The organism is Marivita sp. S6314, assembly GCF_023015985.1.
In the GTDB taxonomy this organism is placed as follows: Bacteria; Pseudomonadota; Alphaproteobacteria; order Rhodobacterales; family Rhodobacteraceae; genus Marivita.
The window spans coordinates 1-85,929 of record NZ_JALKAO010000008.1 but is presented as its reverse complement, the minus strand read 5'-3'; the positions used below and the strand labels follow the sequence as shown (position 1 = coordinate 85,929).

At 60.0% G+C, this 85,929-nt stretch carries 89 protein-coding genes and 1 riboswitch; of the genes, 48 read left to right on the top strand and 41 right to left on the bottom strand.

Annotated elements, in window-relative coordinates; genetic code table 11:
• From MWU54_RS17485 to MWU54_RS17465, 5 genes are all read right to left on the bottom strand, one after another.
• Window positions 1–180, bottom strand: a 180-nt coding sequence (locus MWU54_RS17485; protein ID WP_247086333.1) for a hypothetical protein, incomplete at its 3' end; no start/stop codon positions are given.
• Entirely contained in the window at window positions 165–1,133 is a 969-nt protein-coding gene (gene bhcB, locus MWU54_RS17480) for a beta-hydroxyaspartate dehydratase BhcB (RefSeq protein WP_247086331.1), read from the bottom strand. The genes MWU54_RS17485 and bhcB, both read right to left, overlap by 16 nt.
• A gap of 432 nt (window positions 1,134–1,565) precedes the next feature.
• Window positions 1,566–2,435, bottom strand: coding sequence for a bifunctional allantoicase/(S)-ureidoglycine aminohydrolase (locus MWU54_RS17475; protein WP_247086329.1), 870 nt, complete (start codon window positions 2,433–2,435; stop codon window positions 1,566–1,568).
• A 303-nt stretch (window positions 2,436–2,738) separates the two neighbouring features.
• Window positions 2,739–3,395 (bottom strand): phosphoribosyltransferase family protein, encoded by a 657-nt coding sequence (locus tag MWU54_RS17470; RefSeq protein ID WP_247086327.1) that lies wholly within the window; start codon window positions 3,393–3,395, stop codon window positions 2,739–2,741.
• The gene (locus MWU54_RS17465) at window positions 3,392–4,138 is read right to left on the bottom strand and encodes a BtpA/SgcQ family protein (RefSeq protein ID WP_247086325.1); all 747 of its coding nucleotides are present in this window, start codon (window positions 4,136–4,138) and stop codon (window positions 3,392–3,394) included. The genes MWU54_RS17470 and MWU54_RS17465 overlap by 4 nt, the downstream gene beginning before the upstream one ends.
• A gap of 96 nt (window positions 4,139–4,234) precedes the next feature.
• On the opposite strand from MWU54_RS17465, the gene MWU54_RS17460 reads away from it, so the two are divergent.
• From MWU54_RS17460 to MWU54_RS17435, 6 genes are all read left to right on the top strand, one after another.
• Window positions 4,235–5,113 carry a LysR family transcriptional regulator gene (locus tag MWU54_RS17460; RefSeq protein ID WP_247086323.1) on the top strand — a complete coding sequence of 293 codons (879 nt, stop codon included), beginning with the start codon at window positions 4,235–4,237 and terminating at the stop codon, window positions 5,111–5,113.
• A gap of 129 nt (window positions 5,114–5,242) precedes the next feature.
• Window positions 5,243–6,370 (top strand): spermidine/putrescine ABC transporter substrate-binding protein, encoded by a 1,128-nt coding sequence (locus MWU54_RS17455; RefSeq protein ID WP_247086321.1) that lies wholly within the window; start codon window positions 5,243–5,245, stop codon window positions 6,368–6,370.
• Window positions 6,371–6,432: 62 nt separating this feature from the next.
• Window positions 6,433–7,275 carry an ABC transporter permease gene (locus MWU54_RS17450; protein WP_247086319.1) on the top strand — a complete coding sequence of 281 codons (843 nt, stop codon included), beginning with the start codon at window positions 6,433–6,435 and terminating at the stop codon, window positions 7,273–7,275.
• A 3-nt stretch (window positions 7,276–7,278) separates the two neighbouring features.
• Entirely contained in the window at window positions 7,279–8,058 is a 780-nt protein-coding gene (locus MWU54_RS17445; protein WP_247086317.1) for an ABC transporter permease, read from the top strand.
• A gap of 5 nt (window positions 8,059–8,063) precedes the next feature.
• Window positions 8,064–9,110: an ABC transporter ATP-binding protein gene (locus MWU54_RS17440; RefSeq protein WP_247086337.1), complete on the top strand. Its 1,047-nt coding sequence runs from the start codon at window positions 8,064–8,066 to the stop codon at window positions 9,108–9,110.
• Between the two features lies 1 nt (window position 9,111).
• Entirely contained in the window at window positions 9,112–10,353 is a 1,242-nt protein-coding gene (locus tag MWU54_RS17435; protein ID WP_247086315.1) for a cytosine deaminase, read from the top strand.
• A 49-nt stretch (window positions 10,354–10,402) separates the two neighbouring features.
• On the opposite strand, the gene MWU54_RS17430 is transcribed toward MWU54_RS17435, so the two are convergent.
• From MWU54_RS17430 to MWU54_RS17420, 3 genes are read right to left on the bottom strand one after another with little or no spacing between them, the layout of a single operon-like run.
• Window positions 10,403–10,948 (bottom strand): hypothetical protein, encoded by a 546-nt coding sequence (locus MWU54_RS17430; protein WP_247086314.1) that lies wholly within the window; start codon window positions 10,946–10,948, stop codon window positions 10,403–10,405.
• A 50-nt stretch (window positions 10,949–10,998) separates the two neighbouring features.
• Window positions 10,999–11,355: a hypothetical protein gene (locus tag MWU54_RS17425; RefSeq protein WP_247086312.1), complete on the bottom strand. Its 357-nt coding sequence runs from the start codon at window positions 11,353–11,355 to the stop codon at window positions 10,999–11,001.
• Between the two features lie 9 nt (window positions 11,356–11,364).
• Window positions 11,365–11,865 (bottom strand): flagellar basal body-associated FliL family protein, encoded by a 501-nt coding sequence (locus MWU54_RS17420; RefSeq protein ID WP_247086310.1) that lies wholly within the window; start codon window positions 11,863–11,865, stop codon window positions 11,365–11,367.
• 119 nt (window positions 11,866–11,984) lie between these two features.
• On the opposite strand from MWU54_RS17420, the gene fliF reads away from it, so the two are divergent.
• The 4 genes from fliF to fliP are packed head-to-tail and all read left to right on the top strand — an operon-like array spanning window position 11,985 to window position 15,215.
• Entirely contained in the window at window positions 11,985–13,595 is a 1,611-nt protein-coding gene (gene fliF / locus MWU54_RS17415; protein WP_247086308.1) for a flagellar basal-body MS-ring/collar protein FliF, read from the top strand.
• Window positions 13,592–14,194: an ABC transporter ATP-binding protein gene (locus MWU54_RS17410; RefSeq protein WP_247086306.1), complete on the top strand. Its 603-nt coding sequence runs from the start codon at window positions 13,592–13,594 to the stop codon at window positions 14,192–14,194. The genes fliF and MWU54_RS17410 overlap by 4 nt, the downstream gene beginning before the upstream one ends.
• Window positions 14,187–14,483 carry a FliM/FliN family flagellar motor switch protein gene (locus tag MWU54_RS17405; protein WP_247086304.1) on the top strand — a complete coding sequence of 99 codons (297 nt, stop codon included), beginning with the start codon at window positions 14,187–14,189 and terminating at the stop codon, window positions 14,481–14,483. Before MWU54_RS17410 ends, MWU54_RS17405 begins: the two co-directional genes overlap by 8 nt.
• 3 nt (window positions 14,484–14,486) lie before the next feature.
• The gene (gene fliP, locus MWU54_RS17400) at window positions 14,487–15,215 is read left to right on the top strand and encodes a flagellar type III secretion system pore protein FliP (RefSeq protein ID WP_247086302.1); all 729 of its coding nucleotides are present in this window, start codon (window positions 14,487–14,489) and stop codon (window positions 15,213–15,215) included.
• 2 nt (window positions 15,216–15,217) lie between these two features.
• On the opposite strand, the gene MWU54_RS17395 is transcribed toward fliP, so the two are convergent.
• The 6 genes from MWU54_RS17395 to sfsA form a co-directional block, all read right to left on the bottom strand.
• Complete coding sequence (locus tag MWU54_RS17395) at window positions 15,218–16,108, bottom strand: extensin family protein (protein ID WP_247086301.1); 891 nt, start codon at window positions 16,106–16,108, stop codon at window positions 15,218–15,220.
• A gap of 5 nt (window positions 16,109–16,113) precedes the next feature.
• Window positions 16,114–17,025, bottom strand: a complete 912-nt coding sequence (locus MWU54_RS17390) for a prephenate/arogenate dehydrogenase family protein (RefSeq protein WP_247086299.1) — start codon at window positions 17,023–17,025, stop codon at window positions 16,114–16,116.
• Window positions 17,022–18,107 (bottom strand): histidinol-phosphate transaminase, encoded by a 1,086-nt coding sequence (gene hisC / locus MWU54_RS17385; RefSeq protein ID WP_247086297.1) that lies wholly within the window; start codon window positions 18,105–18,107, stop codon window positions 17,022–17,024. Before hisC ends, MWU54_RS17390 begins: the two co-directional genes overlap by 4 nt.
• Before the next feature lie 99 nt (window positions 18,108–18,206).
• Window positions 18,207–18,878, bottom strand: coding sequence for a hypothetical protein (locus tag MWU54_RS17380; RefSeq protein WP_247086295.1), 672 nt, complete (start codon window positions 18,876–18,878; stop codon window positions 18,207–18,209).
• 14 nt (window positions 18,879–18,892) lie between these two features.
• Window positions 18,893–19,723 carry a type I methionyl aminopeptidase gene (map, locus tag MWU54_RS17375; protein WP_247086293.1) on the bottom strand — a complete coding sequence of 277 codons (831 nt, stop codon included), beginning with the start codon at window positions 19,721–19,723 and terminating at the stop codon, window positions 18,893–18,895.
• Window positions 19,724–19,776: 53 nt separating this feature from the next.
• Window positions 19,777–20,493, bottom strand: a complete 717-nt coding sequence (gene sfsA / locus MWU54_RS17370; RefSeq protein ID WP_247086290.1) for a DNA/RNA nuclease SfsA — start codon at window positions 20,491–20,493, stop codon at window positions 19,777–19,779.
• A 46-nt stretch (window positions 20,494–20,539) separates the two neighbouring features.
• Here sfsA and MWU54_RS17365 point away from each other — a divergent pair, with 46 nt between their 5' ends.
• Genes MWU54_RS17365 through MWU54_RS17350 form a run of 4 tightly spaced genes read left to right on the top strand, consistent with a single transcriptional unit; the run spans window position 20,540 to window position 23,487 of the window.
• Window positions 20,540–21,262: a molybdopterin-binding protein gene (locus tag MWU54_RS17365; RefSeq protein WP_247086288.1), complete on the top strand. Its 723-nt coding sequence runs from the start codon at window positions 20,540–20,542 to the stop codon at window positions 21,260–21,262.
• Complete coding sequence (locus MWU54_RS17360) at window positions 21,259–21,996, top strand: GNAT family N-acetyltransferase (RefSeq protein ID WP_247086286.1); 738 nt, start codon at window positions 21,259–21,261, stop codon at window positions 21,994–21,996. The genes MWU54_RS17365 and MWU54_RS17360 overlap by 4 nt, the downstream gene beginning before the upstream one ends.
• Window positions 21,993–22,565 (top strand): peroxidase-related enzyme, encoded by a 573-nt coding sequence (locus MWU54_RS17355; RefSeq protein WP_247086284.1) that lies wholly within the window; start codon window positions 21,993–21,995, stop codon window positions 22,563–22,565. Before MWU54_RS17360 ends, MWU54_RS17355 begins: the two co-directional genes overlap by 4 nt.
• Before the next feature lie 37 nt (window positions 22,566–22,602).
• Window positions 22,603–23,487, top strand: a complete 885-nt coding sequence (locus tag MWU54_RS17350; protein WP_247086283.1) for an OmpA family protein — start codon at window positions 22,603–22,605, stop codon at window positions 23,485–23,487.
• Between the two features lie 60 nt (window positions 23,488–23,547).
• On the opposite strand, the gene MWU54_RS17345 is transcribed toward MWU54_RS17350, so the two are convergent.
• From MWU54_RS17345 to MWU54_RS17295, 11 genes are all read right to left on the bottom strand, one after another.
• The gene (locus MWU54_RS17345) at window positions 23,548–24,201 is read right to left on the bottom strand and encodes a peroxiredoxin (protein ID WP_247086281.1); all 654 of its coding nucleotides are present in this window, start codon (window positions 24,199–24,201) and stop codon (window positions 23,548–23,550) included.
• Window positions 24,202–24,304: 103 nt separating this feature from the next.
• Complete coding sequence (locus tag MWU54_RS17340) at window positions 24,305–24,949, bottom strand: RluA family pseudouridine synthase (RefSeq protein ID WP_247086279.1); 645 nt, start codon at window positions 24,947–24,949, stop codon at window positions 24,305–24,307.
• A 91-nt stretch (window positions 24,950–25,040) separates the two neighbouring features.
• Window positions 25,041–27,485, bottom strand: coding sequence for an FAD-dependent oxidoreductase (locus MWU54_RS17335; protein WP_247086277.1), 2,445 nt, complete (start codon window positions 27,483–27,485; stop codon window positions 25,041–25,043).
• Between the two features lie 79 nt (window positions 27,486–27,564).
• Window positions 27,565–28,446 (bottom strand): homocysteine S-methyltransferase family protein, encoded by an 882-nt coding sequence (locus MWU54_RS17330; RefSeq protein ID WP_247086275.1) that lies wholly within the window; start codon window positions 28,444–28,446, stop codon window positions 27,565–27,567.
• The gene (locus MWU54_RS17325; RefSeq protein ID WP_247086273.1) at window positions 28,443–30,890 is read right to left on the bottom strand and encodes an FAD-dependent oxidoreductase; all 2,448 of its coding nucleotides are present in this window, start codon (window positions 30,888–30,890) and stop codon (window positions 28,443–28,445) included. Before MWU54_RS17325 ends, MWU54_RS17330 begins: the two co-directional genes overlap by 4 nt.
• A 10-nt stretch (window positions 30,891–30,900) precedes the next feature.
• A complete protein-coding gene (locus MWU54_RS17320) occupies window positions 30,901–31,524 on the bottom strand; it encodes a LysE family translocator (RefSeq protein ID WP_247086271.1) in 624 nt (207 codons plus the stop codon).
• Between the two features lie 3 nt (window positions 31,525–31,527).
• A complete protein-coding gene (locus MWU54_RS17315) occupies window positions 31,528–31,872 on the bottom strand; it encodes a GFA family protein (protein ID WP_348647676.1) in 345 nt (114 codons plus the stop codon).
• A 23-nt stretch (window positions 31,873–31,895) separates the two neighbouring features.
• Window positions 31,896–32,522 (bottom strand): LysE family transporter, encoded by a 627-nt coding sequence (locus MWU54_RS17310; RefSeq protein WP_247086267.1) that lies wholly within the window; start codon window positions 32,520–32,522, stop codon window positions 31,896–31,898.
• Window positions 32,522–33,094, bottom strand: coding sequence for a cupin domain-containing protein (locus MWU54_RS17305; protein ID WP_247086266.1), 573 nt, complete (start codon window positions 33,092–33,094; stop codon window positions 32,522–32,524). Before MWU54_RS17305 ends, MWU54_RS17310 begins: the two co-directional genes overlap by 1 nt.
• A 128-nt stretch (window positions 33,095–33,222) precedes the next feature.
• On the bottom strand, window positions 33,223–33,678 hold the full coding sequence (locus MWU54_RS17300) for a GAF domain-containing protein (protein WP_247086264.1): 456 nt from the start codon (window positions 33,676–33,678) through the stop codon (window positions 33,223–33,225).
• A gap of 58 nt (window positions 33,679–33,736) precedes the next feature.
• A complete protein-coding gene (locus MWU54_RS17295) occupies window positions 33,737–34,900 on the bottom strand; it encodes an acetyl-CoA C-acyltransferase (RefSeq protein WP_247086262.1) in 1,164 nt (387 codons plus the stop codon).
• Window positions 34,901–34,992: 92 nt separating this feature from the next.
• On the opposite strand from MWU54_RS17295, the gene MWU54_RS17290 reads away from it, so the two are divergent.
• The 3 genes from MWU54_RS17290 to MWU54_RS17280 all read left to right on the top strand — a co-directional run bounded on the left by MWU54_RS17290 (window position 34,993) and on the right by MWU54_RS17280 (window position 37,643).
• The gene (locus tag MWU54_RS17290; protein WP_247086260.1) at window positions 34,993–35,331 is read left to right on the top strand and encodes an STAS domain-containing protein; all 339 of its coding nucleotides are present in this window, start codon (window positions 34,993–34,995) and stop codon (window positions 35,329–35,331) included.
• Entirely contained in the window at window positions 35,312–35,764 is a 453-nt protein-coding gene (locus MWU54_RS17285; RefSeq protein WP_247086258.1) for an ATP-binding protein, read from the top strand. The genes MWU54_RS17290 and MWU54_RS17285 overlap by 20 nt, the downstream gene beginning before the upstream one ends.
• A 298-nt stretch (window positions 35,765–36,062) precedes the next feature.
• Complete coding sequence (locus MWU54_RS17280) at window positions 36,063–37,643, top strand: gamma-glutamyltransferase family protein (protein WP_247086256.1); 1,581 nt, start codon at window positions 36,063–36,065, stop codon at window positions 37,641–37,643.
• A 41-nt stretch (window positions 37,644–37,684) separates the two neighbouring features.
• Here MWU54_RS17280 and MWU54_RS17275 read toward each other — a convergent pair whose 3' ends face one another.
• From MWU54_RS17275 to MWU54_RS17265, 3 genes are all read right to left on the bottom strand, one after another.
• On the bottom strand, window positions 37,685–39,055 hold the full coding sequence (locus MWU54_RS17275; protein ID WP_247086254.1) for a glutamate--cysteine ligase: 1,371 nt from the start codon (window positions 39,053–39,055) through the stop codon (window positions 37,685–37,687).
• A gap of 63 nt (window positions 39,056–39,118) precedes the next feature.
• Window positions 39,119–39,649 (bottom strand): hypothetical protein, encoded by a 531-nt coding sequence (locus MWU54_RS17270; protein WP_247086252.1) that lies wholly within the window; start codon window positions 39,647–39,649, stop codon window positions 39,119–39,121.
• Window positions 39,650–39,713: 64 nt separating this feature from the next.
• Window positions 39,714–40,433: a 16S rRNA (uracil(1498)-N(3))-methyltransferase gene (locus tag MWU54_RS17265; RefSeq protein ID WP_247086250.1), complete on the bottom strand. Its 720-nt coding sequence runs from the start codon at window positions 40,431–40,433 to the stop codon at window positions 39,714–39,716.
• A gap of 12 nt (window positions 40,434–40,445) precedes the next feature.
• On the opposite strand from MWU54_RS17265, the gene ubiA reads away from it, so the two are divergent.
• Genes ubiA through MWU54_RS17240 form a run of 5 tightly spaced genes read left to right on the top strand, consistent with a single transcriptional unit; the run spans window position 40,446 to window position 45,334 of the window.
• Entirely contained in the window at window positions 40,446–41,411 is a 966-nt protein-coding gene (ubiA, locus tag MWU54_RS17260) for a 4-hydroxybenzoate octaprenyltransferase (RefSeq protein ID WP_247086248.1), read from the top strand.
• Window positions 41,412–41,470: 59 nt separating this feature from the next.
• Entirely contained in the window at window positions 41,471–43,387 is a 1,917-nt protein-coding gene (locus MWU54_RS17255) for an OmpA family protein (RefSeq protein WP_247086245.1), read from the top strand.
• Entirely contained in the window at window positions 43,374–43,700 is a 327-nt protein-coding gene (locus tag MWU54_RS17250; RefSeq protein ID WP_247086243.1) for a hypothetical protein, read from the top strand. The genes MWU54_RS17255 and MWU54_RS17250 overlap by 14 nt, the downstream gene beginning before the upstream one ends.
• Window positions 43,701–43,735: 35 nt before the next feature.
• Window positions 43,736–44,155 carry a VOC family protein gene (locus tag MWU54_RS17245; protein ID WP_247086241.1) on the top strand — a complete coding sequence of 140 codons (420 nt, stop codon included), beginning with the start codon at window positions 43,736–43,738 and terminating at the stop codon, window positions 44,153–44,155.
• Between the two features lie 15 nt (window positions 44,156–44,170).
• On the top strand, window positions 44,171–45,334 hold the full coding sequence (locus tag MWU54_RS17240; RefSeq protein ID WP_247086239.1) for an iron-containing alcohol dehydrogenase: 1,164 nt from the start codon (window positions 44,171–44,173) through the stop codon (window positions 45,332–45,334).
• A gap of 156 nt (window positions 45,335–45,490) precedes the next feature.
• On the opposite strand, the gene MWU54_RS17235 is transcribed toward MWU54_RS17240, so the two are convergent.
• On the bottom strand, window positions 45,491–45,808 hold the full coding sequence (locus MWU54_RS17235) for an HNH endonuclease (protein ID WP_247086237.1): 318 nt from the start codon (window positions 45,806–45,808) through the stop codon (window positions 45,491–45,493).
• A gap of 90 nt (window positions 45,809–45,898) precedes the next feature.
• Between MWU54_RS17235 and MWU54_RS17230 the strand changes: the two genes are divergently transcribed.
• The 4 genes from MWU54_RS17230 (at window position 45,899) to MWU54_RS17215 (ending at window position 51,149) form a co-directional block, all read left to right on the top strand.
• Window positions 45,899–47,224 carry a mechanosensitive ion channel domain-containing protein gene (locus MWU54_RS17230; RefSeq protein ID WP_247086235.1) on the top strand — a complete coding sequence of 442 codons (1,326 nt, stop codon included), beginning with the start codon at window positions 45,899–45,901 and terminating at the stop codon, window positions 47,222–47,224.
• On the top strand, window positions 47,221–48,408 hold the full coding sequence (locus MWU54_RS17225; RefSeq protein WP_247086233.1) for a TIGR03862 family flavoprotein: 1,188 nt from the start codon (window positions 47,221–47,223) through the stop codon (window positions 48,406–48,408). The genes MWU54_RS17230 and MWU54_RS17225 overlap by 4 nt, the downstream gene beginning before the upstream one ends.
• 63 nt (window positions 48,409–48,471) lie before the next feature.
• The gene (locus MWU54_RS17220) at window positions 48,472–50,499 is read left to right on the top strand and encodes an NADPH-dependent 2,4-dienoyl-CoA reductase (RefSeq protein WP_247086231.1); all 2,028 of its coding nucleotides are present in this window, start codon (window positions 48,472–48,474) and stop codon (window positions 50,497–50,499) included.
• 89 nt (window positions 50,500–50,588) lie between these two features.
• Window positions 50,589–51,149 (top strand): type 1 glutamine amidotransferase domain-containing protein, encoded by a 561-nt coding sequence (locus MWU54_RS17215; RefSeq protein WP_247086229.1) that lies wholly within the window; start codon window positions 50,589–50,591, stop codon window positions 51,147–51,149.
• A 43-nt stretch (window positions 51,150–51,192) separates the two neighbouring features.
• Here MWU54_RS17215 and MWU54_RS17210 read toward each other — a convergent pair whose 3' ends face one another.
• Window positions 51,193–51,636, bottom strand: coding sequence for a DUF4399 domain-containing protein (locus MWU54_RS17210; protein ID WP_247086227.1), 444 nt, complete (start codon window positions 51,634–51,636; stop codon window positions 51,193–51,195).
• 211 nt (window positions 51,637–51,847) lie between these two features.
• Here MWU54_RS17210 and MWU54_RS17205 point away from each other — a divergent pair, with 211 nt between their 5' ends.
• Together MWU54_RS17205 and MWU54_RS17200 are read left to right on the top strand one after the other, a co-directional pair.
• Window positions 51,848–52,753 carry a LysR family transcriptional regulator gene (locus MWU54_RS17205; RefSeq protein WP_247086225.1) on the top strand — a complete coding sequence of 302 codons (906 nt, stop codon included), beginning with the start codon at window positions 51,848–51,850 and terminating at the stop codon, window positions 52,751–52,753.
• A gap of 142 nt (window positions 52,754–52,895) precedes the next feature.
• Window positions 52,896–53,684, top strand: coding sequence for an exodeoxyribonuclease III (locus MWU54_RS17200; RefSeq protein WP_247086224.1), 789 nt, complete (start codon window positions 52,896–52,898; stop codon window positions 53,682–53,684).
• A gap of 51 nt (window positions 53,685–53,735) precedes the next feature.
• Here MWU54_RS17200 and MWU54_RS17195 read toward each other — a convergent pair whose 3' ends face one another.
• Window positions 53,736–54,452, bottom strand: coding sequence for an NYN domain-containing protein (locus tag MWU54_RS17195; RefSeq protein ID WP_247086222.1), 717 nt, complete (start codon window positions 54,450–54,452; stop codon window positions 53,736–53,738).
• A gap of 52 nt (window positions 54,453–54,504) precedes the next feature.
• Window positions 54,505–55,293: a FadR/GntR family transcriptional regulator gene (locus MWU54_RS17190; RefSeq protein WP_247086220.1), complete on the bottom strand. Its 789-nt coding sequence runs from the start codon at window positions 55,291–55,293 to the stop codon at window positions 54,505–54,507.
• 317 nt (window positions 55,294–55,610) lie between these two features.
• Here MWU54_RS17190 and MWU54_RS17185 point away from each other — a divergent pair, with 317 nt between their 5' ends.
• The 6 genes from MWU54_RS17185 (at window position 55,611) to lpdA (ending at window position 66,432) form a co-directional block, all read left to right on the top strand.
• Window positions 55,611–56,663, top strand: a complete 1,053-nt coding sequence (locus MWU54_RS17185; RefSeq protein WP_247086218.1) for a TRAP transporter substrate-binding protein — start codon at window positions 55,611–55,613, stop codon at window positions 56,661–56,663.
• Window positions 56,664–56,779: 116 nt separating this feature from the next.
• A complete protein-coding gene (locus MWU54_RS17175) occupies window positions 56,780–58,846 on the top strand; it encodes a TRAP transporter large permease subunit (RefSeq protein ID WP_348647675.1) in 2,067 nt (688 codons plus the stop codon).
• A gap of 21 nt (window positions 58,847–58,867) precedes the next feature.
• Window positions 58,868–60,550 (top strand): D-lactate dehydrogenase, encoded by a 1,683-nt coding sequence (gene dld, locus MWU54_RS17170; protein ID WP_247086216.1) that lies wholly within the window; start codon window positions 58,868–58,870, stop codon window positions 60,548–60,550.
• Window positions 60,551–60,731: 181 nt separating this feature from the next.
• Window positions 60,732–63,392, top strand: coding sequence for a pyruvate dehydrogenase (acetyl-transferring), homodimeric type (gene aceE, locus MWU54_RS17165; protein ID WP_247086214.1), 2,661 nt, complete (start codon window positions 60,732–60,734; stop codon window positions 63,390–63,392).
• Window positions 63,393–63,414: 22 nt separating this feature from the next.
• Complete coding sequence (aceF, locus tag MWU54_RS17160) at window positions 63,415–64,680, top strand: dihydrolipoyllysine-residue acetyltransferase (protein WP_247086212.1); 1,266 nt, start codon at window positions 63,415–63,417, stop codon at window positions 64,678–64,680.
• A 12-nt stretch (window positions 64,681–64,692) separates the two neighbouring features.
• A complete protein-coding gene (gene lpdA, locus MWU54_RS17155) occupies window positions 64,693–66,432 on the top strand; it encodes a dihydrolipoyl dehydrogenase (protein ID WP_247086210.1) in 1,740 nt (579 codons plus the stop codon).
• Window positions 66,433–66,534: 102 nt separating this feature from the next.
• On the opposite strand, the gene MWU54_RS17150 is transcribed toward lpdA, so the two are convergent.
• The 3 genes from MWU54_RS17150 to MWU54_RS17140 are packed head-to-tail and all read right to left on the bottom strand — an operon-like array spanning window position 66,535 to window position 67,979.
• A complete protein-coding gene (locus tag MWU54_RS17150; RefSeq protein ID WP_247086208.1) occupies window positions 66,535–66,741 on the bottom strand; it encodes a hypothetical protein in 207 nt (68 codons plus the stop codon).
• A gap of 36 nt (window positions 66,742–66,777) precedes the next feature.
• Window positions 66,778–67,440, bottom strand: coding sequence for a ChrR family anti-sigma-E factor (locus tag MWU54_RS17145; protein ID WP_281496162.1), 663 nt, complete (start codon window positions 67,438–67,440; stop codon window positions 66,778–66,780).
• The gene (locus tag MWU54_RS17140; protein ID WP_247086204.1) at window positions 67,440–67,979 is read right to left on the bottom strand and encodes a sigma-70 family RNA polymerase sigma factor; all 540 of its coding nucleotides are present in this window, start codon (window positions 67,977–67,979) and stop codon (window positions 67,440–67,442) included. Before MWU54_RS17140 ends, MWU54_RS17145 begins: the two co-directional genes overlap by 1 nt.
• A gap of 232 nt (window positions 67,980–68,211) precedes the next feature.
• Here MWU54_RS17140 and MWU54_RS17135 point away from each other — a divergent pair, with 232 nt between their 5' ends.
• From MWU54_RS17135 to MWU54_RS17110, 6 genes are read left to right on the top strand one after another with little or no spacing between them, the layout of a single operon-like run.
• Complete coding sequence (locus tag MWU54_RS17135; RefSeq protein ID WP_247086202.1) at window positions 68,212–69,510, top strand: FAD-dependent oxidoreductase; 1,299 nt, start codon at window positions 68,212–68,214, stop codon at window positions 69,508–69,510.
• The gene (locus MWU54_RS17130; protein ID WP_247086200.1) at window positions 69,510–70,265 is read left to right on the top strand and encodes a DUF1365 domain-containing protein; all 756 of its coding nucleotides are present in this window, start codon (window positions 69,510–69,512) and stop codon (window positions 70,263–70,265) included. The genes MWU54_RS17135 and MWU54_RS17130 overlap by 1 nt, the downstream gene beginning before the upstream one ends.
• On the top strand, window positions 70,265–71,497 hold the full coding sequence (locus MWU54_RS17125; RefSeq protein WP_247086198.1) for an MFS transporter: 1,233 nt from the start codon (window positions 70,265–70,267) through the stop codon (window positions 71,495–71,497). The genes MWU54_RS17130 and MWU54_RS17125 overlap by 1 nt, the downstream gene beginning before the upstream one ends.
• A 4-nt stretch (window positions 71,498–71,501) precedes the next feature.
• On the top strand, window positions 71,502–72,068 hold the full coding sequence (locus tag MWU54_RS17120) for a DUF3833 family protein (RefSeq protein ID WP_247086196.1): 567 nt from the start codon (window positions 71,502–71,504) through the stop codon (window positions 72,066–72,068).
• Window positions 72,065–72,796 carry an SDR family NAD(P)-dependent oxidoreductase gene (locus tag MWU54_RS17115; RefSeq protein ID WP_247086194.1) on the top strand — a complete coding sequence of 244 codons (732 nt, stop codon included), beginning with the start codon at window positions 72,065–72,067 and terminating at the stop codon, window positions 72,794–72,796. The genes MWU54_RS17120 and MWU54_RS17115 overlap by 4 nt, the downstream gene beginning before the upstream one ends.
• 60 nt (window positions 72,797–72,856) lie before the next feature.
• A complete protein-coding gene (locus tag MWU54_RS17110; protein ID WP_247086192.1) occupies window positions 72,857–73,174 on the top strand; it encodes a DUF3775 domain-containing protein in 318 nt (105 codons plus the stop codon).
• A gap of 132 nt (window positions 73,175–73,306) precedes the next feature.
• On the opposite strand, the gene MWU54_RS17105 is transcribed toward MWU54_RS17110, so the two are convergent.
• Window positions 73,307–74,560 carry a DNA polymerase IV gene (locus MWU54_RS17105; RefSeq protein WP_247086189.1) on the bottom strand — a complete coding sequence of 418 codons (1,254 nt, stop codon included), beginning with the start codon at window positions 74,558–74,560 and terminating at the stop codon, window positions 73,307–73,309.
• Window positions 74,561–74,654: 94 nt separating this feature from the next.
• On the opposite strand from MWU54_RS17105, the gene MWU54_RS17100 reads away from it, so the two are divergent.
• The 3 genes from MWU54_RS17100 to MWU54_RS17090 are packed head-to-tail and all read left to right on the top strand — an operon-like array spanning window position 74,655 to window position 76,240.
• Complete coding sequence (locus MWU54_RS17100; protein WP_247086187.1) at window positions 74,655–75,548, top strand: SPFH domain-containing protein; 894 nt, start codon at window positions 74,655–74,657, stop codon at window positions 75,546–75,548.
• Window positions 75,548–75,835, top strand: a complete 288-nt coding sequence (locus MWU54_RS17095) for a hypothetical protein (protein ID WP_247086185.1) — start codon at window positions 75,548–75,550, stop codon at window positions 75,833–75,835. Before MWU54_RS17100 ends, MWU54_RS17095 begins: the two co-directional genes overlap by 1 nt.
• A 3-nt stretch (window positions 75,836–75,838) precedes the next feature.
• Window positions 75,839–76,240, top strand: coding sequence for an NUDIX hydrolase (locus MWU54_RS17090; protein ID WP_247086183.1), 402 nt, complete (start codon window positions 75,839–75,841; stop codon window positions 76,238–76,240).
• A gap of 20 nt (window positions 76,241–76,260) precedes the next feature.
• On the opposite strand, the gene pyrF is transcribed toward MWU54_RS17090, so the two are convergent.
• Together pyrF and MWU54_RS17080 are read right to left on the bottom strand one after the other, a co-directional pair.
• Entirely contained in the window at window positions 76,261–76,956 is a 696-nt protein-coding gene (pyrF, locus tag MWU54_RS17085; RefSeq protein ID WP_247086181.1) for an orotidine-5'-phosphate decarboxylase, read from the bottom strand.
• A gap of 56 nt (window positions 76,957–77,012) precedes the next feature.
• Complete coding sequence (locus MWU54_RS17080; RefSeq protein WP_247086179.1) at window positions 77,013–77,312, bottom strand: hypothetical protein; 300 nt, start codon at window positions 77,310–77,312, stop codon at window positions 77,013–77,015.
• Window positions 77,313–77,520: 208 nt separating this feature from the next.
• Here MWU54_RS17080 and clpB point away from each other — a divergent pair, with 208 nt between their 5' ends.
• On the top strand, window positions 77,521–80,136 hold the full coding sequence (gene clpB, locus MWU54_RS17075) for an ATP-dependent chaperone ClpB (protein ID WP_247086176.1): 2,616 nt from the start codon (window positions 77,521–77,523) through the stop codon (window positions 80,134–80,136).
• A 66-nt stretch (window positions 80,137–80,202) separates the two neighbouring features.
• On the opposite strand, the gene MWU54_RS17070 is transcribed toward clpB, so the two are convergent.
• Together MWU54_RS17070 and MWU54_RS17065 are read right to left on the bottom strand one after the other, a co-directional pair.
• Window positions 80,203–80,688, bottom strand: coding sequence for a fasciclin domain-containing protein (locus MWU54_RS17070; RefSeq protein WP_247086174.1), 486 nt, complete (start codon window positions 80,686–80,688; stop codon window positions 80,203–80,205).
• 182 nt (window positions 80,689–80,870) lie between these two features.
• Window positions 80,871–81,317 carry a DUF302 domain-containing protein gene (locus tag MWU54_RS17065; RefSeq protein WP_247086172.1) on the bottom strand — a complete coding sequence of 149 codons (447 nt, stop codon included), beginning with the start codon at window positions 81,315–81,317 and terminating at the stop codon, window positions 80,871–80,873.
• Window positions 81,318–81,417: 100 nt separating this feature from the next.
• On the opposite strand from MWU54_RS17065, the gene MWU54_RS17060 reads away from it, so the two are divergent.
• Complete coding sequence (locus tag MWU54_RS17060) at window positions 81,418–82,899, top strand: FMN-binding glutamate synthase family protein (protein WP_247086170.1); 1,482 nt, start codon at window positions 81,418–81,420, stop codon at window positions 82,897–82,899.
• Between the two features lie 33 nt (window positions 82,900–82,932).
• On the opposite strand, the gene MWU54_RS17055 is transcribed toward MWU54_RS17060, so the two are convergent.
• Window positions 82,933–83,367, bottom strand: coding sequence for a 6,7-dimethyl-8-ribityllumazine synthase (locus tag MWU54_RS17055; RefSeq protein WP_247086168.1), 435 nt, complete (start codon window positions 83,365–83,367; stop codon window positions 82,933–82,935).
• Window positions 83,368–83,440: 73 nt separating this feature from the next.
• A riboswitch (FMN riboswitch) is annotated at window positions 83,441–83,587 on the bottom strand.
• A gap of 118 nt (window positions 83,588–83,705) precedes the next feature.
• Here MWU54_RS17055 and MWU54_RS17050 point away from each other — a divergent pair.
• The 3 genes from MWU54_RS17050 to msrQ all read left to right on the top strand — a co-directional run bounded on the left by MWU54_RS17050 (window position 83,706) and on the right by msrQ (window position 85,735).
• Window positions 83,706–84,041, top strand: coding sequence for a cupin domain-containing protein (locus MWU54_RS17050; protein WP_247086166.1), 336 nt, complete (start codon window positions 83,706–83,708; stop codon window positions 84,039–84,041).
• A 111-nt stretch (window positions 84,042–84,152) separates the two neighbouring features.
• Window positions 84,153–85,058, top strand: a complete 906-nt coding sequence (msrP, locus tag MWU54_RS17045; protein ID WP_247086164.1) for a protein-methionine-sulfoxide reductase catalytic subunit MsrP — start codon at window positions 84,153–84,155, stop codon at window positions 85,056–85,058.
• A gap of 2 nt (window positions 85,059–85,060) precedes the next feature.
• A complete protein-coding gene (msrQ, locus tag MWU54_RS17040; protein WP_247086162.1) occupies window positions 85,061–85,735 on the top strand; it encodes a protein-methionine-sulfoxide reductase heme-binding subunit MsrQ in 675 nt (224 codons plus the stop codon).
• Window positions 85,736–85,929 lie beyond the last annotated feature (194 nt).

The following is an 85,929-nucleotide window of genomic DNA, read 5'->3' as shown; positions in this document are numbered from 1 at the left end:
ATCCATCCCGGGCTTCGCCGGAATGTCAAAGCCAACCTCATAGTCCTCGAAATAACTCAGATCTTTCATCGCGTCTCTCCGTTTGCCTTCACAAAACCCCAGAAACAAAGATGGGGTGAATTTCGGACCCGCTGCATCACCGCAGGTCCGGTTGCCGGATGTTCCTAGCGGGCCATCCACGGCAGTTTGTCGAGGTCCACATTGCCGCCGGTGACGATGACGCCGACCCGTTTGCCGGCAAAGGCGTCCTTGTTCTTGAGGATCACCGCCAAAGGCACCGCGCAGGAGGGTTCCATCACGATCCGCAGGTATTTCCACGTGATCTTCATCGCGTCGATGATTTCTTCCTCGGACGCCGTCATGATGTCGGACACGTGGTTTGACACGAAATGCCAGGTGCGGTCCTTGAGTGGTACCTTGAGGCCATCGGCGATGGTTTCTGGCGCGTCGTCCGCAATGATATGCCCCGCCTTGAAGCTGCGATAGGCGTCGTCGGCCTGTTCGGGTTCGGCCGCAATGATCTTGATCTCGGGGGCCAGCGTGGACAGGGTCAGACAGGTGCCCGAAATCATGCCGCCGCCGCCGATTGGCGCGACCATCATGTCGAGCGCCTCGCCGCCGATCTCTTCCATCTGTTCAACGAATTCCTTGGAGCAGGTGCCCTGACCGGCGATCACGCGCGGGTCATTGTAAGGGTGCACGAAATCCCCGCCGGTTTCTTCCTGCACCTTGGCAAAGGTCGCCTCGCGCGAGGTGGTGGAGGGTTCGCATTCGGTGATCTTGCCACCGTATCGCCGCACCGTGTCTTTCTTGGCCTGCGGGGCGGTGTGCGGCATGACCACGTTGCAGGGAATGCCCCGGCGCATCGCGGCATAGCTCAGGCAGGACGCGTGGTTGCCGGAAGAATGCGTCGCCACACCTTTGGCGGCTTGTTCTTCGCTCAGACCAAACACCGCATTGGTGGCCCCACGCACCTTGAAGGCACCCGGTTCCTGAAAGTTCTCGCATTTGAAGAACAGCTCGGCACCTGCCAGTTCATTCAGATACGCAGATTGCAGAACCGGCGTACGGTTGATGTGGGGCTTGATGCGTTCATGCGCGTCCAGCATGTCCTGATATGTGGGAAGATCCATCTGTTCTGTCCTCTTCAACGTTTGACGGGCCGCAACGCCCGTGACGATTAAAAACTCCGGGTCGCCGCCGCACGGCCTGTGCGTTTGGTTGGCACGCAGCGGGCCGGACGCGTGGCGTCGGATATGTCTGTTGGACCCTGCAGGCGAAACGGGGCGGCGTGTTCCGGTCGTTCCCGTTGGGTTCGGTTGCACTTTACTGTGCTTTGACACCTGTCAACAGATTTTCGCATCTGCCCCCTAATTGGCAGGCGAGGGTGAAAAAATTACACGATATCAGAAGCTTGAATTTTTCATATCGTGAATGCGGTTTTCATAAACCCAAGGTGCGTTCACATTATTTGCGGCAGATCGGCCCGTTCCATGCGGCGGTCCTGCACCTGAGTTGCACTTGACAGGCGACTCAGGTGCGGGTGGGTGCGCTTGGGCAAAGATCTATTCTGCGGCTGCCTTGAACGACGCCGAGGGCCGTGTTGCGCTCGCGCCCACGCGCAGGGCCATGTGGCGGTTGACGTCCTTGTAGAGCAAATAGCGGAAGCGCCCCGGGCCCCCTGCGTAGCAGGCTTGCGGGCAGAACGCGCGCAGCCACATGTAGTCGCCTGCCTCGACCTCGACCCAGTCGTTGTTCAGGTTGTAGACCGCCTTGCCTTCGAGGACATACAGCCCGTGTTCCATCACATGTGTTTCAAGGAACGGGATCACGCCGCCGGGTTCAAACGTCACGATGGTGACATGCATGTCGTGCCGCAGATCGGTGGGATCGACGAACCGGGTGGTCGCCCATTTGCCGTCGGTGTCGGGCATTTCGGTTGGTGTGATGTCCTGCTCGTTGGTGACAATCGGATCCGGCGCAGGCAGGCCGGGGACAGCTTCGTAGGCTTTGCGGATCCAGTGAAAGCGCAGCATGGTTTCGCTTGTGTTGTGCAAGGACCAATCAGACCCCGGCGGGATATAGGCGTACCCGCCCTCGGACATGTTGTGAACGGTTCCCGCGATGGTCAGCGTCGCGTTCCCCTCGACGACAAAAAGAACGCCCTCGGCCTCGGGGTCCATTTCAGGCGTGTCAGAGCCACCGCCGGGCGACACTTCCATGATGTATTGCGAAAAGGTTTCGGCAAAGCCGGTCAGGGGGCGGGCGATGACCCACAGGCGGGTCTTCTCCCAGAAGGGCAGAAAACTGGTCACGATATCCCGCATCGTGCCCTTCGGGATGACTGCATAGGCGTCGGTGAAAATCGCACGGTCCGTCAGGAGTTGCGTTTGTCCGGGATGGCCGCCGTGGGGTGCAAAGTACTTCTGTGACATGTCCGCTCCGCCAGATGTGAGTTACCGGCAATATGGTGCTGAGATGTGTGTCCAGCCACCCAAGAAAGACCTACAGCACTCTTCGGAAATTATTGAAAATGATCCGAATTTTAGAGTTTGGCTGAAAGCAAAGCGATGCCGAGAAAGGGACATCAGAGTTTGCCTTAACGGTTTGCGCCTTGCCCCGACATTCGGCTTTCCGGCTAGCCGATAAAGAAAACGCCCAAGCGCACATGGCGTGGCTTGGGCGTTTGCAGATCAGTCGCGCAGCGCTGGGAAGGGTCCGCTGGCGCGGTGATGGAGTCAGGTGGTTGCCGGCGCCGGGGCTGCGGTGCGGCCTGCGGTCGGGAAGGTCCGCTCGGCGCGGTAGGTGTCAAAGCTCGACAGGCGCTGCGCGTTGCATTCGGTCTGCCAGCGCGATCCCTGAACCACGGCGGTGACCACCGGGTAGGATTTGCGATATGCGGCGGTGTTTTCGTTCTCTTCCATCGCGATGGCCACCATTCCGGCGACGCTGCCGCCCTGACGTTCGACCAACCGAATCGCGCCGTCCATCGTGCCACCGGTTTCGACCCACTGATCCACCAGCAGAACGCGGGTGCCTTTGCCAAAGGCCGGGCTGCGCATTTCCATGTCCTGGGTGCGGCCGGAATAGTTGCCATAGCTGACTTTGTCGGTATCAACGCAGAGCTTGCCGGCCTTGCGGATCGGCAGGAAGCCCCGGCCAAGCCGCGCACCCAGCGCCGCGCCGAGCACGAAGCCCATGGCATCGAGACCAGCCACAACGTCGATCTTATCTGCGTCAAGTTCCGCCAGCAGGTCGTCCAACAGGTCGTCGAACGCGGTCGAGTTGATGTAGATCGAGGTCGGGTCGAGCCATGCAAACTGCGGGCCCTTTGTGTTGGGCGACATCAGGGACAGATACCAGCGATCGTCGCGAGGGCCTTTGAGGTCAGTCATTGTGAATCTCCATAGTTGCGTGTGACATCCAGAAGGGCATCCAGTCGTTTGGGGTCGATATTGTAGAAATCGCCCTCGTAGTTGATGCCCGTCGCCACCAGAAAGCAGTTGATCAACCCACAGTAATTTGCCGCGTTTTCGGGGGTGATCCCGGACGCAAGGGCCAGTGGGTGACCGCCGACAGCGGCGCGGAAGGTTTCGATTTTGCTCAGGTCTGCCTCGTGCCCGGTCGCAATGCCCGAGGTGGTGACAACGTCCAGATAGGGCATCGAGGCCTGGGCGGCTGTGGTGTATTGATCTTCTTCCACCGGGCGTTGTTTCTTGAACGCGACACCGCCGAGATAAACTCCGTTCCAGCCGCTGTCCTTGCGGATTTGTTCGATTTCGTCTGCCTCGGTCTGGACGGCTTCGCGCTCATCAATCCGCGCGTCATCGGCCCAATAGGCGTCGATCCGCACACCGTCTTTGGCAAGTTGCCCCAGGATCGGAAACGCGATGTTGCCCGGCTGATCGAGAAAGTTGATGCCGATCCAGAGATCGGGCCGTGCTGCGCGCACCTCTTTTAGGATGGGCAGGAACTGTTCCTTGGGGAAATCGTGGTTGATCAGGAACGCCCCGGGGCACCCGGCGGCATCCGCGATGTCCAGATTGCGCAACGCCTGTGCCGTGTCCACAACGTGGATCACTGGCGTGACCGCGGGTTCAGGTTTCTTCAATCGTTCTAAGAATTCGGTGCGGGTCACGCCTGGCCTCCGTGCTTTGACACAGACCGTAGACACAAGATTCAAATTTCGAAAATTGATAGTTGATATGCATTCATAAATTTTGATGATGAAAGAATGCCCAAGAATATTCCAACCGATTTGCTTCGCAGTTTTGTCACCGTTGTTGACCTTGGCGGGTTCACCCGCGCCGCGCAGGCGCTTGGACGCACGCAACCGGCGGTCAGTCTTCAGATCAAGCGGCTTGAAGAATTGCTGCAAACCAAACTGATCCGCACGTCTGGCCGTCAGTTCAGGTTGACCGATGATGGCGTGGCGCTGGGGCCTTATGCGCGTCAGCTGTTGCGCCTGAATGACGATATCATCGCGCATTTCGCGGATTCGGCGCTCGAAGGGTGGATTCGCGTCGGCGTGCCCACCGACTTTGCCCATAGCATTCTGCTCGAAGCGATTTCCGACTTTGCAGCGCGTCACGCGGATGTGCGCATCGAGATCGAAAGCATGGTGTCGACTGATCTGCGCGCGGCTCTGGCCAATGATCAGCTTGATATCAGCGTCGCGGTTTTGCCCGACCGCGAGGTTCCGTATCTGGTGGAATCGACCGATGTTGAACCGCTTTGGGTGATCAAAGATGATTTCACCGTGAACCCGCGCGATCCCCTGCCCATTATCCGTCACCCGGACCCCTGCGAGTACGCCACGCGGATGCGCAATGCCTTGCGCATGGCCGGGCGCGGGTGGCGCACGATGCTTGTGTCCCGTGATGTCGAAGGGCTGCAGGCGGCGGTGTTGGCAGGGCTGGGGGCCACGGCGTTGACGCCAGCGACCATGCTTCCGGGAATGCGGATCGCACGCGAAGAGGAAGGATATCCGCGCATGGCGCCCATGAGTATTGGCCTGTTTTACAAACATGCTGTGCTGGGGGATGCGGGCCATGCCTTGGCGCAAACCTTGCTTGATCATATCCAAAAAAACGACAAACCGGACCTTTCATAAATAATCTTAATGCCTGCATACCAACTGGAAATTTCCCATGCGCGCAAAGTTGCGGCTACGGTGATTAAAAAAAGAAGGGTGATCCCTGTCCCGCAGGGTGTACCGATGTGGCAATGACAAGGAGGTCCCATGTCCCATTCCAAGATTACACTGACCCGTCGCGGGTTGCTGGCAAGCGCCGCAGGCGCGGCTCTGAGCGCACCGATGGTCAACCGGGCGTGGGCGGCTGATCCGGTCACGATTAACATGCTGGCATGGTACGGTCACGCTGAACCGGACGTTGTTGAAGAGTTCGAAGCCGAAAACAATGTCAAGTTCGTGCCGAAGTATTACGCGGGTGGCGACAACATGCTGGCGCTGATCGCGCAATCGCCTCCGGGCACCTATGACATCATCCTGTCGGATGCCGAATTCGTGCAGCAGCTGAACGCCGCCGGATATATCGAGGAAATGGACGCGTCGCTGTTCCCGTTCGATGACTTCTATTCCGCCTACCAGAAGTTTCCGGGGCATTGGACGGATGACCAGCTGTGGTCCGTCATGGTGCGCTTTGGCCTGCTTGGGGTGTCGTACAATACGGATGCACTGACCGCCGAAGAAGCCATGAGCTACAACGCGTTCTGGAACCCGAAAGTGACCGGCAAGGTTGGCCATTTCGACTGGCACCTGCCGAATATGGGCCAGATGTCCCTGCTCATGGGCAACCGCAACCCGTCGCCGTTTGATATTTCCGAAGATGCCTGGGAGGCCGTGCAGGAAAAGACCCTGAGCCTGAAACCCCAGGTGGGCGGATACTTTGACTACGGCGGCACGTTCTCGTCGCTCAAAAACGGCGAAATGCTGGCGATGTGTGGCATCGGCGACTGGATCACCGGCGTTCTTCAGAAAGACGGTGCCCCGGTGGCGAGCGTGATCCCGCAGGAAGGCGGCATCCAGTTCACCGAAAGCTATTCGATCGGCAAAGGATCGACCAAGCAGGAACTGGTCAACAAGTTCATCCAGTACATGCTGAGCCCGCGCGGCCAATTGCGGTCGATCCAGATGGCGGCCTATCCGGCGCTGTCGCCGACGAAATCCGGTTGGAAAGCCATTCAGGAAGCCAACCCGGCCGAAGCCGAGCGTTCGGGCCTGATCGAAGGTCATGCGCAAAGCCCGATCCGGCTTTTGGAAGAACAGCGGGTCTTCTTCCGCGATATTCCGCAGCAGCAGTCGCTGGAAGACTGGAACGACTTCTGGTCAGAATACAAAACCGCTTAATGCGTCATCCAAAAACACGCGCACCGCATCCGTGGTGCGCGTGACTGTTTAAGAGGCGCGGAATGGCCAAGAAAACGTCCCTATATGAATACGCCTGGCGGCTGCCATTGATCCTTTGGCAAGGTCTGTTCTTTGTCGGACCGCTGTTGCTGATGGTGGCGATGTCGTTCTGGCTGGTCCGGAACTACCGGATGGAGCCGGACTTCGTCTTCAACAATTGGGACCGGATGCTTAGCCGGGATTATTTCTGGAACGCCTATTTCGTCACCTTCTGGCGCGCGACACTGGCCGCCATTCTGGCCAGCGTGCTTGCCTTTCCTGCCTCTTTCGCACTGGCCTTCCGGGCCTCTGATACGGTCAGACGCTGGGCGGTGTTCTTTTTGATCGTGCCGTTTTTCACCTCGTATCTGGTGCGCATCTACGCCTGGCAGGTTCTGTTGGCCGAAAGCGGGCCGCTGAATGCGATCATCGGGTTTCTTGGCCTTGGACCCTTCACGATGCTGAACTCCGGCTTTGGCGCGATGGTGGGGTACATGACGCTGGTGCTGCCTTTGGTGGTGATCTTGCAGACCTTCAGCCTTGCGGCGATCGACAAATCGCTGATCGAAGCGGCGCGCAATCTGGGTGCAAATCCGCGCGAAACATTGCTGCGTGTGATTGTTCCGGCGGCTAAGGTCGGACTGATCATCGGGTTTGTCTTTGCCTTCATCCTGTCGTTCGGCGACTTTGTCAGCCCTTTCTATCTTGGCGGATCGAACCCGCCGACATTGTCGATCCTGATCGTGGACACCACCAAGTCCGGTCAGCAATGGCCGCGTGCGGCTGTGGTTGCGGTCATGATGATTGCCACATTGTTTGTTGTGGCGTTCGCCGCGGTTGCCGCCGCGTATCGGAAAAGGTCTTAAGACATGCGGATCGGTTCTGCGATTTCCTGGGTCTATGTGGCGGCGCTGTTCGCGTTCGTCTTTGCCCCCATCGTCACCAGCATGGTGTTCTCGTTCAACTCGGACCGGTTTCCAACCGTTCCACTGGGCGAGTTCACGACACATTGGTATGAAACCGCGTTCTCGCGGCCCGAGGTTTGGACCGCGTTTCGCAATTCGCTGATCGTGGCGGCATCAGCGGCTGTCTTTTCCACAGCCTTGGGCTTTGCCACCGCCTATACCGATTTCCGCTACGGGTTCCGGTTCAAGAACGCCTATCTGGCCTTGGCGCTGCTGCCGCCAACCATCCCGCTGGTTATTCTTGGGCTTGCCATGCTCGCGTGGCTCGCGCGACTGGGGCTGTCGGGCACGTTGCCGGGCATCATCATCGCGCACACCGTCATGGGCGCACCTTTTGCGATGGCGATCTGCCGCCTGCGCCTGCAGCAGATGGACAGCGCGCTCGAGGCTGCGGCCTGGAACCTGGGTGCATCGCCCTGGCGGGCCATGCGCACCGTGGTCATCCCGTTCTGCGCGCCTGCGATCATCTCGGCCTACTGCCTGACGGCGGCGGTCAGCTTTGATGAATTCATCGTTGCCTGGTTCGTGTCGGGCCTTAACAAAACGGTGCCGGTGATGATCCTGGAAATCCTGCAAGGCAACGTGGACCCGCAAATCAACGCGATCGGGACCGTTGTTTTCCTGACATCCATGACGCTGGTGATCCTGGCGCAGCTGCTCATTCTCAGAAAGACTTCATCATGACGAATATGACGCCTCTTGTGACCTTTAAGGACGTCAAAAAAAGCTTCGGCGCGTTCAAGGCTGTGAAAGAGCTGAACCTGGAGATCGGGCGCGGCGAATTCGTGGCCATCATGGGGCCGTCCGGATGCGGCAAGACCACAACGCTGCGGATGCTGGCGGGGCTTGAAGCACCGTCATCGGGCACCATCACGATTGATGGTCAGGAAATGAACGATGTACCCGTGCACGATCGGGACACGCCGCTGGTCTGGCAATCGCTTGCGCTGTTCCCATTCCTGAACGTGACCGAGAATGTCGAATTTGGCCTGAAAATGCGCGGTGTTGCCCCGGATGAACGGCGCACGCGTGCGTTGCAATGGCTGGACCGGATGGGGCTCAAAGGGTTCGAAAACCGACGCATTGACGAATTGTCCGGGGGCCAGAGACAGCGTGTCGCGCTGGCCCGGTCGCTTGTCACCGAACCGCAGATGCTGTTGCTGGATGAACCGCTTTCGGCGCTGGATGCGCATCTGGTGATCCGGATGCAGGGGGTGCTGACAAAGCTGCAAAAAGAGCTTGGGATCACCTTTGTCTACGTGACCCATTCCCAATCCGAAGCCTTTGCGATGGCGGACCGGGTTGTGATCATGGGGCAGGGTGAGATTGCGCAGATCGGCAAACCGCAAGAGATTTTCCGGGCACCGCAGAACCGGTTTGTGGCCGAATTCGTGGGGCGCAACAACATCCTGGAAGGTGTCGTGCACGGCGACATCATCACGATTGACGGATCTGATTTCGCGCTGCCCGGCGCGCCCGATGGCCCGGTCGAGATTGTTGTTGCTGCCGACAGGATGCAAATTCACGCCACCGCCCCGACGGATGCCGCAATTGCTGCCGAATTTGTTTCCGAGGAATTCGCGGGAACCGGCATCATCTGCTATTTCGAAGGCGAGGGGGGCGAAGAATTGAAGGCACAGGTGACAGAAAGCCAGCTCGCCACGCTTCAGCCGGAGCCCGGGAAAATGTTCTGGTTGAGCTGGGCACCGGACGCCGCACATGTGATCGCGGGCTGAGATGGCGTTTGATCTGCTGGTCAAGAACGGCACGTTACCCGATGGGCAAAAGGCCGATATCGCGATCTCTGACGGCAGGATTGATGCGGTAGACGTTGGCATCACGGCCGACGCGGCAGAGGTGATTGACGCCACGGGCAGGCTTGTAACAGCCCCGTTTGTAGACGCGCATTTCCATATGGATGCCACGCAGAGCTACGGAACCCCGCGTGTCAATCGCTCTGGGACGTTGCTTGAAGGCATCGCCCTTTGGGGTGACTTGAAGCAGGTGCAAACCCGCGACGACATCATCGCCCGAGCGCTGGACTATTGTCGGCAGGCGGTCGGCAAAGGCATCCTGGCCATTCGCAGTCATGTGGATGTCACCGACGCGAATTTCCGGACGGTTGATGCGTTGCTCGAAGTGCGGGATCTGGTTCGGGACGTGCTGGATCTGCAATTGGTCGCCTTCCCGCAAGACGGGTGGTATCGCGCCGAAGGGGCGGAAGCCAGCGTCGTCCGGGCGCTGGATGCGGGTGTCGACGTCGTTGGTGGCATTCCGCATTTTGAACGCACGATGGCTGATGGAACCGCGGCTGTGCGGGCTGCCTGTGAACTGGCGGCAGAGCGCGGACTGATGGTGGATCTGCATTGTGACGAAAGCGACGATCCGCTGAGCCGGCATATTGAGACCTTGGCGGCAGAGACGATCCGTTGTGGGTTGCAGGGCCGAACCACCGGATCGCACCTGACGTCGATGCATTCGATGGACAATTACTACGTTGCAAAGCTTTTGCCGCTGATTGCCGAGGCGCAGGTGTCAGCCATTCCCAACCCCCTGATCAATATCACACTGCAGGGGCGGATGGACAGTTACCCCAAGCGGCGCGGTATGACGCGGGTTCCCGAATTGCTTGCAGCGGGTGTGACCGTGGCCTTTGGTCAGGATTGCGTGCGCGATCCATGGTATCCGCTTGGGTCCGGAGACATGTTGGATGTCGCACATATGGGGCTGCACGTGGCGCATATGACCGCGCCGGATGACATGCGCGTGGCGTTCGGAATGGTGACGGAAAAGCCCGCGCAGATCATGGGGATCGACTTTGGGTTGGAACCCGGAAAGCGGGGCAGTCTGGTGGTGCTGGACGCCTCCGACCCCATTGACGCTTTGCGCCTGCGACCAGCCCGATTGACGGTGGTTTCAAACGGCCGCGTCGTGTCACGGACCGAACCTGCCAAAACAGACCTGTCAGTGGCATTCTGATCAGTTTGACGGCTGTGGTGCCCATCGCTTCACGCGCTGCCGGACCAACCTACTCCATGGGAATGTCGGCGTTTCGCCCGGCAAGTTCGATGCTCACGATATAGGCCTGTTCGGGTGACATCCCGGCCATGATGCGGGCGGCGCTGTCTGACGGCATACGTGCGAGAAAACCTGCTGCAAAGCCCGGATCCATTTGTTCGAACAACGCGGCGGCCTGTTTGGGCTTCATATCCGAATAGACGCTGGTGAGCTGTGCGACATCTTTCTCCGCCGCTTCGGACGCCAAAGTGATCGTGCGCCGCAGATTTTCTTCAGCCTGTTCAAGTTTTTCGAGTTCAGCCTCTATGGCGCGTTCTGCCTGTTCGATTTCCTTTTCACGCAGGGCCATTTGCTCCTCTCGTTCGCTGACCTGCGTTTCACGGTCCTTGAGCGCCTCAAGCACGACTTCCATATCCTGCGGACGCGCCAGATCTGTATTCGGTGAAAGCTCTGCCAGATTGTGCTTTGATGTCTCAAGCCCTTCACTGGCGATGACCGCGCTTGCATCCGTGGCAATGCGAAGACCGGCGGACAGCAGAAGCAGTGTGCCGATCATCGCAAGCGTGTTCTTTTTCTGTCTCTTCGCTGGTTTTTTTTGTGTCGTGGTCATCGCAATTCTCCTGAATGGCGCGAGAAGACAGGCTCAGACGGAGGCGGTGGCGCAGGAGGAGGGGGCTCCGAAGGAACGTCGTGCAAGGCTGCAACCATGATCTCGAGCTTCTTGGACGCCTGTTCTGCGCGTTCCGTGACGGCCTCCAGAGTGTCGCTGGAATGATTGGCCGTCTTGCGTGCATCTTCCAAGGCCGACTGAAGTTCGGTCACTTGCGACGACAAAACCGCAACCGCCGCGCCGACCCCATTTTCCAGGTCAGTGAACCGGGTCAAACGCCGGGAAAGTACGAAACAGTACAGTCCCGCGCCCAAGGCACCGGCGACCAGTAAGATATCTGCAATTAGATCCATCTAACGTCCTCAATTCAGGATAAATTCTGTCACCAGAAGGTTGTTGACCTTGCCCAGCCCGACGATGGCCACAATGCGTCGGAACATCTGAACGCGGATGCGAAACAGCGCCCCCTGACCTTCGACATCTTCTGCCGACAAGGCGCGCAGATATCCGTTCAGAAAGTCCTGAATGCGCGGCATCAGGAATTCGATATCCTCTCGATACTCCGGCCGCACCTCGATCTGGCCTGAGAAACGAAGATGCGTGTTCGCCGCGCCCGGAGGCAGGGTCACGATCAATGTCGGGATTTCGACAAAGGCCACATCCGGCAACTCTGCCGGTTTTTCCTGCGTTGCCTGTGCGCTTTGCGGTCCTTTCGCCAAAGGAATCAGGCCCGTTGAAACCGCGAAATAGCCGGCACCAATCCCAACAAGACACAACACTACTGAGAGGATCGGCACAAGTTTTGAAGACTTGCCGTCCTTTTCAGCAGCTGGATCGTCAACCGGAATTTCACTATCGGCCATGCGGTGTCTCATCATTAGAGTGCACAGACCGTTTAGCCGACAGCCACTAACCGATTGTTAACACGCACGCGCCATAACGGCTTCAACGAAACAGAATGTTTTGGGTTTGGAGGGTACTGGTGCAGCAACTTCTGCCGATCTGGCGCAGCATGTCGATGGCTCGGAAAGCCATTGTTATTGGCGCGACGCTCGCGATCTTCGTGGCAATTCTGGGGATGTCGCGGCTGGCGACACAACCCAGGTTGACGTTGCTATATTCAGGGTTGGATCCTGCGGCAGCTGGTGAAGTGGTCCAGAACCTGCAGCAAAGCGGTGTTGCTTATGACGTGCGCGGCGCGTCCGTGTTTGTCGATGCGGCGCAACGGGATCAGCTGCGATTGACGCTCGCCAGCGAAGGGCTGCCCGCAAGCGGAAGCCAAGGCTACGAACTGCTCGATTCCCTGACCGGATTCGGCACGACATCGCAGATGTTCGACGCAACCTATCTGCGGGCAAAAGAAGGTGAACTGGCGCGCACGATCGTGTCTTCGCCTGACATCGCTACGGCGCGGGTTCACATTGCCACCGGCAGCGACAACCCGTTTCGGCGGGACCTGATGTCCAGCGCATCTGTCTATGTCACGGGGCGGTCCGGCGTTGTGAACGCGGCACAGGCACAGGCGTTCCGTCATCTGGTTGCGTCCGCCGTGGCTGGGCTGTCTCCAGACAGCGTTTCAATCGTTGACGCTCAAGCGGGTTTGTTGCCGGGTGATAACGCGATGCCCGGTGTCGGAAATGAATTCGAACGGACAGAGCAGCTGCGCGAGAAAGTTCTGCGCTTGATCGAGGCGCGCGTCGGACGTGGAAACGCGGTTGTAGAGGTCAGCCTTGACGCCATAACCGACACGGAATCCATCACCGAGAAACGGTTTGATCCCAGCAGTCGGATCGTGATCAGCTCGGACACCGAGGAACGCACCGATCAATCCGAAAACGCCGGATCCGGTGCGGTCTCTGTTGCGTCGAACCTGCCGGATGGGGACGCGAATACGTCAGAAACAGAAACCTCGCAAAGCTCTGAAACGCGCGAGAGGCTGAATTACGAGGTCTCGCAAACCACGCGGGAACTGATCAAGGCACCGGGTGCCATCAAGCGGCTGACAGTTGCCGTGCTCCTGAACGGAGAGATCGTCACCGATGCGCAAGGCAACGACAGTTTTGTGCCGATGCCGGATACCGAAATCGATGCGCTGCGGGATCTGGTTGCGTCAGCCGTGGGGTATGACGAGGCCCGGGGGGATGTGATCACGCTGCGGTCCATGCCGCTTGAGGTCGCCCCACTGCTTGGGACACCACCAGCGGCAGCACCTTGGTATGCGGCAAGTCTTGATGCGATGACACTGGTTCAAATGGCGGTGCTGGCAATCGTCACCTTGGTGCTTGGTCTTTTTGTTCTCAGGCCATTGCTGTTGTCGAACAAGGCACCAGCCGCCGCATCGGTACCCGCCTTGACGGCTTCGGACGTGGACACGCCTGCGGCGACGCCCGTGCTGACAGGAACGATCGAGCCTGACGGCCCCGATGTTTCTCTGCCAGTGCTGGCGGAACTACAATCGGCCGACCCCGGTCAGGTGCCGTCGACGGAAGATGCGGTCAATCGGCTTAAAAACCTGATCGAAGAACGCCGGTCGGAAACGGTCGAGGTGTTGCGCAGCTGGCTGGATGATCCAAAGACAGGAGGGGCACGATGACGGGCATGGCGATGTTTCTAGAGGATTTCGGCACGCCGCCGGGGGCTGTTTCTCAGGCAAATTTTTCCGATGAATTGCTGGAAACCGAGCGGCTGGAGGCCTTTGACAAGGGGTATCGTGCCGGTTGGGACGATGCGATCAAGGCCAAGCTTGAGGATAGTGCGAACCTGACCGACGGGTTTGCCCAGGCACTTCAGGATCTGTCGTTCACCTATCACGAAGCGCATGTGCAGATCCTGTCCAACCTCACGCCGCTGTTCAACGAGATCCTTGAAAAGATGCTGCCATCGCTCGCACGAGAGACATTGGGGGCGCATATCTCGGACCAGTTGTCGCAATTGGCGCGTGACACCGGGGCAGTGGGCATCGAGATCGCGGTTGCACCGGGGGCTGGAGAGCAGGTGTCACAACTGGTTGCCGAAGCGGCCAGCGGCCTGCCGATCACGGTAAACGAAGTCGAGACCGTGGCGGAAGGACAGGCTGAGCTGCGGCTTGGCGCAAAGGAGGTCTCTGTCGACCTGAAGGGTGTGGCAGAGCAGATCGGAGAGGCGGTTCATGCCGTCCTGTTTGACCAATCGAAGGACCGAGCTCATGCCTAACCCTGATCCGGCGGCGACATCGCAGGCCAAAGATGCGGCTTTCACAACCGTACCGATTGAAATCACCGTCTCGGTTGGGCGCGCGCGACCCTTGGTACGGGATTTGCTGTTGCTGGAGGAAGGCTCTGTCCTGCTTCTGGACAAGCGTGTCGAAGATCCGGTTGACCTTTATGTCGGGGATCGCCTGATCGGGTCCGGTGTTCTGGAAATCACGGAAACCGGCGAAAAACACGGGCAGTTGAGCGTGCGGTTGGTCGAGGTCAATGACTTCGGCGCGACGAGTACATGAGCGATGACGCGATGTTTTGTGCTTTGCCTGTGCGTGTTGATCGCGGGCACAACCACGGCACAGGCGCAAAGCCTGTCGCTGGATTTTGGCGACGGTGGCTCGATTGCCGCGACAACGGTCCAACTGATTGCATTGCTGACGGTGTTGAGCATTGCGCCGGGGATCGTTGTCACGGTGACGTGTTTTCCGTTCATGGTCACCGTCATGTCGATCCTGCGGCAGGCCATCGGATTGCAGCAATCACCGCCGAATATGTTGATGGTCAGCGTTGCGCTGTTTCTGACGTTCTTTGTGATGGAACCAGTGTTGCTGGCCTCGTGGGAGCAAGGGATCCAACCGCTTCTTGATGAGGAGATCAGTACCGAAGAAGGGTTTCGACGTGGGTTCGAACCCTTTCGCGTGTTCATGGCGGCGCAGGTTGATCTCGATACGTTCGCGACCATCGCCCGAATTCGAAGTGATCTTGAATTGTCGGAACCCAGCGCGGACACGCCGCTGTCGATTCTGATCTCGACTTTCTTATTGTCGGAACTGGCGCGGGCGTTTCAGGTCGGCTTTCTGTTGTTTCTGCCGTTCCTGATCATTGATCTTGTTGTCGCGGCCGTTCTGATGTCGATGGGGATGATGATGGTGCCGCCCGCCATCGTGTCGCTGCCATTCAAGCTGGCGTTTTTTGTGGTGGCGAATGGCTGGTCACTAGTCGCGGAAAGCCTGGTGCGATCCTATCAGTAGCTTCAGCGACAATAGGATCCGCTGCGATAGCGCGCGGTGTCGAAGTGGAAATGATCGCGGTGCCAGCGGTTCGATTCCGGCCCAAGTACGGTTCCGAAGATGCCACAGGCGCGGCGGTGCATGTCACGCAGGATCGCGCCGGTTGTGCGTTGGCCCCAGCCTTGCAACAACGTGATCTTGCGACCGTCCTTCAGGGTGAACCCGGAAATATCGATTGCGCGCCCCTTGCCATGTTCGCTGATCCGGGCCCCCGGCTGATTGTTCCGGGTGCGGCAGGCGTAGTGCGCCGCGACCTTGATCTGACGCACGCCGCCACCAAAACTGCCGACCGCCGGTTTCATCCCTTGATTGACCCAGCGCTTCAGAGCCTTGGCCGTTGAGCAATCCATCACCGCCTTCTGGCTCAGCGCGATGCCCGAGACCGAGCGCACGCGCACCGCGTTCTGAACGCCGCATCCCGAGATCCGCCCGGGCACTATTCCGACGGTTTCGCCCTGGATATCCGGATCGCTGCACACGGCCCCGCGCGCGCGTTCGCGGCGTTGTGCCATCGCCTTGCGCACCACCTCGTCCGGCCGCACAAACGGGCGGAGTGATAGATCCGTGGCCTGTGGGGACAAGCCTGCAAAGGCACGGGCGCGCGCGAAGGTGATACCCACGGGATCAGCACGATAGTTGGGATTGTTCTCGCGCTGGAACTGTTGTTCCAACTGGCTGACTAGAACGGGTTCGAGCACGGTCGGTCGGGCCACAGGACGGACCGACGACAGATCGGGACCTGCAACCGGAGTGGCTTCGGCCCGTGCCACCGGGCGCACAGACGTGTCCGGGCCAGCAGAGGCCAACGCGGCCAAACTCAGGAATGCACAAACCAAAACACTCGTTACCCGCATGATACTTACCCTGATCTGCCAAAGTTCGGCGCTGCCGTGTCCTGCCCGGCTTCGATGATCCCGCGTCGGATGGCGCGGGTGCGCGTGAAATAGTCGTGCAAGAAATCACCATCCCCCTGCCGTATGGCACGCTGAAGCGCAAACAGTTCTTCGGTGAACCGCCCCAGAATTTCGAGCGTTGCGTCCTTGTTCGTCAGGAAGACATCGCGCCACATGGTCGGATCAGAGGCCGCGATCCTTGTGAAATCCCGGAACCCGGCGGCGGAATACTTGATCACCTCGCTGTCGGTCACGCGCCGCAGATCATCCGCCACGCCAACCATCGTGTAGGCAATCAGGTGCGGACAATGCGAGGTGACGGCGAGCACCAGATCGTGGTGATCGGGCTCCATCGTTTCCACGTTCGACCCCAGCCCGCGCCAGAAGCGCTGCAAGGTGTCGACCGCGTCAGGATCGCTGCCTTCGGTGGGCACGATCAGGCACCAGCGGTTGTCGAACAGGGTGGCAAACCCGGACTCCGGTCCGGAATGCTCTGTCCCGGCAAGGGGATGCCCCGGCACGAAATGCACGCCCTTCGGGATATGCGGGCCGACATCTTCGATCACCTGACGCTTGACCGAGCCGACATCGGTGACGGTGGCGCCCGGTTTGAGATGATCCGCAATCTGGGCCGCGACCTGCGCCATCACGCCAACCGGAACAGCCAGCACAATGAGGTCGGCGTCTTTCACAGCGTCCTCGACCGTGTCGCAGACCGTGTCACACAGACCGATGCGGCGCGCGGTGTCGCGGGTTTTGGCACTGCGGGCGAAGCCGGTGACGTGGTCGGCAAGCCCGCCGCGTTTCATCGACCAGAACATCGACGACGCAATCAGGCCAAGACCGATCAGCGCCACGCGGTTGTAGATCTGCGTCATCGCTCACCTGCCTTGAACTGACCAATCGCGTGCGCCACGCGGCGGCAGCTGGCCTCGTCTCCGACGGTGATCCGAAGCGCGTGGGGCAGATTGTAGGATCCCACCTGGCGCACGATCAGGCCCTGTTTCTGCAGATAGGTGTTGCAGGCTTCTGCTTCGGTCTCATCGGCGAAGCGGGCCAGCACAAAATTGGCCATCGACGTGTCGGATGGCACACCATGACCGGCCAGCGCTTCTGCAAGCCAGGCCCGCAGCCGGGTGTTTTCAAGCCGGCATTTTTCGACATAAGCAGTGTCGCGGACCGAGGCTTCGGCGGCAGCCAACGCGGCCCCAGACAGGTTGAACGGCCCCCGAATGCGGTTCAGCACGTCAATCACCGGCTTGGGGGCATAGCCCCAACCGATGCGCAAACCGCCAAGGCCGTAGATTTTGGAGAACGTGCGCGTCATCACGACGTTGTCGCGCGCATGGACCAGCCCGGCCCCACCGTCATAGCCTTCGATGAATTCGGCATAGGCCCCGTCCAGAACCAGCAAGGCCTGCGGCGGGAGGTTTTCGGCCAGCCGTTCCACCTCTGCCAGACCGATCATCGTGCCGGTGGGGTTGTTCGGATTGGCGATAAAGACAAGCTTCGTCTTGTCCGTGCAGGCCGCAAGGATCGCATCGACATCGGTGACGCGTTCGTGCTCGGGCACTTCGACCGGGGTTGCACCGGCGGCGAGCGTGCAGATCTTGTACAGGGCAAACCCGTGTTCGGTGTGAATGACCTCGTCACCCGGCCCGGCATAGGCCTGACACAGGAAGGTGATGATCTCGTCCGAGCCCACACCGCAGATGATCTGATCCGCGTTCAGCCCGTGTACATCAGCAATCGCGCTGCGCAGGCTCGCGTGGTCGGTCGATGGATATCGGTGCAGCTCCAGCACCGCGCGCCGCACGGCGTCTTGTGCCAGAGGGCTGGGTCCAAACGGGTTTTCGTTCGAACTGAGTTTGACCACATTGGACACGCCGTCGATATGAGATTTGCCGCCAACATAGAGCGCAATATCCATGATTCCGGGTTGGGGTGTGATCTGTGTCATCTGAGCCTCCGAACTGCCTCTGGGTTTAGCGGGGCAGGCGCATAAGGGAAAGCGACAAAGACGCTCAGTCTCAGTCGGATATCGGGCTGGGCGCGGCAGTTAAGCAAGGATGTCCAGCAATCGTGCGTCGTACAGGTCCGGATCACCGCGATATGTGTCGCCGCGTGGCAGATCCATGACATGAACGTCATCCGCCGTTGACAGGTCCGGGTCCAGATCGTCGGCATTGCAGAAAAAGGTGAACTGCGTCTGCAAGCCAAAGAGTTCAGCCGCGAGAGACTTGATCGTCGCATACCGGTTGCGGGTCAGGACAAACGTGTCCCAGTCCATGAACCCGCTGACCGTTTCCGGCAGATTGGGCTGAATGTTGGACCAGACCAGATGCGTACACCCGTCAAACGCGGGGCGGAGAAAGGGCGCTGTCTGATGCTTCAGCTTGCTGAGCAACAGGTCCATCTGGCCCGGTTCGTGAAACTGCGCGGCGATGTCTTTTTCGTGGTAGAAACAGAACCCCGGCAAGTCGGAATTGAAGATCAGGCGGTTCCATTCCACGGTGAACAGATCCCGATCCTGAATGACGCGGGCAAGATCCCGCGCCACGGCAAGCCGCAGTACAGTTTCCGTGGCGACCAACGATGTGATGTTCCAGTCAAACACCGATTTCGTGAAGCACGGTTTGGTGTCAGGATGGCGCGCCTGGAAAAACTCGAACTGGAATCGGTTGATGCAACTGGAGCCGATTGTCAGGATGCGGGTCTTGTCCTGCGCCATGATCACGGCGAGGCCTAGTCGCTATAGGTTGGATGAAACCGGTCCGCGGGCGACAGCGTGAAGATATCGCAGCCATTTGCAGTGATCCCAATCGAATGCTCGAACTGCGCGGACAGCGATTTGTCGCGGGTGACGGCCGTCCAATCATCGGCAAGAACCTTGGTTTCCGGGCGGCCCAGGTTGACCATCGGTTCGATGGTAAAGAACATCCCTTCCTCAAGTCGCGGACCAGTTCCGGCACGGCCATAGTGCAGAACATTGGGCGGCGCGTGGAACACCCGGCCCAGCCCGTGACCACAGAAATCCCGCACCACGGACATGCGGTTCGCTTCGACAAAGCTTTGGATCGCGTGTCCGATATCACCGAACGTGTTGCCGGGTTTCGCGGCTTCGATGCCTTTGAACAGCGCGTCATGGGTGACCTGGATCAGGCGCTCTGCCTTACGGCTGAGCTTGCCCGCCACGTACATCCGGCTTGTGTCTCCGAACCAGCCATCGACAATGACGGTGACATCAATGTTCAGGATGTCGCCATCCTTCAACTTCTTGTCGCCGGGAATCCCGTGGCAGACCACGTGGTTGACGCTGATGCAGCTGGCGTGCTGGTAGCCTTTGTACCCGATCGTGGCCGAGGTCGCGCCAGCCTCTTCCACGCGGTTGCGGATGAAATCATCCAGTGCGCCGGTGGTTTGGCCGACGAAGACAAGATCTGCGACCTCGTCAAGAATGCGCGCAGCCAGTTCTCCGGCTTTGTGCATTCCGGCAAAATCAGTGGATTCGTATAGACGAATTCCTTCTCGGGTCAGGCGACCACCAGCGTCTTTGTTCACGAGAGAAACTCCCATTCGCGTTTCCGGACATGTACCTTCGAAAAAGTCACTTTGCCAGACTTGCGATGCTAAGCTTTGTCAGGCGCGATCATTTGTACCGGTTTGCCAAGCGTCACTTCTTCCGGAGTGATTTGGCACCCCATTGCGATGGTTTCAACACCCGCCTGTGTGGCCGTGTGCCAGGCGCGCGCATAGGTCGGGTCGATATCCGCGGCCAGCGACATGTCCGAACAATCCGTACGCTGGACGAGGTACAACATCACCGCGCGATGGCCGAGGCGGACCATCTCGGTAAGCTCTGCCAGGTGTTTTGTGCCACGTGCGGTCACGCTGTCGGGAAATTCAGCCAGACCGGCCTGCCGCGACAGCGTCACGGATTTGACCTCAACATAGGTGTCAGGCCGCCCCGCCGCACTCAGCAAGAAATCAATCCGGCTTTTCTCGCCGTAGGGCACTTCGGCGCGCAACGTGTCAAAGTCATCCAGACCCGGCACCTGTTTGTGCTCCAGTGCGGTCCGCAGCATCCGGTTCGGAACGCTGGTGTCGACCCCGGTGAAATGGCCCGTATCGTGTTCCACCAGCCGCCATCCGAACTTGAGTTTTTTCTTTGGGTCGTCATTCGGCTCAAGCCACACACGCATGCCCGGTTCGGCCAGTCCCATCATAGAGCCGGGATTGGCACAGTGAGCGGTGATTTCGCGGCCATCGGACAAGGCCACATCCGCAAGAAAGCGTTTGTAGCGTTTGATCAACCTGCCCGGAACAAGAGGGGTTTGAAAGCGCATGGCCCCCGCCTATACCTGTGAAAACAAGGGATCAAGGAGGCACCGCATGCCAAACCCAACCGCGGCCATGCTTGTGATCGGCGACGAAATCCTGTCCGGTCGCACCCGCGACGCAAACATGCACTATCTGGCGCAAGAGCTGACGAAGGTTGGGATCAACCTGTGCGAAGTCCGGATTGTCAGTGACACGCGCGACGCCATCGTGTCCGCGCTTGATGCGTTTCGCAGCAGCTATGGTACAGTCATCACCTCTGGCGGGATCGGTCCCACGCATGATGACATCACGGCAGATTGTGTGGCAGCCGCCTTTGGCGTCGGCATCGACGTGCGCGAGGACGCACGGGCTTTGCTTCAGGCCTATTACGACAGCCGCGAGATCGAGTTTAACGATGCGCGCAAACGGATGGCGCGAATCCCCGATGGGGCAACCTTGATCGAAAACCCGGTGTCGATTGCGCCGGGATTCTCGATTGAAAACGTGCATGTCATGGCCGGTGTGCCGTCGGTGTTCCAGGCCATGGTCGCAAGCGTGCTTCCCACGTTGACCGGTGGCGCACCGGTGTTGTCACAGACTTTGCGTGTTGAACGCGGGGAAGGGGACATCGCCGGACCATTGGCCATCATTGCCGAAGAGTTCCCCGACATATCCATCGGGTCCTATCCGTTCCAACACAACGGCGCGTTCGGGTCGAACGTCGTGGTCCGGGGCAGCGATGGCGCGCAGGTCGATGCGGTGATGAAGCGCCTGTCGGATGTGTTCCGCGCATGATGCCAGACGTCGAAACCCTTTACGCGGTGACCGAGGCCACCTGGCCCCCCGCAGATCACACCCCGGCAGGCCCCTGGATCCTGCGCACCGGGGCGGGCGGGGGCAAACGGGTCAGTGCCGCCACCGCGCAAGGGGATTGGCGCGAGGATGATCTGTCGGCTGCGGAAACCGCGATGCGGATGCTGGGGCAGACGCCCCTGTTCATGATCCGCGAAGGCGAAGACGCGCTGGACACCGCATTGGCCGGGCGGGGGTATGAGATCATTGATCCTGTCAACCTTTGGGCCTGTCCGGTTGAGGCATTGACCACTGTGCCCGTGCCGCGCGTTACCGCCTTTGCCATCTGGGAACCGCTTGCCATCATGCGCGACATCTGGGCCGCCGGCGGCATCGGTGACGCGCGCATCGCGGTGATGGAGCGGGCGGATGGGCCCAAGACCGGGCTTCTTGGCCGGATCAATGACAAACCCGCCGGGGCCGGATTCTGCGCGATCCATGACGGCATCGCGATGGTACATGCGCTTGAGATCGTCCCCCACCATCGGCGCAAGGGATTGGGCGTCTGGATGATGCGGCAGGCCGCGTTCTGGGCCAAAGGCCAGGGCGCAAACTGGATGAGCGTTCTGTGCACAAGGGCCAATGACGGCGCAAATGGTCTCTACGCTTCCCTCGGCATGACGGTTGTGGGACAGTACCACTACCGCATTTTGCCCAAACCGAGCGAACCTGAATGACCAAAGACACCCTTCCGACAGCATTGAACCTGCCGATGGCAGATCCGCTGCCCCCTGAAACGCAGAAATATTTCGACGTTTGTCAGGACAAGCTGGGCATGGTCCCGAATGTTCTGAAAGCCTATGCTTTCGATATCGACAAGCTCAACGCGTTCACCGCGATGTATAATGACCTGATGCTGGCGGGCAGCGGGCTGAGCAAACTGGAACGCGAGATGATCGCGGTGGTCGTCAGTTCGATCAACAAGTGTTTCTACTGTCTGACCGCCCACGGCGCGGCTGTGCGAGAGCTGTCCGGTGATCCCAAGCTGGGCGAAATGCTTGTGATGAACTGGCGCGTGGCCGACCTTGAACACCGTCACCGCGCGATGCTTGCTTTCGTGGAAAAGGTCACGAAAACCAGCGCGGAAATCGCCGAGTTTGACCGCGAAGCGCTGCGGGATGCAGGCTTTTCCGACCGTGACATCTGGGACATCGTGAATGTTGCAGGTTTCTTCAATATGACGAACCGCGTGGCCAGCGCCACCGATATGCGGCCAAACGATGCCTATCACGCGCAGGCGCGCTGACCGGCGCGTCTGGCTTTTTTCTGCTGCGGTTTGCGTCGTGGCAACGGCGGCATGGCCGGTTGACCTGTCTCTGCCCCTGGGCGCACGCGAAACGGTGGCCGAGCGGTCTGATAACGCAAGCTATGCTTTGCCCATCGGCACCTGGACCCCGGATGTTGGCGTGCCCGTCGCACGGTTGCAAGGCGAAGTGGTGCGCAAGGCGTGGCGCATCACCGGTCTTGGCATCACGACGGGTCAGGTGATCGGCCCGTTGCGGGATCAATTGCTGGCAGGTCAGTACGACATCATCTTCGAATGCACTGCCCGCAGTTGCGGTGGGTTCGATTTCCGCTTTGGGACAGACGTGCTGAAAGCGCCGAATATGTATGTCGATCTGACCGACTATCATTTCCTATCCGCAAAAGCCCCCGATGCCACCCGCGCGCTGAGCCTTTTGGTCAGCCGCGATGGCGATATCATCTTTGTGCAACTGATCGAGGTTGGCCCGCCGGGACGATCAGCGGTCTCGGTCACAGCCAACGCGGCGCGCCCGGTTTCGGCGGCATCTGGCGATATCATCGCCCAGTTGGAAAGTGCTGGTCACGCGGTGTTGTCAGATCTCGAATTTGCCAGCGGGTCATCGTCCCTCGGGGACGGAAATCTCGCGTCACTGGATGCAATCGTCGCGTATCTGCGGGCCAACCCGAACCGCGAGATCACCTTTGTCGGGCATACCGATGCCACTGGATCGCTGGCAGGCAACGTGGCGCTGTCGCGGCGTCGGGCAGACGCGGCCCGAGCCTACGTGGTCCAGCGCGGTGTTGCGGCCGCGCAAGTGGCCGCAGATGGTGTTGGCTTTCTATCGCCCCGTGCCAGCAACCTGACACCAGAGGGCCGGGAGGCAAACCGGCGCGTCGAGGCGGTTTTGATTTCGGTCCAATAACCTGCACCGTGTGGGATGCGCGACCGGGTCGGCCGCGCATCTTGCTTTGGGGTGTGACGCTTATGCGGGCAGCTTGGCCTTGCGCAAATACGGCAGCACGGTTTCGATCGACCCGTATTTGGCAATCGCGTCGTCATCGCTGACCGATGTCGGAACAATGACATCTTCGCCAACGGTCCAGTTGGCCGGTGTTGCGACGTTTTCCTTGGCGGATGTCTGCAACGCGTCCAGCGCGCGCAGTACTTCGGCAAAGTTACGGCCAACGGTCATCGGGTAGGTCATCGACAGCTTCAGCTTTTTGTCGGGGCCAATGATAAACACCACGCGCACCGTGGCGCTGTCTGCCGGGGTGCGACCGTCCGGCAGCGCATATTCGGCAGGCAGCATGTCGAACGCCTTGGCCACGGTCAGATCGTCATCAGCGATGATCGGAAAGCCGGCCTTGGCACCGCCATAGCTTTCAATGTCGCCTTTCCACTTCTTGTGGTCCTCGACGCCATCGACGGAAATGCCCATCACCTTGGTGCCGCGCCTTTCCCATTCGTCGGCCAATTGCGCCACTGCACTGAATTCCGTGGTGCAGACCGGCGTAAAGTCCTTTGGATGCGAAAACAGGATCGCCCAGCTATCGCCAATCCAATCATGCAAATTCATCGATCCGTGGTCTGTTTCAACCGTCAGGTTCGGAATTTCGTCGTTGATGCGCAGTGCCATGAGACACCTCCTTTATTACTGTGGTCAATGGATATGTAAGCAATAGCGGCAGGGGTTACATCCCCTTGTCCCGGCAAGCCCCTATGCGGCAAATGCATGCACCTCAGAAGGGTGCTTTTATGCGGAACCGGGTGCCGACACCGCCATCGGGATGGCGCAGGCGCAGCTCTTCGGCATGCAACATCATCCGTGGATGGTGCGCTGCGGTGTCCGGCGCATAGAGCGGATCCCCAAGGATCGGATGGCCCAGTGACAGCATGTGGACCCGCAACTGATGGCTGCGCCCGGTTTGTGGAAATAACTGAACGCGGCTTTCGGTGTCGTTGGCTTTGAGCACCCGCCAATCGGTGACGGCAGGCTTGCCTGTCTCGTGATCGACCTTCTGTAAGGGGCGATTGGGCCAGTCGACAATCAGCGGCAGATCGATGGTTCCGGTTTTCGGGGTGACCCGCCCGGCAACGCGCGCGACGTAGGTTTTCTTGGTCTGGCGCTTTTCAAATTGCAGGCCCAGATGGCGCTGGGCATGTGGGGTCAGGGCAAAGATCATCACGCCCGATGTGTCCCGATCCAACCGATGCACCAGCAGAACCTGGGGGTAGACAGCCTGAAGACGGGTGATCAGGCAATCTGCCAGCTCTGGCCCTTTGCCGGGTACGGACAGCAATCCGGCCGGTTTGTTGACCGCCAGGATCTCGTGATCCTCGTGCAGGATGTCGAGCGGCGTATCGGGCGGAGCATAGTCTGTCATCCACCCGGTCTTACGCAGCTTGCCACAGCGAAACAAGCGCCACGGCTTTCAACGATTTATTAGCGACGGTCTGAAATCTTCTCCGAAGATTTCACGCCTTAGCCCGCGCCGAGGTCGGATCGTAAAACGGCTTCAACGATGCCTCCGCCACCACCCGTTTTCCGGCCACGTCAATCTCGTAGCGCGAGGACAGAACCTGTTCGGCGGATTCCCCTTCACAAGGAATATAGCCCAGCCCTATCGCCGCCCCCAGATGGTGACCATACGCGCCGGAGCTGAGATATCCGACAATCTCCCCATCCCGCAGCACAGGTTCATTGTGATACAAAAGCGGCTCCGGATCGGTCAGCTTGAACTGCACCAGACGATTGCTCAACCCCGCCTCCAGCTTGCGCAACACCGCGTCACGGCCAACGAAATCCGGCTTCTTGGTTTTAACCGCAAAGCCAAGGCCTGCTTCCAGCACATGATCCTCGCACGTGATGTCATGGCCGAAATGCCGAAAACCCTTTTCGATCCGACAGGTGTCCATCATGTGCATGCCGCACAGCGTGAGGTTCAGGTCCTGACCCGCCGCGTGCAGGGTTTCGAACACATGGCCCGCCTGATCCGACGAGACGTAAATCTCCCAACCCAGTTCTCCGACATAGGTCACCCGATGCGCCCGCGCGACGCCAAGGCCAATCTCGATCTCCTGCGCCGTACCAAACGGGTTCACCGCGTTCGAGAAATCATTGGGTGACACCATCTGCAACAGCTTGCGCGCATTGGGACCCATCACCGCCAGAACGCCTTCACCCGCGGTCACGTCCGTCAGCACAACCCGCAAATCGCCGATATGCCGTTGCATCCACGTCTGATCTGCCGCCCGCGTCGCGCCGGGTGTCACAACAAGATAGGCTGTGTCCGACAGCCGCGTCACGGTCACATCCGCTTCGATCCCACCCTTGGAATTGAGGAATTGCGTGTAGACGATCTTGCCCACGGGGACCGAGAAATCACCACCGCCGACGAAGTTCAGAAACGCCTCTGCATCCGGCCCTTCGACACGGATCTTGCCAAAGGACGACATGTCGTACATCCCGATATTTTCGCGGATCGCGCGGTGTTCTTCGGCGACATTGTCAAAGAAATTCTGCCGCTTCCAGCTATAGGCATATTCCGGAGCCTGACCGTCGCGCGCAAACCAGTTGGCGCGTTCCCAGCCGGAGATTTCGCCCATCACCGCACCGTGCTGCAACAGATGGGAATGGAACGGCGTCCGCCGCACCCCGCGCGCGGTGGCTTTCTGGCGGTAGGGGAAGTGGTCCGCATAGAGCAACCCCAACGTCTCGGTTACGCGCTCTTTCAGGAAGCGCCGGTTGCCCTGAAACGGCTGTGCGCGCGCAATATCCACATCGCCCAGATCAAACGGCTTTTCGCCATCCTCCATCCATTGCGCCAGCGCCATGCCCGCGCCGCCTGCAGACTGGATGCCGATTGAATTGAACCCGGCCGCAACCCAGACATTGTCCATCTCGCGGGCCTGACCCAGGTGATAGGCATTGTCGGGGGTAAAGCTTTCCGGGCCGTTAAAGAACGTATGAATCCCCGCCTCGGCCAGCATCGGCATCCTGTTCACGGCTGCCTCCAATATCGGCTCAAAGTGGTCGAAATCTTCGGGAAGCTGGTCAAACTCGAAATCCTTGGGGATCCCGTCAAGCGCCCAAGGCTTCGACGTGGGTTCAAACGCGCCCAGCATCATCTTTCCGGCGTCTTCCTTGTAATACGCGCATTCATCCGGGACCCGCAGCACCGGCAGGCTTTCCAATCCCTTGATCGGTTCCGATACGATGTAGAAATGCTCGCAGGCCTGCAGCGGAACGTTGACGCCCAGCATCTGCCCTACCTCGCGGCCCCACATGCCCGCGCAGTTGACGACATGATCGCAGGTGATCGTGCCCGACGTGCCGTCCTCGGCCTCCCAATCGACGCTTGTAATCCGCCGCCCGTCGCGGGCCACGCCGGTTGCCTTGGTGCGTTCGGCGATCCTCGCCCCCATCTGGCGTGCGCCCTTGGCCATCGCCAAGGCAATGTTTGCCGGATCGCCCTGACCGTCACTGGGCAGGAACACGCCGCCCACCACATCGTCGGTGTTCAGATGGGCGTATTTTGCCTTGATCTCGGCGGTGTCGATTTCCTCGACGGGCACGCCAAACGCCCGCGCCATGGCGGCGCTGCGGCGCAGTTCCTCGTGGCGTTCGGTCGTCAGGGCGACAGAGATTGACCCGGTCTTGCGAAACCCCGTGGCGACGCCCGTTTCCTCTTCGATGGTGGAATACAGGTCCGCAGTATATTTCGCCAGTTTGGTCATGTTGGACGACGCGCGCAACTGGCCGATCAGGCCGGCGGCGTGCCAGGTTGTCCCGGATGTCAGTTGCTTGCGTTCCAGCAGAACCACATCGGTCCAGCCCAGTTTTGCCAAGTGGTAGGCGACGGAGCATCCGATAACGCCACCACCAATGATGACGGCGCGGGCGTGGGTGGGAAGGGTCATGAGCGATCTCCGATCCGGGCGCGCGTGGCAAAGCGCGGTGTTGGCATATTTGGAAAAAGAAGAAGCATGCGGTGGCGCACTAACCGTCGTCGCGCGCAAAGCGGCGGGCGAGTTCTGCAATGTGGTCCGGGCCGGTTTCGCAACATCCGCCGATGATCGTGGCACCCTTTGCGCGCCAAGTTTCAGCGTGATCAGCATACGCATCGGGGCCAAGATCGCGGCGGGCGGTCAGAACGTCGACCACCGGTTTGCGCTTCAGGAAATCCTTGGTGATCTGTGTGAACGCATTGGCGTAGGCACCGGTCGGCTTGCCTGTAGAACCAAGGATATCGAGCGCGTCCGGCATCGCTTCGGGGGCCGAACAGTTGGCCAGCAATGCGTCCGCCTTTCCGCTGGCTGCCACGGCATCCACAAGGGCCTCGCCAGAGCGCAGTTTCGTGCCGTCTTCGTCGTCGACGGTGAAGGCAATCCAGACGGGTTTACCCAGGCCGGACACCCCTTCCAATGCAGCGCGCGCCTGTGCGATGGACGCCACCGTTTCCAGCAGCAACAGGTCGCACTCGCGGGCCAGGATGCGGGCAACTTCGGCAAAAAGGTCAACCGCCTTGTCATGTTCGGGCTGCACATCGGCGCGGTAAGATTGGCCCAAAGGCCCGATGCTGCCGGCGATCTGCCCGCCACCATGGGCGTCGCGTGCTTCCAAGGCCATGTCGAGCGCGGTGCGGTACAGTTTTTCGAAATCCGTCTCGAACGCCGTTCCCTCCAACCGGTCGCGGTGCAGGGCATAGGTGTTCGTGGTGGCGATCTGCGCGCCTGCGGTGAAGTAATCGGCGTGAATGTCGCGCACCAAAGACGGGGCGGCGATCATCACCTGCGTGGCCCAGAGCGGCGTCGGCTCTGCGCCCGAGCGGCGCAGAAGCTCTTGTCCCATGCCGCCATCAAGGATTGTTACCGTGCTCATGCGCGCAGCCTTTCGTCTTGCGGATCCCACAACGGTGCGTCCTTCTGGACCACCGCTCTGCGCATCTCACCAAAGATTTCTACGTTGATCTCGGTGCCGGGTGTGGCCAGATCGCTGCGCAGCATCCCAAGCGCGATGGATGTGTTCACCCGGTAGCCCCAGCCGCCGGAGGTGGTTTCCCCCACCACCTCACCGTTGTGCCAGAGCGACGACATGTAAGGCGCGTCGCAGTCTCCGGCATCCACGGTCAACGTCACGAAGCGCTTCTTCACGCCCTGTTGCTTTTCGCTCAACAGTGCGGCTTTGCCCGGGAAGTCCTGCGGCTTGTCCAGTTTGACAAAGCGGTCCAACCCACCTTCGAGAAGGCTGTAATCCGTGGAAAGATCCCCTTTCCACGCGCGATATCCCTTTTCCAGACGCAGCGAGTTCAGCGCATACATGCCAAAGGGCTTCGCCCCTGCGCCAAGAACCGCATCGTAAATTGCGGGCATATCGGCGTTTTCGGCATGGATTTCCCAGCCAAGTTCGCCCGCGAAGGACACCCGCAACAACGCAACCCAGCCGCCCGCGATTTCGCTTTCCTGAAAGCTCAACCAAGGGAGAGACAGGTCGCCAGTGCATATCTTGCCAAGACAGTCCCGCGCGGCAGGGCCGGTGACGATCAGGGTGGACATGCGTGTTGTCCAGTCTTCCAGCGTGAACGCCGCGTCTTTGGGCATATGGCGTTCCAGCCATTCGCGGTCGTGCCATTGGGCAGAGGCGGCGGTGACAAGAACGAACAGGTCTTCGGCTTCGCGCGTCACCGACATTTCCGTCACGATCCGCCCGCGATCATCGGCGAAATAGACAAGCCCGACCCGGCCGATCTTGGGAAGTGCCCCGGTCACAAGCCCGCGCAGCCAGTTATCCGCACCCGGGCCCTGAATCTTGAAGCGCGAAAATCCGGGCAGGTCGAGAACGCCACAATGATCGCGCACCGCTTCGCATTCCTCGCGCACGCGCTGTTCCCACGGTCCTGTACGCGCCCAGGTGTGGGTGCTGTCCTCGGACGTGTCGTCACCTGGTTTGGCGAACCAGTTGGCGCGTTCCCAGCCGTTATAGGCCCCCATGACGCCACCAAGTTCCTTGACCTTGTCATGCACCGGCGACAGCCTCTTGTCGCGCCCGGCGGGCCATTCGTGATGCGGGAAATGCATGGCGTATTCGTGGCCGTAGACCTCAATGGCCTTCTGGTTGCAGTAATCCTGATCGGTGTAATCGGTATAGCGGCGCGGATCGACGGCCCACATATCCCACTCGGTCTGGCCTTCGGTGACCCATTCGGCCAGCACCTTGCCCGCACCGCCGCCTTGGGTGATGCCGAAGGTAAAGACACAGGCCTCAAAGGCGTTTGGCACACCCGGCATCGGGCCAATCAGGGGCAGACCATCGGGCGCATAGGGGATCGGGCCGTTGATCACACGCCCGACACCAGAGGCACCAAGGATCGGCACGCGGGCCATTGCATCCTCAATGTACCATTCGAGGCGTTCAAGGTCGTCGGGGTAAAGCTGAAAGCTGAAATCCTCGGGCATCGGATCGTCTGGTGTGATCCAGTGCGCCTTGCAGTTGCGTTCGTACGGTCCAAGGTTCAGACCGTACTTTTCCTGCCGCAGGTAGTAACTGGAATCCACGTCGCGCAGCAGGGGCAGCTTGCCGTTTTCCTTGGACCATGCCTCAAGCTCGGCCACGGGTTCGGTCAGGAAAAACTGGTGGCTCATCACCGTCATCGGCACCGTGCGCCCGCCGTAAGGTTTGAACCATTCGCCGACGCGCTGGGCATAGTAACCCGCCGCGTTCACCACTTTTTCGCAACGAATGTCGCCCTTTTCGGTGTGCACGATCCATTCGTCACCATCGCGGCTGACACCCGTGGCGGGGCAGAACCGTTCGATCCGCGCACCCATCTGACGTGCGCCCTTGGCCAAGGCTTGCGTCAACTGCGCCGGGTCGATGTCGCCGTCGTCGGGGTCGTACAAACCGCCCGCCAAGTCATGTGTTTCCATGAACGGATAGCGGTCTTTCATGTCCGAGACCTGCATCATCTCAAGGTCCAGCCCCTGATACCGCCCCATCGCCCGCGCGCGTTCGAATTCCATCACGCGTTCTTTGGAATGGCCCAAACGGATCGACCCGGTGACGTGGTAGTTCATCGGGTAGTCAACTTCGTCCGCCAGCGTCCGATACAGCGAAAGCGAATAGCGTTGCATGTTCATCACCGCCCAGGACGTGCTGAAGGACGGGCAATTGCCCGCCGCGTGCCATGTCGATCCTGCGGTCAGTTCGTTCTTTTCCAGCAGAACGCAATCGGTCCAGCCTGCTTTGGCCAGATGATAGAGCGACGAGGTGCCGACAACGCCGCCCCCGATGATGACAACGCGGGCTGTGGTGGGGAAATCAGACATGGGTCTCTCCTCAGTTCCAGGCAAGGCGGACGGCCAGTCCACCGAAAACGATTGCAGATAGTTTGCCCATCCAGCGGGATGCGCGTTTGATGCGGGTCGCGGCCAGCCCGGCAAAGGCACCCAGCACGCAGTAGGTGGCGAGTTCACCAATCGCGAGCAGCGTGCCGAGCAGCAGGATCTGTTGCCAGACAGGCCCGATAGCGGGATCCGCGAATTGCGGCAGGAAGGCGAGCACGAAAAGCCCGACCTTGGGGTTCAGGATGTTGGTCAGAAATCCGCGCCGAAACGCGCGCCAGATGTCGCGGCGGCCTTCGCGCTGTTCCGGCGGTGTGGTGTCGGTCCAGCTGTGCCACGCCAGCCACAACAGATAGGCCGCACCCGCATAGCGCAGCGCGTCATAGGCAATGGGATAGGTCAGCAAGAGGACCGCCAACCCACCTGCGGCGATCACCACATGGCCCATCACGCCCAACCCGATCCCGCCCGCCGCCGCGATACCCGACGCAGCGCCGCCGCGCATCCCACTTGCGATGGTGAACATCATATCGGCACCGGGGGTCAGGTACAGCAACACGGCCGCGCCCATGAACGTCACGTAGGTGATCACTGGAATGGACAGGGCAAGCTCGATCATCGCTCACTCCTCTCGCTGCGGGTCACTGGGGTTGATCTCGTAATAATCGCCCTTGGTGCGCGTATGGATATGTTCGCGCAGGGTGAGCCCGGTGGGTCCATCAATCGACCCTGTGGAGAAGCAGATGAACGGATCATCCTCGTGATCCCAGAACAGCGCCGATCCACAGGTCGGGCAAAACCCGCGCCGGGCTTTTTCTGAGGACTGATACCAGCGCACGTCGCCCTGTATGTCGAGCGTGCCATCCTCGGTATAAGAGGACGCCCAGACATGCCCCGATTGCTTGCGGCACTGCGTGCAATGGCACGCTGCCGGTGCGCCGGGCGTCCCGGTCACGGTGTATGTCACTGCGCCACATAGACACCGTCCCTTCATACACGTCCCCCTTGTGGCACCGCCGTGCTGCCCAGCAACACACCGTAGATGATAAACGACACGGCCAGCACCCGGCGCAGGACCACGTTGGCCACGACCCCCAGCGCCGCACGCCCAAGGCCAGCGCCAAGCGCCGTGTACGTGACATAGCTGGCCGCCGTGATTGTCAGCGCCGTGGGTACGATGACCCACATCTGCTGCGCCACCGGCACGTCCGGCATGACGAATTGCGAGAAGGCCGCAAGGTATCCCGCCACGCTTTTGGGATTGATCGTGGCAATGGCAAAAGCCCGTCTGTATATTGATCCGTTGGAGACGTCCGCTGCTGCCAGTGGTCTCTGCGCGTTGATCCACGCGCGCGCACCCAGCCAGATCAGAAACGCCGCGCCGAAGATCTTGGCCACCAGGAACGCCGTAGGCGACGCTGCGATCAGCGCTGTCACGCCAAGGGCGGACAGGCATAGGAACAGCAGCGCTTGGGTCAGGATGGCAAGCACCCCCCACAGCGATTTCACGAACCCATGCGTCATGCCGTTCTGGATGCAGTTGACCGCATTGGGGCCGGGCGAGGTCACGAAAACCACCCAGAATACCGCGAATATGGTCCAGCCTTCGAGCGTCATCAGTACACCGGGGGCGCGATTACCCAGACAACCACGGCCGGGGCGTCATAGGGATTGATCCATTCATGTGGCTCTTCCTTGATCCGGAAGCTGTCGCCGGGGTTCAACGTGAATCGCTGCCCGCTGATCACCATGTCCAGCGCGCCTGAAACCACATATCCGACTTCCTGCGTGGGGCGGGTGATCATCTCGCCCGCGCGGCTGTGCGGCTGGAATGTCGAATGCACCACTTCGAAATCGTCCGACAGGTCGGGCGACAGCAACTCTTCGATCAGGCCCGCAGTACGGCTGCCAATCGGCCGCCGCGCCCCGGCGCGCACCACGATCCCGGCTTCGTCCGCCTTGGCATTTGCCTGTCCGAACAGAAGGGAAATCGGCACATCAAGCACCTTGGCAATCTGGCGCAGGTCCGTGATCGACGGTTCCGACAGGTCACGCTCGATCTGGCTGACCCAGCCGACCGACCGATCCATCTGGTCCGCGATATCCTGCAATGTCAGTCCGCGCGCCTTGCGAAGCGCCCGCAGATCCGCGCCCAAGGTCTTGTTCGAGAAGGTGGCGTCATGCTGCATGAGTCGGCCATGAAAATTCCTACGAAATTTTCATGGCACGGTTTGGTGAAAATTCCAAAGGATTTTTCATGGAGCCGTTGCTGTATGAAGGCGGTTTGGCCGCGACGCCGGTGTCTTCTTCCAGCCGCTCACCTTACGCCGCGAAACGTGTCGGCCAATATGGACTGTAACGCGTCGGCATCCTCTTGCGTAAACGCCTCCGGCTGATCGCTGTCGAGATCAAACACCCCCAATAGCCGCCCGCGCCCGTTCCAGACGGGCAAAACCAATTCCGACCGGGTCGACGACGCGCAGGCGATATGCCCGGGAAAAGCCTCCACATCCGGAACCAACTGGATGGTGCCGGTGCGGGCCGCTGCCCCGCACACACCCTTTGAAAACGGGATGTGCAGGCATCCATGCCCGCCTTGATAGGGCCCGATCTTGAGCATCTCCGGCCCCGTCACACGGTAGAACCCGGTCCAGTCGAAGCGTTCATCAGAATGGTGCACCTCGCAGGCGACCGTCGCCATGAGTGACACGGTGTCGGTTTCGCCAGCGGTCAGCGAGTGCAGGGTTTGCGCGAGTGTTTTGTAATCGGCCATGTTTGTCCGTGCGGGGGCCAGCCCCCGCACCCTCGGGATATGTCGGGCAAGTAGAAAGTCAGACGCGTTCGATGGCGATGGCCGTGCCTTCGCCGCCGCCGATGCAGATCGCGGCCACCCCACGGCTGAGATTGCGCGTCTCAAGCGCGTTGAGCAAGGTCACGATGATCCGTGCGCCAGAGGCCCCGATGGGATGACCCAAAGCACAGGCCCCGCCATTGACGTTCACGATGTCCCGGCTCAGCCCCATTTCGTGCATGAAGGCCATGGGAACCACGGCAAACGCCTCGTTCACTTCCCAGAGGTCCACATCCGAGGCCGACCACCCGATCTGCGCCAGCAGTTTCTGCGCCGCAGGCACGGGGGCGGTTGTGAACAGGCCCGGTGCCTGAGCGTGGCTTGCATGGCCGACGATCCGCGCCCGCGCCTGTGATCCGGCAGTGTCGGCACTGGTCAGGACAAGCGCCGCCGCACCGTCCGAGATCGACGACGCGTTGGCTGGTGTCACGGTCCCGTCCTTGCGGAACGCCGGTTTCAGAAGCGGGATCTTGTCCGGCCGCGCCGTGCCCGGCTGTTCGTCTTCGGCGACCGTCACCTCGCCCTTGCGCGTCTTTACGGTGACGGGCGTGATCTCGGCCGCGAACGCATCCGAGGCCTGCGCTTCAAGCGCATTCGACAGGGACTTCAACGCGTAGGCGTCCTGGGCTTCACGGGTGAACTGAAACGCCTCGGCGCAATCCTCGGCAAAGGTGCCCATCAGGCGGCCCTTGTCATAGGCATCCTCCAGCCCATCAAGGAACATGTGATCGACCACCTCGCCATGCCCGATCCGCGCGCCCGCGCGCATCTTGGGCAACAGGTACGGCGCGTTGGTCATGCTTTCCATGCCGCCCGCAACAATGGCCTGCGCCCGGCCCAGGGCAATGGCATCAAACGCCATCATCGCCGCTTTCATGCCCGATCCACACATCTTGTTCAGCGTCGTGGCGGGAACCTCTTCGCCCAGACCGGCGGCAAACCCGGCCTGGCGCGCCGGGGCCTGACCCTGACCGGCGGGCAGCACGCACCCCATCAGGAGTTCATCAACCGTCGACAGGCCCGCCTGATCCAGCGCCGCGCGGATCGCCGCGCCGCCCAGATCGGACGCGGTTGCAGATAAAAACGCGCCTTGAAAGCCCCCCATCGCGGTGCGCGAAGCGCCCGTGATCATTACATCAGCCATGTTATTCCCCAGTGTCCGAGTTATAGGGCCTTGCATACCGGATGGTAACGAATGGCGTCTAGGGTGGCGGCACATCTATCTGCCGAGGCTCTATGGAACTGACTGTCGACACCACGCCAACCGCAACCGTGATTCGCGTCAACGCGTCCCGAATCGACGCGCCAACGGCGCTTCAGTTCAAGGAAGACATGCGGTCCCTGACGGCGGATCCCGATGGGCGCATCGTTCTTGATCTGGCGCAGGTCGATTTTATCGACTCGAGCGGTCTGGGTGCTGTGGTGGCGTCCATGAAACAGTTGCGCTCCGGACAAACGCTTGAACTGGCCGCGTTGCAGCCGATTGTCGAAAAGGTGTTCCGCCTGACACGCATGGACACGATCTTCACAATACACGACTCAGCGGACGTGGCCTGTGTCGTCGAAGACGGGTAAATCACAGCAAACACGCCTTTTGTCCCTGTGCTGGCCCGCCCTGAACGTGGTCACACCTGATATCTTGTCGCGTGTCGATGCCACCCTGAACAAACATGCATTGACCGACATGCGGGAGAATATCCTGATTGCCCTGGCCGAAGCGCTGAACAACGTGGTGGAACATGCCTATGCCGGACAGTCTTTCGGGGCGATTGCGCTGTCCATCGTTGGCACGCCAGACGCGCTGCGCCTGCAGATCACGGATTGGGGCCGCGCCATGCCGGGCGGGTCTGTGCCTTGTCCAGACGCCCCTGATCCGGACAATCACGCCGAAGGCGGGTACGGGTGGTTCTTGATTCAGACCCTCATGTCAGAGGTGCGGTATCACCGGAGCGCCGGGTGCAATCAGGTGACGCTGATTCAGGCGCGCCCCGGAGGGTGCCAGCGCTGACAGGCTCAACACAATTATCGGCGAATTATTCAATAATTGTAGGCAATAAGCGGCATTTGGGGGGTGCTGTTCACGGATTCGCCGGCAATGTCGCACAATGGCCCCAATCGTTCCGAATTTTGGGCGCGGTTGCAGGTCAAAAGAGAAGGGTAGCTGCTTATAGCTTCACCTCGACGCCGTGCCGTTAATAGCCCCCACCCAGTGTGCGGCGTCGAGGTTACGTCTTTCCCCCCAGATCATCCATTTGACCTTGCCTCCGCACCGGTTACGTTCGCGGGCAAAGAGGGGGAGACACGTCATGCGAGATTTCCATTTGCCGGGTCGTTCCGCAGTCATGGCCGCCAATGGCCTTTGCGCAACGTCACACCCGCTGGCCGCTGAAGCCGCGATTGATATGCTCAAGCGCGGTGGCAATGCGGTGGATGCGGCCATTGCCGGTGCGGTCCTGCTGGGCCTGTGCGAACCGGCGATGACCGGGATCGGTGGCGATTGCTTCGTGATGGTCAAGCCTGCGGGAACCGAAGACATCGTCTGCCTGAATGGCTCGGGGCGCGCGCCCGCCGCCTTGTCCGGTGCCGCGCTGCGGGCCTCTGGGCTGGACAAGATGCCCTTGTTTGGCCGACCCGAGCCGATCACGATCCCCGGTGCGGTCGATGCGTTTTGCCAATTGTCCGACGATTATGGGCGGCTGGGGCTTGATGCCGTGTTTGCGCCCGCGATTCACTATGCAGAAGAGGGTGTGCCCGTGGCGCCGCGCGCCGGGTTCGACTGGTTTCACTACCATCAGAACCTGCACGGCGCGGCGCGGCAGTTTTACACCGATGGGGGCAACCCGCCCCAAGTAGGTGATCTGTTCCGCCATCCCATGATGGCCGAGGTGCTGCGCCGTGTCGCTGCCGAGGGTCGCAAAGGGTTTTACGAAGGTGAGGTGGCCGAAGACATGGTGTCATCGCTGCGCGCGATCGGCGGTGTGCACACGCTAGAGGATTTCGCCAACACGCGCTGCGACTACACCACCCCGATCAGCGGCACCTACAAGGGGATCGAACTGGTTGAGCATCCGCCAAACGGGCAGGGCGCAACGGCGATCCTCCTCAACAACATTCTTGCGCAATTCGATCTGCCTTCAATGGACCCGTTCGGGCTGGAACGCGCGCATCTTGAGGCCGAGGCGACCAAACTCGCCTATGACGCACGCGACCGGTTCCTGTGCGACATGGATCACATGACGCGGCTGGCGCATATGCTCGACCCGAAAACCGGCGAAAAGCTCGCGGCGTTAATCGACCCGACCCGCGCGATGCCAAGCGCACGGCCGTTGACCGAAGCGGTACACAAGGAAACCATTTACCTGACCGTGATCGACCGGGACCGCATGGCGGTCTCGCTGATCTACTCGGTGTTCAAGGATTTCGGCTCGGGTGTGGCGTCGGACAAATTCGGCGTGTTGTTTCAGAACCGCGGCGCGGGGTTCACGCTGGAAGAGGGGCACCCGAACGAAGCCGATGGCGGCAAGCGCCCGATGCACACGATTATTCCGGCCATGTTGCGGCAGAACGGCAAGCTGCTGATGCCCTTCGGCGTGATGGGCGGGCAATACCAATCCACCGGCCACGCGCGGTTTGTGACCAACTTCGTTGACTATGGCATGGACCCGCAAGTGGTGATCGACGCTCCGCGCTGCTTTAGCGAATATGGCGATATGAAGGTCGAGAAAGGCTACTCTGACGCGGTGCATCAAGGTCTGGCCGATCTGGGCCACACCGTCTCTGTCCCGGCCACGGGGATTGGCGGCGCGCAGGCCATTCTGATCCGCGACAACGGCGTGCTGGAAGGCGCGTCCGACCCTCGCAAGGATGGCTGCGCCATCGGGTACTGAACCTTCGGGCAGGTTGGAACACCTGCCCGACCTAAAGGAGCTCAGTAGCTGTATTCGCCATAGATGCGCGTCAGGTCGCCGTTCCAGTCGCCGTTGAAATGCTCAAGAAACTCGTCGGCAAGCGTCTGACCGCTTTCGACGCTTTCCTTGAGCGCGTTCAGGAAATGCGTCTCGTCTGGCACAAGCCCGCCCGCACCTGGGCGGGCGCGGGCCACGAGGCCTGCTTCGGCGATGTCCAGAACCTCTTTGGCCAGATCATGCATCTTGATACCGTTCACATTGGCCTGCAGCCCGTCAACCGAGGCCGCAACCCGCAACGCCTCGCGCGTCTCCGCATCCCAGCCCTTCACCAGATCCCACGCCGCATCCAGCGCGCCTTGATCATAGGTCAGGCCCACCCAGAACGCAGGCAGCGCACATAGACGCCGCCAAGGCCCACCGTCGGCCCCGCGCATCTCGATAAACTTCTTCACCCGCGCTTCGGGGAAAATCGTTGTCAGGTGGTCCGCCCAATCCGACAGGGTCGGCGTCTCACCGGGCAGCGCGGGCAGTTCGCCCTTCAGGAAATCGCGGAACGATTGCCCAAGCGCGTTGTGGTACACGCCATCGCGGTAGACAAAATACATCGGCACATCGAGCGCATATTGCACCCAGGCCTCGAACCCGAACCCGTCGTCGAACACGAACGGCAACATCCCGGTGCGATCATCGTCCAGATGCCGCCAGACACGCGACCGCCAGCTTTTGTGGCCGTTGACCTTGCCTTCAAAGAACGGCGACGTCGCAAACAGAGCCGTGGCCACTGGTTGCAACGCCAGTGCGACGCGCATCTTCTGCACCATGTCGGCCTCGGACGAAAAATCGAGGTTCACCTGAACCGTGCAGGTCCGGCGCATCATCGTGGTGCCCGATGTGCCGACCTCCTGCATGTACTTGTCCATCAGGGCATAGCGCCCCTTGGGCATCAACGGCATCTCGTCATGGGTCCAGATCGGCGCAGCCCCCAGGCCAATGAAGCCCACACCGATCTCGTCGGCGATGGATTTCACCTCGACCAGATGGGTGTTCACCTCGTCACAGGTCTGGTGAATCGTCTCAAGCGGCGCGCCGGACAGCTCCAACTGGCCTCCGGGCTCAAGCGAGATATTCGCGCCGTCTTTTTCCAGGCCAATCAGGTTGTCGGCTTCCATGACAGGCGCCCAGCCATGCCGGTCGCGCAGGCCACTCAGTACCGCCAGAATAGAGCGCTCTCCCTCGTAGGGCAGCGGCTTCAATGTGTCTTTGCAATACCCGAATTTCTCGTGTTCGGTGCCAATGCGCCAATCTTCCTTGGGCTTGCAGCCCTCGGCCAGGTACTGGGCCAACTGGTCGTGGTGTTCGATGGGCCCGCCGCCCGACTGCGGAATGGACATGGCGCGTCTCCGGTTTCTCTGCTCGACAATCGCGGCCAGCCTTGAGCCGATTTCTTCGGGGTGTCAATGCAAGCGGGCAATGCGTTGCTGAAGATCAGCCCTGCGCCAAAGCACAATGGGACGCGTGCCTTCCTGCCGCGAGACAGAGGCAACCCGCCCCGGACTCAGGCCCGGCAGGCTGGCAAACACATCGAACAGGACATCCGCGTTCTCGGCATTGACGGGAATGTGCAAAGCCGGTCCCGCGTCATGGGTGATGACCCAGGTTGCCGGGTGTTCTGTTGGGTCGAAATTCAGCGACGTGACGGCATCAAGATCCACCAAACCACCGTTCAGCGGGCCGAAATAGCCAATGCGCCGTTCGATCACCTGCACCACACCCGGTCCACCGCCGCCCAGCCGCGAGCGTCCTTTTTGCAGCCCGGCAAAGAACAAGGCGGCCCCAAGCAAGACGGCCAGATAGCCGATCCACGACAGGATCCCGGGCGTGACCCCAAAGCTCCAATAGACCCCAAGACCAAGGATCGCCGCTCCCACCAACGCTTCGCGCCAGCGTAGGATCACGTTTTTGGCACCGGGGCGCACAAAGCTCATCGGCCTCTCCCGTGGGGCGCAGCTCCGTCGACGGAGCTGCGGTTTTTGGTCGACCAAAAACCTGTCATGCCCAGTCTCCCAACGTCGATTGCCACAGGGTCAGCGCCGCAACAGCCGCCGTGTCGGCGCGCAGAATACGCGGGCCAAGGCTGAGCGCATGCGATGCCTCCAGCCCGCGCAGCCGCGCGCGTTCGTCGTCAGAGAACCCGCCTTCCGGCCCGATCAGGAGCGCCCACGGCCCCGGAACATCCGGCAAATGCCCGGTCTCGCCTGCCAGACGCTCATCGCAAAAGCCGATCTGACGGCTGGTGTCCCATCGGTCCAGAACCCGCTCCAGCTTGGTCAGGGCCGCGACCTCGGGCACAAAAGTGGCACCGCATTGTTCCGCCGCCTCAATCGCATGGGCCTGCAGCCGGTCCTGCCGGATGCGCTCTGAATTGGTGAAGGCGGTCTGCACCGGCAGGATGCGCCGCACACCCATCTCCACGGCCTTTTCCACGATAAAATCGGTGCGCGCTTTCTTGATCGGTGCGAACAGCAACCAAAGATCCGGGGGCAGGGATTGCGGTTGCGATTGCGCGCGGCAGACCAACACGCCCTTGCGTTTGCCAGCCTCGACAATGTCGGCCTGCCATTCGCCATCTGTCCCGTTGAACAGCGCCACATGTCCACCAACCGTCAGACGCATCACACCAAACAGGTAATGCGCCTGCTCCCGCGTCAGAGGGACGGCTTGTGCCGCCCCAAGCGGCTGCTCTACAAAAAGCCTGATCTTCGCACTCATGGAGCAACACATATGTCCGGCCCGCAGACAACACCAGACCAGAGCGGTCAGGTCTCAGACGCTGTGACCGGCAATTGGGTCGATACATACGCGCCGGACTGGACCCGCCCCTATCTCAGGTTGTCACGCGCGGACCGGCCGATTGGCACTTGGCTGCTTTATCTGCCGTGTGTCTGGGGCACGTTGCTGGCGATGTTTTTCACCGGCGAGATGCGGGTGTTCGATCTGTGGATCATCATTGGCTGTGGCATCGGGGCGTTTCTGATGCGGGGCGCCGGGTGTACCTGGAATGATATCACCGACCGCGATTTCGACGGATCGGTCGCCCGCACCGCGTCGCGGCCCATCCCGTCCGATCAGGTCACCGTCAAGAAAGCGCTGCTTTGGGCGGTGGTTCAATCGCTTCTGGCGTTTCTGATCCTGATCACATTTCCGTTGCAGGCCATCGTCTTGGGGATTGTCGCGCTGGTTCCGGTGGCCTTCTATCCCTTTGCCAAGCGGTTTACGTGGTGGCCGCAGGTGTTTCTGGGCATTGCGTTCAACTGGGGGGCCTTGCTGGCCTGGACGGCCCATACGGGCACGCTGCAATGGCCGGCGGTTGCATTGTACCTTGCGGGGCTGTCCTGGACGCTGTTCTACGACACGATTTACGCCCATCAGGATGTCGAGGACGACGCCCTGATCGGCATCAAATCCACCGCGCGGTTGTTCGGTGATCAGACCCCGAAATACCTGGCGTGGTTTCTGGTCATCACCGTGGCCCTGATGGGCTATGCCATCGTTCTGGCGGCTCCGCGTGGCGAGATTTTTGCCCTGTTGGTGGCACTTGCCGGGCCATGGGCGATGGGCTGGCATATGGTGTGGCAATTGCGGCGGTTGAAGCTGGATGATGGGGATCTGCTGGTGGCCCTGTTCCGATCCAACCGAAATGCCGGGTTATTGCCTGTGCTGTTTTTCGCCATCGCCCTGTTGGTATGATTGCACTCCTGCGCCCTGCGGCGTATCGCTGGGCCACCTGTTTCTGACGCGGAACGTTCATGCGCCTGTCTTCTGTCTTTATCGTTGTCGCGGCCTTCCTGGCCGCCGCTGTGCTTAGCCTTGCTGCCGCGTGGTTGTCGGCCGGCGTTGTGGAAGAAAGCTCTGAACGTGCGGTGCGCACCGAACTGGACCGCGATGCGCTGACATGGGCGGATGTGGACACCAACGGATTGCAGGTGTTCCTGATTGGCACCGCCCCGACGGAAGCCGCCCGGTTCCAAGCGCTCAGCGCGGCGGGACGGGTGGTGGATACCGCGCGCGTCATCGACCAGATTGATATCGAAGACGGAGACAGCATCGCGCCGCCCCGGTTTTCCATCGAGATGCTGCGCACCGATGACGGCATTTCCCTGATTGGCCTGATGCCCACCAGCACAGACCGCGCACAGCTTGTGGCCGATATCGAGCGCGCCGTTCCGAATACCCCGGTGGCGGACCTGCTGGAAGTGGCTGACTACCCCGTGCCCGACGGATGGAACGACTCGCTAGAATATTCCGTGTCCGTCCTGCGGGTGCTGGACCGGTCCAAGATCTCGATCGAAGCGGGGCGGGTGTCGATCAAGGGCGCTGTCGAAAGCGAAGACACCCGACGCCGTGTCGAAGCCGATCTGGCCCGTCGCACACCGGATGACCTGCGTCTTGCGCTGGAAATCACCGCGCCGCGCCCGGTAATCTCGCCGTTCACCTTGCGGTTCATCCAGGATGCCGATGGCGCGCGTTTCGATGCGTGTTCCGCCCCGACAGACGAGGATCGCACCATCATCCTCGAAGCCGCGGCAGTCGCGGGCATGTCAGGCAAGATCGACTGCCGTCTGGGGCTGGGCACACCCACCAGCGAATGGGGGGATGCGGCGGCAATGGGCATTGCCGCGATCAACGAACTTGGCGGCGGCAGCATCACCTTCGCCGATGTCGACGTCACGCTGTTTGCACTGGAAGGCACCGACCAGAGCCTGTTCGACCGCGTGGTCGGCGCGCTGGAAGCCGATCTGCCCGGTGTTTTCGTGGTCAAGGCCACCCTGCCAAAACCGCCCGCCGCCGAATCGGAAGGCATCCCGGAGTTCACCGCAACCCGGTCACCCGAAGGGGATGTGCAGCTGCGCGGCCGCGTGAACAGCGAAATCGCCCGCCAGACTGCTGACAGCTTTGCCCGTGCCGCGTTCGGGTCCAGCACCGTGCGCACCACCGCGCGGGTTGATGAAAACCTGCCCGCCTCTTGGGCGAGCCGCGTGCTGGCCGGTCTTGAAGCCCTGTCGCGCCTGTCCAACGGTGCCGTGCTTGTGACGCCGGACACCCTGTCGGTTTCCGGCAATACCGGAAACCAGAATGCGAGCTCTGAAATCGCCGGGCTGCTGGCCGAGAAGCTGGGCGATTCCGAGGAATACGAAATCTCGGTCACTTATCAAGAAAAGCTGGACCCGCTTCTGGGCATCCCGACACCAGAGGAATGCGAAGCCCAGATCGTCGAGATCATCGGCGACCGCAAGATCTCGTTCGAGCCGGGATCCGCCACGCTTGACGCCTCGACGCAGGATATCATGGATGAAATCGCGGACCTGCTGAAGCTGTGCGGTGACATTCCGCTTGTTATCGCCGGCCACACTGACAGCCAGGGCCGCGAAGTGATGAACCAGCAACTCAGCCAGGACCGCGCGCAATCGGTGCTCAACGCTCTGCGCGACCGTCGGGTGCTGACCTCCAGCTACCAGGTGCGCGGCTATGGCGAGGAACGTCCGATCGCCAGCAATGACACCGAGGAAGGCCGCGAGGCCAACCGCCGGATCGAGTTCAAACTTCGTCAACCGGAACCCATCCCCGAGACAGAGACGACGCTGGAGAGTATTGAACAATCCGCGCCAACGGGCGAAACAGCCGACAGCGACGGCGCAGAGGAATCCACCGATGAACAGAACTGAGTTTGTTATCACAACGGCGATCATTCTGTTTGTGGCGTTCTGCCTGGGCTGGTTCGCCAACTGGCTGGTCCACCGTTTCACGCGGGTCAGCCAGGCGGACATGGACCAGCTTGAGCGCATGAGCCAGGAACTGCACGAAGCCGAAGAAACCCGTGATCAGGCGATCACCTACCTGCAGCAGCGCGAAGCCGAACTGACCAACCAGCTTGCCCAGACCGAAGCAGAGCTGTCCGCCGCCATGGAAGGCCTGCGCGATGCGCGCCACGAAGCCGAGGAAATGCGCGCTTACGTGGAACGTGTGAACGCCAGCTGATTGCGTTCACCCGGGCTTTGCGTCACGCTTCCGGGATGAAACTCAAACTGCATCACATCAATCTCTGCTCCACCAACGTCCCGGCAATGGACAGCTTCTATCGCGACGTCCTGACCCTCGGAGATGACGATCCCGCCAATCTGCCGCCGGTCAATCAGGACAAGGGGCTGGTCGGCGATGTCTCGTTTGTCACGGACGGTGACATCCAGATGCACCTCACCCCGCGCGACGTGCTGAATTCGTTCCAGTCCGGACATGTCGTCAACCCGCTGGAACGCGGCCATATTGCCTATCGCACGGATGATATCGATGCGTTCAAGCAGCATCTCGAAGACAAGGGTGTTCCCTATTCTGACTGGGGCAGCGACGCGGTGAAGGGCTGGCACCAGATCTTCTTTTACGATCCGGACGGCAACGTGATCGAAGTTCACCAGATCATCGACACCCAGGACTGACCGCAAAGGCGTATTATGACCCTGTCCAATATCGGCCGTGTGCAATCCCCGCGTATCATCCGCATTGGTGGCGGCGTTGCTGCAGAGACGGCAGAGGTTCTGAACCAGCTTGGCCTGTCGCGCCCGCTGATTGTCACCGATACCAAGCTGGTCGCGCTGGGGCATGTGCAGACACTCACCGATATCCTGGACCGTGCAGGCATCCGCCACGCGATATTCGACGGCGTGGTCGAAGACCCCACCGATACCTGTCTCGACGCGGGCCTCGCTGCGTTCAAGTCAGGCGATTATGACTGTGTCATCGGGTTTGGTGGCGGCAGTCCGATGGACACCGCCAAGGCGATCAGCTTCATGTCCGTCAATCCCGGTCACGTGCGCGATTACAAGGCCCCGACCCAGATCGACCGCTGCGGCCCCCCGGTCATCCTGATCCCGACAACCGGCGGAACAGGGTCGGAACTCACCCGCTGGTGCGTGATCACCGACACGGTGCGCACCGAGAAATACAACCTCTCGGGCCTTGCCTGCGTGGCAACCGCTGCCTTGATCGATTGGACATTCACAACAACAAAACCGTGGCGCATCACAGCGGACACCGCGGTTGATAGCCTGACCCACGCGATTGAAGCCTATGTCAGCCGCAAGGCGTTTCCCTATACCGATGCGTTTGCGCTTGCCGCGATGCCTGCGATTGCTACGCATGTGCGCACCGCCTGCGCCGATCCTGAAAACGCCCAAGCGCGCGAAGCTCTGATGCTCGCGGCCTCTCAGGCCGGAATGGCGTTTTCCAACGCGTCGGTTGCGCTTGTCCACGGGATGAGCCGCCCAATCGGCGCGCATTTCCACGTCGCGCATGGCCTGTCGAATGCCATGCTCTTGCCCGAGGTCACGCGGTTCTCTGTCGATGCCGCACCCGACCGCTATGCCACCTGCGCGCGCGTGATGGGCTGGGCAGCGGACAGCGACAGCGATGGGGCCGCCTGCGGAAAACTGGTCGAGGGGTTGCACCGCCTGAACGATGACCTGAACGTGCCAAGTCCAAGCAGCCTTGGCCACGCGGCGGACCCGGAAAAATTTGCGCTTATGGCCGAACAGGCGCTTGCGTCAGGGTCACCGCAAAACAACCCGCGCGTTCCGACGGCGGACGAGATAATCGAAATCTATCAGCGTATCTGGTAAGTGTTCGACCCGAATTTGTGAACAATTGGTTAATAGGTCCGAACCGGACCAAATGTTTCGCGCGCGAAACATTTTTGAGCGGTTTGGCCGACGGCGAATGAACCCGGCGAACAGTTTGAGGTGAGAGCGGGCGGACAGCCCGCTGCCAAACCGGACTTATCTGCGCTTGCGTGATTTCTGTTTGCGCAAACTCCGTGTGCTGCGGGCATGGAACTCCGCCGGGCGCTTTCCGACCCATTCGAAAAACGCCCCCAGCTTGGGGTGCGCGCGCAATGCGGCGGGCGTGTTGTACTCGCGCGCCAGTTCAGCTTCGGTCAGGGTCGCGTGGATCTCATTGTGGCACATCTGGTGGATCAGGATTGTTGGCCCGCCTTTGCCGCCTTTCAGCTTTGGAATCAGGTGATGATGGCTTTGCTTCACACCCGGCGGGATCGGGCGCAGGCAGAGTGGGCAGATCGGGTCGGTGTCATCCATTCGGTTTTTCCCCCGGGCGCAGGCCTTGTGTGCGGGCGTGGGTGCGGGCATCAAGCTGTCACACCGCGATGAGAATTCAAGGGAATCGCCATGGACTTTGATCTGTCCGATCAGCCGCAAATCGTTCAACAGGCCGCGGGCTATGCGCAGCAGGGCTATGATTTGGCGATGACGTGGTTGCTGTCGCCCGCCGCATGGTCGCAATTCGCGCTACTGGTTGTGGCGTATCTGCTGGCGATTTACGTCACCCGCCGGTTGCGCGCGCCGCTGACACGCGTGTTGACCCCGCAGGACGGGGCGACGGATATGCTGTCCTCGGCGCGGCGGTTTCTGTTGATGGGGTTCCCACTTCTGTTGCCGCTTCTCGCCTACCTGTTCACCGGCATCGGCGAACAGGTCACGCGGTCGGTGTTCGGATCAGGTGCGGTGATCGCGTTTGGCAAACGCCTGTTCCTGTTCCTTGCCGCACGCATCCTTGTGCGCGAGATTATCAAGGACCCGTTCCTCAAGGTTCTGGGCCGCTACGTCCTGCTGCCTGTTGCGGCGCTGTATGCGCTGGGCCTGCTTGACGACCTGATCTTGCGCCTGTCGGAAACCACGATTGCCCTTGGCAATATCTCGTTTTCGGTGATGGCGCTGCTGCGCGGCCTGATCGCCGGATCGCTGCTGTTCTGGCTGGGGCGCTGGTCGAATGACCAATCTGCCGCCTACATCAACAAGCAAGAGGAAATGCGCCCCGCCACCCGGCAGCTCGCTGCGAAAGCGGCGGAACTGGTGATCTTTGGCATCGCGTTCATCGTGCTGATGAACATCATGGGCGTGCCGCTCACGTCGCTTGCGGTGCTCGGGGGGGCCATTGGTGTGGGCCTTGGCTTTGGCCTACAGAAAATCGCGTCGAACTACATCTCGGGTGTGATCCTGCTGCTTGAAGGGCAGGCGACCGTGGGTGACTACGTCGAGTTGGACAATGGCGAATCCGGCACCATCGTCAAAACCACCGCCCGCGCGATGATCCTTGAGACGTTTGATGGCCGCTGGATCGTGGTCCCGAACGAGGATTTCATCACCACCCGTGTGATCAACTATTCCGATCAGGGCAGTGCCAATCGCTACGAGGTGGATTTTTCCGTCAGCTATGACACCGACATCAACCTGATCCCCGACATCGTTGCAGCGGCCGTTGCGAAACATCCCGGTGTTCTGAACGACCCGGAACCGCCAGATGTCGAACTGCGCGGGTTCGGAGAGTCGGGCATCGACTTTGGCGTGGAGTTCTGGGTCAACGGCATCGACGACGGCAAGAACAAATACGCCTCGGACGTGCTGTTCCTGATCTGGAACGCGCTGAAAGAGAACAACATCGAAATCCCGTATCCCCGCCGCGTCATCGAAATGCGCACCGCGCCGGAGGCATGACCGACGCGCTGGTGATCGGGGGTGGACCTGCGGGCCTGATGGCGGCAGACGCTTTGCTGTCGGCGGGGCGCGCGGTGACGCTGGTCGAGGCGAAACCGTCGATCGGGCGCAAGTTTCTCATGGCCGGGAAGTCGGGGTTGAACCTGACCAAGATGCAACCCTTTGGCCCGTTCCTGTCGGCCTATGGTGGTGGCTTGGGGCAGAAGCCCGGCCTGCGCAATGCGTTGCACGCGTTCGATCCGGAAGCGGTGCGCGACTGGGCCGAAGATTTGGGGCAGGCGACCTTCACGGGATCAACGGGGCGGTTGTTTCCAAAGGTGATGAAGGCCTCGCCGCTCTTGCGTGCATGGCTTGAACGGCTGGATGGCATGGGCCTGACCCGCCACACCCGCTGGCGCTGGACGGGGTGGGATGCCAATGCCTGTCTGTTTGACACACCCGATGGTCAACGCGTGCTGACCCCGCGCGTGACGGTGTTTGCGCTGGGCGGGTCAAGCTGGGCGCGGCTGGGATCAGATGGCGCGTGGGCCGAACAGTTCGCTGCGAACGGGATCGGCCTTGCGCCGTTTCAGCCCTCGAATGCGGGTCTGTTGGTGGACTGGTCGGACCATATGGACAGGCATTTCGGCGCGCCTCTCAAGAACATCGCGCTTACCGCCGGGGGGCAGATCTCGCGGGGTGAGGTGGTGATCTCGAAACGCGGTCTGGAAGGTGGGGGGATCTACACCCTGACGCCACAGCTTCGAGAGGGGCACACGTTGCATCTTGATCTGGTGCCCGACCTGCCATTGGACACGGTCACGGCGCGGCTGGCCAAACCGCGCGGCAAACAAAGCTTGTCCAGTTTCCTGCGCAAGACGCTCAAACTGTCGTCCGCCGCGCAGGCCATGCTGCGGGAATTTGTGTCGCCGTTGCCGGACACACAAGCTGCGCTTGCGCAGGCCATCAAGGCCATCCCGGTGCGTCACGCCGGGTTGCGCCCGATGGATGAGGCGATTTCGACCGCCGGGGGGGTGTCGTTTGACGCGCTGGATGACGCGCTGATGCTGCGGGACCGGCCAGGGACGTTCTGCGCGGGCGAAATGCTGGACTGGGATGCGCCCACCGGAGGGTATCTGCTGACCGCCTGTTTTGCGACGGGCCGGTGGGCCGGTCGGCACGCTGCGGAGTTTAACCGCCCGTGACGTGACGTTCAGGCGTGACAGGTCAACTTGCTGCGTGGCACCAACGCCCAAAGGGAGACCGCCATGACCAGCTATCCAAACATGCTTGCCCCGTTGGACCTTGGGTTCACGACGCTGAAAAACCGCGTGCTGATGGGGTCGATGCACACGAACCTCGAAGAAACCGGCGACTGGAACCGCGTGGCCGAGTTCTACGCAACCCGCGCGCGCGGGGGTGTGGCGCTGATGGTGACGGGCGGCATGGCCCCGAACCGCGAAGGCGGGGTGTTTCCGGGTGCGTCGGGGTTGTTTACGGATCAGGACATCGCGAACCACCGGATCGTGACGGACCGGGTGCATGACGCGGACGGCAAGATCGCGATGCAGATCCTGCATGCGGGGCGCTATGCCTATGGCAAGGAATGCGTCGGGCCGTCGCCGATCAAATCGCCGATCTCTCCGTTCCCGCCGAAAGAGCTGGATGAGGACGGCATCGAAAAGCAGATCAGCGACATGGTGACCGCCGCGAAACGCGCGCAAGAGGCGGGGTATGACGGGGTCGAGGTGATGGGGTCCGAGGGGTACTTCATCAACCAGTTCCTTGTCACCCATACCAACAAACGTACGGATCGCTGGGGTGGAGCGTACGAGAACCGGATGCGTCTGCCCGTAGAGATCGTGCGCCGCGTCCGCGAGGCGGTGGGTCCGGAGTTCATCGTCATCTACCGCCTTTCGATGATTGACCTTGTGCCGAACGGATCGACCCATGACGAGGTGGTCCAACTGGCGCAGGCGATTGAGGGGGCAGGGGCCACGATTATTAACACCGGCATCGGCTGGCATGAGGCGCGCATCCCGACGATTGCCACATCCGTGCCGCGCGCGGCGTTTGCGTGGGTGACCAAGAAGCTCATGGGCAAGGTGGGGATTCCGATCATCACCTCGAACCGGATCAATACGCCCGAGGTGGCCGAGCAGGTGCTGGCCGAGGGCTGTGCCGACATGGTGTCGATGGCGCGGCCGTTCCTGGCCGACCCGCATTTCGTTGCGAAAGCGATGGCGGGCAAGGCGGCGCAGATCGCGCCCTGCATCGCGTGCAATCAGGCCTGTCTGGACCACACGTTTCAGATGAAGATCAGTTCCTGTCTCGTGAACCCCAAAGCCTGTTTCGAGACCGAGTTGAAAACTGAACAAACCGACAATGCCAAGCGCGTTGCGGTGGTTGGGGCCGGGCCAGCGGGCCTGTCCACGGCCATCACCGCGGCAGAGCGGGGGCATCACGTCACGCTATTTGACCGCGCGGACGAGATCGGCGGGCAGCTCAATATGGCGAAACAGGTGCCGGGGAAAGAAGAGTTCTGGGGTCTTGTCGATTGGTATCGCACGATGCTGGCTGAGACGGGTGTGACCGTCGCGCTGGGCAAAGAGGTGACAGCGGACGATCTGGACGGGTTCGACGAGGTGGTCATCGCCACGGGTGTGATCCCGCGAGATCCGGGGATACCGGGGCAGGATGGCGACAACGTTCTGGGCTATATCGATGTGCTGCGCGGCAAGGCGTCCGTTGGGGAAAAGGTTGCCGTGGTTGGCGCGGGTGGCATCGGGTTCGACGTGTCGGAGTACCTTGTCCACGAGGGCGAAAGCCCGACCGAGAATCTGCCGGAGTGGATGACCGAATGGGGGATCACCGATCCTGCGGACCAGCGGTCTGGCCTGTCGCCGGACGGTCCGCAACCGACGCCGCCTGCACGGCAGGTCACGTTGTTGCAGCGCAAGGCCGAAAAGCCGGGCAAGCGGCTGGGCAAGACGACCGGCTGGATCCATCGCATGAGCCTGATGATGAAAGACGTGCAGATGAAGGGCGGCGTGAATTACGAACGGATCGACGCCGACGGCTTGCACATCTCTTACGGTGAAGGGCGCGAGCGACCGGAGGTGATTGCCTGCGATACGGTTGTCTTGTGCGCGGGCCAGGTGTCCGACCGATCCCTCGCAGATGCACTGGAGGCGAAGGGCGTGCCCTGTCACGTTATCGGCGGTGCGGATGTGGCGGCCGAACTGGACGCCAAGCGGGCGATTGATCAGGGCACTCGGCTGGCGGCGGAATTGTAACGGAACGCAGGCGGGCCTGTTGCGTTAGTGACCCGAAGAGCAGCGCATGCGGCGCGGCTCAACGGTCCAGAACGTATAGGAGGCCAACCATGCCGAATATCGATAATGCCAAAGTCCTGATCATCTCGACCCACGGGTTCGAACAGTCCGAACTGGAATTTCCACGTGACCAACTGCGCGCCAAGGGCGCGACGGTACATGTTGCAACGCTGGACGGAGAGGCCGTGAAAGGCTGGAACGGCGATGATTGGGGCCGGATGGCCGACGCGGATGCCAAGATCGCGGATGTCTCGGCGGATGATTATGATGCGCTGGTGATTCCGGGCGGGCAAATCAACCCCGACATCCTGCGCACCGATCAGTCTGTGCTTGATCTGGTGAAGACCTTCCACAATCAGGGCAAAACCATTGCCGCCGTATGTCATGCACCGTGGGTGCTGGTGGAGGCCGGTATCCTGAAGGGGCGTAACGCGACGTCTTATCATTCGATCAAAACGGATGTGATCAATGCAGGCGCATCCTGGCAGGACAGCGACGTGGTGGCGGATCAGGCGATTGTCACCAGCCGCCAGCCCGAGGATCTCAAGGCGTTTGTCAGCAAGATCGTGGAAGAGATCGAAGAGGGCAAACACCAGCGCAAAGCTGCGTGACGCCTTCCAAAACGGAGAAGCCGGGCCACGCGCCCGGCTTTTTTTATTCGGTCACGGTGATGGTGATGCGGTCACTGACCACCGGCGGGCTGTGCGGCACGTGGAAATGATCGCCCAGCACAAGCTGGATCGTGTGTTCCCCCGGGTCGAGATCCAGCGAGACCTCGGTCTGACCACCGCCGAAGTGGATATGGTTGTCATCGCTGGGGATGCCGTTGGCCGCGATCTCGGCATCGCCTTCGGCCTCTCCGAACGGGGGGCGGTTGAGGTAGATGTGGTGATGGCCGGTATGGTCCTTTTCAACGCCGGCGGGGGCAACGCCCATGCCGCGCAGGCCGAATTTCACCAGAACCGGCGATGCAACGCTGGCACCGTCTTCGAGATTGATGATGTAAAGCTCTGCCCCGTCGGGGGCGGCCGTGTCGCTGGCGAATGAGGGCACGGCGGTGGCAAGCGCCAAGGCCGCGCCAAGGATGATGTGTTTCATGGCTTTCCTCCCTGAGCGGGGGAGGCATTTCGCGCCTCCCCCCACGTCAAGATAGGCGAAAAACACCAAAGGCCAAATGTCATATGAGGTGCCTCGTGCTGTTTCCGATTGCACGACACTGCCCAAGAAAACCCAGATATTGTCTGCGCAGCGCCCAAGTCGCGCCCGATTTAGACGACATACCGTCCTCAACAAATAACGAGGAATACGCATGGACCGTCTTACCGAAATGGAGGCCTTTGCCACGGTTGTGGATCAGGGTGGCTTCACTGACGCGGCGAAGAAAATGGGGATTTCCAAATCTGCCGTGTCAAAACACGTGTCCAGCCTTGAGGCGCGCCTTGGTGCGCGGTTGCTGAACCGCACCACGCGACGGGTGAGCCCGACCGAGATTGGTCTCGCCTATTACGACCGTGCGCGCCGTGTTCTGAACGATGCGGGGGAGGCGGATGCGCTTGTCACCTCGATGCAATCTGCGCCATCCGGCCTGTTGCGCATCTCTGTGGCCACGGATTTCGGGGTGAACCATTTGTCCCCGGTGCTGGGAGAGTTCCTGACGGATTTCCCGGACATCACGGTGAACATGGTTCTGAACAACCGTTATGTTGAGTTGATTTCCGAAGGCTTCGACATGGCTGTGCGTATTGGAGAGCTGGAAGACAGCACCCTGCGCGCGCGCAAATTGACCGAGACAACAAAGCGGATGATCGCGTCGCCGGGATATTTCAAGGAATACGGGCGTCCGCGCCGGATTGACGATCTGAATGAACACAAGTTGCTGCACTATTCGAACCAGTCGAGCGGCAATGTCTGGAAAGTGACCGCCCCGTCCGGCGAAAAGCGCCAGGTGCGCACCGCGGGCTGGTTGTCGGTGAATGACGGGCAATCCCTGTTGAACGCCTGTGTGGCGGGGCTGGGCATCGCCTATCTGCCGTCATTCCTGTACGCCGAGGCGATGGAGAAAGGGCTCGTCGAAGACGCGATCCCGGATCTGCCGGTCGACACGCAAGGCATCTATGCCGTTTACCCGCCGGGTCGGTTCACGCAGCCAAAGGTGCGCGCGTTTATTGATTTCCTCGTTCACCAGTTTGGCGACAAGGGTCCGCGCGACTGGTAATGACATCTTCCCTCGTCTGTTCGCAGACATCCTTACGCCCCGGGGCTCCTCCCTCCCGGGGCGTTTTTTTGTGCCGGATTCCGGGTTGCGGTGACAGGCTGGCGGGGGCAGTGTCTGCCGGTGTTTGACCCGGAGTGTTGCCATGCCGTTTACCCTTGCCACCTGGAACATCAATTCCGTCCGCCTGCGCGAAGGCTTGGTGGCGAAGCTGCTGTCCGAAGAAGCGCCGGATGTGCTGTGTCTGCAGGAGTGCAAAAGCCCGGTTGAGAAAATCCCCACGGAACAATTTGCAGCGCTGGGCTATGGTCACATGATCGCGCGCGGGCAAAAGGGGTATAACGGCGTTGCGATCCTGTCGAAGCTGCCCATCGAAGACGTGGGGGATCAGGATTTTGCCGGTCTGGGCCATGCGCGGCACGTGGCGGGGCGGTTGGAGAACGGGGTGACGATCCATAATTTCTATGTGCCTGCCGGGGGCGATGTGCCGGACCGGGAGGTGAACGAGAAATTCGGTCAGAAGCTTGATTACCTGACGGACATGCGAGACTGGTTTAAGGCTGAACGACCTGAGAAAGCCGTCTTGGTCGGCGATTTGAACATCGCACCGCGCGAGGATGATGTCTGGTCACACAAGCAACTGCTCAAGGTGGTCAGCCACACGCCGGTCGAGGTCGAGCATCTGGCCGAGACGCAGGACGCCGGGGGCTGGGTGGATGTGACCCGCAAGGATATTCCCGAGGGGATGCTGTATTCGTGGTGGTCGTACCGCGCGCGGGATTGGGATGCGGCGGATAAGGGCCGTCGGCTGGACCATGTCTGGGCCACGCCGGATATTTCGAACGCTGCGCATTCAAGCCGGGTTTTGCGACACGCGCGTGGCTGGGAAAAGCCCAGCGACCACGCGCCGGTGTTTGCGACATTTGATCTTTAGCCGCGGGCGCTCCGTCGACGGAGCGCACCAAACGCGTCGACGCGTTTGGTGTCAGGTTTTCACTAAGGCGGCGCGGGCCGTCTTGGTCAGGCGCACCTTTGCGTTGGGCCCTCTCGGATCAAGCGCATAGAGGTCGTTGCGCCGCTCCAGATACGTGCGCCATTGCTTGTCTGGCTGGTCTGAGATGCGTGTATTGAACTGCCTTGTCATGAGAGGGTTTAACGCTGTAAGCGGCAACCCATGTGGCGATGGTGCATGTTGTGCAATAATATGGCAGACATTACGGTCGAACTTGCTTGAGGGGCGTTGACCTTGCGCCTCGCAAGACGTGTCAGAAGATAAGGGCGATATCAGCTCCCTGAAGATGTGGCAGGCGTCTCGGAATGCGGGCGGCGCGACTGTTGTTCCAATGCCGACAACCATAATGCCGCGTTCTTTCAAAGAGTGGGCGAGATGTCTGAAATCCTGATCTGACGTGCCAATAACGACGGTATTGGTGCTTTCGGTCAGGGCTAGGGTTATTGCGTCAATACACAGCATGATATCGGTCGCATTCTTGCCGCAACCGGAACTGACATGTCGAAAGCCGGTGGTATCCTTCCAGTTGGGCGCATGGTCGTAATTTGTATAGACGCGTGACGTGTCGATACGCCCGAATTTCTTGGCATGTACAAGAATGGTTTCCGCCCAATCGGCGTTCAGATTGTCGCCGTCCACAAAAACGGCGACGCGTTTGGACGTGTCTTGGAATGTTGCGTGCTGTGTCATCTGTGCAGATTTGCGCAGCAGTTTGGCAAAACTTTGACGCCTGCTGGCTAGATCACGTCCGCATGTCCAAAAGCGCTTTTCTGCGCCGTGAGACGGTTTCGCGCCGGTCTTGCGCGCGGCCGACGCGGAAGCTGCGGGCGACGAAGTCGATGTGGTCGGCTGCGGCGTCAGAGGCTTTTTCGGACTGGCCTGCAATGATTGCGTTGGCGATGTCCTTGTGCTGTTGCAAGAGCATGTCACCGGTGCCGTCGATCGCGCGCAGGAAGTCGCGGTTGTAGAACACGTTGCGGGCCATCAACTGGTAGATCGCGGCCATGGTGTGCACCATCAGCGAATTGTGGCTGGCATCCACGATGGTGGCGTGAAAGCGGACATCGGCATCGCGGGAGGCGTCTGCATCTTCGGCCTCGTGCGCGGCTTCCAGCTGGTTGACGAGGTCGGCAAGCGCCTCGCGGTCCTCGGTGGTGGCGCGTTCGGCGGCCAGCATCGCGGCAAAGCTTTCCTGTTCTCGGCGAAATTCGAGGTAATCCTCGAAAGCGGTGACATGCCGAGCATACAGATTGACCAGCGCGGGTGACATGGCAGAGCCAATCAGCGGGGCCACGAAATTGCCTTCGCCGTGGCGCACGATGATCAGGCCGTCGTCCTCCAGCCGCTTCAGCGCCTCGCGCACCTTGGGGCGGGACACTTTCATCTCTTCCGCGAGCGCCCGTTCTGACGGAAGACGCGTGCCGTCCTTGAGCACACCGGACACGATCAGTTCCTCGATATGATGGATGATTGTGTCGGCAACCGATTCGTGGCCCACTGGACCAAACAGGTTTTTCACTGAATCCGGCATGTCGCTCCCAATGTCTGCAGTGCTTAGTGGTAAATTAAGTGCTCCTTTTGTGAATGCAACGTAAATGTCGCAGCTATGCGCACGCAGACTATCTGCGTTGTCCTTAAATCATATGTAAAACAATTATTTGGCGGAAAACATACTGTGCGGAATTCTGTTCAGCGCTGTTCGGCAATTCCCTGATTTTGATGCGATCGCAGGCCGAGTGGTCACAAAATCGTTGATTTGCTCAAGTGGTAAATAATATGAACCAACTCATCCCGGGATTGGAGCCCGGTGTTTTTCCCGGCCCCGCCGGACGACCCTGAGGAGGAAATATGAAAAACGTACTCACAAGCCTGGCCGTGGCCGCCGCTGTTCTGACAGCCCCTGCGGCGCAGGCGGCTGACAAGCTGCTGCTCAAGACCCCCATCGCGTTCTCGACAGCGCTTCCGGGGCTTGGCTCTCCGATCCCGCGCGTGGCTGAACAGTTGGACCTGATGTCCGGCGGCACGCTGCGCATGAAGGTGTATGAGCCGGGCAAACTGGTCCCGCCGTTCGAAATTCTGGATGCAGTCTCCACGGGCAAGATCAACTCGGGCTACACAACAGCCGGGTACTGGGCTGGCAAAATCCCGGCGGCCCCGCTGTTTTCGGCGGTGCCATTTGGCCCCGAAGCGGGCGAATACATGGCGTGGCTCTACTATGGCAACGGCATGAACCTGTACCAGGAGATGTACGATCAGGCGGGGTTCAACGTCCATGTCATGCCATGTGCGATCATCGCGCCCGAGACGTCCGGTTGGTTCGCGAAAGAGATCAACACACCGGCAGACCTTGAAGGTCTGAAGATGCGGTTCTTCGGTCTGGGCGGCAAAGTCATGCAAAAGCTGGGTGTTGCAACATCGCTCCTGCCGGGTGGTGAGATCTTCCCGGCGCTGGAAAAAGGCGCGATTGACGCGACCGAATTCTCCATGCCCGCCATTGATGCGCGCCTTGGGTTCCACAAACTGGTCAAGTACAACTACTTCCCCGGCTGGCACCAGCAGGCGACCGTGTTCGAGCTGATGATCAACAAAGACGTCTGGAACGAAGCCTCCGAGCAGCATCAGGCGATCATCACCAACGCCTGCAAAGCCTCCATGGCCGACAGCTTTGCCGAAGGTGAAGCGATCCAGCACGCGGCACTGATCGACAACGTTGAAAACAACGGTGTTGAGATGAAGCAGTGGTCTGAAGAAATGCTGGCGACATTCGAAGCGACCTGGGATGCGGTTGCCGAAGAAGAAGCGGCAAATGACGCATTCTTCGCCAAGGTTCTGGCCGACATGACCGAATTCCGGGACGGCTATTCCATGTGGAAAGAGAACGCTTTCCTCCCGCGCAAGTAAATTTGCGTAGCGGCGGCGATCCCGCGATGGGTCGCCGCCCCCTTTATTCGTTTTTCACTTTTTTCGGTTGGTAGACGCCGGGCCATTTCGCCCGACGAGGGACAGGAGGCACCGTGATGTCAGAGACAATCCAAGCCATAGAAGACCCGATTGAAACCTATGAGCAGATCCTTGAACACGAGGACAAGGACACTCAGGCGGTTGCGGTCGGGATTGATAAATTCGTTAAAGGCGTCGGCCACGTCGTGATGTGGGCCAACGTCTTTCTGATCGCGGCCATCGTCGCGCAGGTGCTGTTCCGCTACCTGCTGAACGAAAACTATCCCAAGCTGGACGAGTTGCAGTGGCACTTTTATGGCCTCGTGACGATGATCGGCATCTCTTACGCCTTGGTCACGGACAGCCACGTGCGGGTTGATATCCTGCATTTGCAACTCAGCCGCCGTGCGCAGCGGATTATCGAAGTGCTGGGCATCCTGACGCTGGTCGCACCCTTCCTGTATCTGATGGTCGATCAGGGGTGGGATTACTTCTATGAGTCGTGGCGCGTCGATGAACGCTCTGCTTCGCCGACCGGGCTGCCTGCGCGCTGGGCGTTCAAGGCGATCATCCCGATTTCCTTTGTTCTGCTGTCGCTCGCCGCATTGGCCCGTCTGATCCATGATGTGCATGCCTTGGCAACGGCAGGCGCGGAAGAGCGGCAGGGCAAGGACCTGCGCCTGATCCTTTGGGCGCTTGTTGGGTTTGCGGTTGTGGCCACCGCGCTGACCTTCCTTGTGCATACGACCGAGGAAAAGCTGGTCATCGCGATGTTCCTGACCTTTATCGCGCTGCTCTTCACCGGGTTCCCGGTGGCGTGGACGCTGGCCGGGACGGGCGTGGCCTATTGTGGTCTGGCCTACATGTTCGACAACGGCATGATGAACTGGACCGGGCTTGAGGAAACGCTGGTTGGTCTGGATTACCTTGCCCTAGGCGCAGTGGTGAACCGGGTCTACGCGACGATGTCGAACGCGGTTCTGGTCGCCCTGCCGATGTTTATCTTCATGGGGCTGATGCTGGACGAATCCGGTGTGGCCGAACGTCTGATGAATTCAATGCAGAAGCTGTTTGGCAAAACGCGTGGCGGTCTGGCGATCACGGTCACCATGATCGGCATCATCCTTGCTGCATCCACCGGCATCATCGGCGCGTCTGTTGTTCTGCTGGGCGTTTTGGCGCTGCCCACAATGATGGAGCAGAAGTATTCGCCAATGCTTGGCACAGGTGTGGTTGCGGCGTCTGGTACGCTTGGCATTCTGATCCCGCCGTCGATCATGTTGGTGATCATGGCCGACCAGATGGCCCTGTCTGTGGGTGATCTGTTCATGGCGGCGATGTTGCCGGGTGTTCTGATCGGGTTTCTGTACCTGACCTACATCTTCATCATCTCGGCCATCAAACCTGACGTGGCCCCAACACCCGAAGGTGCTGTGCGCCCGGATTGGAACGCGGTTCTGGATGTGCTCAAGGCGGTGTTGCCGACGCTTGGTCTGATCCTTGCAGTGCTTGGGTCGATCTTTGCAGGTATCTGTACCCCGACCGAGGCCTCTGGCGTTGGCGCATTGGGGGCGACGGCCTTGGCATTGGGATATCGCAAGTTGACGATGACCAAGCTGATCAATGTGCTGAAGTCGACCTTCAACACCACGGCGTACATCTTTGCCATCTTCCTGGGCGCGACCGTGTTCAGCTATGTTCTGCGCGAACTTGGTGGCGACCAGTTGATCGAAGACATCATTCTGGGTGCAGGTCTGGGTCCGAATGGCACGGTCCTGATGATCCTTGCGCTGGTGTTCCTGCTGGGTTTTGTCCTTGACTGGATCGAGATCACGCTGATCGTGCTGCCCCTGATGCGTCCGATTGTGAATGCGCTGGGTCTGGATATCCCCGGTTTCGGGGTGGTGGATGAGGCCGCGTTGGTCTGGTTCGTGATCCTTGTCGCGGTGACGTTGCAAACCTCGTTCCTGACGCCGCCGGTTGGCTTTGCGCTCTTCTACCTCAAAGGCGTGTGCCCTCCTCAGATCAAGCTGAGCCACATCTATCGTGGGGTGGTGCCATTTGTCCTGTTGCAGTTGACCGGGCTTGCATTGGTATTCTTCATGCCATGGCTTGCGACCTGGCTGCCGTCAGTCGCGTACTAAGCCTAAGGAAGGAGAAGACCGATGACGGACGACGACCTTCTACGTGAATTGCGCGAGGCTGTTGGGGCGAAACATGTCCTGACCGGCGACAAACAGACCGAGCGGTTCCGCAAAGGGTTCCGCTCGGGTGAGGGGGATGCGCTTGCCGTGGTCCAACCCGCAACCGTTCTGGAACAGTGGAACGTGCTCAAGGCCTGCGTGGCGGCGGACAAGATCGTCATCATGCAAGCTGCCAATACCGGGCTGACCGAAGGGTCAACGCCCAAGGGCAGCTATGATCGCGATGTGGTCCTGATCAACACCCGCCGCATGGATGCGATCCATACGGTGAAGGGCGGGGAGCAGGTGGTCAGCCTTCCGGGGGCGACGCTGTTTGCTCTGGAAAAGCTGCTGAAACCGCTTGGTCGCCAGCCGCATTCGGTGATTGGGTCGTCCTGCATCGGCGCGTCAATCATTGGCGGCGTGTGCAACAATTCCGGCGGGGCGCTGATTGAGCGGGGACCGAGCTATACCGAGTTGTCATTGTTCGCGCGGATCACCGAGGACGGTCAGCTTGAATTGGTCAATCATCTTGGGATTGCTCTGGGTGACAGCCCAGAGGAGATCCTGACCCGCGTTCAGAATGGCACGTTTACAGACGCCGATCTGGAGCCGACCAACAAGCGCGCGTCGGACACCGAATATCATCGCCGCGTGCGCGACGTGGATGCCGACAGCCCCGCGCGGTTCAATGCGGATAAGCGGCGGCTTTACGAGGCTGCGGGATGTGCCGGGAAACTGGCGGTATTCGCGGTGCGGCTGGACACCTATCCGATCAATACTGATGAGCAGACCTTTTATATCGGGACCAATGACCCCCATGTTCTGACCGATCTGCGGCGGCATATCCTGACCGCGTTCGACAGCCTACCGGTTTCCGGCGAGTACATGCAGCGCGAGATTTTCGACATCTCCGAAAAGTACGGCAAAGATACGGTGCTGATGATCGACTGGCTGGGAACGGACAAACTGCCCATGTTCTTTGCCATGAAGGGCGCGGTGGATGCGCGGTTGAACAAGTTCAAGCTGACGCGTGGGTTCACGGACAAGTTCATGCAGTTGTTCGCCAGCGTCATGCCCAAGGTTCTGCCCAAGCGCCTGACGGAATATCGGGATCGGTACGAGCATCACCTGATCCTGAAGATGCGGGATGGCGGTGTTGCCGAGGCGCGGTCGTTCCTCAAGGCGTTTTTTGCGGAGCGTGACGGCGACTATTTCGAATGCACGCCGCGCGAAGGCAAGATTGCCGGTTTGAACCGCTTTGCCGCCGCAGGGGCTGCGATTCGGTATCAGAACATCCATCAGGGTGAGGTTGAGGATATCCTTGCGCTCGATATCGCATTGAAGCGGAATGAACGCGCGTGGCTTGAAGACCTGCCGGCGCATATTTCGGACAAGCTGGTGTACAAGCTTTATTACGGGCACTTTTTCTGCCACGTTCTTCATCAGGATTACATCGTGAAGAAGGGGGTGGATGTGGCGGCGTTGAAGGCGGACATGCTTGATCTGCTGGACCAGCGCGGCGCGGAATACCCTGCGGAACACAACGTGGGGCATATCTATAAGGCCAAGCCGGACCTGGCGGATTTCTACAAATCCATTGATCCGACCAATTCGTTCAACCCCGGTATTGGCAAGATGTCGCGTTGCAAGCACTACGCGTGAATGATTGTTTAGCATTAAACCAATTTGTCATGCGCCGTGCGCATGGGCGGTATGCCGCCGCGCCACTGCCGCGAGGGAACCCGGCGTGCTAAACGGCGTTCATTCAGATGAGCCAAGCGTTTCGCAACTGGTTCAGCGATAAACTATGGGCCTTTAGGGCCTGACCAAGGGAAGAGGGATTATGAAAGACAGCCCGAACGATATTGACCCGGTCGAATCCCAGGAATGGCAAGACGCGATTGAAGACGTGATCCTTCGGGATGGCGCGGATCGTGCGCATTACCTGCTCGACAAGGCGGTGCAACAGGCGCGCGCCAATGGTGCAAAGCTGCCGTTTTCGGCGACCACGCCGTACCAGAACACGATTGACCCGGATGACGAAGTAGACATCCCCGGCGATACGGAAATGGAATGGCGCATCCGCACCATCAACCGCTGGAACGCGATGGCGACTGTTGTGAAGCGCAACAAGGTCAGCAGCGAATATGGCGGGCATATCGCGTCCTTCGCTTCGTCAGCGGCGCTTTATGACATTGGGCTCAACCACTTCTGGCGGTCGAAATCCGCGATCCACGGTGGTGATCTGGTGTTCTTTCAGGGCCACGTGATCCCGGGCATCTACGCGCGCTCGTTCATGGAAGGCCGCATCAGCACCGAACAGCTTGAAGCGTTCCGGTCAGAAGTTGATGGCGGTGGTCTGAGTTCTTACCCGCACCCGTGGCTGATGCCGGATTACTGGCAGTTCCCGACCGTGTCGATGGGGCTGGGTCCGCTCATGGCGATCTACCAGGCGCGGTTCATGAAATACATGCACAACCGGGGCCTGATTGATGCCGCCGATCGCAAGGTCTGGTGCTTCCTTGGTGACGGCGAAATGGACGAACCGGAAAGCCGGGGCGCCATTGACCTTGCCAAGCGCGAGGGGCTCGACAACCTGATCTTTGTTGTGAACTGCAACTTGCAGCGTCTTGACGGCCCGGTACGCGGCAATGGCAAGATCGTGCAAGAGCTTGAAGGTGACTTCCGCGGTGCCGGTTGGGACGTGATCAAGCTGCTTTGGGGCAAAGGCTGGGACGAGCTGCTGGAACGGGATACCTCGGGCAAGCTGCGGCAGTTGATGGATGAAACCGTCGATGGCGATTACCAGACGTTCAAATCCAAAGACGGCGCGTATATCCGCGAGCATTTCTTCGGCAAATACCCGGAAACAGCGGCATTGGTCGAAGACTGGACCGACGATCAGATCTGGGCGCTGCGCCGGGGCGGGCATGACCCCAAGAAGGTGTACAACGCCTTCCTGCGAGCAACGCAGGCCAAAGGCAGCCCGACGTGCCTGTTGATCAAGACGGTCAAAGGCTACGGCATGGGCACCGCTGGCGAAGGTCAGAACACGACCCACCAGCAGAAGAAAATGCAGCTCGATCAGCTTAAAGCGATGCGGGATCGGTTCCAGATTCCTGTCACCGACGAAGAGCTGGACAAGGACATCCCGTTTGTCAGCCTGAACAATGCGCAGAAGGCCTATCTGGCGGATCGGCGCAAGGAATTGGGCGGTGAGTTTCCCAAACGCGACTGGCGTGATGCGCCAAAGCTCGACATTCCGGCGCTCGACAAGTTCAAGGGACAGCTTGAAAGCACAGGCGACCGTGAAATTTCGACCACGATGGCCTTTGTCCGCATCCTGACGACGCTGCTGCGCGACAAGCAGATCGGCAAGAACGTGGTTCCGATTGTGCCCGACGAAAGCCGCACCTTCGGGATGGAAGGATTGTTCCGGTCGGTTGGGATCTACAACCCGATGGGTCAGCAATACACGCCGCAAGACCGCGATCAGATGTCCTACTACAAGGAGTCGGAATCCGGTCAGGTGCTTCAGGAAGGCATCAACGAAGCGGGCGCGATGGCGGATTGGATTGCGGCGGCGACGTCGTATTCGAACCACGGCGTGCCGATGATCCCGTTCTTCATCTACTATTCGATGTTCGGCTTCCAGCGGATCGGCGATCTGGCTTGGGCCGCAGGCGACAGCCGCGCACGTGGGTTCATGCTGGGCGGGACTGCCGGGCGGACCACGTTGAATGGTGAAGGCCTGCAGCACGAAGATGGGCACAGCCATATCCTTGCCAGCACCATCCCGAACTGCATCAGCTACGACCCGACCTTCAGCTATGAAGTCGCGGTCATCGTGCAGAACGGCTTGCAGCGGATGTTTGCAGATCAGGAAGACGTCTATTTCTATCTGACCCTGATGAACGAGAACTACCAACATCCCGAGATGCCGATGGGCGCGGAAGAAGGAATCATCAAAGGTCTCTATCGTTTCTCGAAAACCGCAAAACCGGGCAAGAAGCATGTGAACCTTCTGGGCTCCGGCACAATCCTTGTTCAGGCGATGAAGGCGGCGGAAATGCTGAAGGAAGATTTTGGTGTCACGTCCGACATCTGGTCGGCCACGTCGCTGAACGAATTGGCCCGCGATGGTCAGGATTGTGTCCGTCACAACCGCCTGAACCCGCTCAGCGATCCAAAAGTGCCTTATGTCACGCAGCAGCTTGAGCAGGCCAAAGGCCCGATCATCGCCGCGACCGACTACATGAAGAACTATGCTGAACAGATCCGTGCCTTTGTGCCGGGCCGCTTCACAGTTCTGGGTACCGACGGTTATGGGCGGTCTGACAGCCGTGTGAACCTGCGCCGGTTCTTCGAGGTCGACGCGAACCACATCGCGGCGGCGGCCATGGTGGACCTCTACCAAGAGGGTGCCGTGACCGAGAAAGACCTCAAGACCGCTCTCAAGAAATACGACATCGACGGCGACAAGCCGAACCCGCGTCTCGTGTAAGGCCGGGGAGGAGAACAAGACTATGACGACTGAAGTAAAAGTTCCCGACATTGGCGATTTTGACAATGTCCCGGTTGTGACCGTTCTGGTCAGCGTGGGTGACACGATTGCCGAAGAAGACCCGATTGTTGAACTGGAATCCGACAAGGCGACGATGGAAGTCCCATCCTCCGCTGCGGGTGTGGTGAAAGAGATCAAGGTTGCCGAAGGCGACAAGGTGTCCGAAGGCTCTGTGATCCTGATTGTCGAAGGCGACGGCGCGGCAGCAGCCCCGGCCGAAGCGCCCAAGGCCGAAGCCCCGGCAGCCGCACCAGCAGCAGCCCCAGCGGCGGCTCCGGCCCCCGCACCTGCCCCGGCCAAGACAGATGCCGGGTTCGGCAAGGTCCACGCCTCCCCCTCTGTGCGGGCCTATGCGCGCCGGGTTGAGGTTGATCTGGCCACCGTCAACGGATCGGGCCGCAAGGGCCGTATCCTGCGCGAAGACGTGGAAAAGGCTCTGAAAGCGGCGACCGTTCCTGCGGCCGCAGCCGGTGGTGCCGTGTCTGGCGGCATGGGCATCCCGCCCATCCCGGCGGTCGATTTCTCCAAGTTCGGGCCGATCGAAGAGATCGAAATGCCCCGGATCAAGAAAATCTCTGGTCCCGCGCTGCACCGCTCCTGGCTCAACATCCCGCATGTCACACACAACGACGAGGCGGATATTACCGAGCTCGACAAGTACCGTAAGGAAATGGACACGATGGCCAAGGAAAATGGCTATCGCGTGACCCTGCTGTCCTTTGTCATCAAGGCGTCGGTGTCTGCGTTGAAAGAGCATTGGGAGTTCAACTCCTCAATCCACCCGGATGGCGACAAGCTGATCAAAAAGGACTTCTACAACATCGGTTTCGCGGCGGACACGCCGAACGGTCTGATGGTCCCTGTGATCAAGGACGCCGACCGCAAAGGTCTGGTCGACATCTCGAAAGAGCTGATGGAGCTGTCCAAGGCTGCCCGTGAAGGCAACCTGAAGTCCAAGGACATGCAGGGCGCGACCTTCACGATCTCGTCGCTGGGCGGCATTGGCGGGACCAGCTTTACGCCCATCGTGAATGCGCCCGAGGTGGCCATTCTGGGCCTCACACGGTCCAAGATGGCCCCGGTCTGGAACGGCGAAGAGTTTGTACCGCGCCTGATGCAGCCCCTGTCGCTGTCCTACGATCACCGTGCCGTCGACGGCGCCTTGGCCGCGCGGTTCTGCGTGACGCTCAAGACGCTGCTTGGCGATATGCGCAAGTTGATGTGGTAAGGGGGCGATCTGATGGACATTAAAGTACCCGATATCGGGGATTTCACGGACGTTCCCGTCGTCTCGGTTCTGGTCAGCGTGGGCGACACGGTGGCCGAAGAGGACCCGTTGCTGGAACTGGAATCCGACAAGGCCACGATGGAAGTCCCATCGCCCGCCGCAGGTGTGATCAAAGAGATCAAGGTCGGCGAAGGCGACAAGGTGTCGGAAGGCACGGTCATCATGGTTCTGGAAGGCGCGGATGCGGGTGATGCGCCTGCCGAGGCACCAAAAGAGGCGGCTCCCGCTGCGCCGACGGCTGTTGCCGCGACGGGCACAGCCACCGGCCAAGGCGACATCCATGCCGAAGTCGTCGTTCTGGGATCTGGACCCGGCGGCTATACGGCAGCGTTCCGGGCGGCGGATTTGGGCAAGAAGACCGTTCTGATCGAGAAGTATCCCGATCTGGGCGGTGTCTGCCTGAACGTGGGTTGTATCCCGTCCAAGGCGCTGCTTCATGTGGCCAAGGTGATCACCGAGGCCGAGGAAATGGGCAGCCACGGGGTCAGCTTTGGCAAGCCAAAGATCGACCTTGATGAACTCCGCGACTTCAAGAACAGCGTCATCGGTCAGTTGACCGGCGGTCTGGGTGGTCTGGCCAAGGGCCGCAAAGTGACGACCGTGCAGGGCTATGGCCGCTTCACTGGCCCGAACATGATCGAGGTGCAGACCGACGATGGCATCACCAAGGTCAGCTTTGACCAGTGCATCATCGCCGCCGGTTCCGAGCCGGTGCAACTGCCCTTCATACCGCATGACGACGAGCGGGTGATCGACAGCACGGGTGCGCTGGAACTGCGCGACATTCCGAAGAAGATGCTCATCCTTGGCGGTGGCATCATCGGTCTGGAAATGGCCTGTGTGTACGACGCCTTGGGATCGAAGATCTCGGTCGTTGAATTCATGGATCAGCTGATGCCGGGGGCGGACAAGGACATCGTCAAACCCCTGCACAAACGCATCGAAGGTCGGTACGAGAACATCTGGCTCAAGACCAAGGTCACGGCGGTTGAGGCGCAGAAGAAGGGTCTCAAGGTCACGTTCGAGGATGCCAAGGGCGACACGTTCGATGAAACCTTTGACAAGGTGCTGGTCGCTGTTGGGCGCAAGCCGAATGGCAAGCTGATTGATGCCGAAAAGGCCGGTGTGGCGGTGGATGATCGTGGGTTTATCGCCGTGGACAACCAGCAACGCACAGGTGTGCCGCATATCTTTGCGATTGGTGACGTGGTGGGCCAGCCGATGCTGGCGCACAAGGCTGTGCACGAAGGCAAGGTCGCTGCAGAGGTTTGTGCGGGTCACAAACGCTTCTTCGACGCGCAACTGATCCCGTCGGTCGCTTACACCGACCCGGAAGTGGCATGGTGCGGCGTGACCGAAACGCAGGCCAAAGCAGACGGCATCAAGTACGAGAAAGGTGTCTTCCCCTGGGCGGCCTCCGGCCGGTCCCTGTCAAACGGGCGCAATGAGGGCATCACCAAGCTGCTCTTTGATCCCGAAGATGAACGGGTCATCGGCGCGTGCATCGTTGGCACCAACGCGGGCGATCTGATCTCGGAAGTGGCGCTGGCCATTGAGATGGGCGCGGATGCGACGGACCTTGGTCACACGATCCACCCGCACCCGACGCTTTCGGAAACGGTGAACTTCGCCGCCGAGATGTTCGAAGGCACGATCACTGACCTGATGCCGCCGAAGAAGCGAAAAGCGTGATCTGAGAGTGTCCCTTCGGGACGCTTTAAAAAATGAGTTGGGGGGCTGTCGGCCCCCCAAACCCCCCGAAGGTATTTCTGAAACAGAGAAGCTCTGGACGCCTTATTTCAGGAAGACGCGCAGCACGGCAAAGACCACGGACGTCACGGCCATCGCTGCAAAGATAAAAGCGAGCGGCAGGAACAAGCTTTCCTGAACCACACCGTCGTCACTCACCCGCCCGCCAAAGAACATCGCTTCAAGTGTGCCGCAGAGAATGGCGAGCACGGTGAAGCCAAGTGCAAGTTTCAGGATCGGTTTGGGTGTCATAGCGAAAAAAGCCCCCGCATGTGCGAGGGCCTTTTGTTATATGCCAAGAAACGGTTGTGCAATGCGCGGGACCAAACCTTTGAATTTCAAAGGCGCGTCCGTCACGGCGAGGCAGATGCAGTCTTCCGAAATGTCGGCGACCGGGGTGTGATGCACATCCTCGCTCGCGATCTCGATATCGCCGCGGGCGAAATATCCGTCATCGTCCTGGAACGCCCCTTTCAGAACCAGCGTCAGTTCGATGCCGGTATGGCCGTGGTCGGGGATTGCAGTTCCCGCAGGGATGTAAAGCAGCCGCGCACTGGCCTCGGAAGATGTGGGTAGAACGGCTTGCTTTACACCCATGCCAACGGGACGCCATTTGACGTTCTCCAAGCCACCGGCCACGTAATCTGCCAGCGGCGCTGGCAGAATGCTGTCATTTCTTGAGGCCGGTGTCGGACGATCCGTCACAGCGCTGTCCTGCGCGTGGATCATGTTCAGCACCGCGTCCAGACTGCCCGGCGACAACATGGCTGTGTCGCACGTATCAAGCACGGCGCCCCCAACCGCGTCATAGGCATCAAGCGAGGCCCGGCATTCATCACATAACGAGATGTGTGTCGCGACGATCAGGTTCACGGCTTCCGGCAGATCGCCAGCAGAATATGCCATCAACAGGTCGTCTGTCAGATGATGTTTTACAGTCATATCGTTCATCACTTCAGCGAATGACGCAGTCGTTCCAGCGCCAATCGGATGCGGGATTTGATCGTTCCCAAAGGGAGGCCGGTTTGCTCTGCGATTTCGCTGTGCGACAGGTCTCCGAAATAGGCTTTTTCGATCAATTCCCTTTGTTTCTCTGGCAGGTCGCGTAACGCGCGACCCAATTGCGCACTCTCCTGTTGGAGCCCAAGGACATCTTCCTGATCGGGTTCCGCTTCGGGCCCCCATGGCAGGTCTTCGGGTTCCGGACGTCTCTGCTTGCGCAGAACGTCGATTTTCTTGTTCCGGGCAATGGTGAAAATCCATGTTGATGGACTTGCCCGTGACGCATCGTAGAGATGCGCCTTGTTCCAAACCGTCACGAGCACTTCCTGCGCGCACTCTTCTGCCAGTGCGGCATCCATTCCCGTTTTCATCAGGAACGCTTTTACGCGGGGGCCAAAGTGTTGAAACACCTTGATGAACGCGCCTTCGTCCCGGTTATCCCGGATCCGGCACATATCATCGACCCACAACGCAACGTCGTTATGCATTCCGTCGTTCAAAATTCTGCTTCCAGCCCTTGTGTCGTCTTTGGAGTCGCGCATCTTCAGCCCGTTGGCAACAGGCGTCGGGTCGCAGTCCGAAAGAAGGGCGTCCGCCGAAATCATACAAGGGATACGCCGCCACACCGGGTTTGGATCACAGAAATAGTTTTTTCTTTTTGCATCCGATTGCCCGGTCATGCCGTAAACCAAACTAGACACCTAGAAGAGCGAGACCACTATGCCTTTTGAAGCCCGCGCCAGCGCACCCAAGAAAATTGCCGTCATCGGCGCAGGGATATCGGGATTGGGGGCCGCACATATGCTGTCCGAAGACCATCACGTCACCTTGTTCGAAGCCGAGCCACGGCTGGGCGGGCATGCGCGGACGATTATGGCGGGGAAAAACGGGGATCAGCCGGTGGATACCGGGTTTATCGTCTTCAACTATGCCAACTATCCGCACCTGGCCGCATTGTTCAAAGCGCTGGACGTGCCTGTCACGACAAGCAACATGAGCTTTGCGGCCAGTTTTGACGACGGGCGGTTCGAATATGCGCTGGCAACGCTGGGGTCCTTGTTTGCGCAGAAGCGCAATGCGCTGAACCCGAAGTTCCTGCGCATGTTGCGGGACATCGTGAAATTCAACAAACATGCGCTGGATGCGACGCGTGACCGGAGCCTGAGCCTTGGGGCGTTTCTGGACGAGCTGGGCACCGGTGACTGGTTTCGGGATTACTATCTTCTGCCATTTACCGGCGCGATCTGGTCGACGCCGACAGACAAGGTCATGGACTTTCCGGCGCACGCGCTGGTGCAGTTCATGGAGAACCACGCGCTTTTGTCCTATACGGGGCAACACCAGTGGTACACGGTCCAGGGTGGGTCGATTGAATATGTGCGCCGGTTGGAAACATCCTTGAGAGCGCGGGGTGCCGTGCTGCGGCTGGGGGCCCCGATTGATGGGGTTCGGCGCGACGGCTTTGGGGCCGAGGTCAAGGCGCAAGGCGGCGAGTGGGAGCGGTTTGACGAAGTGGTTTTTGCCACCCACTCGGATGACAGCCTGCGGCTGCTGTCGGATGCGTCGCCGTTGGAGAAAAAAGCACTGGGGGCCATCAAGTACCAACCCAACCGGGTTGTGCTGCACGCGGACGCTTCAATTATGCCAAAGCGGCGGAAGTGCTGGTCATCGTGGAACTACACCGAGAGCGCCAGGAAAGAGATGAATACCATTGATCTCACCTACTGGATGAACAGCCTGCAACCGATCCCGGAGAGCGATCCGCATTTCGTGACGCTGAACACCGCGCGTCCGATCCGGGAAGACCTGATCTACGACGAATGCACATTGCGCCATCCGGTCTATGACCTTGAGGCGCTGGATGCCCAGCACACCATGCGGGACATGAACGGCACGAACCGCACGTGGTTCTGTGGCGCATGGATGAAGAACGGCTTTCACGAAGACGGATTGTCGAGCGCGGTCGATGTTGTCGACGCGATCCGCGCCCGCAGCGCAGTTGCCGTGGCGGCGGAATAATGACCGGCGTCGATCATATCATCGGCCACACCTATCACGGGCGCAAAGGCGGTATCGACAACGCATTTCGGTACTCCATTGATTACGTGATGCTGGATGCCGAAGCCAAGCTGAAGACGCCGTGGCTGTTTTCCCGCAATGGTGGCAACGTCTCCAGTCTGCATGACAGCGATCATGGGGGCGCGCCGGGCGAAGGTACGGGGGCCAGATGGGCCCGCGCCGTGCTGGAAGCGCATCAGGTGCGCGCCAGCGGTGCGTTAATGCTGCTTGCCCAGCCACGGGTGCTGGGACATGTCTTTAATCCGGTGTCCTTTTGGTTGGCCCATGACGACGCGGGTCACCTGATTGCGGTGATTGCAGAGGTGACAAACACCTTTGGTGACCGCCATTCCTACTTGTGTCACAAGCCGGATGGATCGCCGATTGCATCGACCGACCGGTTGCAGGCGACAAAGATCTTTTACGTGTCCCCGTTCCAGCCGGTTGAAGGGGGGTACGAGTTTCGCTTTGACATCCGCCCCGACAAGATCGGGATCTGGATCGATTACACCCAAGGAGCAGGCGGGTTGATCGCGACACTCACAGGGCCGCGCAGGACGATCAGCAATGGGTCGATCCTCTGGTCTCTGATTCGCCGCCCGCTGGGGTCGCGCCGGGTTCTGGCGCTGATCCACTGGCAGGCGCTCAAGCTGTGGTGGAAGGGGTCGAAATACCGGACACGTCCGGAACCACCTTTGGAAGAAGTCAGCCGCTGATGGCTGCCGTTCGGCAAAACCTTGGGGGGTATGCCCTCTTTGCGGCTGTGCTCGCAGCGGCGGGTTTGCCGATCTATATTCATGCGCCGAAATTTTATGTGGATGAATACGGCGTGAGCCTTGCCGCGCTGGGCACGGTCCTGTTCGTCCTGCGCCTGATCGACGTGGTGCAGGACCCGTTGCTGGGCAAATTGGCCGTGGCGGTGCGCCGTTTTCAGTGGATGGCGATTGCGGTGACACTTGCGGTGATGGGGCTTGCCATGATCGGGCTTTTTGCCGTGACGCCACCCACCAATCCGGTTTTGTGGTTTGCGGTGATGCTGACGCTGGTGTTTTCGGCGTTCAGCTTTCTGACCATCAACTTCTATGCGCGCGGTGTGCAAAAGGCGGATGCTCTTGGTGGTGAGACCGGGTATCTGCGGCTGGCCCGCTGGCGCGAAACCGGCGCGCTTTTGGGTGTTTGCGTGGCATCGGTGATGCCGTCAATTTTCCTTGCGCTGGCCTGGCCCGAATTCGTGTCTTACGCACTGGTTTTCGCGCTGGCCTGCGTTGTTGCGGGTGTCGCGATGCACGTGGAGTGGCGCGGCAGCACGATTGAGCCCTCTGCCGGGTTCGGGGTTGTGCTGCAAGACAAGATCTCGCGGCGGTTGCTGCTGATTGCATTGGTCAACGCGGCCCCGGTCGCCGTCAGTTCAACGCTGTTTTTGTTCTTCGTCGAAAGCCGTCTGGACGCGCCGGGGTGGGAAGGGCCGTTGCTGCTGTTGTTCTTCGTTGCGGCGGCCGCAGCCGCTCCGATGTGGAGCGCGCTGGCTGAACGGATCGGGGCCAAGCGCACGCTGCTTGCGGCGATGGTTTTGGCCATCATCGCGTTCAGCTTTGCGATGATGCTGGGCACCGGTGATACGGTTCTGTTCGCCATCATCTGTCTTGCGTCCGGTGCGGCGGTGGGCGCAGATCTGACGTTGTTGCCCGCCATCTTTGCCAAGCGGATGGAGACAGTCGCGCCCAGCGCGGCCGAAGGGTTCGCGCTTTGGGGCTTTGTCTCCAAGTTCACATTGGCCTTTGCGGCCATCGCCCTACTTCCGATCCTGGAAGCCAGCGGTTTTGTCTCGGGACCAGACAATTCGGAAACCGCTTTACGAACACTGACACTACTCTACGCAGGGGTGCCCTGCGCTTTGAAACTGGTGGCGATCGGCCTTCTGGTCGCCACGCCTATTGGGAAGGAATGACGTCATGGAGACAGTCTTTCTTGTACTTCTCGGGGCGAGCCTGATGGCGGTTTTGGGTTATCTCAAAAGCCGCTATTTCGGGTTCGCCGGCCAATCCCCGAACGACTACGCCGACGCGGGCGGTGAGCCGTTTGACCTGCGGACACATCTTGACGGACCGATTGTCTGCGAAGGGGTGATCTACGGGCCAACCGGGCGCGTGACGTCGCGCTTCGTGGGTGATTTCGAAGCGGAATGGAGTGGCAATCGCGGTGTGATGAAAGAGCATTTCACCTATTGCAACGGCGATGAGGTGCACCGCGAATGGAACCTGACGCTGGGCAATGACGGACGCATCCGCGCAACCGCATCGGATGTGGTGGGCGAAGGTGCCGGCATCCAGAGCGGGCCAACCGTGCAATTGAAATACAAATACCAACTGCCCGAAAGCCAGGGCGGGCATGTTCTGGACACCACGGACTGGATGTATCTTGCGCCCAATGGAACCATCGTGAACCGAAGTCAGTTTCGTAAATTCGGGATCAAGGTCGCAGAACTTGTGGCGACAATGCGAAGGAAGGAAGTGGCGTGAGTGATTGGGCGGGCAAAAAATACTGGTTGGTTGGTGCGAGCGAAGGTTTAGGCGAGGCGCTGGCACATAAGATGAGCGCGGCTGGCGTGCATCTGATCCTGTCCGCCCGAAACGAAGACAAGCTGCACGCGCTGTCAGAGGCCTTGCCAGGGCGGGCCGAGGTTGTGCCGCTGGATGTGTCGGATGGCGAGTCGGTCAAGGCGGCAGCCGAGGCTGTTGGCGATATTGACGGCATGGTGCAACTGGCCGGTGTGTATTGGCCGTTCGGGGCGTCCGACTGGGACGCAGAGCAGGCAAACACCATGGCTGACATCAATTTCACGGGCGCGATGCGCCTTGTGGGCGAAGTCGTACCAAAGTTCGTTGCGCGCGATTCCGGGCATATCGTTCTGACCGGGTCGCTGTCCGGGTTCCGGGGGTTACCAAATGCGGCGGCTTATACGTCGTCCAAGGCCGCGGTGATGACACTGGCGGAATCACTTTACGCGGATTTGTGGCGCACCAACGTCAAAGTGCAACTGGTTAACCCCGGTTTCATCAAGACGCGTTTGACCGACAAGAACGATTTTTCGATGCCGTTCATTATGGAACCGGAACAGGCGGCGCAGGAATTTTTCGAACATATGAACACCGATAACTTCAAGCGCAGCTTTCCGACGGTGTTTTCATGGGTGTTCCGGGGCAGCCAGTTTTTGCCGGATTGGCTCTACTACCGGCTATTTGCGTAAGATCAAAGCGGCGTCGCTGACTTCGCTTCATCCTGAGTAAAAAGGGATGGGAGAGTCGCCATGGAAAAAATCAGTGCCAACAAAGTCGCCGCCGTCATCGTGATGGCCCGGGAGCTTAGCCGCGCCGAAGGTGAAATGCGCGGGTTCATCGACCGCATGGACGAGGAAGAACAAGCCGCGCTTGTGTCGATCATGTGGATCGGCCGCGGGGCGTTTGACGTCGATGAATGGGACGAGGCGTATGCGACCGCTGTGAATGAGGCGACCACGCCGACGGCGGATTACCTGATCGGAACACCGCACCTGGCGGATCATCTGGAAGCGGGATTGGATGCGTTGGGCATTTCTGCGGTGGACGAAGAAAACCAGTTGATGTGAGAACGGGCGTGGAAGGGTGTGTGTTCGCTGAGACTTTTTGGCGCCGCGCGTACACCAGAATTTAATAACGAGGGCTCAGAATCTTCGTACGAAGATTCTGGGGCATCCCCAAAAAAAATTTATTCAGGCGCGTTACCTCAACGCCCGCCCCTTGAGAATTGCATCCGGCCCGAAACGATCCCGGATCGCATCCGTCGCCCGTTCCGCTCTGGCGCGTTGGACGCCTTGCGGGTCAAGCAGATCACCGGACACATCCGCACCTTCGGCAGGGCTGAGATCGCTGATCCCGGCCCCCAAGAGCCGATACGGCCCTTTGTCATCCACCTGATCAAACAAGGCCCGCGTCGTGCGGTACATCCGGTCGGCAATCTGGGTGGGGTCGGTCAGCGATGTGCGCTTTGTGATGAGCGTGAACTTGGACGTTTTGAGTTTCAGAGTCACAACACGCCCCGCCAGCCCCTTGGCCTTGGCGCGGTCCGACACCTTTTCGCACATGCGCCACAGATGCCCATCCAGCAGATCGGGATCGTTGGTGTCTTCGTGGAACGTGGTCTCGTTCGAGATTGATTTCATCGGAGCATGGGCAGAGACGCGCCGATGGTCCTGACCGCGCGCCAGGTGCCACAGCCGGTCCCCCATGCTGCCAAATCGAGCGGTGAGATCCTGTCTGTCCCAGCGATACAAATCGTCGAAGGTCCGGATCCCGGCTTTTTCAAGCGACTCTTGTGTGGCCAGACCAACGCCCCAGATCAGGCGCACCCGTTTCGGGCGCAGGAACGCTTTGGTTTCTGCCTTTCCGATGACCGAAAACCCGCGCGGTTTGTCGAGGTCGGACGCGATCTTGGCGAGAAACTTGTTGTGGCTCAGCCCGATCGACCCCGTCAGCCCCAGTTCTTCGCGCATGCGTTTGACCAATCGTGCAAGCATCACCGCCGGCGGATGCCCGTGCAGGCGCGCGGTGCCGGTCAGGTCAAGAAAGGCCTCGTCCAGTGACAGTGGTTCAATGGACGGTGTCAGTTCCTCCATCAATCCCCGGATCGCCTTGGAGGCTTCGGCATACGCGGCCATGCGCGGTTTGATGATCACCGCGTCCGGGCACAGCTTGAGCGCCTGAAACATCGGCATGGCAGAGCGCACACCCCTGATCCGGGCCACGTAACACGCGGTCGATACAACGCCGCGCCGACCGCCGCCGATGATGACGGGTTTGTCCGCCAGATCCGGATTGTCACGCTTTTCGACCGAGGCGTAGAACGCGTCGCAGTCCATATGCGCAATGCTCAGATCATACAGTTCGTCATGCGCCAGAACGCGCGGCGACCGGCAAACGGGGCAGCGTGGCGTGGTCTCGAACTCGGTCAGGCAATCACGGCAAAGGGCGGGCATCAGCTTGCGTCATTGTTTACACATCCCACATATAAGGGAACACGCCGCACTCTACAGGTGATATTTCGCAGCAAACAGACGAAGGGCCGCGCAGATGGATATCGAAACGCTTTTAACGGATCTGGCCGGTGGGGACATCGTGACCCTGCTTCTGGCAGGCTTTATCATCCTGTGCCTGTTTCTGGCCATTCGCATTGTGCCACAAAGCCAGAAATTCGTGGTGGAGCGCTTTGGGCGGCTGCGCGTTGTCCTGGGTCCAGGCATCAACTTTATCGTGCCGTTTCTGGACCGCGTGGCGCATAAGATCTCGATTCTTGAGCGCCAGTTGCCGAACGCCACGCAGGACGCGATCACCAAGGACAACGTGTTGGTGCAGATCGACACAAGCGTGTTTTACCGCATCCTTGAGCCGGAAAAAACGGTGTACCGGATCCGCGATGTGGATGCGGCGATTGCCACAACCGTGGCCGGGATCGTGCGGGCCAATATCGGCAAGATGGACCTGGACGAGGTGCAATCGAACCGCGCGCAGTTGATTGGTCAGATCAAGGAAAGCGTCGAGGATGCGGTGGATGACTGGGGGATCGAGGTTACCCGGGCCGAGATTCTGGATGTGAACCTGGATCAGGCGACGCGCGATGCGATGCTTCAGCAATTGAATGCGGAACGCGCGCGCCGTGCGCAGGTGACCGAGGCGGAAGGTCTGAAACGGTCGGTTGAATTGCAGGCGGATGCGGATCTGTATGCGGCGCAGAAAGATGCCGAAGCCCGCCGCGTTCTGGCTGATGCCGAAGCGTATGCCACGCGGGTTGTGGCCGAAGCGATCAAGGAAAACGGGCTTGAAGCGGCGCAGTATCAGGTGGCGCTCAAGCAGGTCGAAGCGCTGGCAAAAATTGGGCAGGGCGAAGGGTCACAAACGATCATCGTGCCTGCTGACGCGGCCGATGCCTTTGGCAAGGCGTTCCAGATGCTGAAAGGGCGTGTGTGATGGCGTGGTGGACGGAATGGTGGATCTGGGCGGCAGCGGCAATCGTGCTTGCCGTGCTGGAGGTTTTTGTTCCCGCCTACCTGTTTCTGGGCTTTGCAGGCGGTGCGGCGATTATTGCCGGGTTGTTTTGGTTCGGAGGTCCGTTTGCGGCATGGATGGCTGCAACTTTGCCGGTCACGCTGCTGGCATTTGCGGTTGTGTCATTGGCAGCGTGGCTGGTGTTGCGTAAATCGCTTGGCGTGCAGCGCGGCCAGGTCAAGACATTCGACCATGATATCAACGATTAGGTGATGGCGCTGGCCGATTTCGGGGGCGCGAAGCTCATCCTGTTCATCGGGCCAAGAATTGTTGTGATCGAACGCGATCATGCCGATGGCATCCCTTGGCCCGGCTATCTTGATCTGCCTGGCGGCGGGCGTGAACAGGACGAAAGCGCCGAGGCCTGCGTTTTGCGGGAAGCTCAGGAAGAAATTGGTTTGCAGCTTGACCCGCGTGATTTGGTCTGGTGCGCGCAGCTGAATCGAGGTGTGTTCTTTGCGGCGCATCTTAAGGCGCACCGCGAGATGGATATCGTGTTCGGGTCAGAAGGGATCGGATGGGCCTTGATGACGCCGCAGGACTACGCGACGCATCCCAAAGCCATTCCCCATTTTGCCCGGATGGTCAGGACGTACCTGGCCACGCGTGCGTGAGTCGTGTTTCAAAATGCAGATCAGGCGGCTTGCATCTCGGTCACGATGGCCTGTGCCGCCGCACGCGGATCGTTGGCCTGCCAGACGGGGCGTCCGACGACGATATGATCCACCCCATTTGAAATCGCGCCGGCCGGTGTCGCCACGCGCTTTTGATCGCCAAGATCGGCCCCTGCGGGGCGCACACCCGGTGTTACGATCAATCGTCCGGTTGCCTCGGGCAATGCGCGGATCATGGCAGCTTCGTTGGGCGAGGCGATGACGCCGTCCGCGCCCGCGTCGAATGCGCGGCCCGCGCGGGTCGTGACAAGATCCGGGATGTCGCCGGTTTGGATCAGGCTGTCGTCGAGGTCCTGCCGGTCAAGAGAGGTCAGGATGGTGACAGCAAGGATTTTGAGATCGGAGCCGGAGGCACCTTCTTTGGCGGCGCGCACGACATGGGGGTCGCCGTGGACTGTCAGAAAGTCGAGATCGAATTGCGCGAGCCCACGTACGGCGGCTTCGACCGTCGCGCCGATGTCGAACAACTTCATATCGAGGAAAATGCGTTTGCCGTGGTCCTGCTTCAGTTCATTTGCCAAAGCGAGCCCACCGCCGGTGAGCATTCCGAGACCGATTTTGTAAAACGAAACCGTTTCGCCAAGCTGCTGGGCCAGTTGGAGACCCTCAAGCGCGTTGGGAACATCAAGGGCTACGATCAGGCGATCATCGGACATTAAGGCAACTCCTGTCAGGCAAACCTGCGCCTTCTAGGCGTGGCCGTGCCCTGTGGTCAAGCCGCGCGGCCCAAAACCGTATCAAGCAGGCTTGGCCCTGAGAAAAGCGCATCGACAAGCTCTTCCTGAACGCTTGGGCGATTTTCCTGCCGAAACTCGAACCGACCGCTGTGTCGTTTGCCAATCGCGGCCTGGATCAGCGCGGGGCGCAATGCCTCGAACGGGGTCGAAATCGGACCAGGCACCTGAACCACGTGACCGGTGGTGACACCGTCCTTTTCCAGCGTGACATTTGCTTCGAACATGCCGGTTTCCGCGTCATGCGTGATCTGCGTTGCGTTTGCCTTGTACCACATGAGACTGCTCTTTGTTGTTGGTTCTTAGGTAAATGGGGAACGCCAGACGCGTTCAAAAGGTTCCCCGGACGACTTTTTCGTCGCATCTGATCACAAGCTCTTGAAGCCGGGCGCGACCGTTTCCATCTTCTTACACGAAGGCCCGTACAGAGACCTGCTGCCAAGCGGGGGTTTCACGAAAATGGGCGCTTAGCAGAAGGAGAATGCCATGAACTTAGAGAAGTTCACGGAGCGGTCGCGCGGTTTTATTCAGGCTGCACAAACGATTGCGATGCGGGAAAGCCACCAGCGGTTGGCACCCGAACATATACTCAAAGCACTGATGGACGACGATCAGGGGTTGGCGACCAACCTGATCACGGCCGCCGGTGGTGCGCCGCAACGCGTGGTGCAGGCGCTGGATGGCAAGATTGCCAAAATCCCGAAAGTGTCCGGCGATGCGGGGCAGGTCTATCTGGATTCCGCCACGGGCAAAGTGCTCGATGAAGCGGAAAAGATCGCGAAAAAGGCGGGGGACAGTTTTGTCCCGGTCGAACGCATCCTAATGGCGCTTGCGATGGTCAAAAGCCCTGCAAAAGAGGCTTTGGAAGCGGGTGCTGTGAATGCGCAGGCCTTGAACACTGCAATCAACGATATTCGCAAGGGGCGGACAGCGGATTCTGCGTCGGCAGAGGACCAGTACGAGGCGCTCAAGAAGTTCACGATGGACCTGACGGAGCGGGCGCGCGAGGGCAAGATCGACCCGATCATCGGCCGCGACGATGAAATCCGTCGCGCAATGCAGGTGCTGTCGCGTCGTACCAAGAACAACCCTGTTCTGATTGGGGAACCGGGCGTGGGTAAAACCGCGATTGCCGAAGGCTTGGCCTTGCGGATCGTCAATGGCGACGTGCCTGAATCCCTGCGCAACAAGCGGCTTTTGTCGCTCGACATGGGCGCGTTGATTGCGGGTGCGAAATATCGCGGGGAATTCGAGGAACGGCTGAAAGGCATTCTGTCCGAAGTCACGGCGGCGGCGGGTGAGATCATCCTGTTCATCGACGAAATGCACACGCTTGTTGGCGCGGGCAAGGCCGATGGCGCGATGGATGCGTCGAACCTTCTCAAGCCTGCCTTGGCGCGGGGCGAATTGCACTGTGTGGGTGCGACGACACTCGATGAATACCGCAAACACGTTGAAAAAGATGCGGCTTTGGCGCGGCGGTTCCAGCCTGTTGTGGTGCAGGAACCGACGGTCGAGGACACGATCAGCATCCTGCGCGGGATCAAGGAGAAGTACGAACTGCACCATGGTGTGCGGATTTCGGACAGTGCCCTGGTGGCGGCGGCAACCCTGTCGCATCGCTATATCACCGACCGTTTCTTGCCGGACAAAGCCATCGACCTGATGGACGAAGCGGCAAGCCGTCTGCGGATGGAGGTTGATTCCAAGCCCGAGGAACTCGACGCGCTGGACCGTCAGATATTGCAATTGCAGATCGAAGGCGAAGCGTTGCGGCTTGAGGATGATCAGGCGTCGAAAGACCGGCTTGAGAAGTTGGAGAAAGACCTGTCCGAGTTGCAGCAGCAATCGGCAGAGATGACGGCCAAATGGCAGGCTGAACGTGACAAGCTGGCGGGCGCGCGTGAGATCAAGGAGCAACTTGATCGCGCACGGGCCGAGTTGGAAATCGCCAAGCGTGAAGGCAATCTCGCCAAGGCGGGGGAGCTGTCTTACGGCGTAATCCCGCAGCTTGAAAAGCAACTGTCCGAGGCCGAAAGCAACGACGACGATGTCATGGTCGAAGAGGCCGTGCGCCCCGAACAGATCGCGGGTGTGGTCGAGCGTTGGACGGGGATTCCCACGTCCAAGATGCTGGAAGGCGAACGCGAAAAGCTGCTTCGGATGGAAGATGGTCTGCACAAGCGGGTGATCGGTCAGGAACAGGCGGTGCGGGCGGTTGCCAATGCGGTGCGCCGTGCGCGGGCCGGTCTGAATGACGAGAACCGTCCTTTGGGATCGTTCCTGTTCCTTGGCCCCACCGGCGTCGGGAAAACCGAGCTGACCAAAGCTGTGGCTGAGTTCCTCTTTGATGACGACAACGCGATGGTGCGCATCGACATGTCGGAGTTCATGGAGAAACACGCGGTTGCCCGTCTGATCGGCGCGCCTCCGGGTTATGTCGGCTATGACGAGGGCGGCGTGTTGACCGAAGCGGTGCGGCGGCGTCCGTATCAGGTTGTGCTGTTCGACGAGGTCGAAAAGGCGCACCCGGATGTGTTCAACGTGCTGTTGCAGGTTTTGGATGATGGCGTGCTGACCGATGGTCAGGGGCGGACTGTGGACTTCAAGCAGACGTTGATCATCCTGACGTCGAACCTTGGGTCGCAGGCGTTGTCGCAACTGCCTGACGGGGCGGACCCGTCGCAAGCCAAACGTGACGTGATGGACGCGGTGCGGGCGCATTTCCGGCCCGAGTTCCTCAACCGTCTGGACGAGACCGTCATCTTTGACCGCCTCAAGCGCGAGGATATGGCAGGGATCGTCGATATCCAGATGGCGCGGTTGCTCAAGCGGTTGGCGGCGCGGAAAATCGACCTTGAACTGGATGATGGTGCACGCAAGTGGCTGGCCGAGGAAGGCTATGATCCGGTGTTCGGCGCACGGCCTTTGAAGCGGGTGATCCAGCGTGCTTTGCAGGATCCGCTGGCTGAAATGTTGCTGGCCGGGGATATCGCCGATGGGGATCTGGTGCCTGTGACAGCGGGGGCCGAAGGTCTGATCATCGGGGATCGCGTGGCGGCGTCAAACCGTCCGCGCCCGGATGATGCCGTGGTTCACTGACCAACCTGATAATGAACATCAAAGGGCCGCCCTGAGGCGGCCCTTTGTGGTTTCTGTCAGGTGGCTTTAGCTGTCCGGCAGAATGACCGTGTCGATGACGTGGATGACGCCATTCGATGTTTCGATGTCGGCTGTCACAACCGACGCTTCTTCGACTTTCACACCGTCGTCGAGATCGATCATCACGTTCGACCCCTGTACGGTTGCGGCTTCCATGTCGTCGGTCAGGTCAGTGGACATCACTTTCCCGGGCACAACGTGGTAGGTCAGGATTGCGACCAGCTGGTCCTTGTTTTCGGGCAGCAGCAGGTTTTCAATGGTGCCTTCCGGCAGCGCGGCAAAGGCCTCATCAGTGGGCGCGAAGACTGTGAACGGGCCATCGCCTTTCAGCGTATCGACCAGATCGGCCGCCTGTACGGCAGCGACGAGCGTTTCGAACGATCCGGCTTCGACCGCTGTGTCGACGATGTCTTTCTTCATGGAGCCTGCGAAGGCGGTTGTTGCCATCAGAGCGGCGGCGGCGGTGACGGCGAGTGTTGTGTTGCGGAACATTATGTCGTCCTCCTGAAACAAGTTGGATACCTCGCTGGTATCTACAGGGTTAAACGGGACAGACTCCGCTTTAGATCACCGGGGATTTCCGCCGGTGGGTCTTGACGGCACGTTAATGCCGACTAAGCCAGAGGGTTTCACGCAATCAACTGAAATTCTTGTTATTTCACGTGATTGATGTGTCAGTCAGACAGGCCGATTGCGGCGCGGGACAGGTCGTCCAGAAGGGTCTCAACCTTCTTCATTGCGCCGTCCGGGAAGGTGCGGAAACCAATGGTGGTCATGTCCGGCGTTTCGGGGCGGACCATCACAAAGATGTCGTAGGGGCAGTAGACGATGTTCATTGGATCATCTTCCATCACTTCGCGCGAAATCTTGGCCGAACAAAAGCTGTAGATATCGGCTTTTTCGTACAGAACGACATCAGAGCCCACATCCATCCGGGTGCGTTCCAGCATGTCACCGGTGTGGCTGACGCTGTCGATGACCAATCCCGCGTCAAGAATTGCGCTTTCCAGACCGAAGGTGATATCGTCAAAGGACTGGTCGGTGTCGTAGGTCACGATATCTGCTGCCGAAACAGCCGATGTCGCAAAGGTCAGGGCAAGTGTAGTCAGCAAGCGTTTCATGGCGCATCCTTTTGTGGCAGCGTATCGACACGAAAGATGTGTCCCGCCAACAGTAGTGCGAAACGACACTCAAATGCAACGAATTGAATATGAGGTCCTCATGGGCGTAGCCATGTATGCGTTGAACTTTCTGGCATTGCTGTTTGTCGGGGCCATCGGTCTGGCGGCGCTGGTGGGCATCATCCTGTTCGTCATTGATCGCACCCAGACCGAGGACGCCATTCGCCGCAACTATCCGGTGCTGGGGCGGTTTCGTCATATCTTTTCGACTTTGGGCGAATTTTTCCGGCAGTATTTCTTTGCCATGGACCGGGAAGAACTGCCCTTCAACCGGGCGCAGCGCGAATGGGTCAAGCGGGCGGCGGATGATCATGGCAATACGGTTGCCTTTGGATCGACGCGCAACCTGAGCGTGGTCGGCACACCGATTTTCGTGAACGCGCCGTTTCCGCCGGTGGACAACCAGTTTGCCAGTTCAGAGCCAAAAGTGATCGGGGCCGGGGCCCGGGTGCCCTTTACGGCCCGGTCTTTCTTTAACCTGTCGGGCATGAGCTATGGCGCGATTTCAAAACCGGCGGTGCAGGCGCTGAGCCGGGGCTGCAAACGGGCCGGGATCTGGATGAACACCGGGGAAGGGGCGTTGTCGCCGTACCACCTTGAAGGGGGCTGCGACATTGTCTTTCAGATTGGCACGGCAAAGTACGGAGTGCGCGACGCCGAAGGAAAGCTGGACGAAGACAAGCTGCGCGCGATTGCGGCGCATGACACCGTGCGCATGTTCGAAATCAAGCTCAGCCAAGGGGCCAAGCCCGGCAAAGGGGGAATCCTGCCTGGCGAAAAGATCACGCCCGAGATCGCCAAGATCCGGGGCATCGAGGTGGGCAAAGACAGCATTTCCCCGAACCGCCACGAAGAGGTGGACGACTGGGACGATCTGCTCGACATGATTGCGCGGGTGCGGGAGGTGACGGGCAAACCCACGGGGATCAAGATGGTGGTCGGCTCCGAAGACGGCGTCGCGGGGTTGTTCACGGCAATCTCGGAGCGCGGTGCCGCGTCTGCACCGGACTTTATCACGTTGGACGGGGGCGAAGGCGGAACCGGTGCGGCACCCATGCCGCTGATTGACCTCGTGGGGATGAGCATCCGCGAGGCGCTGCCCCTGGTGGCCAATCTGCGCAACGCGCATGGGCTTCGGGATCGGATCGCCCTGGTGGCCAGCGGAAAGTTGGTCAATCCCGGGGATGTGGCCTGGGCGTTGGCGACAGGCGCGGATTTCGTCACCTCGGCCCGGGGGTTCATGTTCGCGCTGGGCTGTATCCAGGCGCTCAAGTGCAACAAGAACACCTGCCCGACGGGGATCACGACCCATGATCCACGCTTTCAGGAAGGTCTTGTCGTGGCCGACAAGGAAACCCGCGTGGCCAATTATGCCAAAGAGATCGTCAAAGAAGTTGAAACCATCGCCCATTCCGTCGGCGTGGCCGAACCCCGCCTGATGCGCCGCAACCATGTGCGGGTGGTGCAGCCGGATGGACGCACGATCCTGATGTCGGATTTGTGGCCGCAGTCGGCGGCGTAAGGCAGGCGACGCGGTTTCGTCGCCTGCCATCTGTCATGCCGCGTTGGACAGCCGAAGCTGCGTCATCTTCAATGCCGCCTCTCCGGCCTCGCGGCCCTTCAGGACAAAGTGGTCGCGGTAGATGCGGGTGTGATGCTCGGTCTCTTGATACTGATGCGGGGTCAGGGAGACGGACAGAACCGGCACATCTGTTTCAAGCCCGACCTGCATCAAGCCATTGACCACCGCCTGCGCGACGAAATCGTGCCGGTAGATGCCCCCATCCACGACAAACGCCGCCGCCGCGATGGCACCGTAACGCCCCGTTCGCGCCAGATCGCGGGCCAAGAGCGGCATTTCGAACGCGCCGGGCACATCAAAGACATCAACCTGGCTTTCGGGAACAACCTCCAGAAACCCAACCAGCGCCTGATCGACAATGTCGTGGTGCCAGCTGGCCTTGATAAAGGCATATCGGGTGTGTGTCATTTCGGATCTCCTTTCACAGTGACACGTCACCCAAGGCGATCACATGCAGCCCGGACCTGCGGACAGGTTGGTTGCACATTCTCTTTCATCCGGACTGTGACCGTCGGCTCAGGAATTGCACCTGATCTGCTTGACCCTTTCTGATCGAAAGGCGCTCGCGGGCTTACGGATTTCGCCGCTTACCGCCGGTGGGGAATTCCGCCCCGCCCTGAGAACATGGCATCGGTCGCAGACTTGAAGCCTGTTCGCAAGACGTGGTGTTGCGCGCGGGCCCAGAAAATGCGCGCATCGCAGAGCGGGATGTGCCACTGTCATCCGCGATTATTCAGGAGAACGTCATGCCGTACCCAGAGTTTATTGAGTCCTTTCCCGCCCTTGATGTACCGTTTCCAGAGGACGTTGTGCAGACCAATGTGATCCGTTCTGATCACGGGCTTGTCGCGTTCTTTACCTTTGACAAGGATATGGAGCTTCCTCCCCACGCCCACGGTGCCCAATGGGGGACTGTGATCGAGGGCGAGATCGAACTCACAATCGGCGGTGTGACCAAGACGTACCGACCCGGCGACAGCTATGACATTCCCGCCGGTGTGGAGCATGGCGCACGGATCAAGGCAGGGACACGTGCGATCGACGTCTTTGCAGAGGCCGACCGGTATCCGGTCAAAGCGTAGCCGACCTCAGTCGCAAACATTTCAACACCCTTACACCAATGTGAGCCGAGTTGCTTTGGTCCGGGTGCATGGCCCCTCTATATCCAGAGAGAACGATAGACAGAGGACGACATGGCATATCGCTGGAAAAACACGCTGACGGCTGACGCGGTGACCCCTTACTCGGCTTTCCTGAACCGCAGGCAATTGATGGCGGGTGCTGCGGCTGGCGCGATAGCGGGGGCACTTCCGGTGTCAGCCCGCGCGCAAGAGGCGTTGGAGCCCAACACCTGGGAAGAGATCACCACCTATAACAACTACTACGAGTTCGGCACCGGCAAGGAAGATCCGGCGCGCAATGCGCATCGTTTGACCATTGACCCCTGGACCGTGCGGATTGACGGGCTGGTCGACAAGCCGGGCGATTACAGCTTTGCCGATATCCTGTCCCAGATGACCATTGAAGAACGGATTTACCGCTTTCGCTGCGTAGAAGCGTGGTCGATGGTGATTCCGTGGAACGGGTTCGAGCTGGCGGATCTGCTGGATTGGGTCGGGGTGCAATCCTCGGCCAAATACGTGGCGTTTGAAACAGCCCTGCGTCCCGATGAGATGCCCGGTGTTGCAAGCCCGGTTCTGGACTGGCCCTATGTCGAAGGTCTGCGCCTGGATGAAGCGATGCATCCGCTCACGATGATGGCCACGGGCATCTATGGCCGTGACATCCCCAAGCAGAACGGCGCGCCCATGCGTCTGGTGGTGCCGTGGAAATACGGATTCAAATCGATCAAGTCGATCGTGCGCATCACGTTGACCGAAGACGAACCCCCTGCAAGCTGGAACATCGCCAACCCGCGCGAATACGGGTTCTATAGTAACGTGAACCCCAACGTGGATCACCCGCGCTGGTCGCAGGCGACGGAACGGCGGATCGGCGGTGGCCTGTTCGCCAAGCGCCATCCGACTCTGATGTTCAACGGATACGAAGACGAGGTCGCGCCGCTATATGACGGCATGGACCTGACCAAGTTCATCTGACGATGGTGCATGCGCTCAATACCGGACTGCGCCACGTGCCTGCGTGGGCCTTGTATCTGATGGCCCCGGTGCCGGTGGTCTGGATATACTATCTGGGCCTCACCGGTCAGTTGGGTGTCGATCCGGCCAAGGTGATTGAACACCAGCTTGGTATCTGGAGCCTCTGGCTGCTTATCGCCGGGCTGGCGGTCACCCCGCTGCGCCGCTTTGCCGGGGTAAACCTGCTCAAGTTCCGCCGCGCCATCGGGGTGACGGCGTTCTTCTATGTCCTGGCGCACCTTCTGACGTGGCTGGTGCTTGATGTGCAGTTCCAGAATGTCTGGGCCGATATCGTCAAGCGCTGGTACATTACGGTTGGAATGGCGGCGTTTGTCCTGATGGTGCCATTGGCCGTCACCTCCAACAATCGCAGCATACGAAAGATCGGAGCGGGCGCGTGGCGCAGGCTCCACCGACTCGTTTATCCGATTGCGCTCCTGGCGGCGCTACACTTTCTGCTGTTGGTCAAAGGCTTTCAGTGGGAACCCATTATCTACGCGGCCGTGATTGCTGGCCTTTTGGCCATGCGCGTCCGCTGGGACGCTCTCTGGACTCGCCAACGGGCTTCGCACCGGGAAAACCCGGCCAGATCAGGGGCAGGTCTAGGGGGCGAGCTGTCCCAATCGTCCAGATATTGATGCGCGATCAAAAAGCGTCGCGCACGGGCTGTCTCGCGACAGATAATTACGCCAAACACCTGTTTTTGTGCAGAAAATGAAAAAACGAAAAAAAATGCGATTTTCCTGATTTTTGTGCTTGCGGATGTTTGGAGGTGACTCTAAATACCCCTTCACCGGCGGCGCTGAGGCGCACAACGGGACGCAGGACGGGA

What these genes read in the sequence shown, in the direction of transcription:
- bhcB (WP_247086331.1), bottom strand. Translation starts at nt 1,133, where the DNA reads ATGGATCTTCCCACATATCAGGACATGCTGGACGCGCATGAACGCATC.
- MWU54_RS17475 (WP_247086329.1), bottom strand. Translation starts at nt 2,435, where the DNA reads ATGTCACAGAAGTACTTTGCACCCCACGGCGGCCATCCCGGACAAACG.
- MWU54_RS17470 (WP_247086327.1), bottom strand. Translation starts at nt 3,395, where the DNA reads ATGACTGACCTCAAAGGCCCTCGCGACGATCGCTGGTATCTGTCCCTG.
- MWU54_RS17460 (WP_247086323.1), top strand. Translation starts at nt 4,235, where the DNA reads ATGCCCAAGAATATTCCAACCGATTTGCTTCGCAGTTTTGTCACCGTT.
- MWU54_RS17455 (WP_247086321.1), top strand. Translation starts at nt 5,243, where the DNA reads ATGTCCCATTCCAAGATTACACTGACCCGTCGCGGGTTGCTGGCAAGC.
- MWU54_RS17450 (WP_247086319.1), top strand. Translation starts at nt 6,433, where the DNA reads ATGGCCAAGAAAACGTCCCTATATGAATACGCCTGGCGGCTGCCATTG.
- MWU54_RS17445 (WP_247086317.1), top strand. Translation starts at nt 7,279, where the DNA reads ATGCGGATCGGTTCTGCGATTTCCTGGGTCTATGTGGCGGCGCTGTTC.
- MWU54_RS17440 (WP_247086337.1), top strand. Translation starts at nt 8,064, where the DNA reads ATGACGCCTCTTGTGACCTTTAAGGACGTCAAAAAAAGCTTCGGCGCG.
- MWU54_RS17435 (WP_247086315.1), top strand. Translation starts at nt 9,112, where the DNA reads ATGGCGTTTGATCTGCTGGTCAAGAACGGCACGTTACCCGATGGGCAA.
- MWU54_RS17430 (WP_247086314.1), bottom strand. Translation starts at nt 10,948, where the DNA reads ATGATCGGCACACTGCTTCTGCTGTCCGCCGGTCTTCGCATTGCCACG.
- MWU54_RS17425 (WP_247086312.1), bottom strand. Translation starts at nt 11,355, where the DNA reads ATGGATCTAATTGCAGATATCTTACTGGTCGCCGGTGCCTTGGGCGCG.
- MWU54_RS17420 (WP_247086310.1), bottom strand. Translation starts at nt 11,865, where the DNA reads ATGGCCGATAGTGAAATTCCGGTTGACGATCCAGCTGCTGAAAAGGAC.
- MWU54_RS17410 (WP_247086306.1), top strand. Translation starts at nt 13,592, where the DNA reads ATGACGGGCATGGCGATGTTTCTAGAGGATTTCGGCACGCCGCCGGGG.
- MWU54_RS17405 (WP_247086304.1), top strand. Translation starts at nt 14,187, where the DNA reads ATGCCTAACCCTGATCCGGCGGCGACATCGCAGGCCAAAGATGCGGCT.
- fliP (WP_247086302.1), top strand. Translation starts at nt 14,487, where the DNA reads ATGACGCGATGTTTTGTGCTTTGCCTGTGCGTGTTGATCGCGGGCACA.
- MWU54_RS17395 (WP_247086301.1), bottom strand. Translation starts at nt 16,108, where the DNA reads ATGCGGGTAACGAGTGTTTTGGTTTGTGCATTCCTGAGTTTGGCCGCG.
- MWU54_RS17390 (WP_247086299.1), bottom strand. Translation starts at nt 17,025, where the DNA reads ATGACGCAGATCTACAACCGCGTGGCGCTGATCGGTCTTGGCCTGATT.
- hisC (WP_247086297.1), bottom strand. Translation starts at nt 18,107, where the DNA reads ATGACACAGATCACACCCCAACCCGGAATCATGGATATTGCGCTCTAT.
- MWU54_RS17380 (WP_247086295.1), bottom strand. Translation starts at nt 18,878, where the DNA reads ATGGCGCAGGACAAGACCCGCATCCTGACAATCGGCTCCAGTTGCATC.
- map (WP_247086293.1), bottom strand. Translation starts at nt 19,723, where the DNA reads ATGGGAGTTTCTCTCGTGAACAAAGACGCTGGTGGTCGCCTGACCCGA.
- sfsA (WP_247086290.1), bottom strand. Translation starts at nt 20,493, where the DNA reads ATGCGCTTTCAAACCCCTCTTGTTCCGGGCAGGTTGATCAAACGCTAC.
- MWU54_RS17365 (WP_247086288.1), top strand. Translation starts at nt 20,540, where the DNA reads ATGCCAAACCCAACCGCGGCCATGCTTGTGATCGGCGACGAAATCCTG.
- MWU54_RS17360 (WP_247086286.1), top strand. Translation starts at nt 21,259, where the DNA reads ATGATGCCAGACGTCGAAACCCTTTACGCGGTGACCGAGGCCACCTGG.
- MWU54_RS17355 (WP_247086284.1), top strand. Translation starts at nt 21,993, where the DNA reads ATGACCAAAGACACCCTTCCGACAGCATTGAACCTGCCGATGGCAGAT.
- MWU54_RS17345 (WP_247086281.1), bottom strand. Translation starts at nt 24,201, where the DNA reads ATGGCACTGCGCATCAACGACGAAATTCCGAACCTGACGGTTGAAACA.
- MWU54_RS17340 (WP_247086279.1), bottom strand. Translation starts at nt 24,949, where the DNA reads ATGACAGACTATGCTCCGCCCGATACGCCGCTCGACATCCTGCACGAG.
- MWU54_RS17335 (WP_247086277.1), bottom strand. Translation starts at nt 27,485, where the DNA reads ATGACCCTTCCCACCCACGCCCGCGCCGTCATCATTGGTGGTGGCGTT.
- MWU54_RS17330 (WP_247086275.1), bottom strand. Translation starts at nt 28,446, where the DNA reads ATGAGCACGGTAACAATCCTTGATGGCGGCATGGGACAAGAGCTTCTG.
- MWU54_RS17325 (WP_247086273.1), bottom strand. Translation starts at nt 30,890, where the DNA reads ATGTCTGATTTCCCCACCACAGCCCGCGTTGTCATCATCGGGGGCGGC.
- MWU54_RS17320 (WP_247086271.1), bottom strand. Translation starts at nt 31,524, where the DNA reads ATGATCGAGCTTGCCCTGTCCATTCCAGTGATCACCTACGTGACGTTC.
- MWU54_RS17310 (WP_247086267.1), bottom strand. Translation starts at nt 32,522, where the DNA reads ATGACGCTCGAAGGCTGGACCATATTCGCGGTATTCTGGGTGGTTTTC.
- MWU54_RS17305 (WP_247086266.1), bottom strand. Translation starts at nt 33,094, where the DNA reads ATGCAGCATGACGCCACCTTCTCGAACAAGACCTTGGGCGCGGATCTG.
- MWU54_RS17300 (WP_247086264.1), bottom strand. Translation starts at nt 33,678, where the DNA reads ATGGCCGATTACAAAACACTCGCGCAAACCCTGCACTCGCTGACCGCT.
- MWU54_RS17295 (WP_247086262.1), bottom strand. Translation starts at nt 34,900, where the DNA reads ATGGCTGATGTAATGATCACGGGCGCTTCGCGCACCGCGATGGGGGGC.
- MWU54_RS17290 (WP_247086260.1), top strand. Translation starts at nt 34,993, where the DNA reads ATGGAACTGACTGTCGACACCACGCCAACCGCAACCGTGATTCGCGTC.
- MWU54_RS17280 (WP_247086256.1), top strand. Translation starts at nt 36,063, where the DNA reads ATGCGAGATTTCCATTTGCCGGGTCGTTCCGCAGTCATGGCCGCCAAT.
- MWU54_RS17275 (WP_247086254.1), bottom strand. Translation starts at nt 39,055, where the DNA reads ATGTCCATTCCGCAGTCGGGCGGCGGGCCCATCGAACACCACGACCAG.
- MWU54_RS17270 (WP_247086252.1), bottom strand. Translation starts at nt 39,649, where the DNA reads ATGAGCTTTGTGCGCCCCGGTGCCAAAAACGTGATCCTACGCTGGCGC.
- MWU54_RS17265 (WP_247086250.1), bottom strand. Translation starts at nt 40,433, where the DNA reads ATGAGTGCGAAGATCAGGCTTTTTGTAGAGCAGCCGCTTGGGGCGGCA.
- ubiA (WP_247086248.1), top strand. Translation starts at nt 40,446, where the DNA reads ATGTCCGGCCCGCAGACAACACCAGACCAGAGCGGTCAGGTCTCAGAC.
- MWU54_RS17255 (WP_247086245.1), top strand. Translation starts at nt 41,471, where the DNA reads ATGCGCCTGTCTTCTGTCTTTATCGTTGTCGCGGCCTTCCTGGCCGCC.
- MWU54_RS17250 (WP_247086243.1), top strand. Translation starts at nt 43,374, where the DNA reads ATGAACAGAACTGAGTTTGTTATCACAACGGCGATCATTCTGTTTGTG.
- MWU54_RS17245 (WP_247086241.1), top strand. Translation starts at nt 43,736, where the DNA reads ATGAAACTCAAACTGCATCACATCAATCTCTGCTCCACCAACGTCCCG.
- MWU54_RS17240 (WP_247086239.1), top strand. Translation starts at nt 44,171, where the DNA reads ATGACCCTGTCCAATATCGGCCGTGTGCAATCCCCGCGTATCATCCGC.
- MWU54_RS17235 (WP_247086237.1), bottom strand. Translation starts at nt 45,808, where the DNA reads ATGGATGACACCGACCCGATCTGCCCACTCTGCCTGCGCCCGATCCCG.
- MWU54_RS17230 (WP_247086235.1), top strand. Translation starts at nt 45,899, where the DNA reads ATGGACTTTGATCTGTCCGATCAGCCGCAAATCGTTCAACAGGCCGCG.
- MWU54_RS17225 (WP_247086233.1), top strand. Translation starts at nt 47,221, where the DNA reads ATGACCGACGCGCTGGTGATCGGGGGTGGACCTGCGGGCCTGATGGCG.
- MWU54_RS17220 (WP_247086231.1), top strand. Translation starts at nt 48,472, where the DNA reads ATGACCAGCTATCCAAACATGCTTGCCCCGTTGGACCTTGGGTTCACG.
- MWU54_RS17215 (WP_247086229.1), top strand. Translation starts at nt 50,589, where the DNA reads ATGCCGAATATCGATAATGCCAAAGTCCTGATCATCTCGACCCACGGG.
- MWU54_RS17210 (WP_247086227.1), bottom strand. Translation starts at nt 51,636, where the DNA reads ATGAAACACATCATCCTTGGCGCGGCCTTGGCGCTTGCCACCGCCGTG.
- MWU54_RS17205 (WP_247086225.1), top strand. Translation starts at nt 51,848, where the DNA reads ATGGACCGTCTTACCGAAATGGAGGCCTTTGCCACGGTTGTGGATCAG.
- MWU54_RS17200 (WP_247086224.1), top strand. Translation starts at nt 52,896, where the DNA reads ATGCCGTTTACCCTTGCCACCTGGAACATCAATTCCGTCCGCCTGCGC.
- MWU54_RS17195 (WP_247086222.1), bottom strand. Translation starts at nt 54,452, where the DNA reads ATGACACAGCACGCAACATTCCAAGACACGTCCAAACGCGTCGCCGTT.
- MWU54_RS17190 (WP_247086220.1), bottom strand. Translation starts at nt 55,293, where the DNA reads ATGCCGGATTCAGTGAAAAACCTGTTTGGTCCAGTGGGCCACGAATCG.
- MWU54_RS17185 (WP_247086218.1), top strand. Translation starts at nt 55,611, where the DNA reads ATGAAAAACGTACTCACAAGCCTGGCCGTGGCCGCCGCTGTTCTGACA.
- MWU54_RS17175 (WP_348647675.1), top strand. Translation starts at nt 56,780, where the DNA reads ATGTCAGAGACAATCCAAGCCATAGAAGACCCGATTGAAACCTATGAG.
- dld (WP_247086216.1), top strand. Translation starts at nt 58,868, where the DNA reads ATGACGGACGACGACCTTCTACGTGAATTGCGCGAGGCTGTTGGGGCG.
- aceE (WP_247086214.1), top strand. Translation starts at nt 60,732, where the DNA reads ATGAAAGACAGCCCGAACGATATTGACCCGGTCGAATCCCAGGAATGG.
- aceF (WP_247086212.1), top strand. Translation starts at nt 63,415, where the DNA reads ATGACGACTGAAGTAAAAGTTCCCGACATTGGCGATTTTGACAATGTC.
- lpdA (WP_247086210.1), top strand. Translation starts at nt 64,693, where the DNA reads ATGGACATTAAAGTACCCGATATCGGGGATTTCACGGACGTTCCCGTC.
- MWU54_RS17150 (WP_247086208.1), bottom strand. Translation starts at nt 66,741, where the DNA reads ATGACACCCAAACCGATCCTGAAACTTGCACTTGGCTTCACCGTGCTC.
- MWU54_RS17145 (WP_281496162.1), bottom strand. Translation starts at nt 67,440, where the DNA reads ATGAACGATATGACTGTAAAACATCATCTGACAGACGACCTGTTGATG.
- MWU54_RS17140 (WP_247086204.1), bottom strand. Translation starts at nt 67,979, where the DNA reads ATGCATAACGACGTTGCGTTGTGGGTCGATGATATGTGCCGGATCCGG.
- MWU54_RS17135 (WP_247086202.1), top strand. Translation starts at nt 68,212, where the DNA reads ATGCCTTTTGAAGCCCGCGCCAGCGCACCCAAGAAAATTGCCGTCATC.
- MWU54_RS17130 (WP_247086200.1), top strand. Translation starts at nt 69,510, where the DNA reads ATGACCGGCGTCGATCATATCATCGGCCACACCTATCACGGGCGCAAA.
- MWU54_RS17125 (WP_247086198.1), top strand. Translation starts at nt 70,265, where the DNA reads ATGGCTGCCGTTCGGCAAAACCTTGGGGGGTATGCCCTCTTTGCGGCT.
- MWU54_RS17120 (WP_247086196.1), top strand. Translation starts at nt 71,502, where the DNA reads ATGGAGACAGTCTTTCTTGTACTTCTCGGGGCGAGCCTGATGGCGGTT.
- MWU54_RS17110 (WP_247086192.1), top strand. Translation starts at nt 72,857, where the DNA reads ATGGAAAAAATCAGTGCCAACAAAGTCGCCGCCGTCATCGTGATGGCC.
- MWU54_RS17105 (WP_247086189.1), bottom strand. Translation starts at nt 74,560, where the DNA reads ATGCCCGCCCTTTGCCGTGATTGCCTGACCGAGTTCGAGACCACGCCA.
- MWU54_RS17100 (WP_247086187.1), top strand. Translation starts at nt 74,655, where the DNA reads ATGGATATCGAAACGCTTTTAACGGATCTGGCCGGTGGGGACATCGTG.
- MWU54_RS17095 (WP_247086185.1), top strand. Translation starts at nt 75,548, where the DNA reads ATGGCGTGGTGGACGGAATGGTGGATCTGGGCGGCAGCGGCAATCGTG.
- MWU54_RS17090 (WP_247086183.1), top strand. Translation starts at nt 75,839, where the DNA reads ATGGCGCTGGCCGATTTCGGGGGCGCGAAGCTCATCCTGTTCATCGGG.
- pyrF (WP_247086181.1), bottom strand. Translation starts at nt 76,956, where the DNA reads ATGTCCGATGATCGCCTGATCGTAGCCCTTGATGTTCCCAACGCGCTT.
- MWU54_RS17080 (WP_247086179.1), bottom strand. Translation starts at nt 77,312, where the DNA reads ATGTGGTACAAGGCAAACGCAACGCAGATCACGCATGACGCGGAAACC.
- clpB (WP_247086176.1), top strand. Translation starts at nt 77,521, where the DNA reads ATGAACTTAGAGAAGTTCACGGAGCGGTCGCGCGGTTTTATTCAGGCT.
- MWU54_RS17070 (WP_247086174.1), bottom strand. Translation starts at nt 80,688, where the DNA reads ATGTTCCGCAACACAACACTCGCCGTCACCGCCGCCGCCGCTCTGATG.
- MWU54_RS17065 (WP_247086172.1), bottom strand. Translation starts at nt 81,317, where the DNA reads ATGAAACGCTTGCTGACTACACTTGCCCTGACCTTTGCGACATCGGCT.
- MWU54_RS17060 (WP_247086170.1), top strand. Translation starts at nt 81,418, where the DNA reads ATGGGCGTAGCCATGTATGCGTTGAACTTTCTGGCATTGCTGTTTGTC.
- MWU54_RS17055 (WP_247086168.1), bottom strand. Translation starts at nt 83,367, where the DNA reads ATGACACACACCCGATATGCCTTTATCAAGGCCAGCTGGCACCACGAC.
- MWU54_RS17050 (WP_247086166.1), top strand. Translation starts at nt 83,706, where the DNA reads ATGCCGTACCCAGAGTTTATTGAGTCCTTTCCCGCCCTTGATGTACCG.
- msrP (WP_247086164.1), top strand. Translation starts at nt 84,153, where the DNA reads ATGGCATATCGCTGGAAAAACACGCTGACGGCTGACGCGGTGACCCCT.
- msrQ (WP_247086162.1), top strand. Translation starts at nt 85,061, where the DNA reads ATGGTGCATGCGCTCAATACCGGACTGCGCCACGTGCCTGCGTGGGCC.